This is a genomic window from Aeromonas salmonicida, from assembly GCF_028355655.1.
Lineage (GTDB): Bacteria > Pseudomonadota > Gammaproteobacteria > Enterobacterales > Aeromonadaceae > Aeromonas > Aeromonas salmonicida.
On the sequence record NZ_CP110645.1, the window covers coordinates 4,539,435 to 4,654,777 of the forward strand.

Consider the following 115,343-nt stretch of genomic DNA (forward strand, 5'->3'; position numbering starts at 1 on the left):
TCTTCATCGGTCAACGCACTGGTTTGGCGTAATGGGGTGGCCTGCATCATAGGAGTCATCCAGTCAACTTGGGGTAACGCTAAAGCAATTGGACTCAAATAAAGTTGAGCCACATCGCTTTTTGCGCAGGCATTATGCCCAAGTGGCGGCAAAGTGCCACAGATTGTGAACGAGAGCACAACAAAAGGACCCGCCTGGTGACACGACTCAACAAACGGGACTTGGCCGTGCCTCAGAGCCCGTAGCGGGCTAGCAGGGCCTGATACTCGGGGGTCTGCTTGAAGGCTTTGAGGGCGAGGGAAAACTGATAGGCCAGACGCTCGTGGCCGGGTTTGTGGGTGAAGGCGAGAAAGTTGCGGTTGTTGTCGGTCACCGTCTTGATGCTATGGCCCACCAGATCCTGCAACCCCTGCCCCTTGAGCAGATGCAACCCCACCCTCTGGTTCATCACAACGGCATCGAGCCGCCCCGCCATCATCATGTGCAATTGCTTGATCATGTTGCTCTCTCCCGTCATGGGAAAGCGGGTGAACTCGGTCGCGGTGAGGAAGGCTTCGCCATAGGCATAATCCGCCTGGGTGCCGATATGCAGCCCCTTGAGGCTGGCGAGGCTCTGGAAGTCGACGGGTTTGTTCAGGGGGAAAAATATCACTTCGCCACTCTGGGAGAGCGGCTCATCCGGATAGTGCAGCCACTCCAGCCGCCGCTCTTCGAAGAAGGCATCGACGATGGCATCCCCGTTCTGGAATCTGGCCTCCTGCAGCACCCGTTTCCAGGGCAGTACCTTGACTGTGGTGCGATAGCCCATTTTTGTGAGTACTTTGCGGGCCAGCTCCAGATCGGCGCCCCCCAGGCTGCCGTCGTCCAGCCGCATCACATAGGGCGGCCACAACTCGGTCAACAGAGTCAGGCTCGGCTGTTCGTTTGCCTGTACCGTCCATCCCCACCAGAGGCAGAGCAGGATCCATCCTTTACGCCACATCATGCCGTGATCTCCATCCATGCATTGGCTGAGGATATACCAAAAAGTGAGTAATAAAAAAGGAGGCCGAAGCCTCCTTTTGTCTCTCCTGGCCGACGCTTACAGCGCTTTCAGGATGGCCTCGACGCTGGCCTTGGCATCGCCAAACAGCATCTGGGTGTTCTCCTTGAAGAACAGCGGGTTCTGGACACCGGCATAGCCAGTGTTCATGGAGCGCTTGAAGCCGATGACGTTCTGCGCCTTCCAGACTTCCAGCACCGGCATGCCGGCGATCGGGCTGCCCGGATCTTCCATCGCAGCCGGGTTGACGGTGTCGTTGGCACCGATCACCAATACCACATCGGTATCGTTGAAGTCGTCGTTGATCTCGTCCATTTCCAGCACGATATCGTACGGGACCTTGGCTTCCGCCAGCAGCACGTTCATGTGACCTGGCAGACGACCGGCAACCGGGTGGATACCGAAACGCACCTTGATGCCGCGATCACGCAGCTTCTGGGTGATTTCAGCCACCGGATACTGGGCCTGCGCCACCGCCATGCCGTAGCCCGGGGTAATGATGACGGAGCTGGAGTTCTTCAGCAGATCAGCCACTTCCTCGGCGCTGGTTTCGCGGTATTCGCCCATCTCCTGGTCGGCCGTGGAGGCCACGCCGTCGGAGCCGAAGCCACCGGCGATAACGGAGATGAAGGAGCGGTTCATCGCCTTGCACATGATGTAAGAGAGGATGGCACCGGAGGAACCTACCAGCGCACCCACCACGATCAACAGGTCATTGGAGAGCATGAAGCCCGCCGCTGCCGCCGCCCAACCCGAGTAGGAGTTGAGCATGGAGACCACGACCGGCATGTCGGCGCCACCGATGGAAGCAACCAGATGCCAGCCGAAGGCGAAGGCGATCAGGGTCATCACCAACAGGGCGAAGGTAGAACCACCGGCATTGACGAAGTAGACCATCAGCGCCAGAGAGGCCAGCACGGCCAGCAGGTTCAGCTTGTGGCGATGGGGCAACATCAGCGGCTTGGAAGAGATCAGGCCACGCAGTTTGCCAAACGCCACCACGGAACCGGTGAAGGTCACGGCACCGATGAAGACGCCCAGGAACACTTCCACCAGATGGATGTTCAGCATGGCGCCGGAGAGGTGCTCGACCTGGGCGACACTGGCCGCCTGCTCGAACGCCGCCCGGGCAGCAGCCAGAGTCGCATCCAGGTTGGAACCGACGGACACCACCACCTCGGCCGGCGCAGACGGGTGCAAGTCGATGAAGCTGTTGAAGCCCACCAGCACCGCTGCCATACCCACGAAGCTGTGCAGCACGGCTACCAGCTCGGGCATCTCTGTCATCTCGACCTTGAGAGCCAGACGCACGCCGATGGCACCGCCGATCACCATGGCCAGGATGATCCAGTGCACGCCACTGGTTTCCGGGTTGAATACGGTAGCGAGCAGGGCGATGGCCATACCCGCGATACCGAACAAGTTGCCATGCTTGGCCGTTTCTTGCTTCGACAGTCCCGCGAGACTGAGGATGAAGAGCACGGCGGCAACGATATAGGATGCTGTTACCAGTCCTTGAGACACGTTAAACCCCCTTAATCCTTACGGAACATCTTCAGCATGCGCTGGGTGACTGTGAAGCCACCAAAGATGTTGATACTGGCAATCAGCACGGCGACAAACGAGAGCGCGGTGACGAGCGTAGAACCCTGACCAATTTGCAGCAGGGCACCGACCACGATAATGCCGGAGATGGCATTGGTGACCGACATCAGCGGCGTATGCAGGGAGTGGGAGACGTTCCACACCACGTAGTAACCGACCACGCAGGCCAGGATGAATACGGTGAAGTGAGACAGGAAGGCAGCAGGTGCCACGGCCGCCACCCAACCGAAGGCGGCGATGCCAAGGGCACCGAACACGAACTTCTTGTTGGAGGGCTGCTTCGCTTCAGCCTTCTTGATCGGGGCAGCTGCGGGCTTCTGCGGCGCGGCAGAGACGGAGATGGCGGGCGGCGGGAAGGTCACTTCACCGGCCTGGATCACCGTCATGTTGCGCTGGACCACGTCTTCGAAGTCGATGGCAACCTGGCCGTCCTTCTCCTTGCACATCAGCTTCATCAGGTTGACCAGGTTGGTACCGTAAAGCTGGGAGGATTGGGCAGGCAGACGACCCGGCAGGTCGGTGTAACCGATCACCTTGACGCCGTTGGGGGTCACGAACAACTCGGTCGGCTTGGTGTATTCACAGTTGCCGCCGGTTGCTGCAGCCAGATCCACGATCACGGAACCCGGCTTCATGCTGTCGACCATCTCCTTGGTGATCAGCTTGGGAGCCGGACGACCCGGGATCAGGGCGGTAGTGATGATGATGTCCACTTCCTTGGCCTGCTGGGCAAACAGCGCCATCTCGGCTGCGATGAACTCATCGGACATGACCTTGGCATAACCATCGCTGGAGGCACCATCTTCGCTGCCGAAGTCCAGCTTGAGGAATTCACCCCCCATGGATTCGATCTGCTCGGCCACTTCCAGACGGGTATCAAACGCACGGACGATGGCACCGAGGGAACCGGCAGTACCGATGGCAGCCAGACCGGCCACACCGGCACCGATCACCAATACCTTGGCGGGCGGGACTTTACCGGCGGCAGTGATCTGGCCGGTGAAGAAGCGACCAAACTGGTGCGCAGCTTCGACCACAGCGCGATAACCGCCTATGTTGGCCATGGAGGAGAGGGCATCGAGGGACTGGGCACGGGAGATCCGCGGCACCATATCCATCGCCATCACATTGATGTTGCGCTCGGACAGCTTCTTGACCAGCTCAGGGTTCTGGGCAGGCCAGATGAAGCTCACCAGGGTGGCACCATCTTTAATTTGTGCGATCTCGGCATCGGTCGGCGCGTTGACCTTGAAGATAAGGTCGGCTTGCCAGACGCTCGGTACCACGCTGGCACCGGCAGCCTCGAAGGCGGCATCATCGAAGCTGGCCAGCTGGCCGGCACCGGCCTCGATGGCGACCTCGAAGCCGAGCTTTTTCAGCTGCTCAACGGTGGCCGGGGTCGCTGCGACCCGGGTCTCACCGGCGAGACTCTCTCTCGGTATTCCAATCTGCATGACTATTCCCTGATGGTTAATAAACAATCGCTGCCCAGTGTCGCATTTCTGGCGAAACAAGACATGACCAAAGTGCAGGTCACGGGCCCTTTGTTATGAAAATCAGTAGGCTTTACCTCAACCTCCTGTCATGGTCAGGCCCCCGCTTCTCAGGCGCGAAGGTGATTAGTATCAAATTTTGGAGTTTTATTACAACCGCAGTCCCGATGGTGCGCGTACAGAATTCAGCCCATCCCAGACCTGGATTTAAAAAAACAAACCAAATTAGCGACTTATACCAGTAAAAAGCACTGGAAAAAGTGATCCAACCAGTCAAAAAAAATGTTTTACCGGCCCTCTATCTTAGCGCTTTTTGTTCTTACGAAATCTGCTCCGATCACAGATATCGGGGCGAAAACAGGAAAAGTAACTGTTTTGTAACAGACAAGGGGCCGGCCACCCGCCAAATGGCAGGCCCCGACCCCTCTGAATTAATCGTTTCGATCCCGACGTTTTGCCCCTGTGCTGTTACCAGGCGGCTTCATAAATATGCTGGCTCTGCACCAGATCGATATCGCCATGCTCGCCAATGGCGGTCATGCCGTGCTCCGCCAGCTTGCCGATCAGGGTGTCGATGCCCAACTCGCTCAGACCATAGTCCCGCAGGCGAGTCTTGACGCCCATCCGCTCGAAGAAGTCACGGGTGGCGGCAATGGCCCCATCGATACGGTCGCTCTCGCTGCCGCTGCGCAGATCCCACACCCGCTCTGCGTATTGCAGCAACTTGGCATGCTTCTGCTGGCGCTTGGCCTGCAACAGGGCGGGCAGCACCACAGCCAGAGTCTGGGCGTGGTCCAGGCCATGCAGGGCGGTCAGCTCGTGACCCAGCATGTGGGTAGCCCAGTCCTGGGGCACACCGGCACCGATCAGACCGTTGAGGGCCATGGTGGCACTCCACATTATGTTGGCGCGCACCTCGTAGTTCTCCGGTTCCACCAGCGCCTTGGGGCCCTCTTCGACAAGGGTCAACAACAGGCCTTCGGCGAAGCGATCCTGCACCTTGGCATTGACCGGGTAGGTGAGGTACTGCTCCAGGATATGGATGAAGGCATCCACCACACCGTTCGCCACCTGACGAGCCGGCAGCGTGTATGTAAGCACGGGATCCAGCACGGCGAAGCGCGGCATCACGAAGGGCGAGAAGAAGTGCACCTTGTCACCCGTGCTGCGGCGGGTCACCACGGCACCCATGTTCATCTCGGAACCGGTGGCCGGCAGGGTCAGCACGGCGCCGAGCGGAATGGCGGAGCGCACCTCGTTACCAACGGTCTCGAGTATGTGCCAGGGATCCCGGGCCTCATCGTAATGGGCTGCGGCGGCGATGAACTTGGTACCGTCGAGCACTGAGCCGCCGCCCACGGCGAGCAGGAAGTCGATGCGCTCGGCGCGGGCCAGCGCCACCGCCTCCATCAGGGTCTCGTAAGTGGGGTTGGGCTCGATGCCACCGAATTCAAACAGTGTCATGCCCGCCAGTTCGTCGCGGATCTGGGCCAGCAGGCCGGTACGCACCACACTGCCACCGCCATAGGTGATCAGGATGCGGGCATCGCTCGGGAGCTGTTCACGAAGCTGGGCAACCTGGCCCTTGCCGAACAGGATCTTGGTCGGGGTATGGAGAGTAAAGTTGTTCATCGACATTGCCTTTCTATGTTTCGGGCGGCCAGGCCGCAAAATGTGATTGCATTTTTCTCCAGACCACCTCTACCATCAAGACAACATCCTGCTTGATTCTTGCCTATTTCTACAAACCCGCCAGAATCACCACAAAAGAGACTCCATGCAGAACCGTTACACCGACCTCGCTGCCAAACTGACCCGTCACGTCACGGCTCCCGGCATCACAGCTTCTCCGGTAGAGCAGGTAAACCTTATCTACACCACCGAGTACCACGGTCGCACCCCCGTGCTCTACCAGCCACGGATGATAGTGATACTGCAGGGACACAAGGTGGGCTATCTGGCGGATCAGGTGTTTCGCTACGATCCCAGCCACTATCTGCTGATGACGCTGCCGCTGCCCTGTGAGTGCGAGTGTTTTGCCTCCCCCGAGCAACCGCTTGTCGGTTTCTCCCTCGAGATCAACGTCGCCACCCTGCAGGAGCTGCTGCTGGAACTGGGGGATGCCCTGCCCGCCCCGGCTGTGCAAAAGAGCGGTGTCCACTCAGTCCCCCTGTCCGAAGAAATGTTCTGTGCCGCCGAGCGACTGATCGACCTGATGGACAAGCCCCACCACGCCCGGGTACTGGGGCCGCAGACAGTGCGGGAGATGCTCTTCTACGCGCTGCACGAGGGGGGAGGCCCCGCGCTGCAGGCGCTGGCCAACCGTCACAACCATGTGGGCCAGATAGCCAGGGTGCTGCGTATGATAGAGTCGCGCTTCGCCGACAACCTCACCATGGAGGAGCTGGCGCGGGAGGTGAACATGAGCGTCTCCGCCTTTCACCACCACTTCAAGGCGGTCACCTCCACCTCGCCGCTGCAGTACATCAAGTCATTTCGCCTCCACAAGGCGCGGCTCATGATGCTGCACGACGGCATCAAGGCCGGTGCCGCGGCGGCAAAGGTCGGCTACGAGAGCAACTCCCAGTTCAGCCGGGAGTACAAACGCTATTTCGGCAGCACGCCAACCGATCAGGCCTCCCGCTTTCGGGACGGCCAGCTTCGTATCATTGAGGGATAAAAAGAGGGATAACTTATGCGTTCACTGTTCGGTCTGTTGTGTGGCCTGCTGTTGACAGCCTGTACCGGAATGGCCGATGGCATCCGTCCCGTCACCGGCTTCCAGCTCGACCGTTATCTTGGCACCTGGTATGAGATAGCGCGTCTGGATCACAGCTTCGAGCGGGGGCTGGAAGAGGTCAGCGCCAGCTACAGCCTGCGTGATGATGGTGGCGTCAGGGTGATCAATCGCGGCAAGCAGAGCGATGGCAGCTGGCGCGAGGCCGAGGGCAAGGCCTATTTCGTTGACAAGCCGGACGAGGCGCGGCTCAAGGTGAGCTTCTTCGGCCCCTTCTACGGCGGCTACAACGTCATCGATCTTGACCCCGATTACCAGCTCTCCCTGGTGACCAGCTACAACCACGACTATCTCTGGATCCTCTCCCGCTCCCCCAACCCGCCGAAAGCCAAGGTCGATGCCCTGGTCGCCAAGGCGAGAGGGCTGGGTTTTGCCACCGACAAGCTCATCTGGGTCAAGCAGCCCGGATAACCTGCGGACATGCAAAAGGGCAGCCCGCGGGCTGCCCTTTTTATTGCTGGCCGGTTATTGCTGGCCGGTTTAGAGCCGGAAGCGGCCTATCTCCTGCTCCAGCCGCTCGGTCAGCGACTTGAGCTCGGCGGCCTGAGCGGCCTCTTCGCCCGCCTGCTCAGCCAGCTCCTGAGAAACGTGGCGTATGTTCTCGGTATTGCGGCTGATCTCGCTGGTGACCGAGGTCTGCTCTTCGGCCGCCGCCGCTATCTGGGTCGCCATATCGCTGATGGAACCTATGGCCTGGTTGATCAGTGACAGACTCTGGTTGGCGGCTTCCGCATCCTCCACACTGGTGCCCGCCAGCTGGCGACTGGTCTCCATACCACCGACCGCACGGCGAGTGGTCTGCTGCAGGGTTTCGATCATCTGCTGGATCTCGTCGGTGGAGTCGTGGGTACGCTTGGACAGCACCCGCACCTCGTCCGCCACCACGGCAAAGCCACGGCCTTGTTCGCCGGCCCGTGCCGCCTCGATGGCGGCGTTGAGCGCCAGCAGGTTGGTCTGCTCGGCGATGCCGCTGATGGTCGCCAGAATGCCGCTGATCTTCTGGGCATGGGCATCCAGCTCATTGATGATCTGGCTGGCATCGGCCACTTCATCCGCCAGCCCTGTGATGCTGCGCTGGCTCTGGCCAACCTGGGACTGGCCCGCAACGGCGAGCTTGACCGCATCCCCCGAGGTGGTGGCCGCAAACTCGGCGTTGCCGGCGATCTCCTGAGTCGCAGAAGCCATCTCGGTCACCGCAGTCGCCACCATCACGATCTCGTCCTGTTGCTGGCGCACCCGCTGGCTGCGAGCCAGGGCGCCGGCCGCCTGAGTACGGGACTGGGCTGCCAGCTCGACGGTCACATCCCGCAAGCGGCTGACGATGCCGTGCAGGCGGGCCACAAACTGGTTGAAGCTCTCGGCCAGCTGGCCCACTTCATCCTTGCTGCGGGTGTTGATGTGGACTGTAAGGTCCCCCTCGCCGTGGGCGATATCGTGCAACGCCCCTGCCACCCGGCCCAGATCCTGGAACAGGTACTTGAAGGTGCTGGTCAGCACCAGGCCGAACACCAGGATCAGACCCGCACTGATGAGTGACAACTGCAACAGCAGGCTCTGCAACGGCGCCATCAGCACATCCTCATGCATCACCATGGCCAGCAGCCAGTCGGTGTTGGGGATCGGCAACACCAGCATCTTGGTGTCGCGTCCGCCAATCTGCACCGCCTGCAGGCCGCCCTGCTGACTCATGCCCACCAAGCGGTTGGCATCGAGCTCAGGCGCCAAATCCTGGCTCTTCTTGAGCGCCAGATCCTTGTTCGGGTGAGCGACGATGAGGCCGCTCTTGTCCAGCAGCATGGCGTAGCCATCCCCCTGCACCCGCATCGCCAGCACATCCTTGATGAGCTGTTCCAGCGCCAGGTTGGCACCGACCACACCGGCCAGTCGGCCCTGCTGCATCACGGGCTCGGCCAGGGTCACCACCAGCTGCTGCATGGTCACGCTGACATAAGGTTCCGTGATGATGAGCTTGCCCGCCTTGACCGCATCCTGATACCAGGGCCGCGCACGCGGGTCATAATCACCCTTGTTGAGGGAGGGATCGTTGCGGGTCATCACCCCCTCCTCCGAGCCGTAGTAGGCCAGCCCGAAGCCGCCGGAGCGCAAGGTCTGCTGCAGATGAGGCACCAGCTCGGACGTCGGGTGGTTGGCGATGACATTGACCTGGGCGGTCAGGCTCTCGCGCCTGTCCTGCATCCATTTCCCGATCCCCTCGGCGTAGGCGCTGGCATAGTTGCGCGCCTCGCTGTCGATGGCGCTCAGGGTCTGGTTTTTCAGGGTATAGAAGGCGGTCATGCCCAGCAGGCAAACCGTGATCAGGACCACGCCAAGACTGGTGGCCAACAACTTGCCGCGAAGGGAGAGATTCATGGGATATCCTTATGGCTGTCTCAATGGCGTCAAACAAAGCTGCACACCTTGTGTGGACTATATCGACTGAAAATCCTGTTCCATGAATACCAATCCCTTGATTTTAAATGCATCAGTAGCTATCCCACTGGCAACGCTCCTTTCCATCCGGCACTCATCCTTTCCCTCTTGATCCACTGTCGGTGCAACCCCAACCAATGTAAAAAGGCCGCCTTGAGAGGCGGCCCGTCTTGTATCCCGTCACACGCGCCTACCTAGCGCACCCGGGCGATGGCGGTATTCAGCCGCATATTGCCAGCATCCAGGCTCGGGGTTTGACCGTAAAACTCGAACTCCAGCTTGACCCCTGGGCGGAACACCAGACAGTGGGTCGAGCCGCCGAAGTGGAACATGCCGAGCGGATCCCCCTTCTTCACCCTGTCCCCCGCCCTCACGGTAACATCGCAGCTCGACACCTCAGCCATGCCCACAGGCACCACGCACATCAGCCCGATTTTGGGGTTGTCTGCTTCGATGAAGATCAGCGCCCGGGTTGCCACCGAGGTAAGGAAAGGCTGCGAGTTGTTGGGCGCGCTGGGATCCGCCCCCTGCGGGTCAACAAAGCCCTCGAACTGGTTCTCCAGATAGTAGGTGCCGTTGACCACGCGCACCTTGCGGATGGTGCCGCTCACCGGGCTGTGCCAACGGTGATAGCTGAGCGCACTGAGGAAGGCCTGATACACGGTGCCGCCATCGAAGCGGGGCGCCAGATCGTCGAAATCGAGCATGTTGTCCAGCGAATAGGGCTGTCCCTTGAGCCAGAACTGATCGCTGCGGCTCACCCCTTTCTTCACCTGCAGCGGCGCCGATTCGCAGGCATTGACGATGACGTTGTCATCCTCAGGTGCCGAAACGGGTCGCACATCGGGACGGAAGGTGCGGGTGAAAAAGTCATCCCAGCAACTGAAACCGTGATACTCGGCCGACGGGTCACATTGGAAAATCTGCTCAAAGCTGCCAGGTGTCGGATTTGTCCCTTCCCCCAGGGCCCCGCAGGCCACCTTGACCATCTCGCTCTTGGCCGCCTTGCCGAGCCAGGGCACCACCAGAGTCTCTTTATCCAGCCTGCTGACCGGCTCATTCAGCACATAGCGCGAAGCCGGGCTTTGCAGAAACTGCGCCCAGTAATCGAGGATTTTCTTGAACTGCTGATTGATCAGAGCGTTGGCAAAGAAGTGATAACCGGATTGGGTCGCCATGGGCCAGTCGAGCAGGGCATTGATGGGGAAACCGATAAGGCCGGAGGGTTCGTGCGTCGGAATATCCTGATATGCCTCGGGTGCCGTGGTCATGATGCCGTTGAGCAACCCCAGAAACTCCTCGAAGGATCGCACCTCGACCTGGCCGAGCGGGGTCAGATGCTTGTGACGCCAGGCCTCCTTGAACATGGCTTCTGCCTGGGCGTGCAACCAGGGATCGGCATTGACCAGATCCCGCAGCTCGGCGATGGGGGGCACCAGCTCACCCGGCTGGTTGGCGACATAGTGTTTCATCCGCCGGATCCAGCGCGCTATATGGGCACTGTCCCGGGGTACCCAGCCACCGGGGCGAGACTTGTTCAGTCGGGTTTCAACTGCCTCGTTCATGAGTCTATCTCCGCAAGTGATGTTCACGCCCACAATCCACGGCTTGAGCATTGGCTATCTGAGTGCCATCAAGGCGCAATGGCACCGCCCGTCTTGTGTAGCACAGGGAGCCATGAAGCACGATTGCCAGAAACGACAGGGCGGATTGGTGCAATAGCGACTAGCGGTCAAGGCAGGCGTTGAATGTGAAGCGAGACAACTGCCGCGAAACGGCCGCAACACAGGGAAGAGAGAGGGAACCAGGGGAACAAAACCGGGAACGCAGAAATGCGAAAAGCCAGCTCAATGAGCTGGCTTTTCTGAAAATGGCAGGGGCGGCAGGACTCGAACCCGCAACCATCGGTTTTGGAGACCGCTGTTCTACCAATTGGAACTACGCCCCTGCAACAAACGAGGCGAATTATACAAAGCCGGGTTCAAAGGTAAAGGCTTTTTTCTCACTTTCGATGCGATTGCACAAATGACGAGCAACTTGCGTTAATTTGCGCAGCATCACTGGGTAACTTGCTGTATTTACAGCCTTGTCAGGGTAGGAAAGCCGCATAAATGGGGGTAGGGTGAAGATTGGTTCCGGGAGGCTGTTCATGCTCAATTACCGATTGCTCCAACAACTGGCGCCGCTCAACTTCAGGGATGAACGCAAGACAGAGTCCCTGCCCGACTATCTCGACCGGGTTGCCCCGCAGGTCCCCTTCATTCCCCACAGCGTGCTTTCTCAATGGATTTATCGTCATTGGCGCGGTTTTGAGTCCAACTGGAGCTTTATCGATCTCGCCCGTCACCAGTTTGAGTGCGAGCAGTGGCCCACCGAGCGGATCATCGCCCAGACCGGCTCCCGTCATATGGAGGTGATCGAGCGCTGGGGCGAGATGCTGCGCCACAACCGCTACGTACGCCGATCCTGGCTCGGCGACTACATGCTGACGCAAGGCACCTGGTCAGAGCCCATCATAGTGCTGGCCACGGCGCCGGATAGCCGTTACCCGGACGGGCAGCCGCTGCCACAACCCTATTGCCTGCTGGAAGGACATCACAGACTCGCCTATCTGCGTTCCATGGCCGAAGATCAGCAACCCCTGCAAACAGAACACAGCGTGTGGGTTTGCCGACCCGTTCACGCCACTTAAACGTTTTCCTGCGCAAATCCTGCCTTTGAAATAAATTTTTGACAATTCAAAAACCGGCCCTATAATCTGTCCGGTTTTGAAAAAGGTCGGGACAAGACGATGCAGTTTTTGATTCGGAAAACAGCTTTGCAGACGGGTGGTGCGCACCAGAGCGGCCCCGTTGTTTTCGGTTCCCGCCCCACAGATCCCCAGTTATTTTTAAAAAAGGCCCCTGTTTCAGGGGCTTTTTTTTGTGCCCGAAAAACCTTCATTGATGTCAAAGGGAATGCAGACGATGACCAATCCACTCTATAAGAAACATGTCATCTCCATTTCGGACCTGACCCGGCCCGACATGGAACTGGTGGTCGCAACCGCACAGCGGTTGAAGGCCGAGCCCGACACCCGCCTGTTGAAAGACAAGCTGATTGCCAGCTGCTTCTTCGAAGCGTCTACCCGTACCCGCCTCTCGTTCGAGACCGCGGTCCAGCGCCTGGGTGGCAACATCATCGGCTTCGCCGACGGCGGCAACACCAGTGCCAAGAAGGGCGAGACCCTGGCCGACTCCATCAAGATCATCGGCTCCTACTCAGATGCGGTAGTGATGCGCCACCCGAAAGAGGGCGCAGCCCGCCTCGCTTCCGAGTTCTCCCGGGTACCGGTCATCAACGGTGGTGACGGTTCCAACCAGCATCCGACCCAGACCCTGCTCGACCTCTTCTCCATCCATGAGACCCAAGGCAAGCTCGATGGCCTCAACGTGGCCTTCGTGGGTGACCTGAAATACGGCCGCACCGTCCACTCCCTGGCCCAGGCCCTGAGCCTGTTCAACTGCCGCTTCTTCTTCATCTCCCCGGAAGCGCTGGCGATGCCGGACTACATCTGCGAAGAGCTGGAAGAGAAGGGCATACGGTTCAGCGTGCACGAAACCATGGAAGAGGTGATGCCGGAGCTCGATATCCTCTACATGACCCGGGTGCAGAAAGAGCGCTTCGACGAGACCGAATACAAGCACATGGCCGCCAAATTCGTGCTGGAGCTGGCGACCCTGGAAGGGGCCAAACCCACCATGAAGATCCTGCACCCCCTGCCCCGCGTCGACGAGATCGATGTGGCGGTCGACAAGACGCCCTACGCCTACTACTTCCAGCAGGCGGAAAACGGGGTCTACGCGCGCCAGGCACTGCTGGCTCTGGTACTGAACGAAACCGTCTAAGGGAAAAGGGGAACATCATGTCCGAGAAGAATCAACTGCAAGTCGAAGCCATCCGTCACGGCTCCGTCATCGACCACGTCCCCGCTGGCCAGGGCATCAAGATCCTCAAGCTGTTCCAGCTGATCGAGACTCAGGAGCGGATCACCGTCGGCTTCAACCTCAAATCCGGCGCGCTGGGCAAAAAGGATCTCATCAAGATAGAGAACACCCGCCTGACCGCGGAACAGGCCAACCAGCTGGCCCTGTTCGCCCCCAAGGCGACCGTCAACATCATCGAAGACTTCGCCGTGGTGAAGAAGCATCAGCTGGAACTGCCTGAGTTCATTACCGGTGTGTTCCACTGCCCCAACTCCAACTGCATCTCCCACAACGAGCCGGTCGACAGCTACTTCCGGGTGCGCGAGGTGAAGGGCGTGGTACGCATGAAGTGCAAATACTGCGAGAAGTCCTTCACCCAGGACATCGTCAGCGAACGTTATTGATAGCCAAGTGGGCCCCAACGGGCCCATTTTTGACCCCTGTCACATCACAGATTCTCCGTTTAGCTATAATTTGCCATCCTATAAAGGCTAAACATCGTTGATTCCCTGCCTCACGTCTTACCATCAGAATTTTTAGCTATAAAAAAGCATTGATGGCAGATATCGAGCGATAGCCTCCGGTCACCGTCAAAGGAAATCGCCGTGGTCAAAACCCTCAGTCGTCCCGTTGAACAAGAGCCCGATCTGGCCCAGCTGGATGCCTGTCGCCAGATCATCGGCCAGCACTGCTACAGCACCCAGGAAGAGATCCGCCGCGAGCTATCGATGCGCGGCTTTGCCGACATCAGCCAGTCCACCATCTCCCGTCTGTTGCGTCGCCTCGGCGTGGCCAAGGCCCAGAATGCCAACGGCAAGAAGGTCTACACCCTGGTGGACGATCAGCTGGAACCCGCCGGCAGCACCCGCTCCATTCACGACATGGTGCGCGAAGTGGTGCACAACCAGCAGATGGTGCTGATCCACACCACACCGGGCGCCGCCACCGTAGTGGCCCGCCTGCTGGATCGCAACGCCAATCCGGAGATCATGGGCGCCGTCGCCGGCAACGATGTTGTGCTGGTCGCCCCGCGCCATATCAGCCGTACCCGTCAGGCCCACGCCGCCGTGGTGCGCACCCTGGAACAGGCCCGCTGACCTCCTCCCCTGAATGAAAAAGGCGACCCTGGGGTCGCCTTTTTGTTGCCTGAGCGCCGCTCGTATCATCACCCGCCCCTGCCGTTTTCCCCGACACCTCCCACATTGCGCTACGGCAAATAGCTATCCACGTTATCCAGCCATAAAAAACGGGAGCCACAGGCTCCCGTTTCATATTGCATGTCATCGGTGTCATGAGAGCACGGCGCCCAGGCTCAGGCAAACCACGATCAGCACTGTCAGGATACCGAGCAGCGGAGCCACCCACTTCAGCCAGCGCACATAAGGCACCTTGGCGATGGCAAGACCGCCCATGACGACGGCGGAAGTCGGGGTCACCAGGTTCACCAGACCGGAGGCAGACTGATAAGCGGTCACCACCAGCTCGCGACCCACGTTGGCGAAGTCAGCCAGCGGCGCCATGATAGGCATGGTCAGCACGGCCAGACCGGATGAGGATGGCACCAGGAAGGAGAGCACCACTTCCAGCACGAACATGACGTTGATGAACACCACTGTGGAGAGACCGGTCACTATTCCTTCTGCGCTGTGCAAAATGGTGTGAGTGATCATGCCGTTGTCCATCACCACCACGATACCGCGAGCGATGCCAATGATCAGGGCCACACCGAGCAAGTCGCGGGCACCGTCGATGAAGTTGGTGGTCAGCTCCTCTTCGCTCATGCGGGAGATGACACCGACTATGATGGCGGCAGCCAGGAAGACGCCGGAGATCTGCGCCATCCACCAGCCGAGCACGGCCACACCGTAGATCATCACGGCGAAGGCGGCGACGAAAATACCCAGCACTATCTTGCGAGTAAGAGTGAACTCCAGCATCTGGTCGCTCTTGTTGCCAAGGAAGTGGGCACGGTTCTCTTCCCACTTGTCAGCCACCAGGGATTTGCTGGGGTCGTTACGCACCATCTTGGCGTAACGCATCACATAAGCCACGCACAGCAACCAGCCGGCCACCAGCATGGCGACGCGCAGCCAGATGCCGTCGGTGAAGGAGATGCCCGCCGCGTTGGCGGCAATGACGGTGGCGAACGGGTTAATGGTAGAACCCAGAGTACCGATACCGGCACCCAGCAACACGGTCGCAGCTGCCACTACCGGGTCGAAGCGGGCGGCCATCATCACGGGCACCAGCAAGGTGTAAAATGGCAGCGACTCTTCGGCCATGCCGTAGATGGTGCCCCCTGCGGCGAACAGCGCCATCAGGATCGGGATCATCCACTCTTCACGGCCACGCAGCCGATCGGTGACCCGTTCGATACCGGCATCGATGGCACCCGTCTTGGTCACAATGCCAAGAAAACCACCGATGATCAGGATGAAGAGGGAGACGTCGATGGCGCCTGCCTCATAAGTGTCATGGTTGTAGAGACCATCGATAGGTGCCAGCAGCACGTCGACTATCCCCTGGGGATTCCCCTCTACCAGCTTGTAGGTTCCGGCCACCGGCACTTCCTTGCCGAGGGCGTCGTTCATGATCATGTCGTATTTGCCGGCTGGCACTACCCAGCTCAGGGCGGCCACCAAGGCGATCAGCACAAACAGTATCGTGTAGGCTGACGGGAACTTGAATTTGGTCATGGTCCAGCTTCCTTCTGTGGTGTGGTATCCATGCAAGCTGCGGGTTGTAGGGTTAGAGGTATTATGCCGCTGTCACATGGTCGAAAAGCCGGGGGTTGCCCCCCGGCACCACTACTGCGACCTTAGTCGCCCAGCGTAGCAACCATCACTGCCTTGATGGTGTGCATCCGGTTTTCGGCCTCGTCAAACACGATACTGTGCTCTGATTCGAACACGTCCTCGGTCACTTCCAGACCTTTCATCCCATATTTGTCAGCCACTTCCTTGCCCATGGTGGTTTCATCGTTGTGGAACGCCGGCAGGCAGTGCATAAACTTCACATCCGGGTTCTTGGTGGCGTTGATGACGTCCATGTTGATCTGATACGGGGTCATCAGTTTCACCCTTTGATCCCAGGCTTCTTTTGCTTCACCCATGGATACCCAAACGTCGGTGTAGAGGAAATCGGTGCCCAGCACACCCTCTTTCACATCTTCGGTCAGGGTGATGCGAGCGCCGGTTTCTTCGGCGATCAGGCGGCACTTGGCAACCAGATCCTCTTCCGGCCAGAAGGCTTTGGGGGCAACCAGGCGGATATCCATGCCCATCTTGGCGGCACCGACCATCAGGGAGTTGCCCATGTTGTTGCGGGCATCACCCAGGTAGGCGAACTTGATTTGATCCAGACGTTTGCCCTTGCCGTGCTCCAGCATGGTCATGAAGTCGGCCAGGATCTGGGTCGGGTGGAATTCGTTGGTCAGGCCGTTCCATACTGGGACACCGGCATAAGCGCCCAGCTCTTCCACGATCTCTTGGCCGTAGCCGCGGTATTCGATGCCGTCATACATACGCCCCAGCACACGGGCGGTGTCCTTCATGGACTCCTTGTGACCGATCTGGGAACCGCTTGGGCCGAGGTAGGAGACTTGCGCGCCCTGGTCGAAGGCCGCCACTTCAAACGCACAGCGGGTGCGGGTGGAGGTCTTCTCGAAGATCAGGGCGATGTTTTTGCCGGTCAGGTGTTTGCGCTCATAGCCACCGTATTTGGCTTTTTTCAGGTCGATGGCGAGTTCGATCATGTATTGGATTTCACGTGGGGTGAAGTCCAGCAGTTTCAGGAAGTTACGGTTACGCAGATTAAAAGCCATGATGAGTTCTCTCTCTATATTTGTTCAGACCAAATAGGCAGTAGTGTTGGCTACGCATTCACAGTTCAAATTTATTCGAGTCATATTCGGGTGCGCTATTGGCTACACACCCACGGTGCGAGTGGCGATGATATTGGTACCGGCTTCTCCCTTGAGGATGGCCAGACCATCTTCCAGCGAGCCGATCCCGACCATGCCGCCGGTCGCTTTGACAAATTCACAGGACGCCTCAACCTTGGGCCCCATGGAACCGGCATCGAACTTGACGCCAGCCAGTTCATCCGGGCTGGTGACTCGCAGCGGATGCTGGGTCGGCTTGCCCCAATCCAGGTAGACGGCATCCGCGTCGGTCAGGATCAGCAGGGCATCGGCCTTGATCTGCTTGGCCAGATAGGCGGCAGACATGTCCTTGTCGATGACGGCTTCGATACCGGTCAGGCACTGGCCATCCCAGGTCACGGGAATGCCACCACCACCGGTGCAGATGATGAGGTGACCCTGGGCGATCAGGGTTTCGATGGCGTCGCCCTCGACGATGCGCTGGGGCAGCGGGGACGGCACCACGCGGCGGAAGAACTTGCCGTCAGCCTTGACGACCCAGCGCTTCTCTTCAGCCAGGGCGCGAGCTTCCGCTTCCTCATAGACGGGGCCGATAAATTTGGTCGGATTGGCAAATGCCGGATCCTTGGGGTCAACCTGCACCTGAGTCAGCAGCGCGGTCACATTGCGGCTCGGCATCAGGTTTTTGAGCTCCTGGATCAGCATGTAGCCGATCATGCCCTGGGACTCGGCGCCCAGCACATCCAGGGGATAGGGAGACACCTTGGTATAGGCGCTGTTTTGCAGGGCCAGCAGACCGACTTGCGGGCCGTTGCCGTGCACCAGCACCACGTTGTACTCCTGAGCTATCAGGGCGATGGTCTTGGCGGCGGTGGCGATATTCTTGCGCTGGATATCCGCTTCAAGGGGCTCGCCACGACGGAGCAGGGCATTGCCACCCAGGGCGACGACGACAGTTGGTTTTTTCATGAGTGTTGATCTCGAGTCTTGGTATGTGTGGCGCCAGCCTCTGCCGGCGCCACGCCGTCTTGTCAGATGCCGTCACGTTCCATCGGGCAGCTCATGCAGCGGGCGCCGCCGCGGCCACGACCCAGTTCTTCACCCGGAATGGAGAGAACTGTGATGCCGGCCTTGTCATATTTCTCGTTGGTGTAGGTATTGCGCTCATACCCCACCACCACGCCAGGACGCACTGTCAGCACGTTGTTGGCATCGTTCCACTGTTCGCGTTCGGCTTCGAAGCTGTCACCACCCGTGGTGATGAGCTTGAGCTGATCCACGCCCAGCGCTTTTTCAATGGCGGAAACAAAGTAACCCTCTTCCTTGATGTTCATGCCGGTGGCACCGCCCGGAGTCAGGCTCCAGCAGTTCACGTCCTTGCGGATGACTTCCGGATAGACGGAGAAGGTATCTATATCCATGTGGGTCATGACGGTATCCAGGTGCATGCAGCTGCGGTGTTTCGGCAGTTGCATGGCGATGACCTGTTTGGCCTGACCGTGTTTGAACAGGCTGCGAGCCAGGTGCTCGACCCCTTGCGGCGTGGTGCGCTCGGACATGCCGATGAGCACGGAGCCACGACCGATCACCAGCACATCTCCCCCTTCGATGGTGGAGTTGTCATAGTCATGATCCTCATCACCGAAGTACTTGATGAAGTCCTGACCGGCGAACTGCGGGTGCCAGCGGTAGATGGCCTTCACATGGTTGGTTTCACGGCGACGGGCGGCCTTGGCCATGGGGTTGATGGAGACGCCACCGTAAACCCAGCAGGAGGTGTCACGGGTAAAGAGATGGTTCGGCAGAGGTTCAATGATGAAATCGGTCGGAGCGTGCATGCCGACGACCATGTTGACGCCACTGTAAGGCATCTCTGAGTAGGTCAGGCCGCCGGAGAGGATGCGGGCCAGCTCACGGTGCGGCATGTCCGCCAGGAAGCAACGCACGTCATTGGCAAGAGAAGAGCCGAGACGATAATCGGAGACCTGATGTTGCAACAGCCAGGTTTTGGCTTCCGGCACATCCAGGGTTTCAGCCAACAGGTTGGTCAGCAGGAAAACTTCGACATTCTGATCGCGCAGTACCTGAGCGAATTTGTCGTGCTCCTGACCGGCACGCTCAACGGACAGGACATCGTCGAACAGCAGATCCTGGCAGTTGGAGGGGGTCAGACGCTTCAGACTGAGGTTGGGACGGTGCAGCATAACGCGGCGCAATTGGCCAACTTCAGAACCTACATAAAATTTGCTCATGATTATATTCCGTCTAGCAGTGGTCCCTGCGAGTGATTGAATAGATTCCTTCTATTCATGCTCGTGGCTAAGGCGGGATATTCTTTATGTAGGGTACTCAGCTTGTGTTCTATCCTGCCCTTGCCTTTCGAGACCGAGGTTAGACCTGCAAATCACGCCAAACTTGGACATTGATCACATTCAGCCAGAACTGAATAAAACCACAGTTTATTCTTTGACGAGCATAACAGAACTGACAATCTCCCATTCAACGGAACCGATTGAATAAGCAATTTCCTACACTTTAATTTCATATTTCAGCTTATTTCATTCATTTTAAATCTCGACAGCGCAAAACAAACCAAAACAAAAAAACTTGTTTTTCATACACATAAAGAGAAATTCTTAATCTATTGAATTTAATATTCAAAAAAATGAATTCTTCACTGATTTTAAAGGGAGGGAGACCAAGATAAATAGTCATAACCGGATCGCCCACTGAATAATCCTCTTCTTGTCCCAGATCATGGCATTGTGCCAGACCCGCCAGCACAGGCCTGTGCCGCAAGCTGTCAGTGACATACCTTTTATATGGATATGCACAAAACCAGCATCTTGGTCATGCATTTTTCACCGACCCTGCCACACCCTCTTTTCAAACTTTTTTCATTAGTTGAATTTATTTCGCAACCTTGCGTCACAGGCCTACTCGACTTAACTCAGAAAGTGATCCGGATCACGCCCTGTTCTGTCACCAAGGAGATAGTCATGAAGATCAAGTCCCTGTTTCTGCTTGCCGCCCTGGTTCTGCCCGTAACACCGTCACTGGTCAGCGCACAAGGCGCCCCCGCCATCCCCATGGTGGTCTGCCATGTGGACAAGGCCCCCCAGATGCTGGTCCCCGAGTATGTGTGTCAGTGGTACGGAGGTCGTCAGCACTACTGAGTGTGAAAGCCAGGAGGAGCCCGGCTCCTCTTGGCTTGTCATGCATCAACCCCCTCCTATACTCAAGGCAGCTATTTTTCATAGGGATAGGGGACTGTCATGATCCTGCTGGTCGGTGGTGAAAAGGGTGGGAGCGGCAAGAGTTGCCTGGCTCAGAATCTGGCAGTCGACCTCAGAACCCGGTTTCATGGCGAAGTGTTATTGGTCGATTGTGACCCCCAGCGCACCACCTCCGACTGGATCCAGGAGCGCAACGACAACCCGGATCTCCCCCAGATCAACTGCGTGCAGCTCTACGGCAACATTCGCAACGACCTGCTCAGCCTAAAGAACCGCTACGACTACGTCATCGTTGACTGCGGTGGTCAGGATAACCGGGCTCTGCGCTCCACCATGGCGGTGGCTACCCATGCCCTGATCCCGCTTAGACCCAAGCGCCGCGACCTCAAAACGTTGCCGCACATGGAAGACCTCATCACCACCTGCAAGATGGTCAATCCCACCCTCAAGGCTGCCGTTGTACTGACCCAGTGCCCTGCTCTGCCCAACCAGGTAAAACGCATTCTGGAGGCCAAGGAGGTCTGCTCCTCGTTCGGGGTCGATGTACTGAACGCCATCACCTACAGCCGCAACGTCTATGACGACAGCGAAGAGAAGGGGCTCTCCGTCATGGAGATCGAGCCAGATGGCAAGTCGGCCGAAGAGATCCGGACCATCGCCAAAGAGTTTTTGGAGCTGGAGGTGTGAAATGGGCCTTGCCGACCTGAAGAAGAAGCACAATCTGCATCATCAGAAGAAATTCACCATCGACGAGTTTATCGAGGATGCGGATTTCTACGCCAAGGGCAAACCCAAAGTAGTCAGTCTTGAGCTGAGCCTGCATCGGGATGAAGCCCTGACGGCGCTCGCCTTTATCGAGCGTGGCGAACACCTGAAACCCAGCTATAAAAAGGCAACTTTCTCCCTGAGTACGGCGGCCATCGACGAGCTGGGCAACCTGACCCAGCAGGACGGCATGAACAAATCCCTGCTGTTGCGCCTGTTCACCCACTACTTCTCCTCTCTTAGCCAGGAAGAGCGCCAAACCATCTATGAGCGGCTGCAAGAGCACAACTGAATCTCACCGTATTGACAGCCATTCTCATCCCCCTGCTCCCCTGTAGTGACTCCCTCTCCACTTCCTGAACCCGAGTTAAATGGAGTGTGAGACATTCGCCATTGACTGCGTAAGCCATGCGCCTAAAAAGACCCCGCGATAGTCGGAAGACAGGATCGAAAAACCTGAACAAAAAATTATTAACGCAATGATTTTAAAAACAAAAAAACCATAAAGGTTTCCTTCGTAACCAGATCGGTAAAAACGTTTTTCACACTGCCGTTGTCGTCCCTCCTGAAATCCTTATAGTTACTCCTGCACGGACGCAATGAAGTCGGTCAGGAAGACTGGCTGCCAGGGTTGGGCAAATGGACTCACCACAGGATGTGGTAAAGGACACCTCCCGGGACGGAGAAAGTGCGACGGGAACGGATGACTCGTCAGGCCATGATGGCTAAAGGACACCCCAAAGGATTGGGAAGGGGAAACCTAAAGGAAGAGGTATAGTCAGGGATTGCAGGGAGCAACTTCGTTCAAGGATATGAGCGATAAGACTATCGGGGGCGACGCAAGTCGCCCCCATCTTTTTGGCCTTTTTTACCTCGGCCACACCATAGCGCTATTACGCCAGTCGGAAGTGCCCCACGATTTCTCTCAGCCGATCATAAGTCTTCTGCATCGACGCCGAGCTTGCCACCGTCTCTTCCCCGTTGCTGGTCAGCTGACGGATCACCTCGGCAATGGCACTCATGTTGCGATTGATCTCTTCCGCTACCGCACTCTGCTGCTCGGCCGCCGTAGCAATGTGGCTGATGAGATCGTTGATCTCCACCACTTCACCCGCCATCAAGTCCAGCGACTCGTTGACCTTGGTGGTGTTCTCGGCCGCCCCCTGGCAACTCTGCTTGGTATTGCTCATGGCATCCACCACTGTCTGGGTGCCCCGCTGCAAGCTGGCCAGCATGGTCTGGATTTCGGCCGTGCTCTTCTGGGTGCGGGCAGCCAGCGAGCGGACCTCGTCCGCCACCACAGCAAAACCCCGTCCCTGTTCACCAGCGCGAGCCGCCTCTATGGCAGCATTGAGCGCCAACAGGTTGGTTTGCTCGGCAATGCTGCCAATTACCCCAAGCACTGAACCAATCTGCTGCACATCCTGCTGCATGGCTTCGATGGATCGCGCCGTCGCCGCCACCTCGTCCACCAGCGCCATCACGCTGGCCATGGCCTGATCGACTACCTGACGGGATTGATCCGCCAGCTGCTGGCTCTGGCCGGTGAGCTGGGCCGTGCTGGCGGCACTCTCCGAGACGGAAACCGCAGTGCGACTCATCTCATTGATGGCCGTCACCACCTGTTCGGTCTCGCGCACATGATCCGCCAGCAAGGATTGAGCGGCACCGGTCTGGTTGGCCAATCCTTCGATGCCGGTATTGAGCTGGCCACTCGCCCCCTGCACCTCTCTCATCATCTCCTGCAGACGCTCGATGAAACGGTTGATGCCAGCCGAGATCTGGCCCAGGTCATCCTTGCTCGTCACCGCCAGTCGGCGGGTCAGGTCGCCGCTGCCGCGAGAAAGCTCCAGCACCAGATCCCGCAACGAGAGGATGGGACGATAGGCCACATTGAGCGCCAGCATGGCCAGCACCAGCACCAGTACAGCCACCGCCAGCAGGGCCATGACAATCTTGCCGTTGAGTGCCTGGGTCATGGCGCGGATATAGTCGAGATCGACATAACCGGTCAGGGTCCAGCTGCTGCCACGAATATCCAGCTGATTGGGGCGAGACTCGCTCCCTCCCTGCGGCTTGCTGCTGTAGAGCACATTGCCCTGACCGTCAGCAAGGGAGAAGTAGCGCCCTTCCCCGCTCACTTTCTCCAGCAGACGCTTGAACTCGCTCATGTCGAGGTAATAAAGGTAGGCAGAATCGGCACCGCGCGGCACCAGTATGGTAATGACCGGCTTGCCATCCACCTGTTGTAACGGGCTGATGGTGATCTGGTTGTTGGCTTCGGGGATCAGCTTGCGCAGGGCATCCACCTTGGCCGCATCGTTGATGACACCGCCTACGTCGAATGCCATGTCGCCAATCACCTTGACGATGTTGTGAAATCCGGTCTCTTGCAGGGTCTTTTTGACGTTGGTCACGCCGAAGTTGAGGTTGGCCGCCAGCAGGATTTTCTGATTGATGTCTCCCGCCAGCTTCTCTTTGACGAGCGCTATCTGTTCATTGATGTTCTGGGTGGACTGGGTTCGAATGTAACCACTTATAAAGTGATTCACACTGAACCAGGCGGTGCCGATGGTGACCAGAATGGCCAATAGCAGCAAGAGGTAAATCTTGACCTTGAATGGCATGGGTTCCCTCCAGAATGGAGGGCCGGCATTGCCAACCCTCCCTGCCAATTGTTATTTCTTCTTGGCGTACTTCATGGAGTCCAGAGCCACCGCCAGTATGATGATGCCGCCCTTGATGATGAACTGCCAGTAAGGGCTGACTCCAATATAGGTCAGGCCGTAGTTGATCAGGGTGAAGATGAGCACCCCTGTGATCACGCCGGCAACCGTCCCCACACCACCGGCGAACGAAACCCCACCCACCACGCAGGCTGCGATGGCATCCAGCTCGTACATGAAGCCCAGGTTGTTGGTAGCACTGCCTACACGGCCCGCTTCCAGCATGCCGCCGAAGGCGTAGAAGACACCGGCCAGGGCATAGATCATCACCAGGTTGACTGCCACATTGACACCGGAAACCTTGGCGGCCTCGGGGTTGCCGCCGATGGCGAAGATGTTTTTGCCAAAGCGGGTCTTGTTCCACAGCACCCAGACAAAGACGCTGGCGATGGCTGCATAGAAGGTGAGATACGAAAGCTTGAACCCCCCTATCCGGATAAAGCCCTGCGCGAAACTCGAGAAGCGGGGGTCAAAACCGGCCACCGGCGAGGCACCCACGGAGTCAAAGTAGAGGGAGTTGATGCCGTAGACGATGATCATGGTACCCAGGGTGGTAATGAACGGGGTTACGTTCAGATAGGCCACGATCAGACCGTTAACCAGCCCGATCAACGCCCCCACGGCACACACCAGCAGGATCACCACGGGAATAGGCACTTCCCCCAGGCTGGGAAACACCTTGTTGACGTTGGTCAGCGCCTGCAACATGGTCGCCGCAATCAGCGCCGCCAGACCGACCTGACGACCGGCCGAGAGATCCGTCCCCTGGGTGATGATAATGCCCGCCACCCCCAGCGCTATGATGACCCGCACCGAAGACTGGGTCAGGATGTTGCTGAAGTTGGTGAGGCTCAGGAAGGAGGGCTCCTGGATCACTATGACCATGAGCAGCACCAGCAGCACCAAATAGATGGCGTTTTCCTTGAGCGCCTGCATCAGATTGAAATTTTTAGCCGACTCCATAAATGTCTTCCTGTCTCTAGAGGTACAGAGATGCCAGGCGCAGTATCTCGCTCTGGTCAGTTTCTTTGGTGTTGACGATCCCGGCGACCCGGCCATTGCTCATCACCATGATGCGATCCGTGATGCCGAGCAGCTCGGGCATTTCAGACGAGATGATGATGATGCCCTTGTCCTTCTTCGCCAGCTCCAGGATGAGCTGGTAGATCTCGAACTTGGCCCCCACGTCGATGCCGCGGGTCGGTTCATCCAGCATCAGGATCTCCGGCTGGGTCAGCAGCCAGCGGCCGATAATGACCTTCTGCTGGTTGCCACCGGAGAGGGAGCCGATCTGCGTCTGCTGGGTCGGCGTCTTGACCCGCATGGCGTCGATGACCCACTGGGTGTCGCTCTTCATCTTGTTGTTGCTGAGCAGTCCCATGGAGCCCTTGTAGCTGTCCATGTTGGCGATCAGGGAGTTGAAGGCGATATCAAGGCGCGAATAGATGCCGGTGGAGCGGCGCTCTTCCGTCACCAGGGCGAAACCGTTCAAGATGGCCTCATGCGCCGTATGATTCGCCACTACCTTGCCGTGCAGCTTGATGGCACCCGCACTGTGATCGCGAATACCGAACAGGGTTTCTACTATGTCGGTGCGCTTGGCCCCCACCAGCCCGGCGATGCCGAGGATCTCCCCCTTGTGCAGGTTGAAGGTCACGTCCTGGATGGAGGGCTGGTTTTTGGCCGTCAGATGTTCGACCTCGAGGATCACCTCTTTGGGCTGGTTGGTTTTTTCCGGGAAGCGCTGGGTCAGCTCGCGACCGACCATCATGCCGATGATCTGATCCATGGTCATGCCCTTGAGCGGCTGGGTTGCCACCCACTGGCCATCCCGCAATATGGTGATCTCGTCACACAGCTGGAAGATCTCTTCCATCTTGTGGGAGATATAGACGATGCCGCAGCCCTTCTCTTTCAGCTTGTTGATGATCTTGAAGAGGTGGTTTACCTCTTTCTCGGTCAGGGAGGAGGTAGGTTCGTCCATGATGACGATCTTGGCGTCATAGGAGAATGCCTTGGCGATCTCGATCATCTGCATCTGGGACACGGAGAGCGTGCCCACCTTGACCTTGGGATCGATATCGATATCCAGCTCGTCAAAGATGCGCTTGGTATCGTCATACATCTTGCCGTGGTCGACAAACCAGCCCTTGGTGGGATAGCGACCTAGCCACATGTTGTCCATCACGGTGCGCTGCAATACCAGGTTGAGTTCCTGATGCACCATGGAGACGCCATTTTCCAGCGCCTCTTTGGAGGAGGTGAAATTGACCTCCTGCCCCTTGAAGAAAATCTTGCCCTGATCCTTTTCATAGATGCCGAACAGGCACTTGAGCAGCGTGGATTTCCCTGCCCCGTTCTCGCCCATCAACGCATGCACAGAATGAGGACGGACCCGTAAATTGACATTATCGAGTGCCTTGACGCCGGGAAAGCTTTTACTGACGTCAATCATCTCCAACAGCCATTCTGATTGTTGCTGTGTTGTCATATCAGCCATCACATCTGGTTGAAAAAAGGGCAAGGGGATCTCCCTTGCCCTGGAGGAGGGAGTTACTCGAATTGAGACAGGTTGTCTTTATCCACACCCACGTAGGCAACACGTACGACCTTGTCGACGATAGTCCACTGGGTACCTTCACCGGCCGGCTTGCCTTCAGCCAGATTCTTGGTCAGCTCGAAGGTGGCTTTGGCCTGGTTGGCTGCATCGTTCAGCACGGTGCCCGCCATGGCACCGCTCTTGACCATGGCCAGCGCCTCGGGCAGCGCATCGACGCCGAACACCGGAATGGCGGTCTTGCCCTGGGCTTTCAGTGACTCGACGGCGCCCATTGCCATGCCGTCATTGTTGGCAATGACCACTTCAATCTTGTTGGCGTTGGGGCCGGAGATCCAGGCATCCATCTTGTCCTTGGCCATGGCGGTATCCCACATACCTGTATCCATGTGCAGCTGCTCCGTCTTGAGACCGCCATCGTTCAGGGTCTTGACGACGTAGGAGGTGCGGGCTTCGGCATCCGGGTGGCCCGGCTCGCCCTTGAGCAGCACGAACTGGATGACGCCATCCTTGTTCAGATCCCACTCGGGATGAGCTTTCCAGTGTTTGGCGATCAGCTGACCCTGAATGATGCCTGACTCCTTGGAGTCGGTACCCACGTAGTAAGCCTTCTCATAGCTGGCCAGATCGGCAGTGCTCGGCTCCTTGTTGTAGAAGACGACCGGAATATCTTCGCCACGGGCCTTCTCAATCACGACAGGAGCAGCCGCCGGGTCAACCAGGTTGATCGCCAGGGCCTTCACGCCCTTGGCCAGCAGCACGTCGATCTGATCGTTCTGCTTGGACTGGTCATTCTGGGAGTCATTCATCAGCAGCTCCACACCCGGGTTTGCCGCTGCTTCCTTCTCGATGGCCTTGCGTACCACAGCCATAAAGTTGTCGTCGTACTTGTAGACGGTAACCCCCAAACGGGTTTCGGCATGGGCAGTGGCCCCTGCCATCAGGCTCATCAGTACGGCGGCAACTGTCGTGATTTTTTTCATTGTTATGCTCCGATCTCTCTATCTGTTTTTGTAGGGAATGCTGTACACCAATTGAACTGGCGCCAGCCTAATGTAATCAGTTTGTTGTATGTCGGTCTGTGATCATGGCAACAAAATGAAAACGTTTACACTCTGTTACATAGCAATAAATTCATTAAAAATCATGGTGTTGAAGTTAACCCCGATTGATGGGGACCTGAACGTGCCTTTTCGCTACCTATGAGCAGGTCAGATTCAGCGTAGAACACAGTTCCAATAGTAGCTCCCTGGCTGCAACCAATATTCCGGTCGCACGCTCTGGCTCCAGGAATCATCGCCACCCACCCCCATATGAAAACCATCGAGACAGAGGTGCAGGCCTCCCTGCGCCACCAGATCGGTCTGATGGCGCGCCAGGGTCAACTGCTGCTGACTGTAGCGACTGACGCTGAAGTGGAACTGCCCTTCGAACGTCAGGTCCCCCAGCAACAGTTGGCGCGTCTCACAACGCAGTCCGTTGTCGGTCGGGAACACATAAGGGGTGTGCAGAGCCGTCAGAGGCAACTGCCAGCGACCGAGATCTGCGCCAAGCAGGCGATCCGGATAGTTCTCATGGGGGCCGCGGCCCAGCCAGCTCACCTCATTGAACTCATGGTTCACTCCTTCATCCAGCCAGAGCCTGGCACCGATACGGGGCAGCGATGGCATGTCTGCGGCGACCTCCACCCTGATGGTGAGTCCCATGGCACCATCGGCGCCAAAGCTGTGCTGCCAGCGGGTCGATAGCTTGAGCGCCTCGTTGACGAAGTAACCGTGGGTGACCACCACACAGCCCTGATGAGCATTGACCTCCAACCCGAGACAGCGATGCTGCAGATGGTTGAGCCCTGCCCTTTCCCAACGGGCAATCCAGGCGTCGGGATCGGCGTGATCCGCTTCGCTGGTGCCTATGTCGTTGTCCAGCGGCGCGCGATAGAAGTGATCGGCAATGGCCTCCCGCAGCCGCTCGCGGCCATGTTTCTGCCAACTGCGGATACGGCCGCTGCTTTTGTCCAGTTGCCACTCGCTGCCAGCCGCGCAGACAAGCCAGTGATCCGGCTGCTCGCTTATCGCGGCAGGGTTAAACGCCGCCGGAATCGCCATGGGCGTTGGCAGCATAAATTGCTGGTGCGCCACCTCATGATCCGGCTCGGCCCAGGCCGTAGCTGCGGGTTGCACTATGGCCAGCTCCAGCCAGGCGAGGGAGCCTGCCGCAAAGGCTGGCAGCGTATCCAGCAAGGTCAGCGCCACACTGGCCCGAGGTGCGAGTGTGAGTGGGCATTCCCCCTGCAGCACGACAACGCCGTTCTCGCACAGTCGCCAGCGCAGCAATTCGTTATCCGTGGTACGGAACAGGTATTCACTGTCGATCCCCACCACCAGGGGATGCTGGCTCAGCAATGTCAGCTCGAAAAATTGCTGGGCCCGCTTTGCCTCGAACAGGGCGGGATGGGGCGTCCTGTCCGGAAACAGCAGGCCATTGCAGCAGAACTGGCGATCGTTGGGCTGGTCGCCGAAGTCACCGCCGTAAGCCCAATAGTGGCGGCTATCGCCGGTCTGTTTGTCGAGCCCCTGATCCACCCAATCCCACACGAAGCCGCCCTGCAGCCTGGGATGATCGCGAAACGCCTGCCAATAGTGAGCAAAGCCCCCCAGGCTGTTGCCCATGGCATGGGCGTATTCACACAGGATGAGTGGCCGGGTCTCGCCCGGCAGGCCGATCCACTTGGCCAGCGCCCACTTGGGCACGGCCGGGAAGGGTTGATCCTGATGGGTACGGGCATACATGGGGCAGATGATGTCGGTAGCGGGCGTGTCGGCCCCGCCTCCTTCGTACTGGACCGGACGACTCGGATCACTGCGCTTGAGCCAGCCATACATGGCGTCGTGGGCAGGGCCATAGCCGGATTCGTTGCCCAGTGACCAGATGATGATGGAGGGGTGGTTGAAGTCGCGCGCCACCATGCGGGTGACCCGCTCCAGAAACGCGCCACTCCAGGCGGGATCCTGCGCCAGTCGCCCCATGGGCACCATGCCATGGGTCTCCAGGTTCGCCTCGTCCACCACGTAGAGACCGAGCCGATCGCACAGGCGATAAAAGTCAGGATGATTGGGGTAGTGGGAGCAGCGCACCGCGTTGAAGTTGTGTTGTTTCATCAACCGCAGATCCTGCTCCATGGCGGCAGGGGTCACCACATGGCCCAGGGCTGCGTCGTGTTCATGACGATTGGCACCGCGAATGAGCAGAGGCTGGCCATTGACCCGCAGCAGACCGTCACGGATCTCCACCGCCCGGAAGCCCACGTCATGGGCCTCGCTCTCGATGGGCTCGCCCTGTTCATCCAGCAGGGTCAGGGTCAGTCGATAAAGGTGGGGCGTCTCGGCGCTCCACTTGTGCGGCGCCGCTACCTCCAGCCATAGCTCGGCCCTGTCTGTGTAAGCGCCCTTCTCGTCGATGGCGCCTGTGCCCAGCGGCTGGCGCCGGTCGGCGATCAGCGTCTCACCGAAATAGAGCTTGGCCTCCACCGCCAGCCCGGCCCCCTCATTGACTTGCAGCGCCACCTTGAGGCGAGCATCTCGATAACAGGCATCCAGCACGGGTGTCAGCCGCACATCCATCAGATGGCGCTCGGGTTTGTTCAGCAGGCTGACGGAACGGAAAATCCCGCCGAGGCGCCACATGTCCTGATCTTCCAGATAGGAGCCATCAGACCAGCGCAGCACCAGCACCGCCAACCGGTTGCAACCGGCATTGAGGTATGGACTCAGATCGAATTCGGCAGGCAGCCGGCTGTCCTGGGAATAACCGATCCAGCGGCCGTTGCAGAACAGGTAGAAGGCGCTGTCCACCCCATCGAAGATGATGCGAGTCTGGCAGCTGGCCGGCCAGTCGGCGGGCAACTCGAACTCGCGGGAGTAACAGCCGGTCGGATTGTCTGCCGGTACCCTGGGCGGATCACAGGGGAAGGGATACTTGATATTGGTGTAGATGGGGCCGTCAGTGGCGGGACGCGACGCCGGATAGGCGGCATCCAGCTGCCAGTTGCCGGGCACTGAGATGGCACAGGCATCCGCCAGATCCTGCTCTAGCCACTGCTCAGGCACGAACTCCGGTGCCTCGAAGAAGGAGAAACGCCATTCGCCATCCAGCAGCAACCGTGACGGTGAGGCGAGAGCGGTACGGGCATCCGCCTCACTGCGCCAGCTGAACAAGGGGGTATGAGCCGCCAGACGATTCACCGATGTAATCGCCTGGGTCTGCCAATCCTGACGGGCCACTATCTCCCTGAGCATCTTTTTCTCTCCCTGCATCGACGCTGAAAACCTATGCAGTGTAGGGGAGTTTTGCCTGGGGATCGGCGATCTCGCTCACACAGATGTAAACGATTACACCAATTGTGTTAAGTAAAGCAGGGTAAAAAATCGCTAAATGAAGGTAAAAATGAGCGCAGCCGGATCGCCCACCTGAAAAAAGGCGATCCGGGACAGGAAACTGACGGAAATAGGAGGGATCAGGCTCGAACGGGTGCCACAGAATGACGATTGATCAGCGTCGGGGTGTAAATGCGGCTCTGCACAGCTTCACTTTCACCCGCCGCCAGCTGCAACGCCAGCTTGGCTGCCTGGGCCGCCATCAGCTCGATGGGATAACGCATGGTGGAAAGCTTGGGCCTCAGGTATCGGGCGTAGATGATGTCGTCGAAGCCCACCACCGAGACCTCCTCAGGCACCTTGAGGCCGTTGTCAGCCAGCACGGAGATGGCCCCCGCAGCCATGGCATCGTTGTAGGCAACCACGGCCGTGATGTGCTGCCCTTTGGCCAGCAGGTTGAGCATGGCGCGCTCCCCCCCCTCCTCGTTGGGCATGCCGCTCTCGACCAGCTCGGGATCGGCGCGCAGCCCAGCCTCGGTCAACGCATCCTGGTAACCCTGCAACCGCAAGGTAGCATCCTCGATGGCGTGGTCCGAGCTGAGAAAAGCGATATGCCGGTGGCCCAGCTCCAGCAGATGCCGGGTCGCAGTGGCGGCCCCCTGTCGATTATTGAGAGCGATGCAGCGCCCCTTCAAGGCAGGAATATCGCGATTGATCAGCACCATGCCGGGCACCCGCAGGGCATAATCGATCAACTCCTTGTCACTCAACGCCTTGCTGTGTACCACCAGCGCCTCGCACCGCTTGCCGATCAGCAAGTCGATGGACTCGCGCTCTTGCTGCGCCCTGTGAAAACCATTACCCATCAGCAGGTGCAATCCCTGCTCCACCGCCACCGCAGCGACCCCCTTGATCAGGGCACCGAAGAAGGGATCTGCCACGTCACCCACCAGCACGCCCATGGTGTCACAGGTCTTGCTGACCAGTGCTCGGGCGTTGGCGTTGGGGGTATAGCCCAACTCGGCCATGGCTTTTTGTACCACCTCGCGAGAAGCAGCACTGGCCTTGGGTGAGTTGTTCATCACCCGTGAAACCGTTGCCACAGATACATTGGCCAAACGGGCGACATCCTTGATGGTACTCATGCTGTTTTCACTTATTTCACGGTTCAAGACGGAGCCATTATACCGGGCATCATCAGTGATGACAGGGGAAAAAGCCAAGTCGTGTCATTTATGACCACACACGCAAGTGTAATCGTTTACACGCTTTTGTTAAGCAGTTCACAGTTTGCTCGTCAGGGGCTCGGCTAAACTCCTTCACAGGCTTTTTTCAGCATGGAGAAGAGGATGAAAGTACTGGTCACCGGCGGTTGCGGCTATATTGGCAGCCACACCTGCCTGGCCCTGCAGGCCGCTGGGATTGAGCCTGTGGTGGTGGATAATCTCTGCAACAGCAAGGTGGGCGTTCTGGCCCGCATCGCCGCCATCAGCGGGTGTGCCCCCTTCTTCTATCAGGGGGACATACGTGACCCGGCACTGCTGGATCGCATCTTCGCCGAACAGCAGATAGCCGCCGTGATCCATTTTGCCGCCCTCAAGGCGGTCGGTGAATCAACCCGCCTTCCCCTCGAATACTATGAAAACAACCTCGCTGGCACCCTCACCCTGTTGCAGGCGATGAAACGCGCGGGGGTCAACAGCCTGGTCTTCAGCTCCTCGGCCACCGTCTATGGTGATCCGGCCAGCACGCCCATCCGGGAAGATTTCCCCCGCAGCGCCACCAATCCCTATGGTCGATCAAAACTGATCATCGAAGAGATCCTCGAGGATCTGCAACGAGCCGAACCGCACTGGAGCATGACGCTGCTGCGCTACTTCAACCCGGTCGGGGCCCACGAGTCCGGCACCATGGGGGAAGATCCCCAGGGTATCCCCAACAATCTGATGCCCTTTCTGACCCAGGTCGCCATCGGCCGCCGCGACACTCTCTCCGTCTTTGGGAACGATTACCCCACCGTCGATGGCACAGGGGGGCGCGACTACATCCACGTAATGGATGTCGCCGAGGGGCATGTCAAAGCACTGCAACATTGCGCCCGTCAGGGCGGCGTACATATCTACAACCTGGGCACGGGCCAGGGCCAGAGCGTGCTGCAGATGATCGCGGCGTTCGAAGCCGCCTCCGGTCGGTCGCTGCCCTACCGCATCGAACCCCGGCGCCCAGGCGACATCGCCGAGTGCTGGGCCGATCCCGCCAAGGCCGAGCGCGAGCTGAACTGGCGTGCCAACCGTGATCTCGCAACCATGTGCGCCGACAGCTGGCGCTGGCAGTCCAGAAATCCACAGGGGTACGAGGCGTAAGCATGCACAGCGCCGCTCGCCCTCTCTTCCAGGCCCCCGTTGGCGGCCACCCCATCCATTTCATCAGGTAATGAGGAGTGATGATGTTCAACCCTGTTGATCACCCCCACCGTCGTTTCAACCCGCTGACCGGTCAATATGTGCTGGTCTCCCCCCACAGGGCCAAGCGTCCCTGGCAGGGTCAGGTCGAGAAGGTCAGTCAGGCGCCGAGCCAATCCCACGATCCGGATTGCTTCCTCTGTGCGGGCAACCAGCGCGTCACCGGCGACAAGAACCCGGACTATCAGGGCACCTTCGTCTTCACCAACGACTTCGCCGCCCTGATGCAAGACACACCGGCCACCCGCGGCGACCAGGATCCCCTGCTGAAACTGGAAGCCGCCCGCGGCACCAGCCGGGTCATCTGCTTCTCGCCGGATCACGGCAAGACACTGCCCGAGCTGCCGCTGCCCTCCATAGAGGCAGTGATCACCACCTGGATGGAACAGGTGGCCGAGCTGTCGAGCCAGTGGCAATGGGTGCAGGTGTTTGAAAACAAGGGCGCCGTCATGGGCTGCTCCAACCCCCATCCCCATGGCCAGCTCTGGGGCAGCGACTTTCTGCCCAACGAGATCGCCCGCGAAGAGCAGCACCAGCGCGACTGGCTGGCCGAGCACGGTCGCCCGCTGCTGGTCGAATATGTAGAGCGGGAGCTGGCAGATCGCAGCCGCATCGTAGTGGAAACCGCACACTGGCTGGCAGTCGTTCCTTTCTGGGCCGCCTGGCCGTTCGAAACCTTGCTGCTGCCCAAGACCCATGTCCCCTCCCTGCTGAGCCTCACCCCCGAGCTGCAGCAGGATCTGGCGATGGCGATCAAGGAGCTCACCAGCCGTTACGACAATCTGTTCGAGTGCAGCTTTCCCTACTCCATGGGCTGGCACTTCGCCCCGCCCCATTCAGACTGCCCCGAGGCCTGGCAACTGCACGCCCACTTCTATCCGCCGCTGTTGCGCTCCGCCACAGTGCGCAAATTTATGGTGGGCTTCGAGATGCTGGCAGAGACCCAGCGCGATCTGACGCCGGAACAAGCGGCAGAACGACTTCGCGCACTCAGTCCAATCCACTACAAACACACCAGCCAAGCCAATGAGGAGGCCCTATGACCCCCAGCCAACGCGTCAGCGCCGTTTTTGTCGAGCAGTTCGAACAGCAACCTGACCTGCTGGTGCGCGCCCCCGGCCGCGTCAATCTCATCGGCGAGCACACCGACTATAACGACGGCTTCGTACTGCCCTGCGCCATCGACTACGAAACCTGTGTCGCCATCGGTCTGCGCAGCGACAGTCAGGTGCAGGTGATCGCCGCCGATTACGACAACCAGCGCGACCTGTTCGACCTGCACCAGCCCATAGAGCACCACCCCAGCCAACGTTGGAGCGACTATGTACGCGGTGTGGTGAAGTACCTGCAGGAGCGCGGCCAGGCCTTGCACGGCCTCAATCTGGTGGTCTCGGGCAACGTGCCTCAGGGGGCAGGTCTTTCATCGTCCGCCTCGCTGGAAGTGGCCATAGGCCAGGCTTTCAAGGAGGCGCTGGGGCTTCACATCAGCCAGGCCGAGATTGCCCTCAACGGTCAGCAGGCGGAGAACCAGTTCGTCGGTTGCAACTGCGGCATCATGGATCAAATGATCTCCGCCAGCGGCAAGCAGGATCATGCCCTGCTGCTCGACTGCCGCTCGCTCGAAACCCGCCTCATCCCCATGCCATCCGACCTGGCGGTGCTGATCGTCAACTCCAACGTGCGCCGCGGTCTGGTGGACAGCGAGTACAACACCCGCCGCCAGCAGTGTGAAACCGCCGCCCGCCACTACGGGGTCAAGGCACTGCGGGATCTGGACTTGGCTGCACTTGAAGCAGGCAAAGCCGGACTGGATGAGGTCTGTTACCGCCGCGCCCGCCATGTGGTGGGTGACAACACCCGTACTCTGGCCGCTGCCGATGCGCTGGAGTCCGGCGACCTGGTACGCCTCGGCCAACTGATGGCCGAGTCCCACGCCGCCATGCGCGATGACTTCGAAATCACCGTGCCCCCCATCGACGGTCTGGTGGAGATCATAAAAACCAAGCTTGGCCGCGAGGGCGGTGTGCGGATGACGGGTGGCGGCTTCGGTGGCTGCGTGGTTGCCCTGCTCCGCCCGGCGCAGGTCGCCGAGGTGATTGCCGCCGTCGACGCCGAGTACCCGGCCCGCTTCGGCATCAAGGCCGACAGCTATGTCTGCCGCGCCAGTGCAGGAGCGGGCAAGCTATGACCGCCTTCACTTCCCATGACGGCATGCACCCGATCATCACGACTGACAGTCCTGTCTGCCGTACCCATACCAGCACAGGGGTAGGCAAGCCATGACAGCCTTCACACACCATGACGGCATGCACCCGATCATCACGACTGACAGTCATGTCTGCCGTACCCATACAAGCACAGGAGCGGGCAAGCTATGACAGCCTTCACACCCCATGACGGTATGCACCCGATCATCACGACTGACAGTCCTGTCTGCCGCACCCATACCAGCATAGGGGCAGGCAAGCCATGACACCATTCGAGCTGGAAAATGAAGAAGGGCTGCGCCTGCGCGGCCTCGATTTTGGCGCCACCCTCACCTCCCTCACCCTGCCGGTAGCGGGCTCACGGCGTGAAGTGCTGCTGGGCTGCGCCGATGAAGCCTATCCCGCACAACAGGTGTGGCTGGGCGCCGTCGCGGGCCGTTTTGCCAACCGCATCGGCGGGGCAGAGCTGGTGCGTGATGGCCAGCACTGGGCTCTGGATGCCAATCAACCGCCTCACTGCCTGCACGGTGGACAGGAGGGGTTTCATCACAGGATCTGGCAGATCAAGGAACAGGAATCGGATCGGGTCAAACTCGTCCTGCTGTCAAAGGCAGGGGATCAGGGCTTTCCCGGCAACTTGCGGGTGACGATGGAATATCGACTGGAACAGTACGACCTGGTGGTGGAGTTCAGAGCCAGCACAGATGCCCCTACTCCGGTCAGCCTCACCAGCCACGTCTATTTCAATCTGGATGGGGGCAGCAAGGGCGGCGATGTGCGCGACCATGCCATCAGTCTCAATGCCGACTACTTCCTGCCTACCGACGGCAGCGGCCTGCCGCTGACCATTGTGCCAGTGGAAGGTCCCTTCGATCTGCGGGTTGCACGTCCCATGGGCCTGGATTGGCTGAGCCACCCCCAGCAACGGCAGGCCAAGGGGTACGATCACGCTTTTCTCCTCAATGGTCCTGAACAGGGGCGAGCAGCGCAGGTGGTGTCGGGGGATAAACAGCTGACGATGGAGGTCTATACCAACCAGCCTTCGTTGCAGTTCTACACCGGCAACTGGCTGGCCAACACGCCGAACCGCAGCGGTCAGCCCCATCAGGATTACGACGGCTTTTGCCTTGAAGCGCAGCAGCTGCCAGACAGTCCCAACCGGCCAGCGCTCGGTGATCCCTGGCTGCTGCCGGGCCAGCACTATCATCACCAGACCCGTTACCGTTTTATCCCCGCAGACTAAAACAGGTGCTGGTGGCGTCATTCTCCCGACCTCCCCTCTGACAACGAGGCGCTTTGTTTGCGCCCTTTCTTCCGACAAGGGTGGGGGCTTTGGCCAACGACACCGGGCATGACAGCACACTGACAGTTATCGAGCCGATTCAGGAGTCTTTATGGATGACAACTACCTAGCCGCCCCCGACCGTTACCAGCGCCAACCCTATCGACCCGTCGGCCGCCACGGCCTGCGCCTGCCCAGCATAGGGCTGGGGCTGTGGCACAACTTCGGCGAGAGCAGCGATCCCGCCAGAGTGAAAGCCATGGTGCATCAGGCATTCGATCTGGGCATTACCCACTTCGATCTGGCCAACAACTACGGGCCCCCCCCCGGCTCCGCCGAGACCACCTTCGGCCGCGTGATCAAGGGCAGTCTGGCTCCTTACAGAGACGAGCTGATCATCGCCAGCAAGGCGGGTTATGTAATGTGGGACGGCCCCTACGGCGACGGCGGCAGCACCAAGTATCTGTTTGCCAGCCTGCACCAGAGTCTGCGCCGGCTCGGACTCGACTACCTGGACATCTTCTATCACCACAGGCCGGATCCCCGCACCCCTCTGGAAGAAACCTGCCAGGCACTGGCGCTCATGGTGCGTCAGGGCAAGGCGCTCTATGTCGGTCTTTCCAACTATCCGGCCGAACTGGCCGCCCGGGCGGCGAGCCGGCTGGCCGAACTCGGGACTCCCTGCCTGGTCAATCAGCTCAAATACTCCCTGTTTCAGCGGGAAATAGAGGCCGAAACCCTGCCGGTCTGCCGCGAGCAAGGCGTGGGAGTGGTGGCCTTTTCGCCACTGGCTGGCGGCCTGCTCAGCAACCGTTATCTGGCGGGCATACCGGCGGATTCCCGTGCCGCCAGCGGTAGCCCCTTTCTCAAGCCGGAACAGATCACCCAGGACAAGCTGGCCAGGATCCGGGCCCTGCACACCCTGGCGCAGCAGCGAGGACAGGATCTGTCACAACTGGCGCTGCAGTGGGTGCTGCGCGATCCCGTGGTGAGCTGCGCCCTGATTGGCGCCAGCAGCCCCCAGCAAATAGTGAACGCTGTCGATGCCCTCGCCTTACCCCCGCTGGATGAGCCGTTGCAACGGCAGATAGAGACGACCCTGGCCTGACCCTCTCCCGCCGCCGCTCTTGCAAGGGGGAGGAGCCACTGCTGCATCGGCGTGGACAAGAGGGACGTGACGACGGCACCTTCCCCGAGAGACGGGCCCCCTCCCCTGACAAGGGAGGAGCAGGATGGGATCTGGCAACCCTGTATGACGACAGCCCCTCACTGCGCCCCAATATTTTCTGGTTGCCTGCCCGGTTTTCCTCCATCATTGGCCACCCCGACCCAGCTCGGGGTTGACCTTATCCGGACCAATCAACCAAGAGATCTGAACCATGACAGAGTCTTACGCCCTGTTTGTCGCCTTTGTGCTGGGCATAGTAGAGGGCCTGACCGAGTTTCTGCCCGTTTCCTCGACCGGCCACATGATCATCGTCGGCCACCTGCTGGGCTTCGAAGGGCCCAAGGCCGCCACCTTCGAAGTGGTGATCCAGATGGGCTCCATTCTCGCTGTCGTGGCCGTCTTCTGGCGCCGCCTGTTTGGCTTGATTGGCATCCACTTTGGCCAGAAACCACTTCAGGATCACGCCACCCTCTCCCTGGTGCACATCATCCTCGGCATGCTGCCCGCCGTGATCATCGGCTTGGGGATTCACAGCTGGATCAAAGCCAACCTGTTCGGACCGGAAACCGTGATGTACGCCCTGGTTGCCGGCGGCATCTTGCTGATCATCGCCGAGAAGTTTCGTCCGACGGTACGCTCCGAGACACTGGATGACATCAGCTACAAGCAGGCGTTCGGCATAGGTCTGTTCCAGTGTCTGGCGCTCTGGCCCGGTTTCTCCCGCTCCGGTGCCACCATCAGCGGCGGCATGCTGATGGGGATCAGCCGTCAGGCAGCTGCCGAGTTCTCCTTCATTCTGGCGGTGCCCATGATGGTGGCGGCAAGCGGGCTGGATCTCTACAAGAGCCGCGACCTCCTCTCCATGGCCGACTTTCCCATGTTTGCGGTGGGGTTCATCACTGCCTTCGTGGTCGCCATGATTGCCATCAAGACCTTCCTGGCGCTGATCCGTCGCCTCGACTTCATCCCGTTCGCCATCTACCGCTTCATCGTAGCCTTCGCCGTCTACCTGGTGTTTGTTGCCTGATGACAGGCAAATAGCCGAATGAAAAAGGGACCTTTCGGTCCCTTTTTCTATTGCTGCCCCACCTCAATAGAGACGATGGGTGATGCCGTTGAGCAGCCGCGACAGTCCCTTGGTGAACTGGACCGGCGCATCCTGCACCGTGTAGCAGAGGCAACCATCCGGCGTATGCGGGCTGTGGGCATGGCTGGCATCGCGCCAGATGAAGTCCCCCGCCTGATAGCAGGTGTCACCATCCTGCATGTTGCCCGCCAGCAACAGGGTCAGCTCGTAACCCTGATGGGTGTGCTCGGGGATGCGACCACCGGCCTCAATGTGAAGCAGACTGGCGCGGGCCCCCATCTCGTCCAGCGGCAAGCTGTGCTGGCGAATGGCACCGATATGGCGCCACTTGGGGGCATGGTGGCGGGCAAGCACCCTGGGCAGGCGATATGAATGGCCGGCTACCTGCAATTCGGGGGTAGACGGCGCCGGTTGGCCGAGCTCGGCCTGGCTGGCCACTGGCTGCTGCAATATGCCGGCCAGTACGGCGTCGAGTCCGGCTGGCATGGGCTCGCTCACCTCGGCTGACTGCTCGGTCGGCTCCAGATACTGGCGAGCCAGTTCCTCTTCGCAGGCTCGCAGACTGGCAGCACACTCGGGGCAGAGCTCACAATGGGCAGAGACACCGACGGCCAGCGGCAGGGGCAGCTCGTCGGCAGCGAAGGCGCGCAACATGGCGTGAGTCGGATGGGTTTTAATCATGGCCTTGCTCCACTTGCTCTTTCAATTTCTGTAATGCCAGTCTGAGGCGAGATTTGATGGTGCCAAGGGGCACGCCGAGTCGCTCCGCCAGCTCCTGCTGGGAGAACTCCTGCAGATAGATGCCGCGCACCACCTGCTGTTGCGGTTCCGGCAGGGTGGCAAGATAGTGCGCCATCTGGCGGGTCAGCACCGCATCTTCACCACCGCTCAGATGCTCCTCTTCCGCTCTGAACTCCAGCATGGGCCACAACTCCTCGGCGCAGAGATCCTCCTTGCTGGCGCGGCGGCGGCGCAGCATGTCGAAGCTCTGGTTGCGCATGACGGTGTAGATCCAGGTGGTTGGTGCCCCCTTCTCGGGATGGTAGAGACGAGCCTTCTGCCACACCAGCAGCATGGTCTCCTGTACCAGTTCCATGGCGTTGGCCTCGCTGCCGAGGTGACGCAGGCCGTAGCTGCGAATGCGCGGCGCAAAGTGAGTGAACAGAGTGGCAAACGCGGCCTTGTCGGCATGTTCGGCCACCCGAATGAGAAGAGACTTCAGATCGCCATCTGGATTGTCCATGGGGGGCGATATCCTGCGCAGAGTCGATTGGGGTTGGCCAGTATATGCCATTGCGCCATACCTTGAATGTTGTGGTCATCACCATTACGCCTGACGCGGAAAAAGGATCACCCCTGGGTCGCACATTCGCGCTCAATGAGTGGCAACCAGCAGGCCGCTCAGCAGGGAAAGCGCGGGCAGGTTGTTCTCCGCCGCCAGCAGCCACTGCTTCTGCTCTACGGGAATGGGCAACACCTCCAACCAGCGCTGGGCCACCCAGCTGGCATCATCCCAGTCGGGGTTGTGGTAGAGAGCCGCATACTCCGGGTAGTCGTTGAACACCTCCTGCAATGCACTGACTAGGGAGTGCTGGTCGGCATTGAGTCGTCCTGTCTGCCAGAGCGGCAGCAGTTCCACCTCGCCGACTCTCAGCCCGTCGGACTCCTGCCACAGATCGACGATCCTGACCCGTTCCATGCCGAGCACTGTAATGCCCAGCAGACCGTCCGGCAGTTGATCGAAATCGACTATTCGCACCCGGGTAGCGATGGGGTACATGTTGCGCAGCGCATCGGGCTGGCGAGGGTCGAGCATGCAGAGCACAAAGCCCTGATCTCCCGCCTCGGCGATCATGCGCTGGTATCTGGGCTCGAAGATGCGCAGCGGCATGATGCCACCGGGCAGCAGGTGAGCCGAGAGGGGAAACAGCGCCAGTTTCATCAGGTTATTCCTCTGTTGGAGATGCTTCTTGATACGACGACCGCACCAGAGCAGATCATTGAGTGCCAGTTGGAATAGAAAAACCCTTAACAATCAGGGGAAAATAGCCTGGACAACCCAATTCGATATGCAGTAGAAATGGATAAGCACCGCTTATCCCAGTGAATATTCTGGATAGTGGTGACAAATGCAGTGAAATATCCGTCCGACCAACTCTGGCGGGCCGTCCCTATAGTTTTCTCGGGCCGATGCGGGTAAAATTCACGCCCTTATATATCAGTCATTTTTCGACGCGCAACCTTGGTGGTCAGTTATGAAAGAGCATATTCATCATCTACTTGAACAAACGGTAGCCAATCTCAAGTCAGCAGGCGTCTTGCCGGCGGACCTGGAAGCCCGGGTGCAAGTAGACCGATGCAAGGAGAAGGCTCACGGTGACCTGGCCACCAACCTGGCCATGCTGCTGGCCAAACCGGCCCGCAAGAATCCCCGTGAGCTGGCCGCTGCCATCATTGAAAACCTGCCCGCCTCGGATCTGATCGCCAAGGTCGAGATCGCCGGTCCCGGCTTCATCAACTTCTTCTTCGACCAGCGCTGGCTGGCCGGCCAGGTCGAGGCCATGGTGACCAGCGCCAACGCCAACGTGAAGCTGCCGACGCCGCAAACCGTGGTGGTGGACTACTCGGCGCCGAACGTCGCCAAAGAGATGGCCGTGCACCACATCCGCTCTACCGTGCTCGGTGATGTGGCCGCTCGTGCTCTGGAGTTCCTCGGCCATAAGGTTGTGCGCGCCAACCACATTGGTGACTGGGGTACCCAGTTCGGCATGCTGATCGCCTATCTGGAGAAGATGGCCAACGAGCACGCCAGCGATATGGCGCTCAAGGATCTGGAAGCCTTCTACACCCAGGCCAAGCGTTGCTACGACGAAGACGAAGCCTTCGCCGAGCGTGCGCGCAACTACGTGGTCAAGCTGCAAGGTGGCGATGAGTACTGCCGCACCATGTGGAAAAAGCTGGTCGACATGACCATGGAACAGAACCAGATCAACTACGACCGCCTGAATGTCTCCCTGACCAACAAGGACATCATGGGCGAGTCCATGTACAACGACATGCTGCCGGAGATCGTTGCCGACCTGAAAGCCAAAGGGCTGGCGATCGAGAGCGAAGGCGCCACCGTTGTCTTCCTGGACGAATTCAAGAACAAGGATGGCGAGCCCATGGGCGTCATCATCCAGAAGAGCGATGGCGGTTTCCTCTACACCACCACCGACATCGCCTGTGCCAAATACCGTTATGAAACCCTGGGCGCCGACCGGGTCATGTATTTCATCGACTCCCGTCAGCACCAGCATCTGATGCAGGCCTGGACCATCACCCGCAAGGCGGGTTATGTACCTGAGTCCGTACCGCTCGAGCACCACGCCTTCGGCATGATGCTGGGCAAGGATGGCCGTCCCTACAAGACCCGCTCCGGTGGTACCGTCAAGCTGGTTGACCTGCTCAATGAAGCGGAAGAGCGCGCCGCCGCCCTGCTGGAGAGCCGCAACAGCGACCTCTCTGCCGAAGAGAAGGCCAACGTGGTCAACGCCATCGCCATGGGCGCGGTCAAGTATGCGGATCTCTCCAAGAACCGCACCACAGACTACATCTTCGACTGGGACATGATGCTGTCGTTTGAAGGCAACACTGCGCCCTATCTGCAGTATGCCTACACCCGCATCCAGTCCATCTTCCGCAAAGCCAACATCGATGCCAGCACGCTTATTGGCAACGTGACCCTGAACGAAGAGGCGGAAGAGGTACTGGCCCAGAAGCTGATCCAGTTCTCCGACGCGGTCAACGGCGTTGCCGACAAAGGCATGCCACACCTGCTCTGTACCTATCTGTACGAGCTGTCAGGCAACTTCATGACCTTCTACGAAGCCTGTCCGATCAACAAGGATGGCGTCGATGAAGCCACGCGCCAGAGCCGCCTGCTGCTGTGCGCCGCCACTGCCAAGGTCCTGAAACTGGGTCTGGGCGTGCTGGGCATTCATACCCTGGAGCGCATGTAATAGATGGCAACCCGGGATTACGTCGGCAACAGCCCGAGAAGACGGGCCGGTGGTCGTAACACCAAGAAAGCGGCACCTCGCCGCTTTCCTGTTATCCCGGCACTGCTGGCCGGGGCGCTGCTGGCGGGTTTCGGCGGCTTCCTTTACATGATCAATGGCAAGGGCAGCGATGCCCCCACCATTGAAGAACAGGTCAAGGCCAACAAGCCCAAGACGCAGAACAATGGTCTGCCCCAGGAGAAGTGGAGCTATATCGAACGGCTTGAAAACAAGCAGGTCGATGTCATAGCGCCACCTCCCCAGCCGGGTGTGTTGCCGCCGCCACCGGCGGAGACGCTCACCCTGCAGCCGGAGAAACTGCCGCAGCCGGTGCCGACCGACATCCCACAACCGGGTACGCCCATTGGTCAGGTGCAGCCCTACAAGCCGCAACCGGTTCAACCGGCCAAACCCGCCCCTGTGGCCAGCGCCCAGGAGCAGGTGATCGATCGTCAGGCGGACCGGGAGCGGATGGAGCGGGAGATCCGTGCCGAACTGGAACGTGAGCGGGCCGCTGCGCCCAAACCACAAGTTGCGGCAGCCACGGGCGACGACAGCGGACGCTACATGATGCAGTGCGCCGCCCTGCGTTCGCAAGATTCTGCCGAATCGCTCAAGGCCCGTATCGCCTTCACCGCCGGGCTCTCCTCCAGCCTGCAAGTTGTCAACGGAGCCGGTGGTGCCGTCTACAAGGTGATGGTGGGTCCGTTCAGCGGCAAGGCAGCCACAGATGCGGCCAACCGCAAGCTGCAAAGCGCTGGCATCAGCGGTTGCATCCCCAAGAAGGGGTGACCGCCGTCAGGGGAACCTTGAGAAAGGGCCGGGTCGACAGACCCGGCCCTTTCTCTTTTCTGCGCCACCCAGTCTCGATAGCGGTCGACCCGCTTCGGATACTCCCCCAGGGTTGAAAAGCCAGTCGGGCATCCCCATCTTTCTTGCCATGCACAGTCAGGCCGTTATTCGGCTCAAGCGAGGTAAGTAAAGTGACTACCATAGTTTCAGTTCGCCGCAACGGTCAGGTCGTGATCGGTGGTGATGGCCAGGTATCCCTCGGCAACACCGTCATGAAGGGCAACGCCCGCAAGGTTCATCGTCTCTATAACGGCAAGGTGCTGGCGGGTTTCGCTGGCGGTACTGCCGATGCCTTCACTCTGCTCGAACGCTTCGAAGCCAAACTGCAGGCCCATCAGGGTAATCTGGAGCGCGCCGCCGTGGCGCTGGCCAAAGACTGGCGCACCGATCGCGCCCTGCGCCGCCTCGAAGCTCTGCTGGCGGTCGCCGACGAACACAAATCCTTCATCATCACCGGCAACGGTGACGTGGTGCAGCCGGAGCAGGATCTCATCGCCATCGGCTCGGGCGGCAACTTCGCCCAGTCCGCGGCCATCGCCCTGCTGGAAAACACCGAGCTGGATGCCAAAACCATAGTCGAGAAGTCCCTCAAGATTGCGGGCGACATCTGCGTCTTCACCAACGGCAACCACACCATAGAAGTGCTGGACTATTCAGCCAAATAAGCCAGCCAAGTAACCCATTTTCGAAGGGGTGGGCCCTGCCCGCCCCGGATACAGGAATGCCATCATGTCCGAGATGACCCCGAGAGAAATCGTTCACGAGCTGGACCGACACATCATTGGTCAGGCCGATGCCAAACGCGCCGTCGCCGTTGCCCTGCGCAACCGCTGGCGCCGGATGCAGCTCGGTGAAGAGATGCGCCATGAAGTGACCCCGAAAAACATCCTTATGATAGGCCCTACCGGTGTCGGCAAGACCGAGATCGCCCGTCGTCTGGCCAAGCTGGCCAACGCGCCCTTCATCAAGGTGGAAGCGACCAAGTTCACCGAGGTGGGCTATGTGGGCAAGGAAGTGGACAGCATCATCCGTGACCTGACCGACGTCGCCATCAAGCTGGTGCGCGAGACCGAGATGGAGAAGATGAAATACCGCGCCGAGGAGGCCGCCGAAGAGCGCATCCTCGACGCCCTGCTGCCCAACCCGCGCAACACCTGGGGTGAGGAAGAGAAAGCCGACAACTCCAACACCCGCCAGATCTTCCGCAAGAAACTGCGGGAAGGTCAGCTGGATGACAAGGAGATCGAACTGGAGCTCTCAGCCTCCCCGATGGGCGTCGAGATCATGACACCGCCGGGTATGGAAGAGATGGCCAACCAGCTGCAGGGGCTGTTCCAGAACCTGGGCCAGAACCAGAAGAAAAAGCGCAAGATCAAGGTCAAAGAGGCCATGAAGGCGTTGATCGAAGAGGAAGCCGCTCGTCTGGTCAACCCGGAAGAGCTGAAGCAAAAAGCCATAGCGGCGGTCGAGAACAACGGCATCGTCTTCCTCGACGAGATCGACAAGATCTGCAAACGCGGCGAGAGCTCAGGCCCGGACGTTTCCCGTGAAGGGGTACAGCGCGACCTGTTGCCGCTGGTGGAAGGCTGTACCGTCAACACCAAGCACGGCATGGTCAAGACAGACCATATCCTGTTCGTCGCCTCCGGCGCCTTCCAGGTCGCCCGCCCGTCGGATCTCATCCCCGAGCTGCAGGGTCGTCTGCCGATCCGGGTCGAGCTGACCGCGCTCACCACAGATGACTTCGAGCGTATCCTGACCGAGCCGAACGCCTCCCTGACCGATCAGTACAAGGCGCTGATGGCCACCGAAGGGGTCAATATCGAGTTCACCAAGGACGGCATCCGCCGTCTGGCCGAAGCGGCCTGGCAGGTCAACGAGCGCACCGAGAACATAGGTGCCCGTCGCCTGCATACCGTGATGGAACGACTGATGGAAGACATCTCCTTCGATGCCTCCGAGAAGTCCGGCGAGACCTTCGTGATCGACACCGACTACGTCAACGCTCACCTCGGCAAGTTGATTGAAGATGAGGACCTGAGCCGCTTTATCCTGTAAGCGAGTCTCGGCACAGCACTGACTATTCTGGACGCCTCCACTATGGGGGCGTCTTCTTTGTGTCTCATGATCCTCACACCACCGCCAGCGCCTCCTCTCGTCTGCGCCCCACCAGCCATAGCGCCAACCCTGTGAGCAGGCCGGTCAGGGCAAAGGTAACCTGAGTACCGAACACCAGATCGGTCGGCATGGCCATGCTCAGATTGTGCGTCCCCACCAGAGTGGCAAACAGGCCACCGAGCCCGGCCGCTCCCGTCAGCTGACCCAGATTGCGCGACAGGGTCAACAAGCCCGCTACTGCCCCCCGTGCCTGCTCACTCGCCCCACCGACCACGGCACTGTTGTTGGCGGTCTGGAACAGGGCATAACCGGCCGTCAGCAGCAGTATGGGCAACAGATAGCCGAGCGGACCATATCCCGCCGTCAGGGTTGCCAGTCCAAGGGCTGCTATGACCATGACAGCCAACCCCGACCGAACGACCCATAGCACGCCAAACCTGTCCACCAGCCAGCCGGCAGGCATACCCGTCAAGGCGGCCAGCAGGGGTCCCCCCGAGATCATGAGCCCGACCGTCGCCATATCGAGGTCAAACACACCGCGCAGGTAGAAGGGGCCGATCAGCAATGTCACCACCATGACGCTGGCCACCAGGGCACTGGCGAGCAAGCCGCCCCTGAGCCTGGGTTCGGCCAACAGCACCAGTGGCAACAGAGGAGAGGGGTCGAGGCGCTCGCGGCGAATGAACAGTGCAGTGACAAGCAGTGCCCCCGCCCACAACCCCAGCGCCAAAGTCCCTCCCGAGGTCAGCGCCAGCCCGTAGCAGAGCAGCGCCATCACCAGCATCGACAGACTCGCCAGGTTCACCCTCTCTCTTTGTGGCAAAGCGCCCTCAGGTGGCAGACCCAGCCTGCCGGCACCCAGTGCCAGCAGGCTGACGGGCACCAGCAACAGAAAGGGAGCCTGCCAGCCAAACGCCCCGATCAAGAGGCCGCCGAACGAGGGGCCGAGGGCTGTGCCGCAGGCCGACAGGGTACCGAGCAGTCCCATGCTCCAGCCACGCCGCTCTGGTGGCACCAGCTGCCCCACCATGGCGAGCGCCAGAGAGAGCATGCAGGCAGCACCGGCTCCCTGCAGGACGCGCGCCGCAATCAGCCAACCTATGGTGGGAGCCAGGGCGCACAGCAGGGACGCCAATGCAAACAACGCCATGCCCCAGAGCAGCAAACGCCGCCGGCCAAACCTGTCCCCAAGCCTGCCAGCCACCACTGTCAGGCAGGTAATCCCCAGCAGATAGGCCACCAGTACCCATTGCACGCTGGCAAAGGGGACGGCAAACACCTGCCCCAACGCGGGCAGTACCATGTTGGCCATGCTCCCCGCCAGCATGGGCAACAGGGTGGCAAGACCGAGCGCCAGCAGGCCAGCACGGCGGGCAAAAGGCGTCGGGATTGTGATGGAATGTGACATGGGCATGACCTCCGGCGAACTATGATGCCAACAAGGCTAGTCAGAGCGTGTATCTGGCGGAAGACGCATGGCTTGCAACTTATAGCTGCACGGCACGCCATATGAAGAGCCGGATTCTCGCGTATGATGAATCCAACCGACCGCCATCAGGTTGGTCACCCCTAACACCCGGCTCGGCGAGGGCACGACCATGACCACCCCCGATTTCAATCTGCTGCTGACCCTGGATGCGCTGCTCGATGAGGGCAGCGTGGCCGGGGCGGCCAGGCGGCTGAAACTCAGCCCCTCCGCCATGAGCCGGGCACTGGCCCGCCTGCGTGACACCACGGGGGATCCGCTGCTGGTGCGAGCGGGCCGGGGGCTGGTGCCAACACCACGCGCCCTGGCCCTGCGCGAGCGGGTCAGCCAGCTGGTGCAGGAGGCTGAGGCCGTACTGCGCCCCCAGCAGGAGATAGATCCGGCCCACCTGGTGCGCACCTTTCGTCTCAGATCCAGCGACGGTTTCGTGGAGAGTGTCGGGGCGGCCCTGCTGGCGCGGCTCGCCGCCGAGGCGCCCGGGGTGCGGCTGCATTTCATGGCCAAGCCCGACAAGGAGAGTCAGCCCCTGCGCAGCGGTGAGCTGGATTTTGAAACCGGCGTGATCGGCACCAATACGGCGCCCGAGCTGCGCACCCAGGCGCTGTTTCAGGATCGCTTCGTCGCCGTGGTACGGCCGGGCCATCCACTGTGCGAGGAGCCCCTGACCGCCGCCCGCTATGCCGCCGCCCGCCATGTGCTGGTGTCGCGGCGCGGGCAGGAGCACGGCCCCGTCGACGAGGCGCTCGCCGCCCTGAAGCTGGAGCGTGCCATCACCACCCTGGTGCCGGGGTTTGCCACTGCGCTGGCGCTGGTGCGGGGCAGCGATCTGGTGGCGACCGTGCCAGCCCTGCACTGCGCCTCCCTGCACGCCGATCTGGTGACTCTGCCCCTGCCCTTCCCCTTGCCCGGGATCACCCTGGCCCTGCTCTGGCACCCGCGGCTGGACGCCGATCCGGCCCACCGCTGGCTGCGCACCGTCATCCGCGAAACCTGCGCCCGCGCCCCCTATCAGGCCACCGCGAAAGAGCGGTGATCTGTGCTGCCATAATCCGCAGCACTACCTAGACGCCGACAGTGAAAGCACCTCTGCCGAGGTGTTTTCTTTCATTATGCTTGGCCAGACGGGCTCCCCCCCTTACCCCGTGACAGCCAAAGTCCAGAATGCACAACTGGTATACCTATTTATGTATAGCTTTGAATTGTATCGAATTACCCCTGAGGAGATATATAAATAGACACTTGATTTGCATCAATCGTCCCGTCCCTGCGACTGGGTAGCCTAGCCTCAGAATGATGTTTTATTACTCCAAACTAGAGGCAATCATGAGCAAAGTCAGGCTGGCCGTCATAGGGAACGGCATGGTGGGGCACCGCTTCATCGAAGAGTTGATCGAGCGGGCCGATCCGGACCGGTTCGAGATCACCGTCTTCGGTGCAGAACCGCGTCCCGCCTACGATCGAGTCCATCTCTCCTCCTACTTTTCCCACCATACCAGCGAAGATCTCTCCCTCGTCAAACCCGGTTTTTACGAGAAGCACGGCATCCGCCTGCTGCTCGGCGAAGCGGTGAAAAAAATCGACAGAGTGGCCCGCGAAGTGCATTCCAACAAGGGCACTATCGTCGGCTACGACAAGCTGGTGCTGGCCACCGGCTCCTACCCCTGGGTGCCGCCCATTGCAGGAAGTCAGCACCACGAGTGCTTCGTCTACCGCACCATAGAGGATCTGAAAGCCATCCGCAGCGCCGCCAAGAGCGGCAAGAGTGGTGTTGTCATTGGTGGCGGCCTGCTCGGCCTGGAAGCGGCCGGCGCCCTCAAGGCGCTCGGCCTCGAGACCCATGTGGTGGAGTTCGCTCCTGTCTTGATGGCGGAACAGCTCGACGGTCAGGGTGGCCAGCTGCTGCGCCGCAAGATTGAATCCATGGGGGTGCAGGTTCACACCAGCAAGAGTACCAGCGAGATCCTGATGCACGGCGGTCGTGACGCCCGGCATCGCCTCGCCTTTGCCGACGGCAGCACGCTTGAAGTAGATGTGGTGGTCTTCTCCACCGGCATACGTCCGCAGGACACCCTCGGCCGTTATTGCGAACTGGCCATCGCCGACCGTGGCGGCGTAGCTGTCGACGATCACTGCCTCACCTCGGATCCCGACATCTATGCCATCGGCGAGTGCGCCGCCTGGCAGGGTCGCTTCTTCGGCCTGGTGGCACCTGGCTACAAGATGGCCCAGATCACGGTCGACCACCTGCTCGGGGGCGACAGCCGCTTCGAAGGGGCGGACATGAGCGCCAAGCTCAAGCTGCTCGGCGTCTCCGTCGGTTCCATCGGCGATGCCCATGGCCGCCCCCCCGGCAGCCACAGCTATGTATTCCAGGACGATCAGACCGGCGTCTACAAGCGTATCGTGGTGAGCGAAGACAACAGTCGCCTGCTCGGCGCCGTGCTGGTTGGCGATGTGGATGACTACGGCAACCTGCTGCAGCTGATGCTCAACGCCATGCCGCTGCCCGCCCACCCGGATACCCTGATCCTGCCCGCCTATGCCGGTGCCAAGCCGACCCTGGGGGTGGATGCCCTGCCGTCCACCGCCCAGATCTGCTCCTGCTTCGACGTCTCCAAGGGCGACATAGCCCAGGCGGTCGCCGAGGGCCACACCACGCTGGCCGCCATCAAGCAGCACACCAAGGCCGGTACCGGCTGCGGCGGCTGCGTGCCGCTCATCAGCCAGGTGCTCAACGCCGAGCTGGTGAAGCAGGGCATAGAGGTCAACAACCACCTCTGCGCCCACTTCCCCCACTCCCGCCAGGAGCTGTTCCACCTGGTCAAGGTGGAAGGGATCAAGAGCTTCGACGAGCTGCTGGCCAGACACGGACACGGCTATGGCTGCGAGGTGTGCAAACCCACGGTCGGCTCCATCCTCGCCTCCTGCTGGAATGGCTATGTGCTGAGCCCGCTCAACACCCAGCTGCAGGACACCAACGACATCTTCCTCGGCAACATGCAAAAAGACGGCAGCTACTCCGTCATCCCGCGCATGGCCGGTGGTGAAGTGACCCCGGAAGGCTTGCTGGCGGTGGCCGAAGTGGCCCGCGACTACCAGCTCTACACCAAGATCACCGGTGCCCAGCGCATCGGCCTGTTCGGTGCCCAGAAGGACGATCTGCCCGCCATCTGGCGGAAATTGCTGGCCGCGGGCTTCGAGACAGGTCAGGCCTACGCCAAGGCGCTGCGCATGGCCAAGACCTGCGTCGGCAGTACTTGGTGCCGCTTCGGCGTGCAGGACAGCGTAGGCCTCGGGGTCTTCCTCGAGAACCGCTACAAGGGCATTCGCACCCCCCACAAGATGAAGTTCGGTGTCTCCGGCTGTACCCGCGAATGTGCGGAAGCTCAGGGCAAGGATGTCGGCATTATCGCCACGGACGCAGGCTGGAACCTCTATGTGGGCGGCAACGGCGGCATGAAGCCGCGCCACGCCGACCTGCTGGCCTCCGACCTGGATCGGGAGACCCTCATCAAGCTGATCGACCGCTTCATGATGTTCTACGTCACCAGCGCCGACAAGCTGCAGCGCACCTCGGTCTGGCTCGGCAACCTGGAGGGCGGGGTCGACTACCTGCGCGAGGTAATCGTCGACGACAAGCTGGGACTGAATGCCACCCTGGAGCGCGACATCCAGGTGCTGATCGACAGCTACGAGTGCGAGTGGTCCCGCACCCTGAATGAAGAGGAGCAGCTCAAGCGCTTCAGCCACTTCATCAACAGCGGCAAGCGTGACCCGGACGTGCAGTTCGTCAGCGAGCGCGATCAGCACAGGCCCGCCACTCCGGCGGAGCGCATTCCCGTCTACCAGATCGAAGTGGAGGCAAAGTGATGAAATTAGCCTGTCAGCTCAATGACATTTTTCCGGGCACAGGCGTCTGTGCCCTGCTGGAAGGGCGCCAAATCGCCCTGTTCCGCCCGAGCGACGCGGCCAAGGTGTTCGCCATCGACAACCGGGATCCCTTCTTCGCCGCCAACGTGCTGTCGCGGGGTCTGGTTTGCGAACACGAGGGTGAGCTCTGGGTCGCCAGCCCGCTCAAAAAGCAGCACTTTCGCCTGAGCGACGGTCACTGTCTCGAAAATGCAGCCATGTCGGTGCAGAGCTACCCCGTCGAAGTGCGCGACCAGCAAGTCTGGGTCGCCGTTTAACTCCATGAATATCGGGGCTGCCCACAGGTGGCCCCTTAAAGAGAACACCTATGTATACCGAGACCATCAACAAATGCGCCGCCAATGCGGCCCGCATCAACCGCTTCGAGCGCAGCGACAAGCTGGGCTTCTGGCTCAGCTCCGCCATGGCGGGGGCCTATGTGGGCCTGGGCATCATCCTCATCTTCACCCTGGGCAATCTGGTCGACCCCAGCATTCGCCCGCTGGTGATGGGAGCCACCTTCGGCATCGCCCTGACCCTGGTGATCATCGCCGGCTCCGAGCTGTTCACCGGCCACACCATGTTCCTCACCTTCGGGGTGAAGACAGGCAAGATCGCCATGGGCGATCTGCTGCGCATCCTGCCCCAGACCTGGGCTGGCAACCTGCTCGGATCCATCGCAGTGGCGCTGATCTACTCCTACGGCGGCAGCCTGCTGCCGGATGCGGGCAGCCTGGCCCACAAGGTGGCGCTGGCCAAGACCCAGGCACCGGCCCTGACCCTGTTTATGAAAGGGCTCCTCTGCAACTGGCTGGTCTGCCTCGCCATCTGGATGGCGCTGCGCACCGAGGGTACCGCCAAGTTCATCGCCATCTGGTGGTGCCTGCTGGCCTTCATCGCCTCCGGTTATGAGCACTCGGTCGCCAACATGACGCTGTTCGCCCTCTCCTGGTTCGGCGCCCATTCTGAGGCCTACACCCTGGGCGGCATAGGCCACAACCTGCTGTGGGTAACGCTCGGCAATACCGTCTCCGGCGCCCTCTTCATGGGACTGGGCTACTGGTATGCCACCCCGAAAGCGGATCGTCCGGTCGCAGTGACAGACGCCAACGCCGCCGTCAGCCAGACCCAAATAGCCTGATCCGGAGGCCCCATGGACTACTTGCCCATCTTTTGCCGACTCGACAACAAACCCGTACTGCTGGTCGGCGGCGGCGAGGTGGCGGAGCGCAAGGCGCGCCTGCTGCTGGACGCCGGTGCCCGCCTGACTGTGGTCTCTCCCGCACTCGACCCCGAACTGGCAGCGCTGGCCACAAGCGGGACGATCGACTGGCTGGCTGCCGAGTTCGAGCCTGCACACCTGACGGGCAAGTGGCTGGTGGTGGCCGCCACCGACAGGCGCGAAGTCAATGCGCTGGTCTACCAGAGCGCCAACCAGGCGGGCATCTTCGCCAACGTGGTGGACGATCCCAAACGATCCAGCTTCATCATGCCGTCGATCATCGACCGCTCACCGCTGATGGTGGCCATCTCCTCCGGCGGCAAGGCCCCGGTGCTGGCCCGATTGCTGCGCGAAAAACTCGAGGCCCTGCTGCCCCAGCACCTGGGCGCCGTGGCCGCCTTTGCAGGCGGCCTGCGGGCGCGGGTCAAGGCCCGTTTCGCCAGCATGGGAGAGAGGCGCCAGTTCTGGGAGCGGCTGCTTGGCGCCGACCGGCTCGGTCAGGCGCTGGCACGGGGTGACAAGGCATCGGCCAACCAGCTGGCCGACGCTCTGTTTGCCGAGGATGCAGGTGCCAAGGGGGAAGTGATCCTGGTGGGTGCAGGCCCGGGGGATCCCGGTCTGCTCACCCTGCACGCCCTGCGCCACATGCAACAGGCGGACCTGGTGGTCTATGACCGGCTGGTCTCCGATGAGGTGATGGCGCTGGTGCGCCGCGATGCCAAGCGTATCTTCGTCGGCAAGCAGGCGGGCAACCACTGCGTTCCCCAGGAGGGCATCAACCAGCTGTTGCTGGAAGAAGCCAGCAAGGGGCAACGGGTGGTGCGGCTCAAGGGGGGAGACCCCTTCATCTTCGGCCGGGGCGGCGAGGAGCTGGAGACGCTGGTCGGCAGCGGCGTGGGCTTCCAGGTGGTGCCGGGGATCACGGCGGCGAGCGGCTGCGCGGCCTATGCGGGCATTCCTCTCACCCATCGCGATCACGCCCAGAGCGTGCGCTTCGTCACCGCCCACGGCAAGGGTGGCACCCAGGATCTGGACTGGCCCCTGCTGGCTCGGGATCAACAGACTCTGGTGTTTTACATGGGACTCTCATCGTGCGCCACCATACGCCAGAAGCTGACGGCTCACGGCAAGGCGGGCACAACGCCGGTGGCGCTGATCGAGCGCGGCACCCAGCCTAGCCAGCGGGTCATCCGTGGCACCCTCGACCAGCTGCCGGAGCTGGCCGTCGGGGTCGAGAGCCCGGCTCTCATCATGGTGGGATCCGTGGTAACCCTGGCCGACAAGCTCGCCTGGTTCGGCCAGACCAACCATGGGGTGCAAGCCGCCGCACTGGCCTGAACCCGCTATCTGCCAGTCCATTCAGACCGCCGCCATCATGGCGGCGGGTTTTTATGACGTCTGACGGCACTCATGGTCATAACCTCCTGTTTTGAGTCTGGTATCCTATGGGGAGGTCATCCGGCCAACCGATTTCAGGAATTCCGTTTCATGTCTCACCCCGTCAAGAACAGCGCCAAACAGCGTGAAAAAGACAGAAGGCGCATCCTCACCCTGCTGCTGGCCGACGATGCCCTCACCGACAGCCTGCTCGACCCCCAGTCGGCACAGGATGCGGCCCAGCGCGACCAGACTGGCGAAATCATCCGTCTGGTGAACCGACTGCCCGCCGCCGACGTCGCCGATACCCTGGAATCCCTGCCGCCGGACGAGCGCCACGCGCTGTGGCAGCTGGTGAATGAAGAGAAGCATGGCCAGATCCTGGTCGAGGCATCGGAGACGGTGTGGGACAGCCTCATCAACGGCATGAGCGACAAGGCGCTGCTGCACGCATTGCGCTCTCTCGACATCGACGATCAGATCTATCTGGGCCAGTACCTGCCACGCAACCTGATGGGCCGCCTGCTCACCTCCATGGCCCCGCCCCAGCGCGAACGGGTACGGGACGTGATCCGCTACGGCAAGCACACAGTCGGCGCCATGATGGACTTCGAGATCATCACGGTGAGAGCCGAGGTGAGCCTGGCGACAGTGCAGCGCTACCTGCGCCTGCGCGGCAAGATCCCCGTCAACACCGACAAACTGTTCGTCATCGACAGGCGCAACCGCCTGCAGGGGGAGCTGCCCCTCACCACTTTGCTGCTGCACAAACCGGATACCCTGGTCGCCAACGTCATGGAGCGGGATCCTGTGACCTTCGACCCGGAAGACAACGATGAAGCGGCGGCCCGAACCTTCGAACGGGATGACCTGATTTCCGCGGCCGTGGTGGATGCCAAGGGCAAGCTGATGGGTCGCCTCACCGTCGCCGAGGTGGTGGACTTGGTGTATGAAGAGAGTGACACAGACCTGCGCCGCATGGGGGGTATCAGCGAAGATGAAGACCTGTTCGCCCCTGTCAGCAAGGCGGTCAAGACCCGCTGGGCCTGGCTCGCCATCAACCTCTGTACCGCCTTCGTGGCGTCACGGGTCATAGGTTTGTTCGAACACACCATCTCGCAACTGGTGGCGCTGGCGGCCCTGATGCCCATCGTCGCGGGGATCGGTGGCAACACCGGCAACCAGACTATCACCATGATAGTCCGCGCGCTGGCACTGCAGCATATCCAGGCGGGCAACATCTCCTTCCTGCTGTGGCGTGAGCTGGGGGTGGCACTCGTCAACGGCCTGGTGTGGGGCGGTACCATGGGGGTCGCGACCTATCTGCTCTATCAGGATCCGGCGCTGGGTGCCGTGATGACGCTGGCCATGATGATCAACCTGCTGGTCGCCGCCCTGATGGGGGTCATCATTCCCATGACCATGACCCGTCTCGGCCGGGATCCCGCAATAGGCGCCAGCGTGATGATCACCGCCATCACGGATACCGGCGGCTTCTTCATCTTCCTCGGGTTGGCCACCCTGTTCCTCATCTAGGAACGACCAGCCTCAAACAACAAAGGGAGCCACTATGGCTCCCTTTGACTATCCCGCCCGGCGCAGGCAGCTACACCCGGTACTTGGCCACCGCCTGGTGGAGCAGCTTGGCCTGCTCGGTCAACCCATGGCTGGATTTGGCATTCTCCTCCGCCATCAGGCTCGACTCCTGGGCGATATCACGGATGTTGGTCACGTTGCGATTCACCTCGTTGGCCACCAGGCTCTGCTGCTCGATGGCGGCAGCGATCTGGGTGCTCATGTCCATGATGTGAGTGACATCCTGGGTGATCTGCCCCAGCAGATCACCCGCCGTGCTGGCCTGCTCCGAGCTGCTGTTGCCCTGTTCCCGGCAGGTTGCCATCATGCCCACTATGCTGCCGGTCTGTTTTTGCAGCGAGCTGATGATGCCGGCGATCTCCTGGGTCGACTTCTGAGTACGGATGGCGAGGCTGCGTACTTCGTCTGCCACCACCGCAAAGCCACGGCCCTGATCTCCCGCCCGCGCCGCTTCTATGGCTGCATTGAGGGCCAGCAGGTTGGTCTGCTCGGCAATGCCGCGGATCACGTCCAGCACAGAGCCTATGGTCTCGCTCTCTTTCTGCAACTGGGCCACCTCGCGGGAGGAGCTCTCCAGATTGCCCGCCAGCGAGCGGATCTGGCGAACCGTGTTTTCGACCGCAGTGCGCCCCTCCATCGCCTTGATGTTGGTCGCCTGGGCATTGTTGGCAGCCTGCTCTGTGTTGCGTGCTATCTCCTCTATGGTGGAGCCCATCTCGGTGGAGGCCGTCGCCACCTGATCTGTCTCCTGCAACTGCCTTGACGCCCCTTCGCTCGTGCGTCTGACGTTGCTGGAGAGGTGATCCGCCGCCTCGGTCAGGGTATGCACGCTCTGCTTCACGTCGCCGATGAGATGGCGAAAGCCGCCCAGCATCACGTCCAGATTGCCCGCCAGCTGGGCCATCTCGTCAGCCCCTTTCAACTCAATCCTGAGGCGCAGGTCATTGTCCTGGCGGATGCGATTGACTGTGTCATTCACCCGCGAGATGGGTCTGTCTATGCTGCGGCCCAGCAGTACGCTCATGACGCCAATCAGCACTATGATCACACCGCCACACACCAGCATCAGACTGTTGAGGCGGGAGGTCTGCCGTACCAGCTCGTCGGCGATATGCTGGCCGACAGCCGCAAAGCCCTGCTCGGTCTGATGCACCAGATCCCGCATCTGGTTGCGCAGTCCCTCATCCTCTTTCAGTCCCAGCACCTGCATCCCCTGCACCAGGGCAACGAAGTCCTGCCGGTACTGCTGGCTGGCCTGCTCCAGCTTGCCACGGTCAGCCTCCGGCAATACTGCCAGATTATCCTGGAAGCTCTTGTGCAGGGTCTGGAAACGCTCCAGATACTGGATGTCGGAGCGCAGCATGAAGTCTTTCTCCGCCCGTCTCAGTTGCAGCATAGTGACGAGCAGCCCTTGCTGATCCAGCTGTTTGAGCCCCTCTTCAACCTGATGCACCGCCGCTCTCAAGCGGCCATAAAGCCCATCTTCCGGCCCCAACCCGATAGTCTGCTGCTGGGTCACCAGATCGTTGAAGGCCTTGCCATAGAGCCCCATCTGCTGATCCAGCCGGGCCAGTTCACCGTGCACGACGCTGATGTTGTCATCTGTGCTCAGAGTCCGGTTGAGGGTGTGGAAATCAGCCAACTCTTTATTGAAGCGCTCGACGAAGGTCAGATCCTTGCGGATCAGAAAATCCTTCTCGGCACGCCGCAGGTTCAACATGGCGATTTCGAGCCCGTCCACATTGCGTTGGGCTTCAGCCAGGTGGCGGCTTACCTGGCTGGAGTAGAGGAACAGAGCGCTCAGCACCAGCATGGCAACGGCCACCAGCGCGGTATTCAGGATCAATTTATGACGGATCAACACTATGGGCCTCTCACAAACAAGGGATGGACTGCATTGAGCTTATGCAGAAAACGTTATCCCTGTTGTTGTTCAAGGAATATTCATTGAAATGCCAGTCCCACTCCTTATACTGGTTCCACCTGTTTCCAGCGGTGGATTTGACACAATGGAATACAACACTTCAGAACTGTGCGACATCTATCAGGACATGGTGGATGTGCTCGAACCCATGCTCTGCTCCTTCGGCGGCCGCGCCTCTTTCGGCGGCGTCATCACCACGGTGAAATGCTTCGAATCAAACGGTCTTATTCGTGAGCTCGTCAAAGAGAACGGCGTCGGCCGCGTGCTGCTGATCGATGGCGGTGGCTCCATGCGCCGTGCCCTGATCGACAGCGACATTGCCACCACGGCCGCCGAGAACGAGTGGGAAGGGATCGTCTGCTATGGCTGCGTGCGCGAAGTCGACATCCTGGAAGATCTGGATATCGGCATCCAGGCACTGGCGGCCATTCCGGTCGGCGCCGACAGCAAGGACGTGGGAGAGACGGATCTGCCGGTCAACTTCGGTGGCGTCACCTTCCTGCCGGATGATCATCTCTACGCAGATACCACAGGGGTGATCCTCTCCCCTGAGGCACTCGATATCGAGTAAGCCGAAATCAACATGACGATGGGAGCCTTGGCTCCCATTTTTTATGGCTGAAACTTGCTGAAAAAAAGACAAAAAAAGAGGGCCAGAAGAACTGGCCCTATAACTGGAAGCAATGTGAGCAATGTCGTGCCTTCACAAGAAGTCCATCACGTTGGAACGAATGAAGTCTTTCCCGGAAAACAAGTTAACAATAATCATTCTCATTTAACTAAGCAACCCTTATTTTCCGAAAGTGCAAAAAAATTGACCACCGCCGGGGTGGTCAATCTCGTCAGGCTTGGCGCGTCGCCGTTTGCAGACCGGCCAATCCGGCCTCACCCACCAGCTTGCGGCTGAGGTAACGCAGCAAAACACCGTAGAGCGGTACAAACAACCCAAGGCTTATCAGCAACTTGAATACATAGTCCACGGTGGCGATCTCGACCCAGTGCTCGGCCATGAAGGGATCCGTGCTGCGCCAGAAGGCGATGCTGAAGAAGGCGATGGTATCCACCAGATTGCCAAACAGGGTCGAGGCAGCTGGCGCCACCCACCAGGCCCTGAGCAGGCGCAGCCGGTTGAACACCACCACATCCATGAACTGGCCCACCAGATAGGCCATAAAGCTGGCCAGCGCGATGCGCGCCACGAACAGGTTGAACTCGGCCAGATTACCGACCCCCTGGAAACTGCCTTCGAAAAACAGTACCGAGAGGACATAGGACACCGTCAGCGCAGGCAGCATGACTGTCTGGATAATCTTGCGTGCCAGACCGGCACCGAAGATCCGCACCGTCAGATCGGTGGCCAGGAAGATGAACGGGAAGCTGAAGGCGCCCCAGGTGGTGTGAAAGCCGAAAATGGTGATCGGCAGCTGCACCAGATAGTTGCTGCTGGCAATGATCAGGATGTGGAACAAAGAGAGACGCACCAGCGCCGTGCGGTGCTGAGCAGGGGTCAAATTCATATTGTGACCTTTTTGGTTAATGGGGTTAGGGAACCCATACCGCCACCATTGGCGATAATTGAGGGGCGAGATTATACGCCCCCCAACTGATAGTTCAATCTTTATGCTGCTGATTCGGCCAGCAGCCATTGTCGCCTAAGGGTCAAGACCATAGGCCCCAAACCGATAGTTCAATCTTTATGCAGTCGGCCAAGCCAGATCACCACCTCGCGATCTGCCGGCTGCACTGCCGCCAGCCAGCAACCGCTGTAGTGCTCATATTCCAGCCTGAGCTGACTCCCTTCAAATTCCAGCCGCCAGCTGTGACGATCGGCGCCCCACTCCTTGTCGACAAACCCTAACTCCCACTCCTGCAAGAAGCCCTCGGCCAACGCCGGAAAGGTATCCCAGCAGAGTCCCGGGCAATCCAGCATCACAACGCCTTGTTCCAGTTCGATGCGATTCACGCGCCAATTCATGGTTTATTCCTCAGCTACTGCAAGAAAGCTCACCACCGCAATACCACTGGGGAACGGGCGTAGCCAGATCTGCATGCTCGGGTTGTTCATCATAGGGCTGCTGCAAGGCAGCAAACAGCCGCTCGAACGGGGTCATATCCCCACCCTCGGCGGCATCTATCGCCTGCTGGGCCAGGACATTGCGCAGCACGTACTTGGGATTGATGGCATCCATCTGTGCCTTGCGGACGGCATCCTCGCCCCCCTCCCGGGTCAGCCTGACCCGATAAAGTTCAAGCCATCCCTGCCAGAGGGCAGGATCCGGCAGCAAGGCCAGCAGAGAGACAGGACACTCCCCCTTCCCTGTCACCTCACCCAGGCGGCGCAGGAAGAGGTGATAATCCACCCCCTGGCTCGCCAGCAGCTGGAACAGCTGGCGGAACAGGGCGGGATCTTCCTCCTCCCACTGCGTCAGCCCAAGCTTGGCCCGCATCAGCTCGGAATAGTGCAGCATCAGCTGATGTTCGTACTGGGCCAGCGAGGTGGCCAGGGCGTCGCCGTCGACATGCCCGGCCAGCGCCTGAGCTAGCTTTTGCAGATTCCAGTAACCCACCGCCGGTTGCTGATCCAGTGCATAGCGACCATCCGGATCCGAGTGGTTGCAGACAAAATCCGGCACATAGGCATCGATGAAACCGTAGGGACCGTAATCCAGGGTCAGTCCGAGCAGGGACATGTTGTCGGTATTGAGCACACCGTGGCAGAAACCCGCCGCCTGCCACTTGGCGATGAGTCGTGCCGTGCGGCGCACGACTTCGGCAAACAGCTCGGCGCCGTTTTCCAGTTCGGGGAAGTGGTAACGCAGCAGATAGTCGATAAGAGCCGGGATCTTCTCCCCCTGACCACTCCAGGCAAAATATTCGATGTGACCGAAGCGCAGATGGCTGGGCGCGGTACGCAACACGGTTGCGCCCGTCTCTTCCTGCTCCCGGTAGACAGGCTCCTTGCTGCCCACCAGCACCAGTGCGCGGGTGGTAGGGATACCGAGGGCATGGAGCGCCTCTGAGGCAAGATACTCGCGGATGCAGGATCGCAGCACGGCTCGGCCGTCACCGAAGCGGGAGAAGGGCGTCTTGCCAGCCCCTTTCAGATGCAGATCCCAGCGCTGGCCATCGGTGGCCAGTTGCTCCCCCAGCAACAGGGCGCGGCCATCACCGAGGCGCGGGCTGTAACCACCAAACTGATGGCCCGCATAGACTTGTGCCACAGGCTGCATGCCAGACAGCGGCTGCCCCAGTCCACAACAGGCAAGCCAGTCAGTGTCACTGACACCATCCAGCCCCAGCTCGGCCAGCAGGCCACGATTGAGATGCAGCAACCTGGGTTCACGCAGTGGCTGGGGGACGACAGGCTCACAAGCCCAGGGCAATTCAGTGGCAAAAGTGTTGATCAGCTTCATGGTGGTGCGATTCGTCCCTGCGTATGCTCGTGTCACTCTTTATACCGCCGTCGGCCGAGTTCGGCTAACGGGCGATTGCGCTATTTCATTTCAAGGAGAAGAAGATGCAAAGATGGGTGTATGCCCTGCCGCTGCTGGCACTGGCTTGGGGACATCTGGCCAAGGCCGCCGATATCGAAGCGGGCAAGGCCAAGGCGGCGGTCTGTGCTGCCTGTCACGGGGTAGAAGGCAAGGCACTGATCCCCAACTATCCCCATCTAGCCGGCCAGAATGCCGCCTATCTGGTGAAACAGTTGAAAGCCTTCAAGGATGGCAGCCGCCAGGAGCCCTTGATGGTACCTTTTATGGCCCCCTTGACCGAAGCAGACATGGAAAATCTGGCTGCCTTCTATGCCAGCTTGAAATAACCCGCCTTACCCAGACGACCCCGGCCCTCATCTTGCCCAGAGTTGGAGGTGAAAAATTTCGCCTCCCCTCCCGCCCTTTTGAGGGGGGAGGTTGGAGTCATTGCCTACCGCTGGCAGTAGTCGATGATAAGGTCCATAAAGGCTTCGCCGAAGCGCTCCAGCTTGCGATGCCCGACGCCGTTGATGGCGAGCATCTCAGCCTCGGTCATCGGCATCAGCTGAGCCATCTCCACCAGGGTCGCATCGTTGAACACCACGTAGGGCGGCACCTCTTCGTCTTCGGCGATCTGCTTGCGCAGGCCGCGCAGCTCCTTGAACAACCGTTTGTCGTAGTTGGCGTTGTCCAGCAGGCCGTTGCGCTTCTCCTTGCGACTGGAGATGGGTTGCAGCCGTGGCACCGCCAGTTCCAGCTTCATCTCGCCACGCAGCACGGGGCGGGACGCCTCAGTCAGCTGCAGCACCAGATTGCGGGTGATGTTCTGGGTCAGCAGCCCCTTGTGGATCAGCTGGCGGATCACGCTCATCCAGTACTCGTGGCTCTGATCCTTGCCGATGCCGTAGGTCGACAGCTTGTCGTGGCCGTGATCCTTGATACGCTGGTTGAGAGAGCCGCGCAGCACTTCCACCACATAGCCCACCCCGAAGTTCTGACCCACCCGCCAGACGCAGGAGAGCGCCTTCTGGGCATCTTCGGTGCCGTCGTAGCTCTTGGGCGGATCCAGACAGATGTCGCAATTGCCGCACGGCTTGTCGTTGTACTCGCCGAAGTAGTTGAGCAGCACCTGACGACGACAGGTCTGCGCCTCGGCAAAGGCCGCCATCACGTTGAGCTTGTACTGCTCAACCTGCAACTGCTGGGGGTTTTCTATGTTGTCGAGCAGGCGCCGCACCCGGCCTATGTCGGCGGGATCGTACAGCAGCAGCGCCTCGGCCGGGGTACCGTCACGGCCGGCCCGGCCGGTCTCCTGATAGTAGGATTCGATGTTCTTGGGGATGTCGTAGTGCACCACGAAGCGCACGTTGGGCTTGTCGATCCCCATGCCGAACGCCACCGTCGCCACCACTATCTCGATGTCATCCTTGAGGAAGTCATCTTGGGTCTGCTGGCGCTGGGCCAGGGGCAGACCGGCGTGGTAGGGCGCGGCCTTGCTGCCGTGGCGGGAGAGGCGCTCGGCCACCTCCTCCACCCGATTGCGGCTGGAACAGTAGACGATGCCGCAGTTGCCCTTCTGGCTCTGCACATAGCGCAGCAGCTGCTCCGCCGCCTTGAACTTCTCCACCAGGCTGTAACGGATATTGGGCCTGTCAAAGCTGGCGGTATGGATGAAGGGATCGTTGAGCTCCAACCGGTGCAGCATGTCGCTGCGGGTCGCCTCGTCAGCGGTGGCGGTGAGCGCCACCACGGGCACCTGGGGGAACCACTGCTTGAGCCGCCCGAGCGCCGCGTATTCCGGCCGAAAATCGTGGCCCCACTGAGAGACGCAGTGGGCCTCGTCGATGGCGAACAGGCCGAGTGGCAGCTCCGCCAGCCGATCCATGAACTCGTGCTGCAACAAGCGCTCGGGGGAGACGTAGAGCAGCTTAATCTCGCCGCGACGCATGGCGGCAAAGTTCTGGATCATCTCCTCCCGGCTCAGGGCCGAGTTGATGTAGATGGCCGCCACACCGTTGGCGCGCAGGCTGTCCACCTGATCCTTCATCAGCGAGATAAGCGGGGAGACCACTACGCCCAGCCCGGGTCGCAGCAGCGCCGGGATCTGGAAGCAGAGTGACTTGCCGCCACCTGTGGGCTTGAGCACCATGGCATCCCGTCCCGCCACTATCTGCTCGATGATCTCCAGCTGGCCCGGCCGAAATTGCTGGTAGCCGAATACCGCCTGCAACAGGGCAAGAGGGGTATCGGGCAAGGTTTCGGCAATGACGGTCATGGGCTCTCCTTTGGGGTCGCCATTCTAAAGCAGCCGCCGCTCACAATAAACCTGCCATTGCGACTGTTAAGTAAGTGTTGCAGACTGGCTGGAGTTTTTACTCGGCTTTGATGACAGGGATCGGTATCAGAGAATGAAACACATGCTGAAGAAGATGGCGCTCAGTGGCATTGCCAACCTGTTCGCCGAGCGGATGCCGTTCAACAAGCTGATTGGCATGCAGGTGACCCACTACGACTTCGACAAGGTGGAGCTGCGTATCAAGATGGATGACAAGCTGATCGGCAACCCCTTCCACAACATCTTGCACGGCGGCGTCACCGCCAGCCTGCTGGATGTGGCCGGTGGCATGATAGTCGCCGCCTCCTGCATTGATGAGCTGGAAGATTTCTCCCCCAGCTACCTCAAGGAGCGATTCTCCCGCCTCGGCACCATAGACCTGCGGGTGGACTACCTGCGCCCGGGTCGCGGCAACGAGTTCATCGCCACCGCCCACATCATCCGTGCCGGCAGCAAGGTCGCCGTCGCCCGGATGGAACTGCACAACGAAGAGGGCACCCACATCGCCTTCGGTACCGGTACCTATCTGGTAGGCTGACCCCACCTATTGCATAAAAACCACGCTGCTAATCTGATTTTAATCATTAGAATCGTTACCCCCTCTGCCGCCCACGGGTCCATACTGAAATTCGGGATTGTGTGCAGAGGGAGGATTGCAGGCGATGAGTGCGAAACTGGCCACCAAACCATCCAGAGCGTTGTTGACACTGCTCGAGTCCATGCTCGACGAGGTGCAGACACCCGAGTGTCGCCACTGGCTGGAACAGGAGCTTGAGGGATACTCCCTCTGTTCGCACCTGCCCTGGTATCGCATCGTAGCCTGTCGGCAACGCGGTCACTTCTTGGATCTGAAGACGGGAAAATATTTGACCTGTCACATAAACAGTCAAACGCTAAGCCAACGCGATCTGGCCCAGATTCAGTTCATTTATGCCCGTGAACCCGCCGCCCATTATCTACTGCAACGCCATTCCGGTATTGAACCCTGGCCAGAACAGCTGCTGGAAGATTATCAAGAGCAGTTGATCCCCGGCCATTTATGCCTGCAAGCCTGGCATGAGCCCGTGTCTTCATTACGTTCACAACTGATGGAGGGAATCGAACATTTCATTAGTGAGTACCCCAAGCACGCGGCCTTGCAACCTCAACACAGCTTCAAGGCATTGCGGCATCAGCACTGGCATATCTGAGTAAGCGCCTGGCGCGCAAGGAGGGCACCATAGACAAGACCCATAGCGAGATTGCCACAATCTAGAGTGCCGGAGTCAGGATCAGACTCCACCCATGGGCCACCGAGCGGTGGCCCTTTTAATGGCTGCGCAACACGACGGCAAGAAGAGACAAGAGGAAAGAGGAAAGAGAAAAGAAAAGCTGTCTCGGTATCGATATGCCTCGGTCACAACCAGCAACCAGCAACCAGCAACCAGCAACCAGCAACCAGCAACCAGCAATATTTTTCGTACCGAAGATCAGCAAAATCCAGATGCGAAAAGGCCGCTCATTGAGCGGCCTTTTCTAATATGGTCGGTGTGAGAGGATTCGAACCTCCGACCCCTTCGTCCCGAACGAAGTGCGCTACCAAGCTGCGCTACACACCGATGTCTGCGGGGCGAGAATTTACCTAAAGCCCTGACATGACACAAGCCTTTTTTACGTTTGACAGGAAAAAAATGGCCATTGGTTCAACTATTCAACGCTTTGGCCCAGGGTTCACAGAAAGGGTGCACCGCTGTGACATTTTTCCAACCTACCTCAGGAAAACTGAAATTCGGCCGGGCCCAGCAAACGGCGCTGCCAATCAGCCACCACACCATGTTCCAGCCAGTTGGCCGCATGCTGGCGCCAATTGGGGGATAGCGCCGGGTTTTCCAGCAGCAACAGCAGATCCGCTTCGTTGCGCACCTGGTTGAACAATATGTCTGCGGTGCACTTCACGGTCAGAGCGGGATAGGGTCTGTCGACCAGCTCCATCGTCTCCTGCGGTGCGACAGTCCCCTCCTCCAGCACCCGCAACAACCAGCCACAGCGACCACTGAGTTGCATCACCTGAGAGAGCTGGGGGTAACCAAAGCGCAGGTTCAGTTTGAAACAAGGGGACCTGGGCTGGCTTATCTGGATCAGCGCCTCACCGAGCCGATAGACATCACCAATACAGGCCTGCTCCTCGGTCAACCCAAGGCCGGACAGATTCTCGCCAAAAGCGGCTGGTTGCCAGGGTGTGCGGGGCGCAGCAAGGCCCATGGCGGTTTGCCAGTTGTGCCACCAGGGGTAGTGATCGGCAGGGTAGTAGTGCAGCGCCCTATCCGGGCCGCCATGATGACGTGGGTCACTTTGCTCATCGCCACCCAGGCCGCCAAAACCGCACCAGAGCGGTATGGGCGTGGCTTGCTTGTTGATGGCACTGACCAGGCCCGGTACCAGTTCGGTACCCTGGCCACTAAAGATGGAGATCCGCATTCTCATCCTCCGGATTGACGAGAGAATGCGGATATTAGCACGAGGTCAGGCGACTGCCTGCATCTGGGTAGTCATGGCGATCTCGGCGCGGCGACGTTTTTCCGCCCTGGCCATCAGATACCAGCTGCTGAAGGTGAACAGCGACACTGACAGCAGGATCAGGCTGGCCACAGCGTTGATCTCGGGTTTCACCCCGAGCCGCACTGCCGAGAAAACTTCCATCGGCAAGGTGGTCGCGCCCGGCCCCGAGACAAAGCTCGCCAGCACCAGATCATCCAGCGACAGGGCAAACGACATCATGCCGCCCGCCGCCAGCGAAGGGGCAATCATGGGGATGGTGATCAGGAAGAACACCTTCCAGGGCTTGGCTCCCAGGTCCATGGCCGCCTCCTCGATGGAGAGATCCAGCTCCCGCAGTCGCGCCGACACCACGATCGCCACATAAGCGGTACAGAAAGTGGTATGCGCAATCCAGATGGTCAGCATGCCACGCTCGGCAGGCCAGCCCACCAGTTGCGCCATGGCGACGAACAGCAGCAACAGCGACAGACCCGTGATCACTTCGGGCATCACTAGGGGTGCCGTCACCATGCCACCGAACAGGGTCCGGCCACGGAAGTGCGGGATCCGGGTCAGCACGAAGGCGGCCACAGTCCCCAGCGCCACGGCAGCAACCGCAGTGTAGAGCGCTATCTCCAGCGAGCGCAGCACGGATCCAATCAGCTGCTTGTTATCGAGCAGGCCGAAGTACCACTTGAGGGACCAGCCTCCCCACACCGTCACCAGCTTGGAGGAGTTGAAGGAGTAGATCACCATGATGACCATGGGCAGGTAGATAAACAGCAACCCCAGCCATAGCATCATCTTGGCAAAACCGAAACGTTTCATACCTTGCCCTCCAGCTCTTTAGCCTGGTTGCAATTGAACAGGGAGGACAGAGGGACTATCAGCAGTTCCTTCTTCATACCTTGCCCTCCAATTCCTTAGCCTGGTTGCGGTTAAACAGGATGATGGGGACTATCAGCACCGCCAGCATCACTACCGCCAGGGCAGAGGCTACCGGCCAGTCGCGGTTGTTGAAGAACTCCTGCCACAGCACCTTGCCGATCATCAGGGTCTCCGGGCCACCAAGCAGCTCCGGGATCACGAACTCACCCACGACCGGGATAAACACCAGCATGCAGCCGGCAATGATGCCGTTCTTGGAGAGGGGCACAGTGATCCGCCAGAAGCGTGTCAGGTTGCGGGCACCGAGATCGGAGGCTGCCTCCAGCAGACTCTGGTCATGCTTGACCAGATTGGCATAGAGCGGCAGCACCATGAACGGCAGGTAGGAGTAAACGATGCCGATGTAGACAGCCAGGTTGGTGTTGAGGATCTGCAGCGGTTCGTCGATGAGGCCTATGCCCATCAACAGGCTGTTTAGCAGGCCGTTGTTGCTGAGGATCCCCATCCAGGCGTAGACCCGGATCAGAATGGCGGTCCAGGTTGGCATCATGATGAGCAACAACAAGACCGTCTGGGTCTCCTTGTTGGCGCGCGCTATGGTGTAGGCCATGGGATAGCCGATCAGCAGACAGAGCACTGTGCTGATGAAGGCTATCTTGAGGGAGCCAATATAGGCAGCTATGTAGAGCTCATCCTCCTGCAGCAACAGGTAGTTGCCCAGGTTGAGCAGTATGGTGAGCTGATTGTCGGCCCAGCTCACCACGTCGGTATAAGGCGGGATCGCCACGTCCGCTTCGGCGAAGCTGATCTTCACCACTATGATGAAGGGCAGCAGGAAGAAGAGGAACAGCCAGAAGAACGGAATGCCGATCACCAGCTGGCGCCCACCCAGTCGCTTCAGTCGTCTCAATGCCTTCATGATTGCAGCACCACGCCGCTGTCATCTTCCCAATAGAGGAACACCTGGTCATCCCAGGTTGGCCGCTTGCCGTGGCGTTCGGCATTGGCGATGAAAGCCTGAACGATTTTGCCCGAGGGCAGCTGGATATGATAAACCGAGTGACCACCCAGATAGGCGATGTCATAGACCTCACCCTTGGTCCAGTTGAAGTCCGGATGTTCGATCTCTGTCGGTTTCTGGGTACTCATCAGCAGTTTTTCCGGCCGCAGCGCGTAGGTCACCTTCTTGTTCTCGGCCCGGGAGCTGATGCCGTGGCCCACGTAGATGGGCTGTTCCAGATCGGCACAGGCGATGGTGGCGTGGTCCTGCTCATCCTCCACCAGCAGGCCGTCAAACAGGTTGACGTTGCCGATGAACTCGCACACCAGCCGACTAGCCGGGGTTTCGTAGATATCCATCGGGCTGCCTATCTGCTCGATGCAGCCCAGGTGCATGATGGCGATCCGCTCGGCCATGGTCATGGCCTCTTCCTGATCATGGGTCACCATGACGCAGGTTACGCCGACCCGCTCTATGATCTCCACCAGCTCCAGTTGCATCTGTGAACGCAGCTTCTTGTCCAGCGCCCCCATGGGTTCGTCCAGCAGCAACAGCTTGGGGCGCTTGGCCAGGGAACGAGCCAGAGCGACCCGCTGGCGCTGACCACCGGAGAGCTGATGCGGCTTGCGGCGCGCATACTGGGCCATCTGCACCAGCTTGAGCATCTCTTCCACCCGCGCATCCACCTCCGCCTTGGGCAGGCCATCCTGCTTGAGGCCAAAGGCGATATTCTGCGCCACCGTCATGTGGGGGAACAGGGCATAGGACTGAAACATCATGTTGATGGGACGTTCATAAGGCGGCATATCGGTGATGTCGACGCCATCGAGGAACAGTCGCCCCTCTGTGGGGCGCTCGAATCCCGCCAGCATCCGCAGCAGGGTCGATTTGCCGGAGCCGGAACCTCCCAGCAAGGCGAAGATCTCCCCCTTGTGGATGTTGAGGGACACGTTATCGACCGCCAGCGTTTCATCGAACTGCTTGCTTACCCGATCTATTTTGACCAGCACTTCTTTGCGCTGCTGGTTGCCCTCGAGGGCTTTCTTGTAGGCACTGGAGGCTATCGCCATTACCAAACTCCCAAACGTGATACCGGCCTTTGGCCGATCCATAAAACAATCTGGCGCCCCGGGGTGGGCGCCAAGGTTAGGTTCCGGACTTGATCTTGGTCCAACTCCGGGTGATCAGACGCTGCACCGCCCGGGGATGCGCTTGCTGCACATAGAGCCGTTCCAGCACCGCCTGGGGTGGATAGACTGACTCGTCATCTCGCACGCTCTCGTCCATGTACTCTCCCGCCTTGGCATTGGGATTCGCATAGCCCACATAGTTGCTGACCTTGGCGATCACTTCGGGCTGGAGCACATAGTTGATGAGGGCATGCGCCTCTTTCACATTGGTGGCATCCGCCGGGATAGCCATCATGTCAAACCAGAGATTGCCCCCCTCTTTCGGGATGCTGTAGGCAATATTGATCCCCTTGCCCGCCTCGTCGGCACGGGCCGCTGCCTGCAATATATCGCCGGAGAAGCCCGCCGCGACACAGATGTCGCCATTAGCGAGATCGCCTATGTACTTGGAGGAGTGAAAATAGGTCACATAGGGCCGCACCTTCAGCAACTGTTCCTCGGCACGCTTGATATCTTCCGGTTTATGACTGTTGGGATCGAGTCCGAGGTAGTTGAGCACGGCCGGGATCATCTCGTCCGCCGAGTCGAGGAAGGCGACACCGCAACGGGACAGCTTCTGCATATTTTCCGGTTCGAAAATCACAGCCCAGGAGTCAATCTTGTCGACTCCCAGCACATCCTTGATCTTGTCGACGTTGTAACCGATGCCGTTGGTTCCCCACAGGTAGGGGACTGCGTATTGGTGACCCGGATCCACCTTGTCGAGCTGCTTGAGCAAGACGGGATCCAGGTTGACCAGATTGGGCAGCAGGGCGGGATCCAGCTTCTGGAATGCGCCTGCCGTGATCTGCTTGGCCAGGAAGTTGTTGGAAGGCACCACCAGATCGTAACCAGTGCGTCCGGTCAGCAACTTGCCTTCCAGGGTCTCGTTGGAGTCAAACACGTCATAGACGGTCTTGATCCCGGTCGCCTGCTGGAAATCGCTGAGGGTGGTTTCACCGATATAATCGGACCAGTTGTAGAAATGAACCACGGGGGCGGCATGAGCCAGGCTTGCCAACCCCAGGGCCAGGGTCATAGTCACTGTCTTGGTTGTGTGCACGTATCAGTCCTCATCTGTTTTGGTATGCCAGCTGCGCATCCATACGCGCCGTTCAACCTGTCGGGTTGTCACCACCCTCCCGGCCGAACTGCAGACCGGGAGGGGTACTCGTCACTTACTTGCCAGACTTGATCTTGGTCCAGCTGCGGGTCATCAGACGCTGCACCTTGGCCGGCAGATCCGGGAAGGTATAGATCTTCTGCAGCGTCTCGGCGTTGGGGTAGATACCCGGGTCGGTACGGATAGCCTCATCCACCAGGGGCGTCGCGGCCTTGTTGCCATTCGGGAACTGCACAAAGTTGGTGATGCTGGCGATGACCTCAGGCTTCATCAGGTAGTTGATGAAGGTGTGAGCCGCCTCCGCATTCTTGGCATCAGCCGGAATGGCGATCATGTCAAAGAAGCTGCCCGCCCCCTCTTTCGGAATGGTGTAGGTCAGCGCCACGCCGTTGTTGGCTTCCGCCGCCCGCGCCTTGGACTGCTGCAAGTCACCGGAATAGCCGACCGCGACGCAGAGGTTGCCGTTGGCCAGATCCGAGATGTACTTGGAGGAGTGGAAATAGGCGGTATAGGGGCGGATGGAGAGGAACAGTGCCTCTGCCTGCTTCAACTCGTCCGGCTTCTGGCTATCCGGTTTGAAGCCCAGATATTGCAGGGCGGCCGGCAGCATTTCGGTCGGTGAGTCGAGGAAGGAGACACCGCACTCCTTCAACTTGGCCATGTTCTCCGGTTTGAACACCAGATCCCAGGAGTTGACCGGCGCATCCTTGCCCAACACGGCTTTTACCTTCTCGGCGTTGTAGGCATAGCCGATGGTGCCCCACAGGTAAGGAATGGAGTACTGGTTGCCCGGGTCACTCGGTTCGAGCGCCTTCAACAGGTCGGCATCCATATTTTGCCAATTGGAGAGTTTGGACTTGTCCAGTTTCTGGAACACGCCCGCCTTGATTTGCTTGGCCAGGAAGGGGTTGGACGGCACGACTATGTCGTAACCTGAACTGCCCGCCAGCAACTTGGCTTCCAGCACCTCGTTGCTGTCGAATACGTCGTATACCACCTTGATGCCCGTCTCTTTCTGGAAGTTTTCCAGGGTCTCCGGCGCGATATAGTCGCTCCAGTTATAGACGTGCAACACCTTCTCGTCGGCCATCGCCCCGGTACTTGCCATGACCAGCGCCACAGAAGCGGCAATCATTCCCGTTTTGAAAGACATCGTCCTTGTCTCCTAAGCAAATTATATGCGCAAGCCAACCTGCCCAGCCCCCGCCTATCCTTTCAGCTTTGCAGCCGTCAGATCCAGACTGAGCCTGGCCAGATTGACCAATTCATCCACCTGTTCCTCGGTGATGACCAAGGGGGGCGATATGATCATGGTATCGCCGACCGCCCGCATCACCAAGCCATTGTTAAAGCAGAATTCCCGGCAGGTCATGCCGGCTTGCAGCCCAGCCGGGAAGCGGCTGTTGGTCTGCTTGTCCTGCACTATTTCCAGCGCGGCCACCAGGCCTTTGCCACGGGTTTCGCCCACCAGCGGATGGTCTGCCAGTTCGCGCCAGCGGCGCTGCAAATAGGGGCCGATAGTATCATGAATTCGCTTAACTATGCTTTCGCTTTGCATAAGCTTAATGTTGGCAATGGCGACGGCGCAGGCCACCGGATGACCGGAATAGGTGAAGCCGTGGTTGAATTCGCCGCCCTCCTCCACCAGCACCCTGGCAACGCGATCCCCCACCATCACGGCCCCCATGGGCAGATAGCCGGAGGTGATGCCCTTGGCCAGGCACATGAGGTCCGGCTTGATGCCGAATCCCTCGCTGGCGAACCAGTGGCCGGTACGGCCAAAGCCGCAGATCACCTCGTCGGCAATGAGCAGGATGCCGTAGTGATCGCAGATACGCTGGATCTCGGGCCAGTAGCTGTCGGGCGGAATGATGACGCCGCCGGCGCCCTGGATGGGCTCGCCGATGAAGGCGGCCACCTTGTCGACCCCCAGTTCCAGGATCTTCTGCTCCAGCTGGCGGGCACGCTCCAGACCAAACTCGTGGGCACTCATTCCCTGCCCCTCACCGAAGTGATAGGGCTGATCGATGTGCACTATGCCGGGAATGGGCAGGCCGCCCTGGGCGTGCATGCCCTTCATGCCACCCAGACTGGCACCCGCCACGGTGGAGCCGTGATAGGCGTTGTGGCGGCTGATGATCACCTGCTTGTCCGGCTGCCCCTTGCTGGCCCAGTAGTGGCGGACCATGCGCAGCACCGTATCGTTGCACTCGGAGCCAGAACCGGTGAAGAAGACATGATTGAGATGGGGCGGAGTCACCTCGGCCAGCAGGGTCGCCAACTCGATCACAGGAGGGTGTGCGGTCTGGAAGAAAAGGTTGTAGTAGGGCAGTTGCTGCATCTGTTTGGTGGCTGCCTCCACCAGCTCCTGACGACCGTAGCCCATGTTGACGCACCAGAGTCCCGCCATGCCGTCCAGAATGCGACGTCCGTCGGAGTCTTCCAGATAGATGCCTTCGGCCCTGGTGATGATGCGGCTGCCCTTCTGGTTCAGCGCCTGAAAATCGGTAAAGGGATGCAGGTGGTGGCTGGCATCCAGTTGCTGCCACTCACGTGTCGTGTGCTGCATTGTATTTGCTCCTCGGTTCCTTCGATTTAAGCGGGACTCTTTCGTCAATCAATCCGGGTGGCAGGCGCTATTTCAGTCACTGCCACTCTCAGGTGGCATGCTGCCACCTGGCTCGCTTTCTGGTGTCTTCGATACAAGGACAGGAGAGGCCGGGTCTGGCCTCCCCCGCAGTAAGGGCTGGCACGCCCCCGGAATCACACGTTCAGCAGCAGGAACTCCCGTTCCCAGCGGCTGATCACCCCGAAGTAGGTCTCGTACTCCTTGCGCTTGACAGCCACGAAGGCGCGGATGAAACGCTCCCCCAGCATCTCCTTGATGGGCTCGCACTGCTCAAGATGGCTCAGGGCCTCTTCCAGCGAACGGGGCAGACTGTAAGGCAGGTCATAGGCGCTCGACTTCATTTCCGGCAGCGGCTCCAGCTTTTCCATCATGCCGAGGTAGCCGCAGGCCAGGGTCGCAGCCAGCGCCAGATAGGGGTTGGCATCGGCGCCTGCAAAACGGTTCTCTACCCGGCGGGCACTGGCATCGGAGAAGGGCACCCGCAAGCCACAGGTGCGGTTCTCTACACCCCACTGCACGTTGCGCGGCGCGCTCTCGCCAAAGGTGAGCCGACGATAGGAGTTGACGTTCGGCGCCAGCAAGGCAGTCACGGCTGGTGTGTATTTCTGCAGACCGGCGATGAAGTGCATGAACTGCTCGGTATTGCCGCCATTGTCCGTACCAAACAGGTTGCGACCGTTCACATCTTCCAGGCTCTGGTGGATGTGCATGGCGGAGCCCGGTTCGTCGCTCATCGGCTTGGCCATAAAGGTGGCATAGATGCCGTGACGGTGGGCCGCTTCCCGCATGGTGCGCTTGAACAGGAACACCTGATCGGCCAGATCGATGGCATCGCCGTGCAAAAAGTTGATCTCCATCTGGGCGGCGCCGGATTCGTGGATAAGGGTGTCCACTTCCAGTTCCTGCGCCTCGCAGTAGTCGTACATGTCCTCGAAGATGGGGTCGAATTCGTTGACCGCATCGATGCTGAACGACTGGCGGGCCGTCTCCGGGCGGCCATTGCGGCCAATGGGCGGTACCAGTGGATAGTCGGGGTCTTCGTTGCGCTTGACCAGGTAGAATTCGAGCTCGGGGGCTACCACCGGCTTCCAGCCCTGCTTCTCATAAAATGACAGGACCCGACGCAGCACGGAGCGCGGCGCTATGTCGATAAGATTGCCATTGATGTCGAAACAGTCGTGGATCACCTGAGCGGTCGGCTCCAGCGCCCAGGGCACGAAACGAATGGTGTTGGGGTCCGGGTAGAGCTGCATGTCCCGCTCCAGCGGGTCTATCATGCTGTCGTCATCCGGGTACTCGCCGGTCACCGTCTGGGTGAAGATGACCTCGGGCAGCCGCATGCCCCCTTCGCGCAAAAATTTGTTGGCTGGAATGATCTTGCCTCGGGCATTACCGGTGAAATCCGGAAACAGGCACTCCACTTCCGTGATGCGATTGCTCTCCATCCAGCCCTTGATACTGTCCATGTTAAACCCCGACTTTACGATTGCCATTGGCAAGGGTGTCTAGTATATGGAACACCCTTGTTATCAAATTGTAATCAACAACACCATAAAAGCCCGCCGTTAAGGCCGATGTCAAGCGGTGGTGTTTAAAAAATTATAAATAACGGTGCATATAATGACCATATCGGCACCAAATACTAAACACCTTGGCTCACCCAGGACCCACTGCAAGCTCGATGCCAACGAGGGTGCCTGATCCTCCATGTTCTCAGTCAGACCCTGTCCGAATCGGGTCATTTTTTTGCAAGGGCGCACAATCCTTATCCTATTTGCTTTGCATGCCTGCATTTTTTTGGTACAAGGCCCGCCCTGATTTGCACTCTCCTGCTTGGATTTGGTGCAAATTCAGGACACAGGGCTTGGTCTGCAGGCAGACAGCCCCCATAAACAGGGATAATTGGGTTAGTAACTGACTGGTAGTAAACCGTATGTGTGATTTCATGACTAAAGACCAACTGGCCTTTTACAAGGGGCAGATCGAGCGTCAGATCCTCGAACTCGAAGATCGCCTCAACTCCCAGGCCAGCCAGGCCATCGCCACCGATACCAACGAGATGGCTGATGAAATTGACCGTGCCAGTATCGAGGAAGCCCGTCGTCTGGAGCTGAACCGCATCGAGCACGACAAGTTGCACCTGCGCAAGCTGCAGGGTGCGTTAAGGCGTATCAACGAAGGGGATTTTGGTTACTGCGAATCTTGCGGTGACGAGATTTCTCTCAAGCGGCTGCAGGCTCGTCCCGAGTCCCGCTTCTGCGTTGAATGCCAGAGTACCAAGGAATTCAACGACACTCACGTGTACCGTCGCGTTGCCTGATTCTTCTGTTAGACTCCGGGCAATTCCCGGATTCTACAGGAGAGCAGAGAGTGAAATGGTTCCTCAGACTGTGCTTGTGTCTGCCGTTGCTGGCACAAGCACAGACCCTCACGGTCAAGGTTCCCAGCCGACCAATCAACGATCTCGACAAGGAATATCAACTCAAACTGCTGGAACTGGCGCTGACACATGCCGGACAGCCGTTTCGCATCGAGCAGGTCGAACTCAACCTCAACCAGTACAGCCTGCAGCAACAGCTGAGCAAGGGAAAGACCATCAATGTATTCTGGATGGGTACCTCCAGCGCACTCGAATCCTCCCTCATTGCCGTCCCGATCCCGCTGTTTCGCGGTCTGGAAGGCCTGCGCCTCTCCTTCATCCACAGCGACGCTCAGGAGAAGTTCAACCAGATCAATTCGCTGGCCGATCTCAAGCAATTGAAAGCGGCACAAGGTGTGGGCTGGGCTGACAACAAGATCCTGGAAAACGCCGGCATCCCGACTTATTCCGGTCGCTACAGCACTCTGTTTCGTCTCATCAACGACGGCGACAAGCTCGATTTCTTCCCGCGCAGTCTGGTGGAGATCTTTGCCGAGCGCAGCGAACTGGTGGCGCAATACCCCAATCTGGTCATCGATCAGCGCCTGCTGATCCGCTATCCCTTTGCCGAGTTCTTTTTCGTCAGCCCCGAGTACCCCAAGCTGGCCAAGGCGATCCAGGCAGGGCTGGAACGGGCCTATGCCGATGGCAGCTTCATGACCTTCTTCCGTGAGAATCCCAAGATCCGTGAAGCCCTCGCCAGCGCCAATCTGGAGAAACGGGTCACCATTCAGCTCCCCAACCCGGACATGACCCCCTTGCTCAACAGTATTCCAGCCCAATATTGGGAGTATCCTCCGCGGTAACAGTGTTCGAACGGCATGCGCGTTGAGCGGCACTGGCATCACCGCCGGGATTATCCCCCGCCCATCAGGGACCGGGGGCAGACAGCCCTCTGAGGCAAGCGGGGTCGTGGCAGCCAGAGTGCCGGGATCGCGCCCTGCCTGCTGCTGACAACCCAAGGAAACCATATGCGAAACATGAATACAGGCCTGCTGCTGGCGGGCTGTCTGATGGCAATGCCAGCCCTGGCCGACAAGGCCGACCCCATAGGGGAGGTGAGTACCGCCTTCAAACTGTTCGGCCCCAACCACAAGATCCTGGTGGAAGCGTTCGATGACCCCAAAATCGCCGGCATTGCCTGCTACCTGGCACGCCCCAAAACCGGTGGCGTCAAAGGCGGGCTGGGACTGGCGGAAGATCCCTCTCACGCCTCGCTTTCCTGCCATCAGACTGGCCCCATCTCACTGCCTGCCAAGCTGAAGGCAGGGGAGGAGGTGTTCGATGTCAGCACCTCACTGGTGTTCAAGGAGCAGAAAGTGGTGCGTTTTTACGACGAAAAGCGCAATGCGCTGGTTTATCTGACCTACAGCACCAAATTGGTAGATGGTTCGTATAAAAGCGCAGTGAGTGCGGTTCCCATCATGCCATGGGGCTGAATCGGCCCCATTTATCCCGTGATGACGGCCCACATTTGTTGTAATTTAACTACATCATTATTTGCGGAGAGCACACCATGAAAGTCGCCGTTTTCAGTACCAAGAGCTACGACAAGGAACACTTCAATCAGGCCAACAGCCAGTACGGCTATGAGCTGGAGTTCTTCGACGTACGGCTGGAGGCCAAGACAGCCCGGTTGGCCCACGGCTTCCCCGTGGTGTGCCTGTTCGTCAATGACGACGCCGACCGGGAAGTGCTGACCGAGCTGGCGGCCAACGGCACCAAGGTCATCGCCCTGCGCTGTGCCGGTTACAACAATGTGGATCTGGCTGCCACCAAGGAGCTGGGGCTGAAAGTGGTACGGGTCCCCGCCTACTCTCCCGAAGCCGTTGCCGAACATGCGGTGGGGCTAATGATGACCCTCAACCGCCGCATTCATAAGGCCTATCAGCGCACCCGCGATGCCAACTTCTCGCTGGAGGGGCTGGTCGGCTTCAATATGCACGGTCGCACCGCCGGCATTATCGGCACCGGCAAGATCGGTATCGCCACCCTGCGCATCCTCAAGGGCTTTGGCATGCGTCTGCTGGTCAGCGATCCCTACCCGAGTCAGGCGGCCATCGACTTGGGTGCCGAGTACGTGGATCTCGACACCCTGTTCCGCCAGTCCGATGTCATCAGCCTGCACTGCCCGCTGTTCAAGGAGAACTATCACCTGCTGAACAAGGAGGCGTTCGCCAAGATGAAGGATGGCGTGATGATCATCAACACCAGCCGGGGCGGTCTGCTCGACTCCAACGCCGCCATAGAGGCGCTCAAGACCGCCCGTATCGGTGCCCTGGGGCTGGACGTCTATGAGGAAGAGGAAGACCTCTTCTTCTCCGACAAGTCCAACGAGGTGATCACCGATGACGTGTTCCGTCGTCTGTCGGCCTGCCACAACGTGCTGTTTACCGGCCATCAGGCCTTCCTGACCCGCGAGGCGCTGCACGCCATCGCCGATACCACCCTCGGCAACCTCAAGGCCATAGAGAGCCGAGGCCATAGCGACAACGAGGTGGAGTAATCCTCTCGCACCCGTAGCCATGAACGACAGAGGGAGCCATTCCCTCTGTTTTCCACACCGATATGCCCCCCCTGTGTATTTTCCCCTGCGACCTCAATATCCGGGGTACCGGGTTGTGAGACCCGACGTCATCGGGTAGGCTACCTGCCCTTTTTTATTCAGGAGTCTGGCTGCCCATGTTTATCGGATTTGATTACGGTACTTCCAACTGTGCCGTCGCCGTGATGGAACAAGGCAGCCCCAGGCTGCTGACTCTGGGCGGGTCCCGCTATCTCCCCTCCACTCTGCACGCCCCCCACAGAGACGCCATCGCCGGCCTGCTGGCCGAAGGGCTGGCACCAGCCCAGCAGGCCGAATACCTCAAGCTGCGCGGCCCTGTGGTTACCCGTGCCCAGGCGGTACGCCGCCAGATGCGGGAAGAGGGGCTGATCGACGAGCTCAGCTTCGGCGCTGCAGCGCTGGAGCGCTATCTGGAGGAGCCGGACGATGGCTATTACATCAAGTCACCGAAATCCTTCCTCGGCGCCTACGGCCTCAAGGCTCCCCAGATCGCCCTGTTCGAAGACATCGTCTGCGCCATGATGCTGCACGTACGCCGCGAGGCGGAGCAGCAGCTTGGCACTCAGGTGCGCCGCGCCGTGATAGGTCGACCGGTCAACTTTCAGGGGCTGGCAGGGGAAGATAGCAACAGGCAGGCCATCGCCATCCTGACCGAGGCGGCCCGTCTGGCCGGGTTCGAGCAGGTGGAGTTCCTCTATGAGCCCGTGGCGGCCGGCTTCGAGTTCGAGGCGCGGCTGGATGAAGACGCCGTCGTGCTGGTGGTGGATATCGGCGGCGGCACCACAGACTGCTCCATGCTGCGCATGGGCCCGAGCCATCGCGACCAGCTGGATCGCAGCGGCGATCTGCTCGGCCACAGCGGCCAGCGCATCGGCGGCAACGACTTCGATATCAGGCTGACGGTGGAAGGCATGATGCCGCTGCTCGGCATGCACGAAACCCTCAAGACCGGTAAACCGCTGCCTCACCCGCTGTTCTGGGATGCCGCAGCCATCAACGACGTCAGCGCCCAGGGCCGTTTCTACAGCCTGGATACCGCCCGTCAGCTGCAGGATTTGCAGCTCGACAGCCTGCCGGGCAGCAAACTGGGACGGCTGGCCAATCTGCGCGCTCACAAACTGAGCCACCAGCTGGTATGGCGTGCCGAGCAGGGCAAAATCGCCCTCTCGGAGCAGGAGCTGAATCGCCAATCCCTGAGTGAACTGGAGAAGGGGCTGGAAGCCGAGCTCAATCGTGAACAGCTGGCCAGCGCCTCTGCCCTGCTGCTGGAGAAGATTGGCGAGCTGATGGACGAAGCCATTACCAATGCAGGAGTGCAGCCGGACCGCATCTTCGTCACCGGCGGCAGCGCCCGTTCACCGCTGATCGCCGCCTTTATTCGTCAGAAGTTGCCCACCATTCCGCTTGAAGGTGGCGATGACTTCGGCTCGGTGGCGGCAGGACTCGCTCGTTATGCCGCACGTCTGTTCGCTGACTGAGGCCCGCAGTTCCACCTCACGGAGACAGAGGCGATAAGTGTTCTTATCGCCTGTTCAGCATCGAACGCATCCCGATCACGGCAAGGTGTTGCCATTTAACGACACAGGGCTGACTCACAGGACGACAGAAGCAGTCGGGGTCGGCTCCCCTCGCCCTGCCCCGGGGACGGCGCAGGAGGTATGCTTGTTGCTCCCACTACCGGAGCCCTTCCATGCCCAGATTCCTGCTACTGCTGCTTGCCCTGTTCCTGCTCAGCGCCTGCAGCAGTACCCCCTCGTTCGTTCAGCAAGACTTGCAGCATCATCACTGGGTGCTCGACAAGCTGGATGGCCAGGCCATTGCGGCCTCCCGCGACAATCCGCCCGATTTCGAGATAGGTGAACACTTCACCGTCAACGGTATCGCTGGTTGCAACCGCTACTTCGGCCAGGGCCACCTCGAGGGCGACAGATTCTGGGTTACCAGCCTCGGCAGTACCGAGATGGCCTGTCAGGCTCCTCTCGACGCCATAGAGCAGGCAGTCATCACCACACTGCTCGAAGGCGCCACCCTGAGCGGCACCACCCAGACCTTGATCCTGAAGGGGAAACAGCACAGTTTGGAATACACCTTGCGTGACTGGGTGCTATAAGCGCGGTTGTCTGCCGGCGTCAAACTGACTCAATTGCGGTCGGAACTGCACATCAACAGACCCTCGTGCTCACGAAACCGGCATCACAAACAGGAACAAGTGTCCCGCCTGTGGCACAATATGAGGCAGTGCTCGCAATGGAGGCTGCCTCAGCCATGTCGATGGATCGTCTGTTTGACAAGATCAAACAACTCCCCACTATTCCGCAGCTGCTGCATGAGTTGATGCAGAGTTTCAGCGATGAAAATGCCCGTATCGACCAGATAGCGGGCAAAATCGCCATGGACCAGGTGATCAGCGTCAAGGTGCTGCGGATGGCCAACTCGGCCGCCCTGCGCCGTGGTAATGATGTCACTTCCATCGAGCAGGCGGTGATCCGCCTCGGTTTCAACCGGTTACGCTCCGTGGTGGTCGCCTCCGGCATCATAGGCACCTTCAAGGCCCCCCCCAGCTTCGACAAGAACAAGTTCTGGACCGAGACCTTCCAGGTTGCCACTATCGCCAAGACCCTGGCCCAAGAGGCCAAGGTGCTGGATCCCGAGACCGCCTTTACCTGTGCCCTGATCCACAACATAGGTGAGCTGCTTATCCAGAGCACACTGCCGGAAGAGGCCGAGCTCATCAATATGGCGATCCAGAAGGGGAGCAGCCGGGTAGAGGCCCAACGGGAGATGCTGGGGTACGACTATGCCCAGCTCGGTGCCGAACTGGCGCGGCGCTGGAACCTGTCGGAAGCCTTCGTCGATGCCATCTCCCAGCAGCTGGATCCCCTCTCCTACGATCCGGTCAGCAAAGAGGCGGTGCTGATCCGGCTCGCCGTCTTCATCTCCTTCGCCTGGAATGCGGGCGTGCCCGCCCAGGCCATCATTGCCCGTTTCCCCAAGCCGCTTGCCGACCAGCTGGGACTGGATCCCAAATCGCTGGCAGGCCAGCTCGAAACGCTTCACGAACAGGGTAATGCCCTCGCCGACCTTCTGACTCAATAAGCACTCATGACCCATCCATTTCTGTTTCATCCCCAGGTGGCGCCCTGGTTCAAAGAGAGCGCCGACAGCTTGCAACTCACCCTGTTCAGCAAGCTGGATGCCCCGATCCGGGAGGTGTGGCTGCGCCACGAACCGGACAACGAAGAGTACCTGCTGGCGATGACGCCAGTCTCGACCCGGGACAGATTGCAGGTGTGGCAAGCCACATTACCACTGATCAAAGGGCAGGATATCCACCTCTATTGCTTCAAATGCCTGACCGATGAGGAGCAGTGGTGGTTGCACGGCGCTGGCGTCAGCTCGGCCATGCCGCCTCGGGAGCAGCACTTTCGTTTCAACAGCCTGCACCAGCCGCCAGCCTGGGTACAGGATCAGGTGTTCTATCAGATATTTCCCGACCGCTTCTGCAACGGCGATCCGGCCTTGAGCGTGAAGCATCATGAATACGAGTACAGAGGCAAGGCGGTGATCAGCAAGGGGTGGGGTGAGCCGGTCAGCCGCCACGAAGAGGGGCTCGGCGCCTGTGAGTTTTACGGCGGGGACCTGGCGGGGATAGATGCCAAGCTGCACTATCTGCAATCCCTCGGGGTCACGGCGCTCTACCTCAACCCCATCTTCGATTCGCCGAGCAACCACAAGTACGATACCCAGGACTACTTCAAGGTCGATGCCCACCTCGGCAGCAATGCACAGTTCGCCGAGCTGACCCGCAACCTGCACCAGCGCGGCATGAAGATCATTCTGGATGCGGTAGTCAACCACACCTCGACCCAGCACCCCTGGTTTTGCCCGCCACAGGGCGCCCAGAGCAACCCGGACTCACCGTGGCGCAGCTTCTACACCTTTGACAACGAAGGGGACTATGTCAGCTGGAAAGGGATCCGCAGCCTGCCCAAGCTCGACTTCTCCAGCGAGCAGGTACAGGACGCTATCTATCGCGCCGACGACGCCATACTGCGCTACTGGATGCGGGCACCCTACCAGATAGACGGCTGGCGCTTTGACGTCATCCACATGCTGGGGGAGCGTGGTACTGCCGAGGGCAATCGCGGCCATGTGCGTGCCATTCGCGGCGCCGTGAAGCAGGAAAACCCGGATGCCTATGTGCTCGGCGAGCACTTCTTCGAGGCGAGCCAGTGGCTGCAGGGGGATCAGGAGGATGGCGCCATGAACTACTATGGTTTTGCCCACCCTATCCGCGCCTTCCTGGCCGGGCAGGACATTGCTTACCACCCCATCAAGATCAGCGCCGAGGAGCTGGACAGCTGGCTCAAGCTGGCACGGGCTCATATCCCGTTCAAGAATCAGCTGGCCCAGTTCAACCTGCTGGACAGCCACGATACCGCCCGCTTCCTCCATCTGCTGGGAGAGGACAAGCAACGGATGCAGCTGGCCGCCACCTTGCTGCTCACCTATATCGGCGTACCGTCCATCTACTACGGCGACGAAGTTGGGCTCTCCGGTGGCAAGGACCCGGATTGCCGCCGCTGCTTCCCGTGGGAGACCACGGCCTGGGACCACGTACTGCACGATCACTACCGCCGGCTGATCCAGATCCGCAAGCAGCGGCCTGCTCTGCGCCGTGGCGATATCCAGACCCTTTATGCCGGCCCTCACAGCTATGTGTTCGCTCGAACCCTGCAAAGCGATCAAGTGGTGGTCGCCTGCAACCGTCATCCGACCGAGCCGCGCACCATCAGCCTGCCGTTGTGGCAGACCGCCAGCCCCGCCAGCCGCTTCACCGATGCCTTCAACGGTGACAAGTACGAAGTGGTACAGGGACAGGTACAAGTGACCATACCCGCCAACTCGGCCAGAGTGCTGCTCTCCAGCTAAGCGTCAAAAAAGCGGAACCGGATGTTCCGCTTTTTGTTAAAGCATCAGAGATCGCATAAAGTTGTTTGAGCTGGGTTGGATTTCTCTATGAATCATCTAGTTAGTTCACTCATAGTGGAATAAAACTGGCATCATACAAAACTGCTTCCAGCCCTTTTCGGCTAAACTGGTTCCAGGCACATATATTGCTTGCCTCTTGGCATCACTAGCGAGAATCCGTCATGTTCGACAATAAGACCCTATTGATTACCGGCGGCACTGGCTCGTTTGGCAAGATGCTGGTCAAGACAGTGCTGGAACGCTACAAGCCGAAGCGGCTCATCATCTACTCCCGCGACGAACTGAAGCAGTTCGAGATGCAACAGGTGTTCAACGACCCCTGCATGCGCTATTTCATCGGGGATGTGAGGGATGCCAACCGGCTGAACATGGCGATGCGCGGCGTCGATTACGTCGTGCACGCGGCCGCGCTCAAGCAGGTCCCCGCTGCTGAATATAACCCCATGGAGTGCATCAAGACCAACATTCATGGGGCGGAGAACGTCATCCAGGCCGCCTTGCTCAATCAGGTCAAGAAGGTGATTGCCCTCTCTACCGACAAGGCTGCCAACCCGATCAACCTGTATGGCGCCACCAAGCTGGCTTCCGACAAGCTGTTCGTGGCGGCCAACAACATTGCAGGCCAGGATCCGACCCGCTTCGCGGTGGTGCGCTATGGCAATGTGGTGGGTTCACGCGGCTCAGTGGTGCCCTTCTTCCAAAAACGCATAGACCAGGGTGCCAGCACACTGCCCATCACTCATGCCGAGATGACCCGTTTCTGGATCACCCTGCCGCAAGGAGTGGATTTTGTGATGAACAACTTCCCGAGGATGAAGGGCGGCGAGATCTTCGTGCCCAAGCTGCCCTCGGTACGGATCACCGACCTGGCTACCGCCATGGCGCCCCAGCTGGCCCAGGAAATTATCGGTATTCGCCCCGGTGAGAAGTTGCATGAAGTGATGTGCCCTTCCGACGACTCCTATCACACCTTCGAGTTCGACGACTTCTTCATCATCGGCCCCACTATCAATTTCAATAATCGCAACAATGACTTCTCAGTCACAGCTGCAGGCGAGAAGGGGGTCATGGTCGAACAGGGTTTCGAATATAACTCCCGCAACAACAGCGACTTCCTGACGGTGGCCCAGCTAAAAGAGTTGAATGACAAGGTGGTAATGGAATGATCCCATACGGCAGACAGTCGATCAGCGAGGCGGATATCGAAGCCGTGGTCGAGGTGCTTAGGTCCGATTTCCTGACTCAGGGCCCAGTCGTTCCTCGCTTCGAGCAAGCAGTCGCCGATTACTGTGGCGCACGCTTTGGCGTCGCCGTGAACTCGGGTACGGCCGCTCTGCACATCGCTTGTCTGGCTCTGGGTGTCGGCCCGGGAGACTGGGTCTGGACCTCCCCCATCAGCTTTGTAGCCTCGGCGAACTGCGCACTTTATTGTGGCGCTCAGGTTGACTTCGTCGACATAGAGCCGGATACCGGCAACATGTGCGCACTGGAGCTGGAGCGCAAACTGATTGTCGCCAAGGCGGAAGGATGCCTGCCCAAGGTAGTGATTCCGGTGCACTTCGCGGGCTTGCCCTGCGATATGAAAGAGATCCACCGTCTGGGCCGGGAGTACGGTTTTCGCATCATAGAAGATGCCTGCCACGCCCTCGGCGCCCGCTATCACGGCGAACCGACCGGCAATGGCCGCTACAGCGACATCACAGTCTTCAGCTTCCATCCGGTGAAAATCATCACCACCGGCGAAGGCGGCATGGCCATGACCAATGACCCAGCATTGGCCAAAACCATGCGCATGCTGCGCAGCCATGGTATCACCCGTGAACCGGAAGATTTCATCAACGAACCGGACGGCCCCTGGTACTACGAGCAACAGATGCTGGGTTTCAACTACCGGATGACAGATATCCAGGCGGCGTTAGGGCTGAGCCAGATGAGCCAGCTAGAGTTTTTTTTAGAGAAGCGCCGGAATATCGCGGCCCGCTATCAGGCCAATCGGCCATGTCCAGAACTGGAGATCCTCGCCAATCGCGAAGGTCGCATCAGTGCATGGCATCTGTTTGTCATCAAGATAACCCCAGACATGCGAAAATCCCTCTTTGAACGACTTAGACAACAGGGTATTGGAGTTAACGTTCATTACATGAACATAACCAACCAACCGTATTATAAAAAAGCCACTTGCATTACCCCCTTGCAAGCTGAGTCTTTTGCTGACCGAGTAATCTCCATCCCTATTTATTATGGATTAGGTGCTGGCCAAGACGATGTCATTTCTAAGTTGAGAACAGCGCTGAGTGTTGTTCATCCATTAGAACCTTAAGATGCCAGAACATATTTCAGCACCATAACGCTAGCATTATTAAATAAGGTCTCGCCAATCATGGCTCCAGCCGACTTCACGGGTTTTAGAGTCGTATAGCGTGATATCCTGCGGCTCATCCACTTCGACCCATCCTCCATCAATGGGTACAACTGCAATCGACTGTCCTGAATTAAGCAGCCTTTGAAGCAACGAAGTCATATCCATCCTGTCTAGCACAACCTCATCCAAGGTCGCGACCAGTGAGCAGACCGCGCGCCAGCCGGCTGGCGTAAACTTGAGTAACCCCATGTACTGGCCCTGGATATCCGCTACGTCCAACACTTTGTCACCAATACTGAGCAGCTGGCCATCACGGTGCCGAAAGCTCTCCGCATCCAATAATGGATCCTCAAAACGTGCTGACCAAAGCTCGAACCAACGAGTGTCAAACGTGATGGCAATATTTGCATCAAGAGCCATTAATCGGCGTACCGAATCTGGGCGGTAAGCGATATCACCGTAGCTGATAATATGGGTATCTTCAGCCAGTGTGGCACTAGCACACAGCAAACTGCGAACCATATTGGTCTCTTGCCATCGAGGATTATGATGACAAGTTCTACCATAATGGGCCAATGCCTTCGCACAATAGCCAGTCACCAGACTAATCTCTGACACCCCCGCGCGCTCCAACGCCATCATCTGCCACTCCAGCAGAGATTTTCCGGCAAGGATGGTCAAGGGCTTTGGCTTATGCTCGGTTAGACTGCCTAGCCGAGAACCGCGGCCAGCGGCCAGTATGATTGCTTTCATTCACTCAACCTCGAATAACCAACAAAAGAGCGCCCTGTCCATAGGCGAAAGAGTTATCTCACGCTCGGGGTGCCACATAATACCGACCCAAGGCAAGGTATTGTGTACAAAGGCTTCGCAGGTGTCTGCATGCCAAGCCAACGGTTGCCACCCGGCAGCTGGACTTTTTATCCCCCAGCGATGAAAAGAATTGACCTCAAGACACGATACAGCCAACGCCCAAGGCAAAGGGGCTGAAACCGTCACCTCATGGCGACAAGCTGTATGCTCCTCCCCCAGTGGCACCAGTTGGCCGCCAGCAAAAGTGTGCATAAATTGCATGCCACGACACACGCCAAGCACAGGCCATTGGTGCTGGGTAGCATATGCCAGCAGCGTGTGTTCGGTCACGTCTCTGGCCGAGTATGTTCCCACATCATCACCGCCAGTCAGAATGAGGGCATTCACTCCGTGGCATTCTGCATAGGAAATCGTATCGGCGCCGAGGTTTGGCAGTAACAGCCATTGAAAGCCAATATCCAGTGCGCCAAGCAGCCGATACCAATCCCGTGCAATTCCGTCACGACGCTCGTTATACCCTTGGGCATCACAGCCCCGGGTGGTAATTCCGATGCGTCTCATACCAGTGTCACCGTTTTGTCGCGGCAATTGAGTACACCTTGCCGTCCGCTCTGCAAGCGGCTGAACAATTGCTCGCCACAGCCAATGGCCGCCGGGATACCAAATTCAGCGCAGCGAATCGCCATATGAGAATTGACACCGCCATACTGAGTGATCAGTCCGGCAATACCTCGGGTAAAAATCCAGTCATAGCCTGGGTCGGCGTTTTCGATACACACTATTTTACCGCCAAGCCCCAAGGATGACTGGGTATTGGCCGACAGCACTTGCAGCTGTGCCTCAATGCACTGCTGGCCGACAAAATTGGCCAGCGCCCGGTGCATGGGTGCCACAAATACTTCTGAAGGATCCAGCACTAAGTGGCTAAGCGTTATCAGTTCCGCGTCTGCACACCGGGATTTTGCTTGGCTGACCTCATTCAGGAGGTGGCGATCCAGATCATCGAGCTGTGGGTCGGTAATCAGACCCAGCAAGTGGTCAATTCCGAGATATGACAGGTCATCCCGAGACAGGCCATTGTTAGCGCCCCACAAAGTCAGAGCAGCCAAGGCATCGGACAAATCCCGGGTAAAGACAAGTTTTGCGTATTCCCGTCCGGCAATAGCTTTTTGGGCATAACTGAAGAACTCATCGGCGCTGATGCCCCAATCCTCTTCCGCGAGCAAGGTACCCATGGCCTCGGTCTCCTCCCAGGTCCAGGCAAAGGAATCGCAGACACTAGATGACATCCTCAGTGCGCTGTCGATAAACAGGTCCGAGCGCTCATCATACCGTAGCGAGGTAATGTCATAGGTGCCCGGACGCAGGTGGCCGAACCTTACCAGAAATGCCTCCGGTGTCATTCTGCTGTCGCAAACCGCTTGAAAGTCTCGGGTCAGCTCGCCTGAAACTGTGGTAATTGTTGTCTTCCACTGAGCAATACGAGTTTCGCTAAGGACTTTCAGCCGTCTGGCCGAGCGCAACAATGACTCAGCCACAAACCCATGGCGAGCAATAATTGCGAAATGGAAGGTGCCCCATTGCCGACACTCCTGCAGCAAATCCCGGACCCGTTCCAACCCCAAATCTGCAGCACCTGTGAGACCATCGGCTGACAATTGCTGCTGTTCGCGCGCTGCAATGTGATCTAACGAATCATTCAGCCCTCCAGGGCCTTGTTTGGTGAGTATTGACTTGGTCAACCCAAACAGTGCTGTGCGGTAAGCGGATAGAGACTCACTCGAAAGCAAACCTGGATAGCGGCTGGCAAATTGGCTGTCAAAATCGAAATCAAAACAGGTGGACACAATTTCAAACTCCACCTTGTCATGCAACTGGGGATTACGGGCCAATCGAGCTACCCAAGCATCAATCAGCAGTGATGCTGTATTGGGGGCAAGTTGCTGTGGCAAAAACGAATTAAAGCTGGCCCGGACATCAATAAAAGGGTGCTGACCCACCATCAACATCAGAGGCTGATGCCTGGGATGATGGTAACCCATGGCCGCACGGGCCTCCCGCCAGATGCTGTCAGTCACTAGCAGTCGGTACAGACTGGCGGCCAGGGGACGAGGGTTGGTACCGATAATTTCGGCAGGATTCCAATCAGGCATAGCCCCCAACACACTGAGCTCTCCATACAAGCCTGGCTTGGGCCCCAGCTGCCTTTCAAGATATGCCCGGACATGAGCCAATTGTCTGGCCACTCGCCGCTCGGTGACCGGATGCCACTGGCGGTACAAGCTGATGCGCCTGACCTGGAAAATATACACAACACCCTGATTATCCAAGGCAAACTCAATGTCCAGCGGCACCCCACCACACAGGTCTTCCAGCTCCCGGCAGGCCGCTATCAGTACACGCAATCGGGGGGAGCGAATCGCCTCAAGTGCGCAGCCCCGATATACCATCACGGATTTCTCCACCCCACAGCCACCCGTAATGGTGTCTGTCTTACCACTTTCATCGTCGTAGTTGATGTTGTAGTAGGGAGCACCGTGCTGAATATCGTGGGTCATCACCACCCCGCTCATTTGAATATCACCGAGCATGGGCTGGACAAGGATTTGATTACGCAAATCCGGCATTTTATCAAACGAAGCAACCACTACATTAATGGCGTCGCATAGAGCCTCGGCACAGGAGGCATCCACATTTAAGCAACTGGTGAAGGTACCTGCCATGGAACTGGTATCACCGTCCTCCTGCAGCGCACTGGATCTGACCACTACATGTGACGCCGTCAAGGCAGCTACTTTAGCCAGACATTGCTGTGGAGAGGACTGCCACTGTGCCACCATAAAATACTGCAAGGGTAGTATCTTGGCTTGCTTCAGTAGCGGCATCAATCGCTGGAGTGTTTCGGATTTAGTACCAAAAGAAAAGGTTCTCTGGGTCATGATGACCCCCTGTGACTATCCACTTTTTTAAGTGCCAGATGTTTGAGTACTGGATGAATAACAAAATACGCTGGCATCAACTCTTTCTGGGGCTGTGAACTGGGTAATTGCCCCGTAACTTGGTAATGGGCCAGAACCGCCGTCAATAGATCGGCTCGGATAAGATTGTCATACAAGTAATCAACATCCATGCCAGACGGTGGCATAGGATATTCCCGACTGGCAATCAATGGACCAGTATCTATGGTCTGCGTTAGCAGAATGGCACTTGCCGCACAGCCGTTATGTTCCAGTATTTCATGATACAGGGTGGTACTTCCGCGGTAACGGGGCAGCAGACCACTGTGAATATGTAGCACGCGTGCAATATTCAGCAAAACATCAGGAACCAGCTGACCACCATAACCTGAGTACACAATCAGGCTTGATGACATCAGTCCAAGACAGGAAAGCAACGCCTCGCTGTCCAATGCCCGATCTGCCACAGTAACAAAAGGCCAATCGGCAGCCTTCAACGAATCTTCCACCTGGATTGACAGGTCCGGGCAAAACCACGGCAGCATCCGGACCGATAAATCGCGCTGACTAGAAGGTATGTTGGATCTATCCCCGTACAAAATGACGCCCTGGGGACGCAAGTCCGCATGTATCAATGCCTGCACATAAGCGGCCGTGCGTGCCGTTTGGGCACACAGTAACACGACACCATCAAGCATGCTCATTGGCACTCCTCCATCAGCGCCGTCACTTGGGCACGTTCCAGCGTAATCAGCGCTGCTACACCAGCCTGCACCGATGCAGACAAACCCAGCACCACTGAGCAGAGGGTATCGAGTAGCTTAATGGCGACACTCAGCCAAAAGGTGCAGCGTTGCTGGCACCACAGCTGCAGTGCCACTTCAGCCAGCAGTAGATAAGGCCCTGGAACCCGATATTCCACGCTACAGTGTTTGTGGGGAGCGTCAGACTCATAAGCACCGTATAGCCGCTTGCTAACCTCGAACTTTTTTACCAGCACCAGTGCCCAGTAAACTTCCGCCTGAGTCACGACCTCTCCCTTCCTGAGCTTTGTCACCAAAGGCCAAAGACGCCGGATCGTATCGCATTCATCCTCTGGCATTTGCCACAATACGGGAGCAGGCATCTGCTCAAGCAGACTGCCGCGCTGATGAAAATAAGCACCGATAAAGACATCGCCCTGCCACTGGGAATACTGGTAGCTCTGAATATGAGTCAGGTTGTCTTCGGTAACATAGGGATAAGTTATATTGCCTGTCATCACGCCTCTCCAATGACGCCTATCGAGGCTATGATAGCGTCAACATAGCGGGAAATTTCAGCCTGTTCGAAGTTATTATTGATAATTAAATCGGGGGATACTGGTTTGTCATATGGTAAGTCTATGCCGACCACATTATTAATTTCACCATTGATTGCAGATTTGTATAGTGACTTATTGTCCCGTTCTATCAATACCTCTAGAGGAACATCAATGAAAACTTCCATAAAATGTGAGTAGCAATCTCTATTTAACGCTGTGATATCGGGAAACATGGAAATAACACAGCAGACAACATTGATACCCTGAGAATCCAGCCAGCCACACAAACGATGCATCCGCTCACCACTCAATCGGCGCCCTGCAAGGGAATAATCTGAGGATTGAGCGTCATGAGAGAACAGTGCACGTACCTCGTCTCCATCCAAAAATAACGTCGCAGCATTGTCAGTTTTCAGTCTTCTATAAAGTGAACGCCCAATTGTTGTTTTACCCGAGCCGGACAACCCCACCAACCAAATAACCATTTAATCACCCTATGTTATTCTTGGATAGAATGTCACTGAGTCTACGCCAGCGCCAGTATCGTTCAGATTTGTCATGAATAAAAACATTAAATAGCTGAGGGAAGGCACTCTTTAATTTGTTGCGCCATGTCAACTGCTTTTCAATAAACATAAACGCGATATCAGCATTGCATACAATACCTTCAAAATAGAATAAATCGGAGTTTGGTTTAATTCCGGCGGTATCTCTCACCCATATATCTTTACCATCCGCTTGTATCTTTTCGTAGAAAATCAAAAACTCAGGCTGAGACAAATATCGAATATCTTTACCTGTCCCAACTTGTGTATCAATGGATGAAGAAACGCTGAATGAATAATCAATAATAGAAATGTCACTTTTTGACATCAGCCCAAACAGTTGATCTGCTGTTCTGATGGCATACAACAATGTGATCCCTTTTGCAAAAAACACATTCAAATGACTTGGAAGCTCATTTACATCCTCAAAAACAGAAACATCATGAGAGCTGTGAAGCATTCTAGCCAAGATATTAAAATACTCAGAAATATCAACACCAATCCATCTAACCGCTGTCAAGTCTATTCTTTTTTGACGAGCTAACATCAATGCATTTAGCTCCGTTAAAAAATGCATCCCATCGATACAACCAAATAACGTCTGCCCAAGTTCAAAAAAACTCCCTTGGCATAACTCCAAAGCAATCAACTTATTACAGTTAAATACCAAGTCATCTTTATGATGTATCTCGTTCACAAAAATATGCTCTACTGACTCAAGCTGCCTGCGTGAGAGTGCTACCGTCATTTTATTATAAGCAACGATATCATTAGCATACCTTGCGCCCATCAACCACTCATAGGCTTTTTCATGGGTTCTAAAATCATAAACTTGTCGAGAACCAGATACGGGGTCAACACTGCCAAACTCGAGATAACTGAATGCATTCATTAAACGCCTACCTTTGACATCAGTGTCAACAGTCAAAATGAACTTTTGATACACGGGTATACCTGTGAGTAATCCGCGGGCTCAAATTCACAATGCTATTACAGAAAACTCATTAATTCCGATTCAGCCTCATCAATAACTCCAGCTAAAAGAATGGCCGTAGGCGCGTCTGGGCAGACCGCCAGAATGTCAACCGTTCCGCTAGTGTAGCTAGAGTGCAAAAGCTGACTCATAATTTCTTTAACCGATGAATTGGAACAAATCACAATCTGATAAGCATCGGCTAGGGCATGTTCAGGGGCTACAATTCGGTGTCCTGCCAATATTTCTCCCCAGCGACTAGGGTGGCTATCCACAATGGCATTTATCATACCGACCTGTGCACCAAGGGTATCGATCACTCGTTGGGCTACCAACCCGGAACCATACAACACCAGACCATTTTCCGGTTCAACAAACTTGAGCTGTGACAGACTGAAAAATGTCAGGACGTCTGTAGGCACAGCCGCTACCACATCCGGCAGCGGTACCGAAAACAGCTCATGTCGATGGCGCCACCAGGCGTTGAACACTGACTTGTCTCCCGACACCGACAGCACTTTTTCCTGCAAGCGTTGCTCGGCTATCGGCAAATAGTAAGAGGCAAGAGTCGTGGGTCGACAAAAGCTCTCAACTTCCATCAGTTGGGCAAGTTGCCAGTTAGGAAATCGTTCTGCTAGAGCAACAAAAAATAGATTGGCTATCTGCCCCTTGATCAGCGCCAACACAATATCCAGCACTGTCAGAGGTATACACGCGTCACCCAATGGTGCTTCCAACGGATAGTAACGGCAATCCGCCATGGGTTGATGGGCCAAGATTGCTGGCAATCTGGCAACAAAACTGCTTACGGCGTTACCGGCATTGTAAACTTGAGCGATGTTGCAACTACTGTGCAACCGATTGTTCAGGGCACCTGCCACCTTGGATGCCAAGTCCCTCCAGCTCACTTCCAAGCCATGGCCATATCCTGTGGCTGACATTCCGTCTGGAGACACCCTCAGCATCGGCTTGCCAGTACTCATGGGAAACAAATGATTCTGGTATTCCCGGTGGCAGATCATGACAGCACCACAGGCATAATCTGAGATATAGGAGTCACTATCGCTGAAGTAAAAATGCTCAAAGCTATCACCAAATGCCTTGGCTTCCAGAATCAGTGGATGTTGCCTGTCCAAATGATGAGGACGAAAAACCACCCGTGTAGAGGGAAAAAGCTCAAGCAGTTTTTGCAACGTTGGCAGCAATAACTGGCTGACCCATTCAGGCTCAAGCGACAGCAGCGATAGGTGATAGATGATACAACGTGGCTCATTCCTATGAGCCTCTATTGCTCTGAGCATGGCATCGAGCTTTGGAACCCCAAACGGGATCTCGCAAATAAATTCGGAGCAGTGATTACGCAGTGAGGAATGAAAGCGGTTAACAAATCGCAGCTCTTCCAGTGGCGGCCTTTTTACTGGGGCGAGTACATAATCGAAGCAATAACCTCCACCGTAAATCTCCACCGTTTTTTCCAGTGGAATATCTGTGCCGTGAGGTAGCCCGATACGAACAATATCTCTGGGCAAGTCGCTATACAGCCCGTAGTTTGACTCTGGGCAAATAAAGCAGTCAAAAGCCGAGAGTGCGGAATCCCCTTCAGCAAACACAACCAGTGGCACGCTGAGAAAGTATGCTTCATACCAGTAGGACGCTTGTCGATATTCATTCTCGGTAACCAGTGCGCAAGCCTGAATTCCCGAAAAAGTCTGCAATTGTGACAAAAACTCCAGAGCCTGATTAGCCGCAGCACTAAAGCCAATGCGAAAACCGATACGCAGCCAGGATGAGTTTTCCGGTAACACCGCAAACCATGCAGCCAATCCTTGATATATTGGCATAACTACTTAATCCGTTTTAGAAAACCATCTGGCGCTACGGTAATCTGCAACTTGGCTGGTATCGCAGTATCGATGACGAATTGATCATGCTCATTAAGATATTGCCACACGGCCGTCTTAGGATTATTACCTTTACCCCAGGGACGTCCTTGGCAGAACTCATCCGGCATATGCTCAATAACCGAATCAAAAACAATGCAGTAACTACCTTTTGATACCAATGGAGCATAGGCCTCTAGCTCGGCCAATACATGCTCATGAGTGTGATTGCTGTCAAGGCACACAAGGATACGTTCATAAGAACGTGACAACGCTTTGACCTTTTCGACAACTTCAGATGCAATACTGGAACCCTCAATCATTTCAATACGTGAACGCATGGGATGAGCATCGATAACCTCACGGTTGTGAGAACGAATGTCTATATCGATACCAATCACTTTGCGTCTCGATACCCTCGGATCAATCATCTGCCCCGTCTCGATGGCATCACACATATCCAACTGCGCCAACATCGATGCGCTGAAAACCAGTGAGCCACCATGTGCAATCCCTGTTTCGATAATTAGATCTGGCCTGACCTGCCAAATGATTTCTTGCATCGCAATTATATCTTGAGGATATTGAATAATGGGACGACCCATCCATTGAAAATTATAGGTATACGAGCCAACCCGAGCCACCTCAAGCATCCAGTGCAGAGATGTATCAAAGAGTCCATAGTCCTGTTCTAGTCGTTGAATATTTTCTGCTACTTGCATTTTGAATTCTACACTCGGGTCCATGAACGACTCCTGTCATCTTTCAATATTTACAAAATCTATTCGGCCACCAATTTGCGCGCCAAGACGCAAATTTTCATAGCAAAATGCTTCTAGTCCAAAGTTTTTCATTGCCAGAATGGTACGATCCAGATCGTACTCTAGCCGCCTTAAGCGGACGTGTTTTCCATCAAATAACGCATAACCAGTGCGCCAATCTCCATCTCGAGGTTGTCCAACCGAGCCTGGATTACAATAGCAACCATTATCAAAATACACTAACGACTGTACATGGGTATGACCTGAAAACAGCCACCGTTTTCCCAATGGAATTAGGTCACGATGCAATCGATACAAATACTGGTCCTGTAGGTCATCTGGACCTCCGTGTACCATCAGAACATCCTCAAATTCGATTTTACTGACCGAATTTGCCAACCATGCAAGATGCCGCTCACCTAAGCTGTTTTTTTGCAAGGCTATAATCTGGCTCACCACTTTTGATCGTGGACAATCCTCATTATTAATAATGTAGCGATCGTGATTCCCCAAAATATTTATTGCCGACAATTTTTTTAATAAATCTATACATTCTGGCACTTGAGCCCCGTAACCAGCAACATCACCCAGAGAAATAAATTGTGTAGCTCCTTGTGACTGGGCATCTTCGACAACGGCCTCAAGTGCAGAAAAATTACCATGAATATCAGTTAATATTGCTATCATATTCAACTCTATCAGCAAAATAACGCCAACCTATTCCTTTGCGAATCCTAGGCATATCTGGACGAATACCATTACAATAATACTTGATAGACATATCTGCTTCATTGAAACCAAAGGCAGTTCTCAAAGAGTTACTACTCGAGAAGCGGGGATTTATTTCCAACAAGTATGCTTTCCCATCTGATATCCTGAATTGAAAATTCGTGGGACCTTCTGGCTGATAATATACACAAAGCTTTCTGATCACATCATCCATAACTGGAATTTCCCCAACCACTTCAGCCTGCTGTGTACAACCAGCATTGGCTAATCTACGCAATAAACGGAGTGGCCCAATATAATGACCATTTCCAAAACCAAATATTCCTACGGTATATTCTTGCTCATCACAGCCGACATATTTCTGTAACATCCACTCAGCATCACACTTTGCAGAAAAGTAATTAAAGTCTAACTCATCCTCAATAATATGAATTCCCTGAGATCCACTTCCCTCAAGGGGTTTGAAAATAAAAGGTGGGGACCCAAGGGTGTAGATAGCAGTTGTCCAACTGTTAGGACGACAACTTGGAATAACCTCAATGTCCAACTGTGAAATGTCCTGATGAAATAGCCATTTATTAGTTGTTGCCCGCAATAGCTTCGGAGAGTTTAGAGCGACAGATACTCCTAATGTATGAAATAATTCCCTATGCATGTTGAAAAAACGGATATCTGCATCTACACCAGGAAAAATTAAACTTACTTGATGTCGGGAAACTAATTCAGCCCAAAAATCTAAATAACTTTGGCTAGCCTCATCACATTCTGGTTTTGACTCAAAATCATCAACTATCTGTCGGGAAGAACTACGAGGATTTCTATCAACACCCACAATTTTCACGCCCGACTCAATAGCTCTTAGGCTGGATATGATCCCCTGACCGATAATGGCACCAATACCTGTAACAATAATAGTTAATCGATGAGTCATGACACGTCCATTGGCCCAAAGGCCGGCGCAGTTTTAGCAGATTTGATTCTGCTAATATCATCTAGAATAGCAATTTTAGGGAAATACCCCAATCTCTTGTAAAGAGTAAAATCCTCACTAAATTTAACATGTCTAAATGGTTTTTTTGAAGAGTCTAAGGTTACCTTTCCCCCAGCGTTAAATAAAGAAAAAGCTCGTAATGCCAATGTAAACATATCAATAGACACTTGAGCACAGGCCGGATAAATACCAGACAACCGATTTTCTGCTGCCAGTAACATCAAGGTAGCTGCATCTTCGACATGCAAAAAATTCCTAGGCCCCAAGGAAACTGGCATATTCAGATCCATACCCCGAGAGGCATATGCAATGATACGTCCAACCCAAGGCTGGTGAACACAGCATAGCCCCTCATCATCCCAGAGTTGAGTCAAGCGTACTGAACAAAAACTGCCACCCTGTAGACGCATCCCCATTTGTAACCACTGCTCAGCCTGAGCTTTAGACAATGTATAACTATTAGGTTGTTGCCCCGCCTCCAACAACTCAAAATCAGAGCCAATCGTCCCCGCATAAACAAGCGCAAAGATCCCCGCCGCCCGAGCCAACTCCAAAACCTGATGGCAAGCGGCAACATTGACAGAAATGTTTTGCCCAATCCCCTCCAGGGAATCATCTGAGAAACTCGCCGCACAATGAAATAACACATCAGCTTTGAAACCTGCGGGCAATTCAATGTCTCGTGAAGCCCCCAACTCGAGCCAAAAATCATCGTCCTGGCCTCTTCCAACTAGCCACACCTGATGCCCGCGGGCTTCAAGTAATTGCCTTAACTTGAGACCCAGCATTGAGCGACCACCCAGTACGATGCATTTCATATGATTGTCAGTTCCAGCATCATCCCTACACATAATTCAGGAAAGTCAACACCAACTTTCAACATTGCCTGCAAATTGTCTTCAAAGTTATCGAGTGTTTTGAGAGTACTTAACGGAAGAGGCTTCAAGTAGATTCCTTCCTGGTGGGTCACTTGATAACCCGCATGAGTAACTGCCTGCGTGAGCGAGTCCAAACAATATTGCCGAAGGTGTCCTAATGCTAAATCATTTTCATTCAGTGAATAGATATCATCTATTATTCCGAGTGCAAGTCCAAACCTGCGGTTAAGCGACTTGGCATTAGGTACCGCAATATACAACTTTCCGTTTGACTTCAGCATATGGTAGTACTTTTTCAGTATCAAATGTGGGTCATCCACATGCTCAAGAATAAAACCCATAACGATGACATCATAAGGTTCATCTGAATGAAAATCTTCAAAGTACGACTCAACAATACGACCTGTAAAATCAGGATTATTGGCTTTGAACTGTTCAATAACTACTGATGAACCATCTAGAACTGTGTAACTATCACTATACTTATTAAATATTTTAGCGGTATATCCATGCCCTAAACCTAATTCAAGAAGTCGGCCTACATGACCACAGCGATTAATAATTCTATGGGGATACCAATTCAGAATAAGATCATTCTCAATACTTGTCACTGAGTTTGGATTATATTCCCCTGATACTAAATTCAAATCTCTTTTCATATTATCTTTTGCTCCCAAGCGTACTACTGGCTAAATGCTCGCCATGAAATTTGGCCTGCAGGCAAGAGCTTTACCGCTTCAGATCCCAGATGGGCAATGGCATCAAGCGCCGTAACATAAGGCGTAAAGTCACCAAAGTGTTGCGGGTATGGAGCCAATGTATAATCGATATAATTGACCTGCAAGCCAACGTTTTCAAATTGCTCATGAGATAAGTAATGTCTGGCTCCATGGCCAGTTAAATATTCGCTGGCATGGAAATGCTGGCAAATTTCAATCAGTCGCTCACTACTTTTCCCACCTACATTGAGTGATGATGAACAGGAGAAATGTCGTTTTTCTGTCTCAAGCCCAAAATACTGACACATCATTTTGGTCGAAACGATGGCCAATTCACTCAGTGAGTCTGACTGCCTAGAAAATACACTTTGCACAAGGTCCATCACATCAGCACCATAGCGCGTTTGACTGAACGCTTGTTGAAGCATATTAAGATGTTGAGATTGCCAAGGCTTTGTGTTGTCTATTTGCACATCACTGATCCGCGCACCGCGATGCCACTTCATCAGCGGTACAGTCAACCAAACTATGCCATCCTTATTTTTTAGCTGTACCCTATTGAAAAAACCGCGTGTGAATTGAACGTCATCATAAAAAACAAAGGCATCACAGCGATTTATTTGCTGAAACAAACCAATCCAAGGGAAATACATCGGTTGAGAAACAACTACCGTATAACTATTATTATCATTGCGCACGGCACGCCTCACCGTGTAATTTCACAATCACCTGAATGACCTGATCCATCTGCGCAGGGGTAATATCATGATAACTTGGGAGATTGATGCTTCTGGTCGCTATATCTTTTGCCAGTAGTTTTCCTTCTGCTCCGCTAAACACCAGCAGTTGTGACAGCGGCCAGAAAAAAACTCTGGCATCAATGTTGGTACTGTTGAATTCAGCGATCAGATGTTCGCGAGTGATGCCTAAGTCCCGCTCAAATATGACTGTTGGCATCCAGGCACCATTAACACCATCAAGAGGCTCAGGATTCATCGATAATCCTCTCAGGGGAAGTAATGCTTGGCGATAATACTGCAAAATTTGCCGCTTTCGACTAATCAATTCTTCAACCCGCACCATCTGACCACAACCGATCGCCGCCTGAATATTCGACATCTTGTATTTATAGCCCACGGTCTCGGGCCAGAACTGGCGAATCTGTCCACGTTCTCGACCGTGGTTGCTAAGCGTTAACACCCGTTCATAGAGATCGGCATCATTGGTAACAAACATGCCACCTTCACCAGTTGTCATAGTTTTAGTTCCATGAAATGAAAAAGCACCAAAACGCCCCATAGAGCCAGCTCGCTGGCCATGATATATAGATCCTATCGCTTCTGCTGCATCTTCAATTACTGGAATACCATATCGTTCACCAATCGTCAGCAATTGCGTCATATGGCAGAGATTGCCATAGAGATGCACAGCGAGAATAGCCTTGGTGCGTGGCGTAATTGCTGCCTCAACCAAGTCAGGATCTAGACACCAAGAATCGGGTAATATATCCACAAAAACAGGTTTCGCCCCCAAGTGAATTACGGGGGCGACACTAGCAATCCAGTTACTATCAGCCAATATCACTTCATCCCCAGCACCGATACCCAGCGCAGCCATCCCCATGTGCAGGGCACCGGTACAACTTGACGTAGCGATCGCGTATTTCACCCCCAGATGGTCACGGAAAAGCCGTTCAAAACGGTCAATATACTCATAACAACGCTCCCCCCAGCCATTGGTCGCCGCATCAGTGGCATAGCCAATTTCCAGCTCGGTGATAGAAGGCTTGGTATACAAAATGCGTTCGTTCATAGGATCTCCAAACGCGGTACAGCGACAACAAGACGAGTACCGGCAGCACGCAAAGGTGCCAATTGGTGGCTGACCTCATCCACCAGATTCCAAGGCAAGATCAGGACAAAGTCCGGCGGATTTGCCGTCATCGCCTCTGGCGACACAATTGGAATATGACTTCCCGGCATGAATCGTCCTTGTTTCGAGCCAGCAGCATCACAAACATAAGGCAACAGATCGGGGCGAACACCCGCGTAGTTCAACAAAGTATTGCCTTTAGCAGCAGCCCCATAAGCAGCCACCATTTTACCAGCCCGTCGCTGGGCCAATAAGAAAGAGAGCAGTGAATTCTTGACCCTGTCCACTTGGGCTTGGAAATTCTGATAGATACTCAACTGATGCAATCCAGCCATCGACTCCTGACGCAAGCATTCTACGACAGCTGTAGTAACCGACCGTTGTTCATCAGCATGACAGGCAAATACCCGCAAACTTCCACCATGAGTAGGTAATAACTCAACGTTGAATACTTGCAGGCCCACCGAAGCCAAAATTAGTTGCACTGTCTGCAGCGACAGATATGAAAAATGCTCGTGATAAACTGTATCGAACTGCACCTGCAACAATAGTTGCAGCAGATGAGGAAACTCCAGAGTCAAGGTTCCACCAGGATTAAGCAGGTGCTTCAAACCATGACAGAAATCGTTGATATCAGGAACATGAGCGAGAACATTATTAGCAATCAACAGGTCAGCCCCCTGTCTCTGCCCACACATCTTTTTCGCCAATTCGGTACTGAAAAACTCTCGGATAATCGGAATGCCCAGCGATTCAGCTGCAGTCGCCGTAGCAACGGTAGGTTCAACCCCAAGGCAAGGAATACCAGCCGCTACAAAGTTTTTGAGCAGATAACCATCGTTGGCTGCGATCTCGACCACATGGTTCTTGGACGTCAGGGATAACTCGTTCATCATGCGCGAGCAATAACGGGCGGCATGAGCCAACCAGCTGGTTGATGTACTTGAAAAATAAGCATAATCAGGACGGAACAGCTGATCTGCTGAGGTAAAATCTTCGGTCTGCACCAGCCAACATCGGTCGCATACTTGCAAGCGTAGCGGGAAGGTTATTTCTGGCCGAGAGAGATCATCGGCACAAAGATACGCATTAGATGGAGGAGCAAAGCCCAAATCAAGAAAGCCATGAACCAACGTGCTACCACAGTGTCGGCATTTCATCAGATAACGATCCCCTGAAAACAGTCCTTTAATGTCGGATGCTGGCGATCACGTGCCGAAAACTCCGCTATCGTTAGCGGCCATGTAATCTGAAGACGCGGATCCAGCGGACTGAGTCCTCCTTCCGCCTCTGGAACATACATTGCCGAATGACAATAAAGCATCTCAACTTCATCACTCAGAGTCTGAAAGCCGTGAGCAAACCCTTCCGGAATAAATAGAGAACGGAAGTTATTATCCGAAAGCTCCTCCGCATGCCACTTCAAAAATGTCGGCGAGCCAGCCCGAATGTCGACAATCACATCCCAGACTCGGCCTCTAATACAGGTCACCAACTTTTTCTCGCTATGTGGTGGATATTGAAAATGCAGTCCCCGAATCGTGCCACAACGAGATGTGCAAGTCAGATTGATCTGTGCCACACATTGCTCCCAACCCAGAGCAGCCAGCTCTTGGGCACAGAACAGTCGACTCAATATGCCTCGCGAATCCCCCCGGGCTTCGCGTTGCAGCAACCGGGCTCCGGGCAAAGGCTCGGACAATAGCGTAAAACGGCTCATCGGTGAGCCTCATAGTCCTCAATTTGCCGCTCACACAAATCCCGTGCAGCAGCTCCCTGATACCAATCACGATACCAGCTCATGGTTTGCTCAATAGCCTGTGGTAATGACCAATGTGGCGAAATGTTCAGGGTGTGACGCGCCTTGGCCGTTTCCAGTGCCAACCAACCAGTCTCATGAGGCCCGGATTCACCCACCAAGTGCCAAGCATCTTGACCAAGACCAAAACTGAGTGCAGCCAGATCCACCACCTGCGCCACGCTCGCGGCATCCCGACTATCGGGACCAAAGTTATATGCACCAGCTAACTGTGGTTCTTGATACAGACGTTGTGCCAACACCATATATGCCGAAACAGGTTCCAAAACATGTTGCCATGGACGCACGGCGTCGGGGCACCGAATGGATAACGCTTGGCCAACTTGCCAAGATCGCACAGCATCGGGGATCAAACGATCAACGGACCAATCCCCCCCCCCAATCACATTGCCAGCTCGAGCCGTTGCGACGGCAACACCTCGGGCCGCCAAGAACGCCTCGCGATAACTGCTAATCACCAGTTCACTGGCTGCCTTGCTTGCACTGTATGGATCATGCCCCCCCAAACGGTCAGTCTCCCGATAAGGCCAAACAGACTCTTGGTTGTAATAGACTTTATCCGTGGTAACCATGACAACACTCTTGACGGAATCCAATGACCTGAGTGTGTCTAATAAATAAACCGACCCCATCAGATTGGTTTCAAATGTTCGTGCTGGCTCACGATACCCCTCTCGAACCAATGATTGCGCGGCAAGATGGAATACGATCTCTGGTCTCACTTCGCGTACAAGTGGCACAAAGTGCTGCGGGGTGCAAATATCGCAGATATGATGACTGCATATCTTAGCTATCTCCGCGGCATCAAACAGATTGGGAGTTGAATTAGGTGCCAGACTAATCCCGGTTACATCCGCCCCAAGTCGATGCAGCCACAAGGTCAACCAACAGCCCTTGAAACCGGTATGCCCGGTGACAAGCACCCGTTTCCCCGCCCAAAAGGAAGCATCAATGCGCTGCGTCATGCCCATACCTTCCAGGGAGCCCTGTGATTGGCCCATAACTCCTCCAACTGATTCTTTTCACGCAACGTATCCATCGGTTGCCAAAACCCTTGATGTTCGAATGACATCAACTGCGCCATATCCGCTAATGCAGCCAGAGGTTCACCTTCCCAGCTGCATTGATCACCCTCCAGCAACGTGAATACGGCTGGAGAGAGCACGAAGAATCCGCCGTTAATCAAACCTCCATCACCTCTGGGTTTCTCAGAAAAACCAGTCACTACATTGCCGTCCCGGGTCAGTGCACCATAACGACCTGGCGGTGCAACAGCCGTAACCGTTGCCATCTTGCCGTGGGCTTGATGAAAATCAATTAGTTGCCGAATATCAACATCACTGAGCCCATCCCCATAGGTAAAACAAAAGGCTGATTCGCCCTTCACATACTCTTCTACACGTCGTAACCGTCCCCCCGTGAGAGTATCTTCGCCGGTATCGACCAATGTCACCCGCCAGGGTTCAACGTGATTATGATGAACTTCCATGCGATTATTCGGCATGTCAAACGTGACGTCAGACATATGTAAAAAATAATTTGCAAAATACTCTTTAATAATATATCCCTTATACCCCAAGCAAATAATGAAATCATTAATCCCATGATGTGAGTACATTTTCATGATATGCCAAAGGATCGGTTTTCCACCAATCTCAATCATTGGCTTTGGCTTAAGATGAGACTCTTCACTAATCCGTGTACCCAATCCGCCGGCCAAAATAATAGCTTTCATGCTGACTCCTATAAATTAGTGTCAAGCAACTGACATGAATGGTTGTTATAACCAGCCAAATAATTCAACGCATCAAATAAATCCATCGGCTCTTCTGTCACCGGTTTTCTCGGCAATGCTACACCATCATGCCAATGTATGTACGCCAAATGCTCAGCAGATATACCATGTATAAACTCATCTGTTTTATTCAATCCGGAATGATAAATTTCGCTGCTAGCCGGCTTAAGCTGTTCAATCATATTAAACTCTAATTCATGTCTTCGAACATCATCTATGGAGTCAAGCCAAGGCAGCAATAATGCTTCAAACCTAGATCGTTCTGTGTCATCCAAATCACAAACCATCTTAAGGTCTTCTCGTGCCCAGAAAGCAAGTGCCCCCTTATCTAGTACCAAATTTTTAATCGGACCATCCACTGCCAGTGACTTCATAAATTCGAATTCAGCAGCAATATGGGAATTGTGTCCCACACCAAATCCACTAATGGGTAATCGCTGCCAGTAGGCATCTGCATCCACCCCATAGCTTTCAAGGTATTCTCGAGCAGCAAAAATTGATTTTCGAGTTGCTTCACCATTGGATAATCCATCCATATTGATGACCAACATCAGAGTCTGATTTAGGTCCACACAAATCTTGCTTTCATTCAGAATGGCAATCATTGAAGTAAAGTCCGGACTCATGGGGTGAAATATTCGACCGTAGCGATCTTTTATCTGAGTCAGCACCTCAGTTTTAACGACTCCGGAGTATATTTTCCCATAACTGTCTATGGGCTTATTGGATCGACAAAACAATGGAAAGTCAAAACTGAAACGACGCTTTAACTCTAATGCCGGGTTATATTTCTTAGCCTTTCCAGGTTTTAATAATGGGTGAAAACCACCATATAAAATCTCATTTTTTGATTGCTTGACATCAAAAAATTCATATTGCCATGTCAACACATCAGGAGATGATTTTGAGATCTCGCCAGCCATTAAACTTAATGCATCAGAACGCAATATAAATTTATCACCAAATACTGTTATATATTTACCCTGCGCACTTCCTATTGCAAACTCCCAGCTATCACACATATTCATATGGTATGGTGATCGCTTATATTTAAATCTCTTATCCTTTAAAAAAGGAGTAACTACATGCTCACAGAAAGCGTTGCACCCATTATCAGAAATAATAACTTCAAAATCTGAGAATGTTTGTAACTCCAGTGCCTTTAATACATTTAACACTAAATCAGGTCGGTCTCGAGTGGGAAGTACGATACTAAACAATGGTCGCTGAAACATATCCATTCCCCATGAAATTTTCGATCAAAAACCACCAATAATTAATTATTAATAATTTTATTTCAAATGACCATTTCCAAAAACAACATTTAATAAATGACAATCTATATTTATCCACTATAAAAACCAGAAGTCAGAAGTCAGAAGTCAGAAGTCAGAAACAATAAATAAAAACAAGAACACCATATTCCCCCAGCATTTTACAATGATCTTCTTAAGTTATTTGCAAGATGCCTTTTCAATAATGGATCGTTAATATTTTTATTTTTCAGAAAGCCGTGAGGAAAACGCCAAGTGAACAGAGCCTTTTCGCATTGTGCTTCGATGCCATAACCCTTGAAAAACTTAAACAGCTGTACCCTTTCTTGAATTGGACTTCGCTTTTAGCAATAACTTTGCAGCTCATGAACTGTGCATAAGATTAGTATAGTTCAGAGTGACTATATGTCATGAGTAATCAGGTCAGATATTGTGCTAAGCAATCACCATAAAATCGCGCCACTCAGTCAGACCTAAATTGGTCAGTTGCTCCACCATTTCCAGCCTGACAGGTTGCGCTGCGATCACAATCTTCTGCTGCAGGCAGTTATTTAGCGCCTGCACCGCAATATCAAGGCCATTGATATGAACAGGCTGTTTTTCCGATTGCTCAATAAAGTTGAGTACCGCAATGTTGTTCTGCCTGAAAATTTGATACATCAAACGAGCCAAGCCGCCACTACCATAGATAGCGACCCCTTCAGCATCGCCTATCAGCTGCATAATTCTTGCTTGTTTAAAGTTGAACAAATAGGTAAACCATGACAATAGCCGTTCATGGCTTACCTGAGCAGTGACGGATTGTCGGTTCACCCGAACTTTGACCAGAGTCTCCTTTACACAACCAATCCGGTAGCCCTGTTCGTTTAACCGATAAAACAGCGAATAATCCTCACACAGTCGCTGATCCGGATAGCCAACCGCCCGGATAGCATCAGTGCGGGCACAATAACTGGTGTGCTCGACGCAGAGCCAACGCGGCAGATGTTGTGAAATCAGACTCTCTGTATCAATTAGGTTGGCTGCAGCGTAATCACGTTGCCGGGTTGCCAGTCGCTCTGCGGTATCGGCATCATCTGATTCTGCAAACGCCTCTATGTAACATTTCACCAACGCCAAGCCCGGGTCTGCCTGTAAAGCATCGAGCTGTCTGGCAAAGCGTTCCTGATGACTGAGATCGTCAGAATCAACCTTAATGACATAAGGTGAACGGACATACTGCAATGCCTCCTGCAACGAATAGCCAACCCCTTTATTTTCTTCGCGACAATAGAGCCTGATCCTTGAATCCTGATAGCCACGGATCACTTCAACCGTCTCATCGCTGGACCCGTCATCAACAATAACCAGCTCAAAATCAGTAAAGCTTTGTGCCAATACCGAATCTATCGTCGCCCGTACATAAGGTGCGGTATTGTAGGTGGTCATTAAAGCCGTCAGGGTTGGCGTGCTCATTGCCCGCTCACTGTGCCGACAAGTTGTCGTTTGGGCAGACTGTCAAACTGCTGCAAAGCATTGTCCACCGCATCATCCATATCAAAGTAACGATATTCGGCAAGGCGACCCAGGGCTATCAGCTGCGGGAACTGGGCCAATTCATTGCGGCAGGCCTGATAATTCTGTTTAGCCACGTCGGTAAACAGCGGGTAGTAAGGCTCCAGCCCCTGCTCTGGCACATAGGCACAGGGATATTCATAAACGATGCTGGTGCCGGGATGTTGCTGCCCGGTCAGATGCTTGAATTCGGTGATGCGGGTATAGGCCTCTTCATTCGGGTAATTGACCGTGGTCACCGGCTGAAATTGAGCTTGCGGCAGATGACAGTGCTCAAAGCGCAGCGAGCGATAAGGCAGATCATAGTGACCCTCCGGCATCAGCTGATCCAGCATGCCGGTATAGACCATCGGTCCGGCAAATGGCACGCCATCCAGCAGAATCCGTTTCTGTTGCCAATCCAGACAAACATGGGCTCCCATGGGGGTGGATAGCCTGACCTCAATCAAGGGGTTCGCCAACATGCGCTCGAACATGGCGGTGTAACCCTGCTCGGGCACCGCCTGCCAGGGATCGATGAAGTAACGGTCATCACGATTGACGACAACCGGCACTCGCGCAGTGACCTCGGGCGAGACCTGCTCTGGTGATACACCCCACTGTTTGCTGGTGTAGTTGACGAAGGCACGCTCATAGATGAACTGGGCAAGCTCAGCCAGCAGGGGCTCAGCTTCCTGCCGCAGTGCCATGATGGGCACCCTGGCCCCGTCACCAAATCGACTGCGCAGGGCCGCAATCATTGCCGTAGCCTTCTCGGCCGGGAAGCAACGCTCTATGCTGGTCAGGTTGAACGGGATGGGCACCAACTGACCATCGATCCGTGACAGCACACGATGCTCGTAAGGCCGCCAGGCGGTAAACTGCGACAGGTAATCCCAAACTTCCCGCTTGTCGGTATGAAATAGGTGCGGTCCATAGCGATGGATCAGCACCCCATGCTCGTCATACTCATCGAAGCAGTTGCCACCTATGTGGTCGCGCTGTTCCAGCAACAGCACCTTCCAGCCAAGCTGGCTGGCCATTCGCTCCGCCATGACGGAGCCGGACAGCCCGGCTCCGATGACAATCGCCTGATAACTCACGCTGCATCTCCAAACAGTTGTTGCACGACGCCGGCCGGATTGGTGCGCCCCTCCCACGCCAGCTGATGCCGCTTGTCGAAAAACCAGCCCGGTGCCAGCGTGGTCACCTCGCTCACCGACTGCTCAAGCAGGTTGAGAAAACGGGCGTAGTCTCCCTGCCGCAAGAAATAGAGCGCGGCAGAGTAGTAGTGATGGGCACGCCCTTGGGCAATAGTCACAGGATCAGCCCCAAAGTCACCGGCATTGTCACAAGCCCGCAGCAGGTCGCGCAGCGACTGCTCACGACGCTCGGCCGATTTGCGGGTCTGCCCGCCAAAGCTCTGGGTGTGGAAGCGATAGCGCCCCAGCAGCTCGGGGATAAAGTCGAGGGTTCCCGGGTTGAGAGAGAGATTCAGAATATGCCAGGGGTAATCGAGGATGATCTTGCACCCCTCGTCGATGGCATTTTCCATCCCCTCATAGCGCCGAAACATGATGGAGCTGGCATTGACGAATACCCCGAAGCGGATCAAGGCCTCTCGCGTCATCACGGGTTCGAGATGCCGGCTGTTGTAGTAGTCATGGGTAAACAGCTTGATCCGTGCCCCTGTCTCATCATCGAACATCTCGGCTTCGTGGTAGCAGAGGGTGCAACCCGGGTGTGCATCCAGATACTCGGCTTGGCGCTGCAGCTTGCCCGGCAGGGCCAGATCATCCCCATCCACATAGGCGAGATAGTTACCCCTTGCCTCTGCAAGCAGCCGCTTCTGGGTCTTGGCCAGCCCCATGTTCTGTTCGTTCTGCAGAATGCGCAGTGTCGGCCACTGCCACGCCAGCCGCTGCAAGATAGCCCAGGAGTCATCACTCGAGCCGTCATCGATGGCGATCACCTCAAACTCGAAATCCGTTTGCTGCTCGAGCAGGCTGAGCAGGCAGGGTTCGATGAAGCGCGCCAGATTGTAGACAGGCACCAATACGCTGACTTTCATAGGGAAATCCAAGAGAAGATGAGTAGAAAAGAAGCGGATGGGAGAAAATGGGCAAGGCTACCGCACGGTCCCTGTCAACCCTTCCCCCCTCTCTGTCAGGTTTTACTGCAAGAGATATGCCTGACCAAGCTAATCCATTGAAGCTGCGGGATTTATGTGAGCCACACCCGATTATTCATGCTGGGCGAGGCCACGGCTGCAAACTTGCAGCATGTCGATGCCATCCCAGTGCCACTCGAATGCCAGCGCCTGTCCCGGCGCCACCACCCTGTCTATGCGGCAGGTGGGCGCATTCGGCAAGGCATCCTCAAGCTGTGCCTTGTGTACACCGACCCAGACACAGGTCTGCATATCCCACGGCTGCAACAGCAGCTCATTCAGGCTATCGGCCACAAACTCGGCGACTGTACCTCCTCCGACGTGTGCGAGCCGCAGGGAGGCGGCCGGAGTCAATAAGGTGACACCCGGGAATGTGCTCAGCTGCATCTCACCGTCCAGGGCGGCATTTTGTTGACTGTGGATGAGCCGCTCCATCACCAGAGCGGGATCCTCGGCAAAGGGAGCGAACAGGGCCACCAGCAGACGGCGGCGCAACGCTTCGTCGGGCTCGCCCAGCCAGCAGAGGGTGGTGGGGGAGGCGCAAGCCTGCTGATTGAAACGGGTACAGTCCTGCTGCAGGGCCCCCAGTGTCTGTTGCCAGCCCACAGCATCCAGCCCGGCCAGCCAGTGGCTGTCGAGCACCGCCATGGAGCGGCGATCCGGAAATACCACTTCCTGTGCACTTGGGGAGAGAGGAATGGCCCGCACCTGGCGGATGGTCTCGTCGCCGCCCCAGATGATGCGCAGCCGGCAGCTGGCCGACAACCAGCCTGTGGTGCCTTCGTCGTGGCCATAGCGAATGAAGCGGGTGCGCATGGCGATCCCCTGCCACTCAACCCGGCTGAAGAGGTCGTTCAGTATGGCCAACATGGCATCCTGCACCGGATCGCGGCGCGATGACAGCCGCACCACGCAGGGATTGCCCATCAGCAGGGCCATCAGCCAGGAGTAGAAGGCCACGGTCGGTACATTGGAGGGCACCAGGTGAAACGTGACCCCCACCGGCCCCCGCCCCTGCAGCCGTTGCCGCTCTCTGGCCAGCTGGCGCGGCCGCAGCCAGAAGCCGAACGCAGCCAGATCGGGATGACGCCGTCCCTCCTGTTGCAGACGTGCCGACAGGGCCGCCACGAAGTCGCAGATGACGGGAGCAAAACAGGGTAGCGGCTGCGGGCAGAAGGTCTGCCAGCTGGCAGCCGGTGCCACGAAGCTGACGTCGGGCCCCGTCAACCAAAACCCCTCTGCCGCCTGCGGCGGCGTCACTGGAAGGTGTCGCTGCATCCCCTCACCTCGGCGCCTTGCTGGCGCCCTGATACCTGAAAATAACGGCCATGGCGGCCACAGGGGCAGTCATCCTCCCCCAGCAGCACGCCGAGATCCTCGGTCAGCAGGCTGTGGCCCGGATAACTGCCGGGAATGGCGGAGAGCACCTGCAACAAACCGGGCTGACCGACCCCGAGTGGCTGATGGGTGAGCGGATCGCGCACCTGCAGATCGGCAAACACGGGGGCATGCAGATGCCCCTGCTCGCACTCGACGAAGATGGATCCCACCTGCTCCACCATGCCATAGAAGTTGTGTACCCGACCCAGCCCAAACTGCTCGCGGCAGCGCGCCTTGAAGGCGGGATTGTCCACCGCCAGATGCTGCAGCTTCTTCCAACCACCGCTGTGAAACAAAATACCCTGCTCAAAGGGCAGGTGCAGTCCGCGCTCGCGCAGGGGCTCCAGCAGGCATTGCCAGACCATGAAGGTAAAGCCGAACAGCAACACAGGCTGACCGGCGTATTTGTCACAAAACGCCTCTATCACCGGCCAGTTGGGCCGCATCTGCTCGTCGAGGGCATAGGTGTGGTCACGGCCGAGGAAGGAGAGCCCCAGGGCGCCTGCGCCGCGCGCCGAAAAGCCGTTGCGGTTCTGGATGAGGGCGGGCTGCTCCACCAGCAACATGGGCAGACGCTGCTTGCCGACAAACTCCTGCAGTATCTTCACCAGCACCTTGCTCTGCAAAGCTGCGGTCTCCCGATCCAGCACTATCCGTGATGGCGCCCCCGTGGTGCCCGACGAGGTGAGCACCTTGAACACCTCGGCCTCGGGCACGCTCTGCCACTGGGCCAGCTTGAACAGCCGGGCCGCCAGATAGGGCAGCTCGCCATAATCGGCAGCCTCTGCCGTCCAGCCGAAGGCATGCAGCACATTGGCATAAGGGGCGCAGTGCTCGACATGGTGACGGGTCAGGGCATTGAGCCGCGCCAGCAACAGCGCCTGTTTGGCGGTCTGGGGCAGGTCGAAGATGGGGGCGGCCAGCAAGCTTTCCATCACGCCTCCTCCGCCAGTCTGGTCAGGGCGGCATAGTCAATCTTGTGGTTGGCGGTGCGCGGCAGCTGTGCCACCTGCATCACCCGCACCGCCCGTGGCGGCGCCTGCAGCCACTGCGCCAGCTCGCGCTGCAAGCCGTCGGCCGTCAGTTCGCCATGGGGTTCGACGACCACCAGCAGGCAGTCATCACGCCCACCGCACGCACCCGACCAGCCCCAGCGATGAAGCTGGCTCTCGACCTCCGCCAGACTGATACGCTTGCCAAACAGCTTGAGAAAACGGCTGAGACGGCCGCAGATGTAGTAGCGGCCCGCCTCGTCACTGCGAGCCAGATCGCCGGTGGCAAGCTCCTGCAGTTGGGCGCCCTGCGCCAGATCCTCGGCAGCACTGGCATAGCCCAGCATGACGTTGTCACCGCGATAGACCAGCTCCCCCTCCCCGGGTTTGCCCCCCTCCAGCTCGCGCAGGGAGAAGTGGCCGCCGGGAATGGCGCGGCCGATGGCATCCGGATGAGTGACCACCTCGTGCGCTGCCAGCCAGGCCATGCGCGCCGTCGCCTCTGTCTGGCCATACATGACGAAGAAACGGCGCCCCAGCAGCAGAGCCTGCTCGGCAAACTGCTGCGCCAGCGCGGGTTCGAGCCGTCCACCTGCCTGGGTCAGGGTCTGCAGGGAGGGATAACGGGCCCAGTCAAAACGCAGTCTTGCCAGCATCTGATAGGTAAAGGGCACGCCGGCAAAACTGCTCACGCCGTGCTGCTCGACCTGCTGCCAGAAGCTGCGATCCAGCACGCTCCCCTCGTGTTGTACCAGGGAGGCCCCCACCAGCAGATGACTGTTGAGTACCGACAAACCGTAGGAGTAGAACAGCGGCAGGCTGGTGATGGCTCGTTCAGTCGTCGTCAGCGCCAGATAGTCGGCGATGGAGGCCGCGTTGGCCGCCAGATTGCGGCCCGAGAGGCGCACCCACTTGGCACTGCCCGTGCTGCCCGAGGTCGGCAACAACACCGCCAGCTCGGGGTGCAACAGTGGGCTGGTATCCCTGAGACGGATCAACTCCCCTTCTTCATTTACCCGGCAGGTCACTGCGAACTGCTGGCAGCTGGCATCGTGCTGGTTCGAAGGGAGAGCGGGATCCGCCAGCATCACCGCATGCCCCAGCCTGAGGGCGGCCAAATAATGCAGTAGATGGGAAGTGCGGGTGAAGAAGGGCAGATAGACGAGGCTGCGCTCACTCGGGTAAGTCGCCGCCACTTGTGTCACCCGTTGCGTCAGCTCGCCGTAGGAGAACCAGCCATCCAGCGGATCCCGCCAGGCCGGCGCCGGGTTATCCTCATGCAGATGAGCGAGTAGAGGATGAAGTTGCTTCATCAGACCAACATGCCTCCATCCACGCCTATGACCTGACCGGTCACGTAACTCGACAGGTCGGAGGCGAGGAACAGCGCTACCTTGGCCACCTCGTCCGGCGTGCCGATCCGCCCCATGGCGATGCTGGCGAGACGTTCGGCGAACTTCTGGTCAGGGATGGCACGCGCCATCTCGGTATCGATGAAGCCGGGGGCGATGGCGTTGACCCGGATCTGGCTGGCTGCCAGCTCCTTGGCCAGCGACTGGGTGATGCCGATCACTGCCGCCTTGCTGCCGGCATAGCTGCTGAGCCCGGCGGCGCCCACCCGTCCCATCAGGGAAGCGAGATTGATGATGCTGCCGCCACCGCTGCGCTGCATCAGGCGGGCGGCGTACTGGCTGCAATAGACAACGCTGAAAGTATTGTGGCTGAAGGTCTGCTCCAGCTGCGCCTGATTGACCATGCCGAGCAGTCCCTCTTCCAGTATCCCGGCATTGTTGACCAGCACATCCAGCTGACGGGTCCGGGCAAACAGCTGCTGAAAGGCCTGCTTGACCGCCTGCGGCTCGGCCACATCGAAACAGAGCGGCTGGCAGGGGACACCGAACTCGGCGCCGAGGGCGGCCGCCAGCTGGCTCATGGCAGCTTCATCGCGGCCCCCCAGCCACAACTCGGCCCCCTGCGCGGCAAACTGGCGGGCGATGGCAAGGCCAATGCCGCGCCCGGCACCCGTGATCAGCGCCCGCTTGCCCTGCAGCAGCCCCTGCATCAGAGGGCGACCCCGTATTTGGCGAGGATCTCCCGCGCCTTGGCAACCGAGCTCATGTCGATGATGTCATCGGTATCGAGCAGGACGCCGTAGCAATCCTCCAGCTGGGCGATCAGGCCCATGTGGGCGACGGAGTCCCACTGGGGAATGCTGTTGTAAGCCAGCCCGTCGCTGACGGTGCCGACGTCTATGCCGAGGGCATCGGCAAAAACCTGTTCCAACGCTGTAGTCATCTGAAAAATCTCCGTAGCCGTTCACGGGCGGCATAATAATCGGCGGGTTGCAGTTCAAGGGCGAGAAAGTCGCCCTCCTGCCCATGTTGGCGATAACCCAGCTGCTCGTTCAGGCGCAGGGCGGCGCCGTTACCCGCGCGCACCAGGGTGCGGATGCAGCCGAGCTCGAAGGTATCGAAACCCTGATCGAGCTGGGACAGGGCGGCGGCAACGGCCAGCATGGGATGGCGCACGCTGGAGGTGCCCAGATAGAGGCCGGCGTCAGCCACCGGCTGCCCCTGCAACGGCCGCCGCGCTTCCCCCTTCAGATTGACGTAGCCTGCCCGCTGACCCCGACACCAGAGCACCCAGTGTTGCTGATCCGGCCGCTCACGGCTGCTGACAAACCACTGCCGCTGCTGGCGGGGGGAGATGAGCGCCTGTTCGACCATCTGCAGCCGTACCTCATCCTGATTGCGCCAGCGCCTCAGTGTGGGCAAGTCCCACGGCTGAACCGGGCGCAGCTCGACACCATAACTCATGCTCAATACCACCCACTTCCCATCACTTGCCCATGTTATCGACCATAGCAGGGCGATTCCGTAGCAAAGCTCAATAATATAAGATGAAAACTCGGTATAATCTCAAAAATAATCAAAGAGTTGTCAGCAATTATCCGGACGGGGATGCCAGATCCCGTCCCTCAGGGAGAGAGCACCATGGCCATCGCCATCATTCCGGCCCGGGGCGGCAGCAAGCGCATTCCCCGCAAGAATATCCGCCCCTTCTGCGGCCAGCCCATGCTCGCCTACGCCATTCAAGCGGCCAGGGCAGCAGGCTGCTTCAGCCGAATTGTGGTCTCCACCGATGATGAGGAGATCGCCGACCTGGCCTGCCAACTCGGCGCCGAGGTGCCCTTCCTGCGCCCCGCCAGCCTGGCCGACGATCATACCGGCACCACCCCGGTGGTGATCGATGCCATCCGGCAACTCGACCAGCTCGACATCCAGGCAGAGCACTACTGCTGCATCTATGCCACTGTGCCTCTCATTCAGGCCAGCGATCTCAGCGCAGCCCACGATCGCCTGCTCGCCAGCCAGGCCCCCTTCGTCTACACGGTGGCCGAATTCGGCTTCCCCATCCAGCGGGCGGTGCGCATGGACGCACAAGGCAGAGTCAGCCCCTTCTGGCCGGGGCAGATGGCGAAACGCTCTCAGGATCTGGAATCCGCCTACCAGGATGCCGGCCAGTTCTACTGGGGCAGCCGCGCAGCCTGGCTGGGGGGTATCAGCCCGGTGGGCGGGGAAGGGATCGGCCATATTCTGCCAAGACACAGGGTGGTCGACATAGATACGCCGGAAGACTGGCACCTGGCCGAACTGCTCTATCGGGTGCTGAGCCAGGATGGCGTTTAACGTCGCCTTCCGGCTCGATGCCGGAGCCGAAATCGGGCTGGGCCACCTGATGCGCTGCCTGGCTATCGCCGATCGGTTGCGGGCGGCGGGGGCCGAGTGTCACTTCCTCTGCCACGACTTGCCCGCGCATCTGCTGCCGCTGCTGCAGGCCCATCACCACCACCCTCTGGCCATGCTGGACGACGCCGGCCCGCTGCCTGGCTTGCAGCCCGATTGGCTGGTGTTCGATCACTACCAAATTGACCACGTGGTCGAACAAAAACTGGCGGTCCACTGTGGCCGCTTGCTGGTGATCGACGATCTGGCAGATCGCCCGCACCACTGCCAGTTGCTGCTGGATCAGGGACCACTGCGCACAGCCGCCGATTACCAACCGCTGATCCCGGCCGATTGCCGACTATTGCTTGGCACCGACTATGCACTGCTGCGGCCCGCCTATCGCCAACTGGCACGTCAACAAACCAGCCAGTGGCAGCGAGGGCTCATCTGCTTCGGCGGCGCCGACCCGGCCGGCGCCTGCCTCACCACCCTCAACAGTCTGGCCCGCTTGCCGTGGGCGCGAACGATCCAGTGGACCCTGGTGGCAGGCGGCGCCAACCCCTTCTGGCCCGAGCTGGAGCAGAGGGTGGCCGAGCTGTCCGAGCTCAAGATCGCGCTGCTGCGCCAGAGCGATCAGATGGCGCAGTTGATGAATCAGCACGACTTCACCATCGGCGCCGCCGGCGGCATGACCTGGGAGCGAGCCTGCCTCGGTCTGCCGACCCTGGCAGTGCCCATAGTCGACAACCAGCAGTTCAACGACGAAGTGATAGCCCGCTTCCAGCTTGCCGAACGGCTGACACTGGGCGAGCTGGCCGAGCCGGCGCGGCTCATGCAGGCCTTGCAGCGGCTGGAGCGACAGGCTGATGACTATCGCCAGCGCGGCCAGCAACAGGTGGATGGCCTGGGGCTGGATCGTCTCACCGCCTGGCTGCTGCCCCAAGCCGATTATCAACTGATACCTGACGGCCAGCAGTGGCGGTTCCAGCAGGATGACAAGCATCTGCTCACCCTGACCCTGTGCGGCCCGCAGCTGGTATGGCAAGCCTGGCAACCACTTCTGGCACAGGAGTGGCAAGAGCTGGCACATAGCTTGCAAAGCATTTTCTCCCAATTTCCCCTCTATCTTGCCGAGCCACCCAAGATAGCGCCCCCT

104 protein-coding genes, 2 tRNA genes and 1 pseudogene (2 of these 107 cut by a window edge) are annotated in these 115,343 nt (G+C 57.6%); 41 read left to right on the forward strand and 66 right to left on the reverse strand.

The window, feature by feature from the left end:
* The 5 genes from ONZ54_RS21145 to yqhD form a co-directional block, all read right to left on the reverse strand.
* Positions 1 to 50 carry the 5' portion of a helix-turn-helix transcriptional regulator gene (locus ONZ54_RS21145; RefSeq protein ID WP_021139839.1) on the reverse strand. The gene continues 619 nt to the left of window position 1, outside the view, so the window shows 50 of its 669 coding nt (coding positions 1-50); its start codon is at positions 48 to 50; its stop codon lies off the left edge, out of view.
* Positions 51 to 232: 182 nt separating this feature from the next.
* Entirely contained in the window at positions 233 to 985 is a 753-nt protein-coding gene (locus tag ONZ54_RS21150; RefSeq protein ID WP_005318459.1) for a substrate-binding periplasmic protein, read from the reverse strand.
* Positions 986 to 1,081: 96 nt separating this feature from the next.
* On the reverse strand, positions 1,082 to 2,566 hold the full coding sequence (pntB, locus tag ONZ54_RS21155; RefSeq protein ID WP_005318456.1) for a Re/Si-specific NAD(P)(+) transhydrogenase subunit beta: 1,485 nt from the start codon (positions 2,564 to 2,566) through the stop codon (positions 1,082 to 1,084).
* Positions 2,567 to 2,577: 11 nt separating this feature from the next.
* Positions 2,578 to 4,101 (reverse strand): Re/Si-specific NAD(P)(+) transhydrogenase subunit alpha, encoded by a 1,524-nt coding sequence (locus tag ONZ54_RS21160; RefSeq protein WP_021139838.1) that lies wholly within the window; start codon positions 4,099 to 4,101, stop codon positions 2,578 to 2,580.
* A 507-nt stretch (positions 4,102 to 4,608) separates the two neighbouring features.
* Positions 4,609 to 5,772, reverse strand: coding sequence for an alcohol dehydrogenase (gene yqhD / locus ONZ54_RS21165; protein ID WP_271787077.1), 1,164 nt, complete (start codon positions 5,770 to 5,772; stop codon positions 4,609 to 4,611).
* Between the two features lie 145 nt (positions 5,773 to 5,917).
* On the opposite strand from yqhD, the gene ONZ54_RS21170 reads away from it, so the two are divergent.
* Both ONZ54_RS21170 and ONZ54_RS21175 read left to right on the forward strand, forming a co-directional pair.
* Positions 5,918 to 6,820 (forward strand): AraC family transcriptional regulator, encoded by a 903-nt coding sequence (locus ONZ54_RS21170; protein WP_021140787.1) that lies wholly within the window; start codon positions 5,918 to 5,920, stop codon positions 6,818 to 6,820.
* A gap of 15 nt (positions 6,821 to 6,835) precedes the next feature.
* Positions 6,836 to 7,348, forward strand: a complete 513-nt coding sequence (locus ONZ54_RS21175; RefSeq protein WP_271787078.1) for a lipocalin family protein — start codon at positions 6,836 to 6,838, stop codon at positions 7,346 to 7,348.
* Between the two features lie 69 nt (positions 7,349 to 7,417).
* On the opposite strand, the gene ONZ54_RS21180 is transcribed toward ONZ54_RS21175, so the two are convergent.
* The 3 genes from ONZ54_RS21180 to ONZ54_RS21190 form a co-directional block, all read right to left on the reverse strand.
* Positions 7,418 to 9,307: a methyl-accepting chemotaxis protein gene (locus ONZ54_RS21180; RefSeq protein WP_021140785.1), complete on the reverse strand. Its 1,890-nt coding sequence runs from the start codon at positions 9,305 to 9,307 to the stop codon at positions 7,418 to 7,420.
* Between the two features lie 254 nt (positions 9,308 to 9,561).
* On the reverse strand, positions 9,562 to 10,932 hold the full coding sequence (locus ONZ54_RS21185; protein WP_125600118.1) for a phosphatidylserine decarboxylase family protein: 1,371 nt from the start codon (positions 10,930 to 10,932) through the stop codon (positions 9,562 to 9,564).
* A 306-nt stretch (positions 10,933 to 11,238) separates the two neighbouring features.
* A tRNA-Trp gene (locus tag ONZ54_RS21190) sits at positions 11,239 to 11,315 on the reverse strand.
* Between the two features lie 201 nt (positions 11,316 to 11,516).
* Here ONZ54_RS21190 and ONZ54_RS21195 point away from each other — a divergent pair.
* The 4 genes from ONZ54_RS21195 to ONZ54_RS21210 all read left to right on the forward strand — a co-directional run bounded on the left by ONZ54_RS21195 (position 11,517) and on the right by ONZ54_RS21210 (position 14,429).
* The gene (locus ONZ54_RS21195; protein WP_212539988.1) at positions 11,517 to 12,059 is read left to right on the forward strand and encodes a hypothetical protein; all 543 of its coding nucleotides are present in this window, start codon (positions 11,517 to 11,519) and stop codon (positions 12,057 to 12,059) included.
* Between the two features lie 274 nt (positions 12,060 to 12,333).
* Positions 12,334 to 13,254 (forward strand): aspartate carbamoyltransferase, encoded by a 921-nt coding sequence (gene pyrB, locus ONZ54_RS21200; protein ID WP_162626278.1) that lies wholly within the window; start codon positions 12,334 to 12,336, stop codon positions 13,252 to 13,254.
* 17 nt (positions 13,255 to 13,271) lie between these two features.
* Complete coding sequence (gene pyrI / locus ONZ54_RS21205; protein WP_005318436.1) at positions 13,272 to 13,736, forward strand: aspartate carbamoyltransferase regulatory subunit; 465 nt, start codon at positions 13,272 to 13,274, stop codon at positions 13,734 to 13,736.
* Positions 13,737 to 13,937: 201 nt separating this feature from the next.
* Positions 13,938 to 14,429, forward strand: a complete 492-nt coding sequence (locus ONZ54_RS21210) for an arginine repressor (protein ID WP_005318434.1) — start codon at positions 13,938 to 13,940, stop codon at positions 14,427 to 14,429.
* Between the two features lie 192 nt (positions 14,430 to 14,621).
* Here the strand turns inward: ONZ54_RS21210 and ONZ54_RS21215 are convergent, their stop codons facing one another.
* From ONZ54_RS21215 to arcA, 4 genes are all read right to left on the reverse strand, one after another.
* Positions 14,622 to 16,028, reverse strand: coding sequence for a YfcC family protein (locus ONZ54_RS21215; protein ID WP_005318432.1), 1,407 nt, complete (start codon positions 16,026 to 16,028; stop codon positions 14,622 to 14,624).
* A 122-nt stretch (positions 16,029 to 16,150) separates the two neighbouring features.
* Entirely contained in the window at positions 16,151 to 17,155 is a 1,005-nt protein-coding gene (gene argF, locus ONZ54_RS21220) for an ornithine carbamoyltransferase (protein ID WP_271787079.1), read from the reverse strand.
* A gap of 102 nt (positions 17,156 to 17,257) precedes the next feature.
* A complete protein-coding gene (gene arcC / locus ONZ54_RS21225) occupies positions 17,258 to 18,184 on the reverse strand; it encodes a carbamate kinase (protein ID WP_087756965.1) in 927 nt (308 codons plus the stop codon).
* Positions 18,185 to 18,246: 62 nt separating this feature from the next.
* The gene (arcA, locus tag ONZ54_RS21230; RefSeq protein ID WP_058395113.1) at positions 18,247 to 19,467 is read right to left on the reverse strand and encodes an arginine deiminase; all 1,221 of its coding nucleotides are present in this window, start codon (positions 19,465 to 19,467) and stop codon (positions 18,247 to 18,249) included.
* Between the two features lie 747 nt (positions 19,468 to 20,214).
* Here arcA and ONZ54_RS21235 point away from each other — a divergent pair.
* The 3 genes from ONZ54_RS21235 (at position 20,215) to ONZ54_RS21245 (ending at position 21,508) form a co-directional block, all read left to right on the forward strand.
* Positions 20,215 to 20,391, forward strand: a complete 177-nt coding sequence (locus ONZ54_RS21235) for a hypothetical protein (protein WP_021140778.1) — start codon at positions 20,215 to 20,217, stop codon at positions 20,389 to 20,391.
* A 99-nt stretch (positions 20,392 to 20,490) separates the two neighbouring features.
* The gene (locus ONZ54_RS21240; RefSeq protein ID WP_058395114.1) at positions 20,491 to 21,138 is read left to right on the forward strand and encodes a nucleotide-binding protein; all 648 of its coding nucleotides are present in this window, start codon (positions 20,491 to 20,493) and stop codon (positions 21,136 to 21,138) included.
* 1 nt (position 21,139) lies between these two features.
* The gene (locus ONZ54_RS21245; RefSeq protein WP_096118916.1) at positions 21,140 to 21,508 is read left to right on the forward strand and encodes a CopG family transcriptional regulator; all 369 of its coding nucleotides are present in this window, start codon (positions 21,140 to 21,142) and stop codon (positions 21,506 to 21,508) included.
* A gap of 601 nt (positions 21,509 to 22,109) precedes the next feature.
* Here ONZ54_RS21245 and ONZ54_RS21250 read toward each other — a convergent pair.
* The 6 genes from ONZ54_RS21250 to ONZ54_RS21275 all read right to left on the reverse strand — a co-directional run bounded on the left by ONZ54_RS21250 (position 22,110) and on the right by ONZ54_RS21275 (position 32,017).
* Entirely contained in the window at positions 22,110 to 23,843 is a 1,734-nt protein-coding gene (locus ONZ54_RS21250; RefSeq protein ID WP_125600130.1) for a methyl-accepting chemotaxis protein, read from the reverse strand.
* 51 nt (positions 23,844 to 23,894) lie between these two features.
* Positions 23,895 to 24,905, reverse strand: a complete 1,011-nt coding sequence (gene mglC / locus ONZ54_RS21255) for a galactose/methyl galactoside ABC transporter permease MglC (protein WP_017412477.1) — start codon at positions 24,903 to 24,905, stop codon at positions 23,895 to 23,897.
* 16 nt (positions 24,906 to 24,921) lie between these two features.
* Positions 24,922 to 26,442: a galactose/methyl galactoside ABC transporter ATP-binding protein MglA gene (mglA, locus tag ONZ54_RS21260; RefSeq protein WP_021141103.1), complete on the reverse strand. Its 1,521-nt coding sequence runs from the start codon at positions 26,440 to 26,442 to the stop codon at positions 24,922 to 24,924.
* Between the two features lie 53 nt (positions 26,443 to 26,495).
* On the reverse strand, positions 26,496 to 27,482 hold the full coding sequence (mglB, locus tag ONZ54_RS21265) for a galactose/glucose ABC transporter substrate-binding protein MglB (RefSeq protein WP_005318413.1): 987 nt from the start codon (positions 27,480 to 27,482) through the stop codon (positions 26,496 to 26,498).
* A 234-nt stretch (positions 27,483 to 27,716) separates the two neighbouring features.
* Complete coding sequence (locus tag ONZ54_RS21270) at positions 27,717 to 30,794, reverse strand: beta-galactosidase (RefSeq protein WP_271787080.1); 3,078 nt, start codon at positions 30,792 to 30,794, stop codon at positions 27,717 to 27,719.
* Between the two features lie 218 nt (positions 30,795 to 31,012).
* A complete protein-coding gene (locus tag ONZ54_RS21275; protein ID WP_271787081.1) occupies positions 31,013 to 32,017 on the reverse strand; it encodes a substrate-binding domain-containing protein in 1,005 nt (334 codons plus the stop codon).
* Positions 32,018 to 32,221: 204 nt separating this feature from the next.
* Between ONZ54_RS21275 and galE the strand changes: the two genes are divergently transcribed.
* The 6 genes from galE (at position 32,222) to bacA (ending at position 39,018) form a co-directional block, all read left to right on the forward strand.
* Positions 32,222 to 33,235 carry a UDP-glucose 4-epimerase GalE gene (gene galE / locus ONZ54_RS21280; RefSeq protein WP_271787082.1) on the forward strand — a complete coding sequence of 338 codons (1,014 nt, stop codon included), beginning with the start codon at positions 32,222 to 32,224 and terminating at the stop codon, positions 33,233 to 33,235.
* Between the two features lie 83 nt (positions 33,236 to 33,318).
* Positions 33,319 to 34,377 (forward strand): UDP-glucose--hexose-1-phosphate uridylyltransferase, encoded by a 1,059-nt coding sequence (locus tag ONZ54_RS21285; protein ID WP_271788315.1) that lies wholly within the window; start codon positions 33,319 to 33,321, stop codon positions 34,375 to 34,377.
* A complete protein-coding gene (gene galK / locus ONZ54_RS21290) occupies positions 34,374 to 35,522 on the forward strand; it encodes a galactokinase (protein WP_059168213.1) in 1,149 nt (382 codons plus the stop codon). Before ONZ54_RS21285 ends, galK begins: the two co-directional genes overlap by 4 nt.
* A gap of 281 nt (positions 35,523 to 35,803) precedes the next feature.
* Complete coding sequence (gene galM, locus ONZ54_RS21295; RefSeq protein WP_271787083.1) at positions 35,804 to 36,784, forward strand: galactose-1-epimerase; 981 nt, start codon at positions 35,804 to 35,806, stop codon at positions 36,782 to 36,784.
* 151 nt (positions 36,785 to 36,935) lie between these two features.
* Complete coding sequence (locus ONZ54_RS21300; RefSeq protein ID WP_271787084.1) at positions 36,936 to 37,931, forward strand: aldo/keto reductase; 996 nt, start codon at positions 36,936 to 36,938, stop codon at positions 37,929 to 37,931.
* Positions 37,932 to 38,202: 271 nt separating this feature from the next.
* Entirely contained in the window at positions 38,203 to 39,018 is an 816-nt protein-coding gene (gene bacA, locus ONZ54_RS21305) for an undecaprenyl-diphosphate phosphatase (protein ID WP_265432007.1), read from the forward strand.
* A gap of 63 nt (positions 39,019 to 39,081) precedes the next feature.
* On the opposite strand, the gene ONZ54_RS21310 is transcribed toward bacA, so the two are convergent.
* The 3 genes from ONZ54_RS21310 to ONZ54_RS21320 form a co-directional block, all read right to left on the reverse strand.
* Complete coding sequence (locus ONZ54_RS21310; RefSeq protein WP_271787085.1) at positions 39,082 to 39,759, reverse strand: ChrR family anti-sigma-E factor; 678 nt, start codon at positions 39,757 to 39,759, stop codon at positions 39,082 to 39,084.
* Positions 39,752 to 40,321 carry a sigma-70 family RNA polymerase sigma factor gene (locus ONZ54_RS21315; protein ID WP_005318397.1) on the reverse strand — a complete coding sequence of 190 codons (570 nt, stop codon included), beginning with the start codon at positions 40,319 to 40,321 and terminating at the stop codon, positions 39,752 to 39,754. The genes ONZ54_RS21310 and ONZ54_RS21315 overlap by 8 nt, the downstream gene beginning before the upstream one ends.
* A gap of 132 nt (positions 40,322 to 40,453) precedes the next feature.
* Positions 40,454 to 41,020, reverse strand: a complete 567-nt coding sequence (locus ONZ54_RS21320) for an LON peptidase substrate-binding domain-containing protein (RefSeq protein ID WP_021138448.1) — start codon at positions 41,018 to 41,020, stop codon at positions 40,454 to 40,456.
* A gap of 313 nt (positions 41,021 to 41,333) precedes the next feature.
* Here ONZ54_RS21320 and argS point away from each other — a divergent pair, with 313 nt between their 5' ends.
* From argS to hslU, 4 genes are all read left to right on the forward strand, one after another.
* Entirely contained in the window at positions 41,334 to 43,079 is a 1,746-nt protein-coding gene (argS, locus tag ONZ54_RS21325) for an arginine--tRNA ligase (protein WP_271787086.1), read from the forward strand.
* A gap of 3 nt (positions 43,080 to 43,082) precedes the next feature.
* On the forward strand, positions 43,083 to 43,910 hold the full coding sequence (locus ONZ54_RS21330; RefSeq protein WP_059168219.1) for an SPOR domain-containing protein: 828 nt from the start codon (positions 43,083 to 43,085) through the stop codon (positions 43,908 to 43,910).
* A gap of 191 nt (positions 43,911 to 44,101) precedes the next feature.
* Positions 44,102 to 44,635, forward strand: a complete 534-nt coding sequence (gene hslV / locus ONZ54_RS21335) for an ATP-dependent protease subunit HslV (RefSeq protein WP_005318389.1) — start codon at positions 44,102 to 44,104, stop codon at positions 44,633 to 44,635.
* 64 nt (positions 44,636 to 44,699) lie between these two features.
* Positions 44,700 to 46,028 carry an HslU--HslV peptidase ATPase subunit gene (gene hslU, locus ONZ54_RS21340; RefSeq protein WP_005318386.1) on the forward strand — a complete coding sequence of 443 codons (1,329 nt, stop codon included), beginning with the start codon at positions 44,700 to 44,702 and terminating at the stop codon, positions 46,026 to 46,028.
* A 73-nt stretch (positions 46,029 to 46,101) separates the two neighbouring features.
* On the opposite strand, the gene ONZ54_RS21345 is transcribed toward hslU, so the two are convergent.
* Positions 46,102 to 47,496 carry an MFS transporter gene (locus tag ONZ54_RS21345; protein WP_271787087.1) on the reverse strand — a complete coding sequence of 465 codons (1,395 nt, stop codon included), beginning with the start codon at positions 47,494 to 47,496 and terminating at the stop codon, positions 46,102 to 46,104.
* Between the two features lie 190 nt (positions 47,497 to 47,686).
* Here ONZ54_RS21345 and ONZ54_RS21350 point away from each other — a divergent pair, with 190 nt between their 5' ends.
* The 6 genes from ONZ54_RS21350 to mgtE all read left to right on the forward strand — a co-directional run bounded on the left by ONZ54_RS21350 (position 47,687) and on the right by mgtE (position 55,618).
* Entirely contained in the window at positions 47,687 to 48,607 is a 921-nt protein-coding gene (locus ONZ54_RS21350) for a LysR family transcriptional regulator (RefSeq protein ID WP_265467891.1), read from the forward strand.
* A 290-nt stretch (positions 48,608 to 48,897) separates the two neighbouring features.
* On the forward strand, positions 48,898 to 51,444 hold the full coding sequence (nirB, locus tag ONZ54_RS21355) for a nitrite reductase large subunit NirB (RefSeq protein ID WP_271787088.1): 2,547 nt from the start codon (positions 48,898 to 48,900) through the stop codon (positions 51,442 to 51,444).
* On the forward strand, positions 51,444 to 51,761 hold the full coding sequence (gene nirD / locus ONZ54_RS21360) for a nitrite reductase small subunit NirD (RefSeq protein WP_271787089.1): 318 nt from the start codon (positions 51,444 to 51,446) through the stop codon (positions 51,759 to 51,761). Before nirB ends, nirD begins: the two co-directional genes overlap by 1 nt.
* A 50-nt stretch (positions 51,762 to 51,811) precedes the next feature.
* A complete protein-coding gene (gene nirC, locus ONZ54_RS21365; protein ID WP_271787090.1) occupies positions 51,812 to 52,624 on the forward strand; it encodes a nitrite transporter NirC in 813 nt (270 codons plus the stop codon).
* A 12-nt stretch (positions 52,625 to 52,636) separates the two neighbouring features.
* Positions 52,637 to 54,043: a siroheme synthase CysG gene (gene cysG, locus ONZ54_RS21370; RefSeq protein ID WP_271787091.1), complete on the forward strand. Its 1,407-nt coding sequence runs from the start codon at positions 52,637 to 52,639 to the stop codon at positions 54,041 to 54,043.
* A 150-nt stretch (positions 54,044 to 54,193) separates the two neighbouring features.
* Entirely contained in the window at positions 54,194 to 55,618 is a 1,425-nt protein-coding gene (gene mgtE / locus ONZ54_RS21375; protein ID WP_058395131.1) for a magnesium transporter, read from the forward strand.
* A gap of 70 nt (positions 55,619 to 55,688) precedes the next feature.
* Here the strand turns inward: mgtE and ONZ54_RS21380 are convergent, their stop codons facing one another.
* Positions 55,689 to 57,542, reverse strand: coding sequence for a methyl-accepting chemotaxis protein (locus tag ONZ54_RS21380; RefSeq protein ID WP_096118930.1), 1,854 nt, complete (start codon positions 57,540 to 57,542; stop codon positions 55,689 to 55,691).
* Between the two features lie 145 nt (positions 57,543 to 57,687).
* Here ONZ54_RS21380 and rraA point away from each other — a divergent pair, with 145 nt between their 5' ends.
* Positions 57,688 to 58,173, forward strand: coding sequence for a ribonuclease E activity regulator RraA (gene rraA, locus ONZ54_RS21385; RefSeq protein ID WP_005318362.1), 486 nt, complete (start codon positions 57,688 to 57,690; stop codon positions 58,171 to 58,173).
* Positions 58,174 to 58,444: 271 nt separating this feature from the next.
* Here the strand turns inward: rraA and ONZ54_RS21390 are convergent, their stop codons facing one another.
* The 3 genes from ONZ54_RS21390 to ONZ54_RS21400 all read right to left on the reverse strand — a co-directional run bounded on the left by ONZ54_RS21390 (position 58,445) and on the right by ONZ54_RS21400 (position 61,015).
* The gene (locus tag ONZ54_RS21390; protein ID WP_059111846.1) at positions 58,445 to 59,119 is read right to left on the reverse strand and encodes a 7-cyano-7-deazaguanine/7-aminomethyl-7-deazaguanine transporter; all 675 of its coding nucleotides are present in this window, start codon (positions 59,117 to 59,119) and stop codon (positions 58,445 to 58,447) included.
* 170 nt (positions 59,120 to 59,289) lie between these two features.
* Positions 59,290 to 59,577 (reverse strand): DUF3630 family protein, encoded by a 288-nt coding sequence (locus ONZ54_RS21395; protein WP_271787092.1) that lies wholly within the window; start codon positions 59,575 to 59,577, stop codon positions 59,290 to 59,292.
* A 10-nt stretch (positions 59,578 to 59,587) separates the two neighbouring features.
* Positions 59,588 to 61,015 (reverse strand): protein adenylyltransferase SelO, encoded by a 1,428-nt coding sequence (locus ONZ54_RS21400; protein WP_271787093.1) that lies wholly within the window; start codon positions 61,013 to 61,015, stop codon positions 59,588 to 59,590.
* A 104-nt stretch (positions 61,016 to 61,119) separates the two neighbouring features.
* Here ONZ54_RS21400 and ONZ54_RS21405 point away from each other — a divergent pair, with 104 nt between their 5' ends.
* Positions 61,120 to 61,422, forward strand: a complete 303-nt coding sequence (locus ONZ54_RS21405; RefSeq protein WP_125608323.1) for a c-type cytochrome — start codon at positions 61,120 to 61,122, stop codon at positions 61,420 to 61,422.
* A gap of 104 nt (positions 61,423 to 61,526) precedes the next feature.
* Here ONZ54_RS21405 and recQ read toward each other — a convergent pair whose 3' ends face one another.
* Positions 61,527 to 63,350, reverse strand: coding sequence for an ATP-dependent DNA helicase RecQ (recQ, locus tag ONZ54_RS21410; protein WP_271787094.1), 1,824 nt, complete (start codon positions 63,348 to 63,350; stop codon positions 61,527 to 61,529).
* A gap of 133 nt (positions 63,351 to 63,483) precedes the next feature.
* Between recQ and ONZ54_RS21415 the strand changes: the two genes are divergently transcribed.
* Complete coding sequence (locus ONZ54_RS21415) at positions 63,484 to 63,948, forward strand: thioesterase family protein (RefSeq protein ID WP_058395137.1); 465 nt, start codon at positions 63,484 to 63,486, stop codon at positions 63,946 to 63,948.
* A gap of 124 nt (positions 63,949 to 64,072) precedes the next feature.
* Positions 64,073 to 64,600, forward strand: coding sequence for an AbiTii domain-containing protein (locus tag ONZ54_RS21420; protein ID WP_271787095.1), 528 nt, complete (start codon positions 64,073 to 64,075; stop codon positions 64,598 to 64,600).
* A gap of 331 nt (positions 64,601 to 64,931) precedes the next feature.
* On the opposite strand, the gene ONZ54_RS21425 is transcribed toward ONZ54_RS21420, so the two are convergent.
* From ONZ54_RS21425 to ONZ54_RS21465, 9 genes are all read right to left on the reverse strand, one after another.
* Positions 64,932 to 65,008 (reverse strand) — tRNA-Pro (locus ONZ54_RS21425).
* Between the two features lie 154 nt (positions 65,009 to 65,162).
* Positions 65,163 to 65,867 (reverse strand): MOSC domain-containing protein, encoded by a 705-nt coding sequence (locus ONZ54_RS21430; protein WP_271787096.1) that lies wholly within the window; start codon positions 65,865 to 65,867, stop codon positions 65,163 to 65,165.
* 45 nt (positions 65,868 to 65,912) lie between these two features.
* A complete protein-coding gene (locus ONZ54_RS21435; protein WP_005318337.1) occupies positions 65,913 to 66,755 on the reverse strand; it encodes an ABC transporter permease subunit in 843 nt (280 codons plus the stop codon).
* A 73-nt stretch (positions 66,756 to 66,828) separates the two neighbouring features.
* Positions 66,829 to 67,734: an ABC transporter permease subunit gene (locus ONZ54_RS21440; RefSeq protein ID WP_005318334.1), complete on the reverse strand. Its 906-nt coding sequence runs from the start codon at positions 67,732 to 67,734 to the stop codon at positions 66,829 to 66,831.
* Positions 67,731 to 68,885 carry a polyamine ABC transporter ATP-binding protein gene (potA, locus tag ONZ54_RS21445; protein WP_005318332.1) on the reverse strand — a complete coding sequence of 385 codons (1,155 nt, stop codon included), beginning with the start codon at positions 68,883 to 68,885 and terminating at the stop codon, positions 67,731 to 67,733. Before potA ends, ONZ54_RS21440 begins: the two co-directional genes overlap by 4 nt.
* 76 nt (positions 68,886 to 68,961) lie before the next feature.
* Positions 68,962 to 70,023, reverse strand: a complete 1,062-nt coding sequence (locus ONZ54_RS21450; protein ID WP_005318330.1) for a polyamine ABC transporter substrate-binding protein — start codon at positions 70,021 to 70,023, stop codon at positions 68,962 to 68,964.
* Positions 70,024 to 70,162: 139 nt separating this feature from the next.
* Positions 70,163 to 71,260, reverse strand: coding sequence for a polyamine ABC transporter substrate-binding protein (locus tag ONZ54_RS21455; RefSeq protein WP_034523517.1), 1,098 nt, complete (start codon positions 71,258 to 71,260; stop codon positions 70,163 to 70,165).
* A 54-nt stretch (positions 71,261 to 71,314) separates the two neighbouring features.
* Positions 71,315 to 72,676: an aspartate aminotransferase family protein gene (locus tag ONZ54_RS21460; protein WP_042468411.1), complete on the reverse strand. Its 1,362-nt coding sequence runs from the start codon at positions 72,674 to 72,676 to the stop codon at positions 71,315 to 71,317.
* Between the two features lie 194 nt (positions 72,677 to 72,870).
* The gene (locus ONZ54_RS21465; RefSeq protein WP_021138470.1) at positions 72,871 to 74,202 is read right to left on the reverse strand and encodes a glutamine synthetase family protein; all 1,332 of its coding nucleotides are present in this window, start codon (positions 74,200 to 74,202) and stop codon (positions 72,871 to 72,873) included.
* Positions 74,203 to 74,669: 467 nt separating this feature from the next.
* On the opposite strand from ONZ54_RS21465, the gene ONZ54_RS21470 reads away from it, so the two are divergent.
* The 10 genes from ONZ54_RS21470 to pseC all read left to right on the forward strand — a co-directional run bounded on the left by ONZ54_RS21470 (position 74,670) and on the right by pseC (position 85,033).
* The gene (locus tag ONZ54_RS21470) at positions 74,670 to 75,056 is read left to right on the forward strand and encodes a TraR/DksA family transcriptional regulator (protein ID WP_005318322.1); all 387 of its coding nucleotides are present in this window, start codon (positions 74,670 to 74,672) and stop codon (positions 75,054 to 75,056) included.
* Between the two features lie 50 nt (positions 75,057 to 75,106).
* Complete coding sequence (locus tag ONZ54_RS21475; RefSeq protein WP_271773843.1) at positions 75,107 to 75,961, forward strand: type 2 periplasmic-binding domain-containing protein; 855 nt, start codon at positions 75,107 to 75,109, stop codon at positions 75,959 to 75,961.
* Positions 75,962 to 76,135: 174 nt separating this feature from the next.
* On the forward strand, positions 76,136 to 76,594 hold the full coding sequence (locus ONZ54_RS21480; RefSeq protein WP_096118991.1) for a CreA family protein: 459 nt from the start codon (positions 76,136 to 76,138) through the stop codon (positions 76,592 to 76,594).
* Positions 76,595 to 76,671: 77 nt separating this feature from the next.
* A complete protein-coding gene (locus ONZ54_RS21485) occupies positions 76,672 to 77,661 on the forward strand; it encodes a 2-hydroxyacid dehydrogenase (protein ID WP_271787097.1) in 990 nt (329 codons plus the stop codon).
* Positions 77,662 to 77,837: 176 nt separating this feature from the next.
* Entirely contained in the window at positions 77,838 to 79,199 is a 1,362-nt protein-coding gene (gene yegD / locus ONZ54_RS21490) for a molecular chaperone (RefSeq protein WP_271787098.1), read from the forward strand.
* A 212-nt stretch (positions 79,200 to 79,411) separates the two neighbouring features.
* A complete protein-coding gene (locus tag ONZ54_RS21495) occupies positions 79,412 to 79,831 on the forward strand; it encodes an META domain-containing protein (protein WP_058395143.1) in 420 nt (139 codons plus the stop codon).
* A gap of 137 nt (positions 79,832 to 79,968) precedes the next feature.
* Positions 79,969 to 80,817 (forward strand): HDOD domain-containing protein, encoded by an 849-nt coding sequence (locus ONZ54_RS21500; protein ID WP_271787099.1) that lies wholly within the window; start codon positions 79,969 to 79,971, stop codon positions 80,815 to 80,817.
* A 6-nt stretch (positions 80,818 to 80,823) separates the two neighbouring features.
* Positions 80,824 to 82,653, forward strand: coding sequence for a maltodextrin glucosidase (malZ, locus tag ONZ54_RS21505; protein WP_271787100.1), 1,830 nt, complete (start codon positions 80,824 to 80,826; stop codon positions 82,651 to 82,653).
* Positions 82,654 to 82,874: 221 nt separating this feature from the next.
* Complete coding sequence (pseB, locus tag ONZ54_RS21510) at positions 82,875 to 83,879, forward strand: UDP-N-acetylglucosamine 4,6-dehydratase (inverting) (RefSeq protein ID WP_042468912.1); 1,005 nt, start codon at positions 82,875 to 82,877, stop codon at positions 83,877 to 83,879.
* Complete coding sequence (pseC, locus tag ONZ54_RS21515) at positions 83,876 to 85,033, forward strand: UDP-4-amino-4,6-dideoxy-N-acetyl-beta-L-altrosamine transaminase (RefSeq protein WP_271787101.1); 1,158 nt, start codon at positions 83,876 to 83,878, stop codon at positions 85,031 to 85,033. The genes pseB and pseC overlap by 4 nt, the downstream gene beginning before the upstream one ends.
* Before the next feature lie 39 nt (positions 85,034 to 85,072).
* Here the strand turns inward: pseC and ONZ54_RS21520 are convergent, their stop codons facing one another.
* From ONZ54_RS21520 to ONZ54_RS21665, 30 genes and pseudogenes are all read right to left on the reverse strand, one after another.
* On the reverse strand, positions 85,073 to 85,828 hold the full coding sequence (locus tag ONZ54_RS21520; protein ID WP_271787102.1) for a phosphocholine cytidylyltransferase family protein: 756 nt from the start codon (positions 85,826 to 85,828) through the stop codon (positions 85,073 to 85,075).
* Entirely contained in the window at positions 85,829 to 86,449 is a 621-nt protein-coding gene (locus ONZ54_RS21525) for a gamma-glutamyl-gamma-aminobutyrate hydrolase family protein (protein WP_271787103.1), read from the reverse strand.
* The gene (locus tag ONZ54_RS21530; RefSeq protein ID WP_271787104.1) at positions 86,446 to 88,827 is read right to left on the reverse strand and encodes a PEP/pyruvate-binding domain-containing protein; all 2,382 of its coding nucleotides are present in this window, start codon (positions 88,825 to 88,827) and stop codon (positions 86,446 to 86,448) included. Before ONZ54_RS21530 ends, ONZ54_RS21525 begins: the two co-directional genes overlap by 4 nt.
* Positions 88,824 to 89,549, reverse strand: coding sequence for a formyltransferase family protein (locus ONZ54_RS21535; RefSeq protein ID WP_271787105.1), 726 nt, complete (start codon positions 89,547 to 89,549; stop codon positions 88,824 to 88,826). Before ONZ54_RS21535 ends, ONZ54_RS21530 begins: the two co-directional genes overlap by 4 nt.
* Positions 89,546 to 90,106, reverse strand: coding sequence for a hypothetical protein (locus ONZ54_RS21540; protein WP_271787106.1), 561 nt, complete (start codon positions 90,104 to 90,106; stop codon positions 89,546 to 89,548). Before ONZ54_RS21540 ends, ONZ54_RS21535 begins: the two co-directional genes overlap by 4 nt.
* Complete coding sequence (locus ONZ54_RS21545; RefSeq protein ID WP_271787107.1) at positions 90,106 to 90,633, reverse strand: adenylyl-sulfate kinase; 528 nt, start codon at positions 90,631 to 90,633, stop codon at positions 90,106 to 90,108. The genes ONZ54_RS21540 and ONZ54_RS21545 overlap by 1 nt, the downstream gene beginning before the upstream one ends.
* 4 nt (positions 90,634 to 90,637) lie before the next feature.
* Entirely contained in the window at positions 90,638 to 91,585 is a 948-nt protein-coding gene (locus ONZ54_RS21550; RefSeq protein ID WP_271787108.1) for a hypothetical protein, read from the reverse strand.
* Between the two features lie 98 nt (positions 91,586 to 91,683).
* Positions 91,684 to 93,507, reverse strand: coding sequence for a hypothetical protein (locus tag ONZ54_RS21555; protein ID WP_271787109.1), 1,824 nt, complete (start codon positions 93,505 to 93,507; stop codon positions 91,684 to 91,686).
* Between the two features lie 2 nt (positions 93,508 to 93,509).
* The gene (locus tag ONZ54_RS21560) at positions 93,510 to 94,292 is read right to left on the reverse strand and encodes a cephalosporin hydroxylase family protein (RefSeq protein ID WP_271787110.1); all 783 of its coding nucleotides are present in this window, start codon (positions 94,290 to 94,292) and stop codon (positions 93,510 to 93,512) included.
* A gap of 12 nt (positions 94,293 to 94,304) precedes the next feature.
* Entirely contained in the window at positions 94,305 to 94,994 is a 690-nt protein-coding gene (locus ONZ54_RS21565) for a metallophosphoesterase family protein (protein WP_271787111.1), read from the reverse strand.
* Positions 94,975 to 95,967, reverse strand: a complete 993-nt coding sequence (locus tag ONZ54_RS21570; protein WP_271787112.1) for an ATP-grasp domain-containing protein — start codon at positions 95,965 to 95,967, stop codon at positions 94,975 to 94,977. The genes ONZ54_RS21565 and ONZ54_RS21570 overlap by 20 nt, the downstream gene beginning before the upstream one ends.
* Positions 95,964 to 96,845, reverse strand: coding sequence for an NAD-dependent epimerase/dehydratase family protein (locus ONZ54_RS21575; protein WP_271787113.1), 882 nt, complete (start codon positions 96,843 to 96,845; stop codon positions 95,964 to 95,966). Before ONZ54_RS21575 ends, ONZ54_RS21570 begins: the two co-directional genes overlap by 4 nt.
* A complete protein-coding gene (locus tag ONZ54_RS21580) occupies positions 96,842 to 97,564 on the reverse strand; it encodes a class I SAM-dependent methyltransferase (RefSeq protein ID WP_271787114.1) in 723 nt (240 codons plus the stop codon). The genes ONZ54_RS21575 and ONZ54_RS21580 overlap by 4 nt, the downstream gene beginning before the upstream one ends.
* 23 nt (positions 97,565 to 97,587) lie before the next feature.
* Complete coding sequence (locus tag ONZ54_RS21585) at positions 97,588 to 98,322, reverse strand: WbqC family protein (protein WP_271787115.1); 735 nt, start codon at positions 98,320 to 98,322, stop codon at positions 97,588 to 97,590.
* On the reverse strand, positions 98,312 to 99,436 hold the full coding sequence (locus tag ONZ54_RS21590) for a DegT/DnrJ/EryC1/StrS family aminotransferase (RefSeq protein ID WP_271787116.1): 1,125 nt from the start codon (positions 99,434 to 99,436) through the stop codon (positions 98,312 to 98,314). The genes ONZ54_RS21585 and ONZ54_RS21590 overlap by 11 nt, the downstream gene beginning before the upstream one ends.
* A complete protein-coding gene (locus ONZ54_RS21595) occupies positions 99,433 to 100,656 on the reverse strand; it encodes a class I SAM-dependent methyltransferase (protein WP_271787117.1) in 1,224 nt (407 codons plus the stop codon). Before ONZ54_RS21595 ends, ONZ54_RS21590 begins: the two co-directional genes overlap by 4 nt.
* A complete protein-coding gene (locus ONZ54_RS21600) occupies positions 100,656 to 101,216 on the reverse strand; it encodes a dTDP-4-dehydrorhamnose 3,5-epimerase family protein (protein WP_271787118.1) in 561 nt (186 codons plus the stop codon). The genes ONZ54_RS21595 and ONZ54_RS21600 overlap by 1 nt, the downstream gene beginning before the upstream one ends.
* Complete coding sequence (rfbG, locus tag ONZ54_RS21605; protein ID WP_271787119.1) at positions 101,213 to 102,280, reverse strand: CDP-glucose 4,6-dehydratase; 1,068 nt, start codon at positions 102,278 to 102,280, stop codon at positions 101,213 to 101,215. Before rfbG ends, ONZ54_RS21600 begins: the two co-directional genes overlap by 4 nt.
* A complete protein-coding gene (gene rfbF / locus ONZ54_RS21610; protein WP_271787120.1) occupies positions 102,277 to 103,050 on the reverse strand; it encodes a glucose-1-phosphate cytidylyltransferase in 774 nt (257 codons plus the stop codon). Before rfbF ends, rfbG begins: the two co-directional genes overlap by 4 nt.
* An 8-nt stretch (positions 103,051 to 103,058) precedes the next feature.
* The gene (locus tag ONZ54_RS21615) at positions 103,059 to 104,345 is read right to left on the reverse strand and encodes a glycosyltransferase (protein ID WP_271787121.1); all 1,287 of its coding nucleotides are present in this window, start codon (positions 104,343 to 104,345) and stop codon (positions 103,059 to 103,061) included.
* Between the two features lie 269 nt (positions 104,346 to 104,614).
* Positions 104,615 to 104,736 (reverse strand): annotated as a pseudogene (locus ONZ54_RS21620) (IS1595 family transposase); the annotation flags it as partial.
* An 83-nt stretch (positions 104,737 to 104,819) separates the two neighbouring features.
* A complete protein-coding gene (locus ONZ54_RS21625; RefSeq protein WP_271787122.1) occupies positions 104,820 to 105,839 on the reverse strand; it encodes a glycosyltransferase family 2 protein in 1,020 nt (339 codons plus the stop codon).
* Positions 105,836 to 107,020, reverse strand: coding sequence for a UDP-galactopyranose mutase (gene glf / locus ONZ54_RS21630; protein ID WP_271787123.1), 1,185 nt, complete (start codon positions 107,018 to 107,020; stop codon positions 105,836 to 105,838). Before glf ends, ONZ54_RS21625 begins: the two co-directional genes overlap by 4 nt.
* Positions 107,017 to 107,988: a glycosyltransferase family 2 protein gene (locus tag ONZ54_RS21635; RefSeq protein ID WP_271787124.1), complete on the reverse strand. Its 972-nt coding sequence runs from the start codon at positions 107,986 to 107,988 to the stop codon at positions 107,017 to 107,019. Before ONZ54_RS21635 ends, glf begins: the two co-directional genes overlap by 4 nt.
* Before the next feature lie 171 nt (positions 107,989 to 108,159).
* A complete protein-coding gene (locus ONZ54_RS21640) occupies positions 108,160 to 109,365 on the reverse strand; it encodes an acyl-CoA reductase (protein ID WP_271787125.1) in 1,206 nt (401 codons plus the stop codon).
* A complete protein-coding gene (locus ONZ54_RS21645) occupies positions 109,344 to 110,402 on the reverse strand; it encodes a LuxE/PaaK family acyltransferase (RefSeq protein ID WP_271787126.1) in 1,059 nt (352 codons plus the stop codon). Before ONZ54_RS21645 ends, ONZ54_RS21640 begins: the two co-directional genes overlap by 22 nt.
* Positions 110,402 to 111,772, reverse strand: coding sequence for an AMP-binding protein (locus tag ONZ54_RS21650; RefSeq protein WP_271787127.1), 1,371 nt, complete (start codon positions 111,770 to 111,772; stop codon positions 110,402 to 110,404). The genes ONZ54_RS21645 and ONZ54_RS21650 overlap by 1 nt, the downstream gene beginning before the upstream one ends.
* Entirely contained in the window at positions 111,772 to 112,521 is a 750-nt protein-coding gene (locus tag ONZ54_RS21655) for an SDR family NAD(P)-dependent oxidoreductase (RefSeq protein ID WP_271787128.1), read from the reverse strand. The genes ONZ54_RS21650 and ONZ54_RS21655 overlap by 1 nt, the downstream gene beginning before the upstream one ends.
* A complete protein-coding gene (locus tag ONZ54_RS21660) occupies positions 112,521 to 112,754 on the reverse strand; it encodes an acyl carrier protein (RefSeq protein WP_005318271.1) in 234 nt (77 codons plus the stop codon). The genes ONZ54_RS21655 and ONZ54_RS21660 overlap by 1 nt, the downstream gene beginning before the upstream one ends.
* Entirely contained in the window at positions 112,751 to 113,287 is a 537-nt protein-coding gene (locus tag ONZ54_RS21665) for a GNAT family N-acetyltransferase (protein ID WP_271787129.1), read from the reverse strand. Before ONZ54_RS21665 ends, ONZ54_RS21660 begins: the two co-directional genes overlap by 4 nt.
* Positions 113,288 to 113,452: 165 nt before the next feature.
* Between ONZ54_RS21665 and pseF the strand changes: the two genes are divergently transcribed.
* Together pseF and pseG are read left to right on the forward strand one after the other, a co-directional pair.
* Positions 113,453 to 114,148 carry a pseudaminic acid cytidylyltransferase gene (gene pseF, locus ONZ54_RS21670; RefSeq protein ID WP_271788316.1) on the forward strand — a complete coding sequence of 232 codons (696 nt, stop codon included), beginning with the start codon at positions 113,453 to 113,455 and terminating at the stop codon, positions 114,146 to 114,148.
* Positions 114,138 to 115,343, forward strand: the 5' portion of a protein-coding gene (gene pseG, locus ONZ54_RS21675; RefSeq protein ID WP_271787130.1) for a UDP-2,4-diacetamido-2,4,6-trideoxy-beta-L-altropyranose hydrolase. The gene runs 51 nt beyond the window's last position; 1,206 of the gene's 1,257 nt are visible here — the first part of the coding sequence; it begins with the start codon at positions 114,138 to 114,140; its stop codon lies beyond the right edge, outside the window. The genes pseF and pseG overlap by 11 nt, the downstream gene beginning before the upstream one ends.

Excerpts from the sequence above, each read along its gene's own strand:
- ONZ54_RS21150 (WP_005318459.1), bottom strand. The coding sequence starts at position 985 with ATGATGTGGCGTAAAGGATGGATCCTGCTCTGCCTCTGGTGGGGATGG.
- ONZ54_RS21160 (WP_021139838.1), bottom strand. The coding sequence starts at position 4,101 with ATGCAGATTGGAATACCGAGAGAGAGTCTCGCCGGTGAGACCCGGGTC.
- yqhD (WP_271787077.1), bottom strand. The coding sequence starts at position 5,772 with ATGAACAACTTTACTCTCCATACCCCGACCAAGATCCTGTTCGGCAAG.
- ONZ54_RS21170 (WP_021140787.1), top strand. The coding sequence starts at position 5,918 with ATGCAGAACCGTTACACCGACCTCGCTGCCAAACTGACCCGTCACGTC.
- ONZ54_RS21175 (WP_271787078.1), top strand. The coding sequence starts at position 6,836 with ATGCGTTCACTGTTCGGTCTGTTGTGTGGCCTGCTGTTGACAGCCTGT.
- ONZ54_RS21180 (WP_021140785.1), bottom strand. The coding sequence starts at position 9,307 with ATGAATCTCTCCCTTCGCGGCAAGTTGTTGGCCACCAGTCTTGGCGTG.
- ONZ54_RS21185 (WP_125600118.1), bottom strand. The coding sequence starts at position 10,932 with ATGAACGAGGCAGTTGAAACCCGACTGAACAAGTCTCGCCCCGGTGGC.
- ONZ54_RS21195 (WP_212539988.1), top strand. The coding sequence starts at position 11,517 with ATGCTCAATTACCGATTGCTCCAACAACTGGCGCCGCTCAACTTCAGG.
- pyrB (WP_162626278.1), top strand. The coding sequence starts at position 12,334 with ATGACCAATCCACTCTATAAGAAACATGTCATCTCCATTTCGGACCTG.
- pyrI (WP_005318436.1), top strand. The coding sequence starts at position 13,272 with ATGTCCGAGAAGAATCAACTGCAAGTCGAAGCCATCCGTCACGGCTCC.
- ONZ54_RS21215 (WP_005318432.1), bottom strand. The coding sequence starts at position 16,028 with ATGACCAAATTCAAGTTCCCGTCAGCCTACACGATACTGTTTGTGCTG.
- argF (WP_271787079.1), bottom strand. The coding sequence starts at position 17,155 with ATGGCTTTTAATCTGCGTAACCGTAACTTCCTGAAACTGCTGGACTTC.
- arcC (WP_087756965.1), bottom strand. The coding sequence starts at position 18,184 with ATGAAAAAACCAACTGTCGTCGTCGCCCTGGGTGGCAATGCCCTGCTC.
- arcA (WP_058395113.1), bottom strand. The coding sequence starts at position 19,467 with ATGAGCAAATTTTATGTAGGTTCTGAAGTTGGCCAATTGCGCCGCGTT.
- ONZ54_RS21235 (WP_021140778.1), top strand. The coding sequence starts at position 20,215 with ATGAAGATCAAGTCCCTGTTTCTGCTTGCCGCCCTGGTTCTGCCCGTA.
- ONZ54_RS21240 (WP_058395114.1), top strand. The coding sequence starts at position 20,491 with ATGATCCTGCTGGTCGGTGGTGAAAAGGGTGGGAGCGGCAAGAGTTGC.
- ONZ54_RS21245 (WP_096118916.1), top strand. The coding sequence starts at position 21,140 with ATGGGCCTTGCCGACCTGAAGAAGAAGCACAATCTGCATCATCAGAAG.
- ONZ54_RS21250 (WP_125600130.1), bottom strand. The coding sequence starts at position 23,843 with ATGCCATTCAAGGTCAAGATTTACCTCTTGCTGCTATTGGCCATTCTG.
- mglC (WP_017412477.1), bottom strand. The coding sequence starts at position 24,905 with ATGGAGTCGGCTAAAAATTTCAATCTGATGCAGGCGCTCAAGGAAAAC.
- mglA (WP_021141103.1), bottom strand. The coding sequence starts at position 26,442 with ATGGCTGATATGACAACACAGCAACAATCAGAATGGCTGTTGGAGATG.
- mglB (WP_005318413.1), bottom strand. The coding sequence starts at position 27,482 with ATGAAAAAAATCACGACAGTTGCCGCCGTACTGATGAGCCTGATGGCA.
- ONZ54_RS21270 (WP_271787080.1), bottom strand. The coding sequence starts at position 30,794 with ATGCTCAGGGAGATAGTGGCCCGTCAGGATTGGCAGACCCAGGCGATT.
- ONZ54_RS21275 (WP_271787081.1), bottom strand. The coding sequence starts at position 32,017 with ATGAGTACCATCAAGGATGTCGCCCGTTTGGCCAATGTATCTGTGGCA.
- galE (WP_271787082.1), top strand. The coding sequence starts at position 32,222 with ATGAAAGTACTGGTCACCGGCGGTTGCGGCTATATTGGCAGCCACACC.
- ONZ54_RS21285 (WP_271788315.1), top strand. The coding sequence starts at position 33,319 with ATGTTCAACCCTGTTGATCACCCCCACCGTCGTTTCAACCCGCTGACC.
- galK (WP_059168213.1), top strand. The coding sequence starts at position 34,374 with ATGACCCCCAGCCAACGCGTCAGCGCCGTTTTTGTCGAGCAGTTCGAA.
- galM (WP_271787083.1), top strand. The coding sequence starts at position 35,804 with ATGACACCATTCGAGCTGGAAAATGAAGAAGGGCTGCGCCTGCGCGGC.
- ONZ54_RS21300 (WP_271787084.1), top strand. The coding sequence starts at position 36,936 with ATGGATGACAACTACCTAGCCGCCCCCGACCGTTACCAGCGCCAACCC.
- bacA (WP_265432007.1), top strand. The coding sequence starts at position 38,203 with ATGACAGAGTCTTACGCCCTGTTTGTCGCCTTTGTGCTGGGCATAGTA.
- ONZ54_RS21310 (WP_271787085.1), bottom strand. The coding sequence starts at position 39,759 with ATGATTAAAACCCATCCGACTCACGCCATGTTGCGCGCCTTCGCTGCC.
- ONZ54_RS21315 (WP_005318397.1), bottom strand. The coding sequence starts at position 40,321 with ATGGACAATCCAGATGGCGATCTGAAGTCTCTTCTCATTCGGGTGGCC.
- ONZ54_RS21320 (WP_021138448.1), bottom strand. The coding sequence starts at position 41,020 with ATGAAACTGGCGCTGTTTCCCCTCTCGGCTCACCTGCTGCCCGGTGGC.
- argS (WP_271787086.1), top strand. The coding sequence starts at position 41,334 with ATGAAAGAGCATATTCATCATCTACTTGAACAAACGGTAGCCAATCTC.
- ONZ54_RS21330 (WP_059168219.1), top strand. The coding sequence starts at position 43,083 with ATGGCAACCCGGGATTACGTCGGCAACAGCCCGAGAAGACGGGCCGGT.
- hslU (WP_005318386.1), top strand. The coding sequence starts at position 44,700 with ATGTCCGAGATGACCCCGAGAGAAATCGTTCACGAGCTGGACCGACAC.
- ONZ54_RS21345 (WP_271787087.1), bottom strand. The coding sequence starts at position 47,496 with ATGTCACATTCCATCACAATCCCGACGCCTTTTGCCCGCCGTGCTGGC.
- ONZ54_RS21350 (WP_265467891.1), top strand. The coding sequence starts at position 47,687 with ATGACCACCCCCGATTTCAATCTGCTGCTGACCCTGGATGCGCTGCTC.
- nirB (WP_271787088.1), top strand. The coding sequence starts at position 48,898 with ATGAGCAAAGTCAGGCTGGCCGTCATAGGGAACGGCATGGTGGGGCAC.
- nirD (WP_271787089.1), top strand. The coding sequence starts at position 51,444 with ATGAAATTAGCCTGTCAGCTCAATGACATTTTTCCGGGCACAGGCGTC.
- nirC (WP_271787090.1), top strand. The coding sequence starts at position 51,812 with ATGTATACCGAGACCATCAACAAATGCGCCGCCAATGCGGCCCGCATC.
- cysG (WP_271787091.1), top strand. The coding sequence starts at position 52,637 with ATGGACTACTTGCCCATCTTTTGCCGACTCGACAACAAACCCGTACTG.
- mgtE (WP_058395131.1), top strand. The coding sequence starts at position 54,194 with ATGTCTCACCCCGTCAAGAACAGCGCCAAACAGCGTGAAAAAGACAGA.
- rraA (WP_005318362.1), top strand. The coding sequence starts at position 57,688 with ATGGAATACAACACTTCAGAACTGTGCGACATCTATCAGGACATGGTG.
- ONZ54_RS21390 (WP_059111846.1), bottom strand. The coding sequence starts at position 59,119 with ATGAATTTGACCCCTGCTCAGCACCGCACGGCGCTGGTGCGTCTCTCT.
- ONZ54_RS21395 (WP_271787092.1), bottom strand. The coding sequence starts at position 59,577 with ATGAATTGGCGCGTGAATCGCATCGAACTGGAACAAGGCGTTGTGATG.
- ONZ54_RS21400 (WP_271787093.1), bottom strand. The coding sequence starts at position 61,015 with ATGAAGCTGATCAACACTTTTGCCACTGAATTGCCCTGGGCTTGTGAG.
- ONZ54_RS21405 (WP_125608323.1), top strand. The coding sequence starts at position 61,120 with ATGCAAAGATGGGTGTATGCCCTGCCGCTGCTGGCACTGGCTTGGGGA.
- recQ (WP_271787094.1), bottom strand. The coding sequence starts at position 63,350 with ATGACCGTCATTGCCGAAACCTTGCCCGATACCCCTCTTGCCCTGTTG.
- ONZ54_RS21415 (WP_058395137.1), top strand. The coding sequence starts at position 63,484 with ATGAAACACATGCTGAAGAAGATGGCGCTCAGTGGCATTGCCAACCTG.
- ONZ54_RS21420 (WP_271787095.1), top strand. The coding sequence starts at position 64,073 with ATGAGTGCGAAACTGGCCACCAAACCATCCAGAGCGTTGTTGACACTG.
- ONZ54_RS21430 (WP_271787096.1), bottom strand. The coding sequence starts at position 65,867 with ATGCGGATCTCCATCTTTAGTGGCCAGGGTACCGAACTGGTACCGGGC.
- ONZ54_RS21435 (WP_005318337.1), bottom strand. The coding sequence starts at position 66,755 with ATGAAACGTTTCGGTTTTGCCAAGATGATGCTATGGCTGGGGTTGCTG.
- ONZ54_RS21440 (WP_005318334.1), bottom strand. The coding sequence starts at position 67,734 with ATGAAGGCATTGAGACGACTGAAGCGACTGGGTGGGCGCCAGCTGGTG.
- potA (WP_005318332.1), bottom strand. The coding sequence starts at position 68,885 with ATGGCGATAGCCTCCAGTGCCTACAAGAAAGCCCTCGAGGGCAACCAG.
- ONZ54_RS21450 (WP_005318330.1), bottom strand. The coding sequence starts at position 70,023 with ATGACCCTGGCCCTGGGGTTGGCAAGCCTGGCTCATGCCGCCCCCGTG.
- ONZ54_RS21455 (WP_034523517.1), bottom strand. The coding sequence starts at position 71,260 with ATGTCTTTCAAAACGGGAATGATTGCCGCTTCTGTGGCGCTGGTCATG.
- ONZ54_RS21460 (WP_042468411.1), bottom strand. The coding sequence starts at position 72,676 with ATGCAGCACACGACACGTGAGTGGCAGCAACTGGATGCCAGCCACCAC.
- ONZ54_RS21465 (WP_021138470.1), bottom strand. The coding sequence starts at position 74,202 with ATGGACAGTATCAAGGGCTGGATGGAGAGCAATCGCATCACGGAAGTG.
- ONZ54_RS21470 (WP_005318322.1), top strand. The coding sequence starts at position 74,670 with ATGTGTGATTTCATGACTAAAGACCAACTGGCCTTTTACAAGGGGCAG.
- ONZ54_RS21480 (WP_096118991.1), top strand. The coding sequence starts at position 76,136 with ATGAATACAGGCCTGCTGCTGGCGGGCTGTCTGATGGCAATGCCAGCC.
- ONZ54_RS21485 (WP_271787097.1), top strand. The coding sequence starts at position 76,672 with ATGAAAGTCGCCGTTTTCAGTACCAAGAGCTACGACAAGGAACACTTC.
- yegD (WP_271787098.1), top strand. The coding sequence starts at position 77,838 with ATGTTTATCGGATTTGATTACGGTACTTCCAACTGTGCCGTCGCCGTG.
- ONZ54_RS21495 (WP_058395143.1), top strand. The coding sequence starts at position 79,412 with ATGCCCAGATTCCTGCTACTGCTGCTTGCCCTGTTCCTGCTCAGCGCC.
- ONZ54_RS21500 (WP_271787099.1), top strand. The coding sequence starts at position 79,969 with ATGGAGGCTGCCTCAGCCATGTCGATGGATCGTCTGTTTGACAAGATC.
- malZ (WP_271787100.1), top strand. The coding sequence starts at position 80,824 with ATGACCCATCCATTTCTGTTTCATCCCCAGGTGGCGCCCTGGTTCAAA.
- pseB (WP_042468912.1), top strand. The coding sequence starts at position 82,875 with ATGTTCGACAATAAGACCCTATTGATTACCGGCGGCACTGGCTCGTTT.
- pseC (WP_271787101.1), top strand. The coding sequence starts at position 83,876 with ATGATCCCATACGGCAGACAGTCGATCAGCGAGGCGGATATCGAAGCC.
- ONZ54_RS21520 (WP_271787102.1), bottom strand. The coding sequence starts at position 85,828 with ATGAAAGCAATCATACTGGCCGCTGGCCGCGGTTCTCGGCTAGGCAGT.
- ONZ54_RS21525 (WP_271787103.1), bottom strand. The coding sequence starts at position 86,449 with ATGAGACGCATCGGAATTACCACCCGGGGCTGTGATGCCCAAGGGTAT.
- ONZ54_RS21530 (WP_271787104.1), bottom strand. The coding sequence starts at position 88,827 with ATGACCCAGAGAACCTTTTCTTTTGGTACTAAATCCGAAACACTCCAG.
- ONZ54_RS21535 (WP_271787105.1), bottom strand. The coding sequence starts at position 89,549 with ATGAGCATGCTTGATGGTGTCGTGTTACTGTGTGCCCAAACGGCACGC.
- ONZ54_RS21540 (WP_271787106.1), bottom strand. The coding sequence starts at position 90,106 with ATGACAGGCAATATAACTTATCCCTATGTTACCGAAGACAACCTGACT.
- ONZ54_RS21545 (WP_271787107.1), bottom strand. The coding sequence starts at position 90,633 with ATGGTTATTTGGTTGGTGGGGTTGTCCGGCTCGGGTAAAACAACAATT.
- ONZ54_RS21550 (WP_271787108.1), bottom strand. The coding sequence starts at position 91,585 with ATGAATGCATTCAGTTATCTCGAGTTTGGCAGTGTTGACCCCGTATCT.
- ONZ54_RS21555 (WP_271787109.1), bottom strand. The coding sequence starts at position 93,507 with ATGCCAATATATCAAGGATTGGCTGCATGGTTTGCGGTGTTACCGGAA.
- ONZ54_RS21560 (WP_271787110.1), bottom strand. The coding sequence starts at position 94,292 with ATGGACCCGAGTGTAGAATTCAAAATGCAAGTAGCAGAAAATATTCAA.
- ONZ54_RS21565 (WP_271787111.1), bottom strand. The coding sequence starts at position 94,994 with ATGATAGCAATATTAACTGATATTCATGGTAATTTTTCTGCACTTGAG.
- ONZ54_RS21570 (WP_271787112.1), bottom strand. The coding sequence starts at position 95,967 with ATGACTCATCGATTAACTATTATTGTTACAGGTATTGGTGCCATTATC.
- ONZ54_RS21575 (WP_271787113.1), bottom strand. The coding sequence starts at position 96,845 with ATGAAATGCATCGTACTGGGTGGTCGCTCAATGCTGGGTCTCAAGTTA.
- ONZ54_RS21580 (WP_271787114.1), bottom strand. The coding sequence starts at position 97,564 with ATGAAAAGAGATTTGAATTTAGTATCAGGGGAATATAATCCAAACTCA.
- ONZ54_RS21590 (WP_271787116.1), bottom strand. The coding sequence starts at position 99,436 with ATGAACGAACGCATTTTGTATACCAAGCCTTCTATCACCGAGCTGGAA.
- ONZ54_RS21595 (WP_271787117.1), bottom strand. The coding sequence starts at position 100,656 with ATGAAATGCCGACACTGTGGTAGCACGTTGGTTCATGGCTTTCTTGAT.
- ONZ54_RS21600 (WP_271787118.1), bottom strand. The coding sequence starts at position 101,216 with ATGAGCCGTTTTACGCTATTGTCCGAGCCTTTGCCCGGAGCCCGGTTG.
- rfbG (WP_271787119.1), bottom strand. The coding sequence starts at position 102,280 with ATGACGCAGCGCATTGATGCTTCCTTTTGGGCGGGGAAACGGGTGCTT.
- rfbF (WP_271787120.1), bottom strand. The coding sequence starts at position 103,050 with ATGAAAGCTATTATTTTGGCCGGCGGATTGGGTACACGGATTAGTGAA.
- ONZ54_RS21615 (WP_271787121.1), bottom strand. The coding sequence starts at position 104,345 with ATGTTTCAGCGACCATTGTTTAGTATCGTACTTCCCACTCGAGACCGA.
- ONZ54_RS21625 (WP_271787122.1), bottom strand. The coding sequence starts at position 105,839 with ATGAGCACGCCAACCCTGACGGCTTTAATGACCACCTACAATACCGCA.
- ONZ54_RS21635 (WP_271787124.1), bottom strand. The coding sequence starts at position 107,988 with ATGAAAGTCAGCGTATTGGTGCCTGTCTACAATCTGGCGCGCTTCATC.
- ONZ54_RS21640 (WP_271787125.1), bottom strand. The coding sequence starts at position 109,365 with ATGCAGCGACACCTTCCAGTGACGCCGCCGCAGGCGGCAGAGGGGTTT.
- ONZ54_RS21645 (WP_271787126.1), bottom strand. The coding sequence starts at position 110,402 with ATGGAAAGCTTGCTGGCCGCCCCCATCTTCGACCTGCCCCAGACCGCC.
- ONZ54_RS21650 (WP_271787127.1), bottom strand. The coding sequence starts at position 111,772 with ATGAAGCAACTTCATCCTCTACTCGCTCATCTGCATGAGGATAACCCG.
- ONZ54_RS21655 (WP_271787128.1), bottom strand. The coding sequence starts at position 112,521 with ATGCAGGGGCTGCTGCAGGGCAAGCGGGCGCTGATCACGGGTGCCGGG.
- ONZ54_RS21660 (WP_005318271.1), bottom strand. The coding sequence starts at position 112,754 with ATGACTACAGCGTTGGAACAGGTTTTTGCCGATGCCCTCGGCATAGAC.
- pseF (WP_271788316.1), top strand. The coding sequence starts at position 113,453 with ATGGCCATCGCCATCATTCCGGCCCGGGGCGGCAGCAAGCGCATTCCC.